Here is a 100,846-nt window from a genome sequence, read left to right as displayed (position 1 = left end):
AACGCCGCACCGAACTACCGGGCTGGCTTCACTTCTACAACCACCACCGCACCCACTCAGCGATCGGCAACCAACCACCCATCAGCCGACTGAACAACGTCCCTGGACATCACACCTAGACCGTCGGTGCGGGCCGGTAGCGAGACGACCGGGGACGATCCAGGAGGCACCCGTCGCCCCCGGGCCGCCCGCCCCTTCGTGACAGGAGCCCGATGGTCAGCCGAGCCCGCGTCGTAGGCGCTCGTGCGTGTGGTCGGCCGCAGGGTGACACTGAAGGACCATGTTTCGATCCCTGCGGGAGGGCCCGTGCCTCGTCGTACCGCCGAACGCGGCCTCGTGCCGGGCGACGTGGTGCGTGCAGCGGCAGTCGGCAGCCTCGCCGTCGGCATCGTGGCTTTCGGAGGCGTCGCGGGCGCGTTGTTCTTCCTCGTCCTCGGCGGAGTCCTCGTCCCGAGGTTCCTGCGTCTGCCGGCTGCCCTCGACCTCTGTTTCGGTTCCAGCCTTCTGCTGGCGGCATGGGCGTCCCAGCTCGGGTGGTACGAGGCCGTGCCGTGGCTCGATCTCCTCGTCCACGCGGTGTGCACCGGCCTCGTCGCAGTCGTCGGTGTCATCATCATGATCCGCTGGCAGTTGTTGGAGGTGGGCCCGCACCCCGGGCGAGCGACGGCAGGACTGGTCGCGATCACCACCGCGGTCGGGGCGCTGAGTGCGATCGTGTGGGAGGTGGGCGAGTGGGTCGGCCACACCTACCTCGACGAAGGCATCGACGTCGGATACTCGGACACTGTCGCCGACCTCGCCTTCGGCCTGTCCGGCGCGATGCTCGCCGGTCTCGCCCTGGCAGCCCAGGACCAGGCATGGGGGCGCGGACGTGACACCTGACCTCGCGCCGACGGTGTCCGTGGTGATCCCGGTGCGCAACGACGCGCCCGCGCTCGACACCTGCCTGGCACTGCTCGCCCGCCAGACCGTGGCCCCGCTCGAGATCGTCGTGGTCGACAACGCCTCGACCGACGCATCTGCTGCAGTGGCGCACCGGTGGGGCGCCGTGGTCGTTGCCGAACCCAGCGTCGGGATCCCCGCCGCCGCAGCGACTGGTTACGACACCGCGAAGGGCACCGTCATCGCGCGGCTCGACGCCGACTCCCGGCCCGGCCCGCGGTGGGTGGAGACGGTGGTGGAACGAATGGCCGCGGAACCGGGTCTCGACGCTCTCACGGGGACCGGCAGTTTCTATGACGCGCCGCGGGGCGTGCGGGTCGCCGCAGCCGTGGCTTACCTGGGGGCGTACTACGTGCTCGGGCACCTCGCGCTCGGGCACACGGCCCTGTGGGGCTCGTGCATGGCGATGCGCTCCGAAACCTGGCGAGCCGTACGCCGAGAGGTCGTGCGAGACGACGCCGAGGTGCACGACGACCTCGACCTGGCGTTCCGCCTCGGTCCGCGGCACCGTATACGGCTCTACCGCTCGTGGCGGGTGGGCGTGTCCGCGCGCAGCCTGCACGGTCGGCGCCAACGACGTCGGCGGCTCGATCGCGCGTGGCGCACGCTGCGGCTCAACTGGCAGGACTCGCCTCCGTGGGAGCGATGGCTGCGCCGAATGTCGGTGGCCCAGCAAGGCTGAGTCGGGTTCGACCACGGGGAAGTACGGGACCTGGTCGTCGATCGGCTCAGCACTGCGGTAGACCTGGAGGTGCGAGGGCGACCGACTCGATCTCTCGTTGCGGTGCTGCACGTCGGAGCACCGCGTCTAGCATGCAGTGTGGCCCCGTCATACCTTGCAGTTGCTCACCGTGCACTCGCCGCATCGATGCTCGGTGCCCTGGTTGCCTGCTCTCCGATATATGGCGCCAACTTCGGTTACCCCGACGAGGTTCCCGTCCCCGAGTCGGCCGCGATCCTCGCGACGGACACGGGCCAGGACGATGACGATCCGGTCCGTTCTCGTCAACAGGTGATTGACGTCCAGGACGGATCGCTGCCGGCCGTTCTCGACTTCTACCGTCAGGCGTTCGCCACGTCTGAGGGTTGGACGTCGGTGAAAACCGGCAGCGAGCAGGAACTGTGCCTGGTCAATCAGTCGGACGACGGTTACACCGAACTGCTCGAGGTGTTTCCCTACGGCGGCGATCGTGTGGAGGCCCGCCAGGGCCGTTACTTGGTGATGATCAGCCGGCTTGAGCCGGATTTCGGAAAGGAACCGTGCGGAAAGGCGACGTCCTGGGTCTCGACCGACCTCCTGCCGCTTCAACCGAACTCTGTCGTGAGGTAGCCCTGCACCGCCGGGACGTTCAGTCCAGCCTCCTCGGCCGCCGCACGCACGGCCGCCTCGTCAGTGTGCCGGGACGGAGACGCACACGAGGACGGTGTCGTCCATCGCTTCCAGCTCGCCCGGTGAGTGTTCGGGAACCTGGACGAAGCCGCCGGCGTCCACCACGATCTCCCTGCCGCGGCTGCGAATCCGGAGCGAGCCGCGCATGACGACCCACACCTCCTCATACGGTGCCGGCAGGTCTGCGCGTTCGCCGCGGCCGAAATGCGCCGAGTAGGCGCTCAGCGGGCCTCCGTCGCTCTTCTCTACGGCTGGGGTGATGAAGATCTGACGCTCACCGAACTGAACGGTTCGGTCGTTCTTCACGGTGTCGAACGCGCTGGGAACGGGTTTCGCTTCCATGCCAGGTCTCCTTCCAGGAGGTGCGGAGTTTTCGTCGTCAGCCGTGACACCGATCCATTTCCCTCAAGCGTTCGGCGGCGGCGTCGGCGGCGGCGTGCGGTTCCTCTTCGATGCGGGCGGTCCGGAGCCCCCGGAAGACCGATACGAGAACCTTCTTTTACGCTACGGTACGTTTCGTATTCATTCTAAGATATCGTGGCTGCCATGACTACCGGCAGGGGCCGCCCCCGGGACGCGCAGATCGACGCGGCAGTGCTCCAGGTGACCGCCGAGGTCCTGGACCAGCAGGGATACCGCGGCGTGGTCATCGAGGACGTGGCCCGACGGGCCGGCGTCAGCAAGACCGCGGTCTACCGGCGCTGGCCCAACCGATACCGGTTGACCATTGCCGTCCTGGAGGACCGTCTCGGCAGGATCGGAGCGCCGAGCACCGGCTGCACCCTGTGTGACCTGCACGAATGTCTAGTACTGACCACCGATGCGTTCTGCCGCCTCGGGGCGGGCACGCTCGCTCAGCTCATCGCCGAGGGCGGCGACGACCCCTCCGCGCACCAGCACCTGACGGAGGCTGTGCTCGACCCTCCGCGACAGGCGGTCCACCGAACCTTGTTCGAGGCACGCGAGCGTGGCGACCTCAGAAGTGAGGTCGATCTGCCGCTCGTTGTCGACGCCCTCAGCTCTCTCGTCTTCTACCGGCTGCTGCTCGGCGCCGATCCGATGAGTCCGGAGGAGATCGAGGCGGTCGTCATCGCCCTCCTGCGCGGGATCGCCACGGATGCCGACGCCCTGCTGCGCGAGGCCGCCGGGCACGAGGAACACCAACCACAGTCCTGAACAACGGTCGGGTGCCCCGTGGACCCCGGACGGAGGAGGAGCGCTCCCTACCAATGGAGAAACCCCGCCTGACCGGAGCATCTGCTCTGATCAAGCGGGGTTTCCATCTGTGGAGCTAGGGGGATTCGAACCCCCGACCTCTTCATTGCGAACGAAGCGCGCTACCAACTGCGCCATAGCCCCTCGGACTGCAGAAGAGTAGCACTTCACCTCAGGTGATCCGCAACTTCTTCGGGTGTCGCGCGGGTCACGGACCTGTGACCCGCGCGACGTCCACCATCACGGTCACCCAGCCGCCCGGCGTCGCGCCAGGATCTCCTCCAGCGGCTTGCCCAGCGTCTCCGACTTCATACGCGGCGGTTCACCCCGCATGAGCTCGTCCTCGGCGACCGGGTCGGACCCGGCCGGCGCGGAGCCGGACACGGGCACCGACGGCGGCAGACCCGCACCGGCACCTGTCGGCCGGCCAGGAGCGGTCGCCGTCGGGCCGGACGGCGCCGTCGAGCCCGTGGACGCAGTCGACGACGACGGCAGCGCCGCCGGCTGCCGCTGTGGCGCCGCAGGTTTGGTCACGTAGGTCGGCAGCGGGACCGGAACCGGCTCCCAGGCGCGCCCGCTCGGCACCCCGTCCCGCTTCGCCGGCGCCGGCTCCGTGGCTTCCGCCGCACGCTCAGCCTTCACCTTCGGGTCTGCGGCCTCCTCGACCGGAACCTCGATGACCTTCGGCTTCGCCGGGCCGTCGAGGATCTCGTCGAGCACGTCCTTGCGGGCGACCCGTGGGATCGCCTGCGTCTCCGTGCTCGAGCCGTGGGTAGCCAGACCGGTGACCTGCACCCGGTTGCGCGGCGCGTACGGGCCGCCGTTCGCGAGGACGCGCGCCTGCGTGGCACGCTGCCGCGCGGCCCGCACCGTCGCCTGCCACCGCGCGTCCGCCCGCCGTGCCGCACGGGCTGCTCGGCGGCCCAGGAAGAGCACGAACAGCAGCATGGCCGACGACGCGACGGCCATGCCCCAGTGCAGCCGGTCGAGGCCGACGAGCGCCCAGGCGGTGACGCTGCACACCAGCAGGATCGCCGAGACGATCAGGCGACGCCGCGCCCGTGCGGCCCGGCGCGCCCGCCGCTCCACCCGGCGGATGCGCTCCGCCGTCAGCGGTCGGCCGCGGACCATGATCTGGAGCGGGTGCCCCTTCGGGGTCGGGCGGGCGACGCGCGGCACGCCCTGCGCGGTCCCCCGCGGCTTGCCGTCAGTAACCATCGCCCCTCCTTTCCGTCCGGAGCCACTCATCGCGACGATGCGCAGCCCTACCGAGAACCGGTCGGTCACCCGCGAGTCGGCGAGCTCTGACCGGTGGCGCACCAGGCTTGGCAGCCAGTAGCCCCACCACAGGACGAACAGCGCTGCTGCCGTCAGTCCTGCAGTCGATTCCACGACACGACGTTAGGCGAGCATTGCCACGCCCAGCCGCACCGCGCGCGGCGTGTCCTGCCGTCAGGGCGCGTCCCGCAGGCGCTGCCAGCGCGCCAGCAGGCCCCCGGGGACCTCCTCGCGAGTGATCGCGAAGGTGCGGTGGTCCCGCCACTGGCCCTGGATGTGCAGGAAGCGCTCGCGCACACCCTCGTCCCGCAGACCCAGCTTCTCGACCACCCGCAGGCTCGGCTTGTTCTCGGGCCGGATGTTGATCTCGATGCGGTGCAGGCCCAGGAAGAAGGCGTAGTCGGTGGCCATGGCGACACCCGTGGGGATCACACCCCGCCCGGCGACGCTCTGGCTGACCCAGTACCCGATGCTCGCCGAGCACATCGATCCCCAGGTGATGGAGGAGACCGTCAGCTGGCCCACGAGCGCGCCATCGAGCTCCACGCCGAACGGCAGTGACGTCCCGGCCCGCGCCTGCGCGGACAGCGAGCGCACGTACTCACCGAACGTCGAGGCGATGTACCGGTTCGCGCCGGGCGCCGTCGCCTCCCAGCGCTCCAGCCAGGCCGCGTTCTCGGCCCGGAGCCGGGCCCAGTCGCTCGCATCCCGTCGCCGGAGCGGCCGCAGCACGACTGTGCCCGCCGGCGTGTCCTCACGCAGCGTCACTGGCCATGGCTTGGCCACCGTCCACCCCTTACCAAATTTTCCCGTCGCGCCTTCTGGCGCGTCCGCCTTGCTCGACGGCATCATCGTTCGCCCCTTGCCACGTCCCATGACGAATCCCCGCGTTGGAGAGGGTCTACCACGCTCGGTGGTCTGGGACCCGTCGAGCAGCCGCTCGGTCATGTTCTCGCCTTCTTCGTACGCTGTTCGTAACAATCTTGTCTCGGAGTCTTGGCACAATAGCGGTCATGAGCGGCATCTCTGTCCCGACGCCACAGCCTTACCCCGTCCTACCCGGTATGGAGACAGGTGACGCCAAGGAGGAGCTCCGCCGCGCGATCCGCGCACAGCGCGGCCACAGGTCGGCCCGGCAACGGGCGCAGGCGGCGGAGTCGCTAGCGGACATCATCGAGTCAATTCCTGAGGTTCGCGACGCGGGATGTGTCGCCGCCTATGCGGCACGCAGTGCCGAACCCGGCATGCTCCCGCTCCTGGACCGCCTCACGGGCCGGGGCGTCCGTGTGCTGCTCCCCGTCCTCGGGGCAGGGCTCGCCCGCGACTGGGCCGACTACACCGGCCCGGACGACCTCCTCGAACGCGCTCCGGGCCGCCCGCCCGAGCCCGGCGGCCCCACGCTGGGCACCGACGCCATCAAGCTGGCGGACGTCGTCCTGGCGCCGGCCATCGCCGTCGACACCCGTGGGGTGCGGCTCGGGCAGGGTGGCGGCTGGTACGACCGCGCGCTCGCGCACCTGCGGCCGGGCGCGAAGGTCGTCGCCGTCGTCTTCCCCGAAGAGGTGTACGACGCCGCCGACCACCCGCTCCCCCGCGAGGAGCACGACGTCCTGGTCCACGCCGTGGCGACGACCACCGACTGGCGCCTGCTCGGCGGGTTGTAGTCACCCCTGCTGCCCCGGGAAGGCCGGGGCAGCAGGGGCCTACCACCTCACGGCGTGAGGATCAGCTCGTCCTCCTGCGCGGCGGCCACCGCCTCAGGGGTGGACGGCCACGGGAAGGTCTCCCCGTTCGCCCACGCCTCGAGCTGGTCGTCGTAGTGGGCGGACGCCGGGTGCGCGGACGTGCCCGTCACGACGACCCAGGTGGAGGCGTCGAGGTCCGCGAGGTCGACGACCATCCGCATCGACGGACCGCTCGTCACGTCGAAGCTGCCGCTGGCCGCGTCCCAGGCGGTGGCGTTCACGATCGAGGTACCACCACCGACCTTGACCGGTGCCGGGTTCATGTACGCCGCCAAGGGCGCCGGGACACCGGACCCACCGAGCACCAGGTGCTCCAGCCTGAGCTGGTGGAGCGTGCCCCACTCCCAGTCGCTGGTGTCCTTGCCGAGCTCGACCGTGAGGTCCTGGCGCGCGCTGACCAGCGCCTCCGTGAGCACCTGGTTACGGCTCTCCACGACTGCCACCGTGGAGTTGTCGTCCCAGAACGCGTCGTTCGGGTTGTCGAGCATGCCCTGGATCACGGCCAGCCAGCGGCTGCCGCCGTCGGGCCACATGGACTGCGGCAGCTCGTCGTTGAACGTCATCTCCAGGAGGTTGCGCCACACGGCCGCGAAGTAGGCGGCGGCCGCGGAGTCCGGATCCATGGAGTAGTCGTCCCACTCCGCGAGGAGCCTCTGGCCGTCCGAGTCGTAGCCCGCTGGGAGCTCGACCTCGAGCAGCACCGGCACCAGCGTCTCGGCGAACACGCTCCACTGGTCCATCTGGAACTCCGCCATGTCGGCGGCCGTGAGCTTGCGGCCCTCCGCGATCCGATCGCTGATCAGCGTGCGGATGCGTTCGGACCGGTACCCGTAGTCCCAGTCGCGGGTGAGGAACGGCCCGGACCCGCCGGGCAGCACCGCCTGGTTCGCCGCGACGACGAAGCCCTCCTTGGGGTCCACGACGCCGGGCATCTGCTCCGGCGCCACATAGCCGGTCCAGTCGTAGCGGGCGTCCCAGCCCGGGCGCGGCCAGGTGCCGTCGGACTCCACCGCGCCGGGGACGCTGGCGCGCACCGGGATCTTGCCCGGCGCCTGGTAGCCGATGTGTCCGTCCGTGGTGGCGAAGACGATGTTCTGCGACGGGACCTCGAACTTGACGGCGGCTGCCTTCATGTCCGCGGGCGTCCTCGCGCGGTTCATCTCGAACACGGCGTCGGCGGTGCGGCCGGGCTCGAGCGCGGTCCACTGCAGCGAGATCTCGTACTGGCCCAGCTCCGTGCCGGCCTCGGTGGGCGAGTTGCGCACCGCCTCCATCGTCTCCTCGTCCATGACGGACGAGACGATCGGGCCGTGCACGGTTCGCCTGACCTCCAGGTCGACCGGGCTGCCGCCGTCGACCCGGATGACCTCGGTCTCCTTCTCCATCGGGACCCACTTGTCCGCCCCGCGCAGGTACGTGTCGTTGCGGACCCGCTCGATGAAGAAGTCGGTGACGTCGGCGCCCATGTTCGTCAGGCCCCAGGCGATGTCCGCGTTGTGCCCGATGATCACACCGGGGAACCCCGAGAAGGAGAACCCGGACACGTCGAACGGGCACTCAGGACCCACCTCGTTGCAGTGCAGGCCCACCTGTGCCCAGATGCCGGGGGCGGCGAGGTCGAGGTGCGGGTCGTTCGCGAGCAACGGCTTGCCCGACTCCGTGTACTTGCCCGACACCGCCCACGAGTTCGACCCGGTGCCCTCACCCCGTGCGATCTGCACCGGTACGGCGTCCAGCGCCTGCTGCGCCGAGTCCAGGGCCCTGTCGAGGTCCGGGCTCCCGTACACGTCCTCGGTGCCCGACGACGTCTGGGTCGCCTGGGTCTGCTGCGTCGCCTGAGGGACGCCCGCCTCGGCGGGGTCGAGGATCGTCGCATTGCCCGTGCCCGAGTACGCGGGAAAGAGCTCGGCGACGCGCGACGCGTCGTCGAGCCTGCTGTAGGCGAGGGCGCGGTCGAGCTCGTCCTGGTAGTTGCCCCGCAGGTCCCATGCCATGGCCTTGAGCCAGGCGAGCGAGTCGATCGGGTCCCACGGCTCCGGCTCGTTCACCTCGACGCTGACGTCGAGCACCGTGTACTCCACCGCCGTCTCGGCGGGGCTGCGGTTCGCGAGGTAGGCGTTGACGCCGTCCGCGTAGGCCTGGAGGTACTGCCGCGTCGTGTCGTCGAGGATGTTGAACTCCTCCTCCGCGACGTGCCGCCAGCCGAACGTGCGGATGACCATGTCGGCCTGGATCGCGTCCGCGTTGTTGCCCACGAGCTCGGCCAGACGGCCCGCGGTCACGTGCCGGCGGTAGTCCATCTCGAAGAAGCGGTCCTGCGCGTGCACGAAGCCCTGCGCGCGGAAGAGGTCCTCGGCCGAGTCCGCGTAGATCTGTGGGACGCCCTGGGCGTCGCGGCTGACGCGCACGTCCGAGCTGAGTCCCTCGACCTGCACCTCTCCGGAGTGCTCCGGGAGCGGCCGGCGCGCGGTCAGCCAGGCGAAGGTCGTCAGAGCGACCAGGACGAGCACCAGGACGACTGCTGTGCCGACCATGAGCCGGCGGACACGGGAGGTACGAGTTCGACGTGGCTTGGTGGGTCGCGCACCGTCGGAGGTGGCTGTTTCGGCGGGCTCTACGGGCTCGGCGGAAGTGGTCGCGGACACGCAGTGGAGACTACCGTCCGCCCCTGTGCTTGAGTGAACGCACTCGAGTGAACACACTCAGGAGATCCTGGGACTATCCCCCGCCGCTCGACCGTTACTATTGGCACTCGGAAACCCCGAGTGCCAGAGCCGGTTCCAGCAGGCGCGCGACGCCCCGCCCGGCCTGACGTCCAAGAGGAGTGCACGTGCCCACCTACGCGTACCGGTGTGCCGACTGCGGCCACGCGTTCGACATCCACCAGGAGTTCAGCGACGAGTCGCTGACCATCTGCCCCGAGTGCCAGGGCAAGCTGCGAAAGGTGTTCAGCTCTGTGGGCGTCACCTTCAAGGGCTCCGGTTTCTACCGCACGGACTCGCGCAGCACGTCCACGACCAGCACCGTGAAGCCGGGCAAGTCGGAGTCCTCCTCGGACTCGTCGTCCTCCTCGAGCTCGTCCGGCGGCTCGTCCTCGGACAGCTCCGGATCGTCCTCGTCGGGCTCTTCGAGCTCCTCAGGTTCCTCTGGTTCGTCGTCGAGCGGGTCGAGCGCCGCGAAGGCCGCCTCGGCCTGACCCGACCGGCCGCTGGTAGCTCAGATCGGTCGGTCGCTGCCGAGAGGCTGTCGCTTCGGTCGGTTGATCTGAGATCGGTCCGTCGATCGACCGATCTCAGATCAACCGACCGAAGTTGTGCATCAGCTGACGCAGCGGACCGAACTCGCGGAGCCCGCCGGGCCGCCCGCGTTCTCGCGCTCGTCCTCGTCCTCGTCAGAATCGTTTGACCGGTCATGCGGACCCCTTCACCGGGCCGCCAGCGATACGAGCCCGACCACAGGTGCCGATTCTCGTCCGTCGTGCACAGGCTGCCCGATGGCGGCGCCGCACCCCCTCCCCTGCTGCATAACGTCGCCGCATGGGACTTCTCGACACGATCGCCGAACCGGCCGCGCGCCACGACCCGCCGTCCAGTCCTGGGGCGCGCACGCCATGGGACCGGGCGGACGGGACCGCTCCGCCCTCCGACCGTCCCGTGGGAGTCGGCGGCCTGCTGACCCGTGCTCGGCCCGGCCGGGCCGGTTCAGGTCAGCCACGTCCTGGTCAGCCACGTCCTGGTCAGGCACGTCCAGGTCAGCCACGTCCTGGTCGGTCCCGTACTGGTCAACCACGTGCGGCTCGGCCCCGTTCGGCGGTGGTCCGGCGCGTGCGGCGCATCGTGTGGCGCTGGCGCTTCGCCCTGGCGGCCGCCGTGCTCGGTCTCGCGGTCGCGCTGACGGTCCACCTCCTGCGCCCGCCGCCCCCACCGACGGTGGACGTCGCGGTCACCGCCCGTCCCGTCGCGGCCGGCACGGAGCTGACCCGGGACGACGTCATCGTGCGTGCCGTCGCCGCAACGCTCGCGCCGCCCGACGCGATGCGCACCGTGCACGGGCTGCTGGGCCGTTCGACGGTCGTCGGGCTGCCTGCTGGAGCGCCGCTGCACGCGACCCTCGTCTCCGACGACGGCGTCTCCTCCGCCGCCCCGCGGGGCACCGTCGTGGTTCCGGTCCGCCTGTCCGACGACGCCGTCGCGGCCCTCCTGCGCCCCGGCGACCGGGTGGACCTGCTGGCCGGGACGACGTCGGGCAGCGAACCGACCGGAGCGCCCCAGTACCTCGCCCGCGGTGCGCTGGTGCTGCCGGTCCCAGCCCAGCGCGCCCCGGAGGCAGCAGGCGGCCTGCTCGGACCCGCGTCGGACGGCGACCGGCCCGTCACGCTCGTCGCCGTGACCCCGGAGGACGCGCCGGAGCTGTCGGCGGTCTCGGGCTGGGGCTCGGTGACGGCGGTGCTCGTGCCGTAGGGCGGCGGCCGCCGTGCATCCAGCACCCGGGCATAGCGGGGCAAATAGTGCCGCAATTCTGCAGAATGTCCGTTCAAGGTGCGGAAGCCGCGATCGAACCGCAGAATCCTTGACCGGGCCGGTCCCGGCGGCCCGTGACCAGACATGAACAACAGCAGGGGACACACATGCTTCAGGGTTTCAAGGAATTCATCATGCGCGGCAACGTGCTGGACCTCGCGGTCGCCGTCGTGATCGGCGCGGCCTTCTCCGGGGTCATCCAGGGTCTCGTCAACGGCTTCATCATGCCGCTCGTCGGCTGGCTGGTCGGCGCACCCAACTTCAGCGGCATCGCCTTCAGCATCCCCAACTGGCGCGGCTCGTCCACCGAGTTCCCGATCGGCGTGTTCATCCAGAGCCTCATCATGTTCGTGCTGATCGCGGCGGCGATCTACTTCTTCGTGATGCTCCCGATCAACAAGCTGAAGTCCCTGCGCAAGTCCTCGGAGGAGGTCGTCGAGGAGGCCGCCGCCGAGGAGGTCGTGCTGCTCACCGAGATCCGCGACCTGCTGCGCGTCCAGTCCGGCGCCCAGTCGCCGTCCCAGCCCAACTGACGCGCACACCAGCATCCGCGCGCGCTGCGGTGGCGTAGCACCCGTAGCGCCCGTCACGGGTGATCGGTAAAAGGTCAGGTGGTCGGCAGCTCGGACTGCCGACCACCTGACCTTTTACCGATCAGCCGACGTAGCGCCGACCACGCGCGGTCAGCCCCAGTGCGGCGGGACGTCCCTGCGGAGTTGATCGTCGTTCGAGCCGTGCCCGGAGTCGGCCGACCCGGCGCCGTCAGACCCCTCGCCCCAGCCGGCCGGGCGCTCGTCGGCACTCACACCGAGCACTGCCTCGCGCTCGGTCCCCCGGCGCACGGCACGCCGGGGACCCCGCCGTCGCGGGGTGTCAGCGCTCGATGCAGGGTCGGCCGGCTGCGCTGGGCCGGTCGGCGTGGTCACAGGCTCGCTCACACCTCCATTGTGACCCCGTGCGACCTACGTCCGGTCACGTCGTGGCGAACGCCACGAGCCCGTTCAGGTCCGCCTGCCAACCGTCGCTCACCGAGCCGACACCACGGGCGACCGATTCGCCACCGTCACCGTGCGCCTCGAACGCGCTGTGCACCACGCGCAGCACCGTCTGGCCCGCCGCCACCTCGGTGAACGTGATCTCGACGCGGCTCGCCCGCTCGACGTCGGAATCGAACTGCCAGTCGCCGCCGATCATCCAGGCGAGGAGGAGCCGTTCGGGGGCGTCCCATTCGAGCACCCTGCCCCAGTCGCACTCGGTGCCGTCGGGCTGCCGCTCGTACCAGCGACCGCCCGTGGTCGGCTCGAACACGATCGCTGCGGGCCGCTCGTCCCCCAGCCAGTGCCCCTCCGTCACCCATGACGCCTGCTCCACGGTGTACAGCTCGAACGCCCGCGCCAAGCCGGCCGGTACGGTCACCTCCGCCACGACGGGCGCGTAGGTCCGGGACTCGCTCATGATCGGTTCCTCTCCGGTTCGTCGCCGCGCGTCGGCTGACGGGGCGGCGCTCCACTTCGCCGTCGGACGGCGTCCTCGCTGACGTACTCGGCAAATGCGGCCAGGTGGTTGTTCCAGAAGCGATCGAGGTAGGCGCGCACGTCGGCGGGACCGCTCGGATCGAGGCCGTAGAGCCGCCGCGTGCCCTCCGCGTGATCGCGGACGAGCCCGGCGTTCTTCAACACCTTGAGGTGCTGCGACACCGCAGGCCGGCTGATCGGCAGCCGCTCCGCGAGCATGCCCACGGACATCGCTCCGTCGGCCAGCAGAGCGACGATGTCCCGGCGCCGCGCGTCACCGAGCGCATCGAGCTGCAACTCGCCGCGCCGGGCGCCCGGTTCGGCCCCGGGTTCGGCGCCTGCGCCTCCGCCGGGCGCGGCAGCGGGCGTGCCGCCGGGAGCGCCGTCGGCGGCGACCGCGGGAGCGACGTCGGGAGCGCGAGCGGGAGCGGCGACACTGCCAGAAGCGTCGACTCGGTGCACTCGGTAAGTTCCCACGAACGGTAAGTTACAACTTACCAAGAGTCCCGCGCAACCCCGAGCAGGTTCGGTCGGTTGCACCGGCGAAGCAAACGACTTCGGTCCGTCGCACCCGCGAAGCAAACGACTTCGGTCGGTTGCCATGAGATCGGTCAATTAACCGACCGATCTCATGGCAACCGACCGATCTCGAACCAACCGACCGATGTCATCGAGGCACCGTCGCCCTGCCCTGTCACCGAGGCTCGCCACCGAGGCCCGCCACCGAGGCAACGCCGTCGAAGCAACGTCAGGCCCGCCACCAAGCCACTCCTCGCCCGGGCACCGCACCGATCACCCGAACACCCGATCACCCGAGCACCCGAGCGCCCCGGCACCCCGGCACCCCGGCCCGACCGGTCAGTCGTCCAGCACCTGTGGAACCACCAGCTCCGCCGCCGGCGGCACGCCGCCGGAGACGCCCACCCGCGCGTCGCGGACGGCCATCACCACGCGCCGCACCCGCTCCGCCTCGGCGTCCGGGTCAAGGAACGCGGCGGCCGACCACACCTGCGCGACCACCCAGCCGAGTCGTTCGAGCTGCTCGGCGAGCTGCCGGTCGCGCACCCGGATGGAGGGCTCGGCCACGTAGGCGGCGTCGTCGGTCAGCACCGCGACGAGCAGCTCGCCGGGAAGGTCCGGATGCCCCACCGCGAGCGGGATCCGGTCGCCGCCGGGCAGGCCGTAGTCGGTCTCGACCACGAGACCCGAGCGCCAGAGCCGCTCCCCCAGGTCCACGACCAGGCGGTCGACGGACCGGGCCACGTCCACCCCGTTGCCGATCTCCACCTGGTCGGCGAGCCCCGAGCGCTCCTCGGCGAACGACAGCACCTTGGCCAGCATCTGCGGCCCCGGGCCGCGCAGCCGCTCCGGGTCGAGGTCGGAGGCCGGGAAGCACGACACCACGTGCAACCTCTTGCGCGCCGCGCCCAACGAGCCGAGCAGCATCGCGTCGCCGCCGCCCTCGCCCAGCACGCCGAACCGGTGCAGCACGCGGCCGTGCGGCGTCCGCCCGAAGCCGAGCGTCAGCACGATCGTGTCGCGCGCCAGGCCGGCCACGCCCGTGACGTCGGCGACCACCACCGGCTCGGGCCGCGACCCAGCGAAGAACGGCGCCAGCGCGGGGTTGGCCCGCACCTCGGCGAGCAGCCGCTCACGGATGCGGTCGGCGTGCGCGGCAGTGACTGTGACGATCCCGAAGGTCTCCTCGGGCCGGGTCATCGCGTGCTCGATGGCGAGGTCGACCACCCGCTCCACCTCGGCCTGCGTCGACTCGACGGTGCCGGAGACCGGGTCGGGCATCCCGGTCCCGTCCACCAGCGAGAAGTGCACGAGCGCCTCGGTCCGCGGCACGGGCGCGGGCCGCATGATGCCCTCGTAACCGTGCGCGGCCAGCAGTCCCGTCAGCTGCGGGTCCCGCCGCGCGGGCTCGGGCTGCAGCGTGACCCGTGGCAGCAGGCGTGCCAGGTCCCGCACCGCGGTGCCCGACGCCGACCGCGGGTCGCCGACCACGACGATCTGGCGCCCGCGCGCCAGCGCCGGCACGACCACCTCGACCGGCACGTGCTGGACGGCGTCGAGGATCACCAGGTCGGCGCTGCGCTCGGCGGGCAGCAGGTGCGGCACCATCGTCGGCGTCGACACCCAGGTGGGCCGCAGGCGTCGCACGGTCGAGCCGTGCGCCGACACGAGGTCGCGCATCGAGCTCAGGCCGCCGTCGACGAGCTCCGCATAGAGAGCCTCGGCGTCCTCCCGCTCGTCGCGCATCGCCGCGCCGAGGTGGGCACGCACCGCGGCCCGGACCGGCGCCGACAGGGAGGCGACGTGCCGGCGGTCGAGCTCGCGGAACCGTCCGGCGAGGGCGTCCAGCCCCGCGCCGTCCTGCCCCGCGAGATCGGGCTCGGTGGCCAGGATCTGCTCGAACACCGACGACCACCACGACAGCTCCAGCTCCGGCCCCACGAGGTCGGTCTCGACGCGGCGTTCGCCGAGGTCGTCCACCAGCTCGCCAAGACCCGACGTGCGCAGACGACGCAGCACGGCGGTCCGCTCGGGCAGCGGGGTCAGCGCGTCCTCCGTCTCCGCCAGGGACGCGAGCCGCTGGACCAGGGCGAACAGGTCGAGGTCGAGCAGCCCGCCGCCCGCGTGCGACGAGCGCAGGACGGGCTCGAGCGCCTCAAGGTCGATCCGGACCGCCTCGTACGTCTCCTCGACGGCCGCCAGGCCCTCGGGAAGCGTCGGCCAGCCGCCACGCGGACACTGCGCCTGCCACACCTCGCGCTGCCGCTGCACCTCGACGAGGGCCGCGTGCATGTCCGGTACCCGGACGCCGGGGCGCACCATCTCGCGGGCCCGCCGCTTCAGGCGGCGACGCGCCAGCCAGCCCATCTCGATGCCCTGCTCGGCGCGGGCCCGACGGGAGGCCGTGGCCTGCACCATGTCCGCGGCCGTCCGCTCGAAGACCATCGGCTGGAACACGTCGAGCGTGCCTCGCATGCCGCCCAGCATGGCGAGCTGCTCGCCCCACTGGCGTGCGGTGGTCGCCTTGACCAGACCGGTCACCCGCGCCACGTACTCGATCTGCTTGCGCAGCTCCGGCAGCGTCTGCTCACCCAGGCGCGTGACGCGGGCGAGGGCGGCCCGGGCGTCGTCGTCGGTCAGGATGTGCGCGCCGAACCACGGGCTCGACGAGGACTTCAGCGTGAAGGCGCCCAGGTCGGCCACCCGCTCGAGGTCGGCGGCGAGCTCCGCACGACGCTCGGCGCCCAGCGCGAGCACCGTCTCCGGGTCGAGCCGCACGCGGGTCGCCGGGGCCGGCCGCTCGGACGTGAGCCGGGCCAGCGCCTGCAGGGCGTCGTAGGCGGAGACCCGCCACGGGTCCCGCACCCGGTGCAGCGCCCCGATGTAGCCCGCGAGCTGCGCGCGCGAGCCGATCAGCGCGTCCCGCACGCGGGCCACCTCGTCGACGTCGATCCGCTCCTGGGCGGGCGCCATCGCTTCCAGCAGGCGGCGCGATGTCGAGGTGCGCCAGGTCGGGACCGGCGCGATGTCGAGCAGCAGTCCGCTCAGGCCGAGCGACTCCAGCCGCGCGGCCAGCGCGTCGGCGGCCCGGCGGTGCCCCGGGACGTACAGCACGGACCGGCCGCTCGCGTTCGCCTCGGCGACGACGGCGGCCAGCGTCCCCGCGACGTCCGACCCGACCGGCGCGTCGACGAACAGGTGGCTGCCCGTGGCCAGCGCGTCCACGACGTGCCTCTGGTGCGGGTCCAGGTCGCCGACGCCGCGCTCGTGCGCCGGGTCGGCGTCGCCCACGCGGGGTTCGGGAAGCTCCACCTTCCCGAGGCTCGCGACCGAGCTGTCCACGCCGCCGAGCGCCGAGACCACCTCGTGCCGCCCGAGCGACGGGGCGAGCTCGTCGAGGTCGTCGACCAGCACCTGCCCCGGGTGCACGAAGGTGCCCACCAGGACACGCCGGTCGAGCTGGAAGTCGCCGAGCACCGCGGAACCGAGGCTCGCGACGCGGTCCAGCACGTCCGACGGGTTGAAGCCGGCGAGCGTGAACGTCGCCCTGGCCAGCGCGGCCGGGTCGATGAGGGCGCCGTGGGCACGCAGCGTGCGCGCGACCACGGGGTTGATCTCGACGGTGGAGTCGAGGGTGATGTCGTAGTCGCCCTCGCCGTCGCTGCGCGGCGTGAGCATGACCGGTCGGAGCAGCACAGGCGCGCGCACCACGCGCGGCTCGTCGTCGTCCGACGGCGCGGCGCGACCGGAGGGCATGGCCAGCGTCACGATCGGGACGGACCCGGTGAGGGCGGGGGCGTCGGCAGGGCTGTCGGCAGAGTCCGGCTCGGGCGCGGGAGCCACGCTCGCCGGGCCGAGCACCCGGGTGATGGCCTCCATGTCGTTCGGGTTGCCGCCGGTGGCCGGCCGCTCCGTCCACGTGGCCACACCGATCGCCAGATAGGTGGGCGACACCCCGTACCGCTGCGCGTGCTCGGCGGAGCGGGCGGCGACCGCCCGCGCCCGGCGCCGGGCGCTCGGCAGCGCACCGGGCTCGCGCACCAGGTTGGACAGGCGCGTGGGACGGCCCGCGAAGAGCTGGGCGACACCCGAGGGGTGTGCGGTCGACAGGTCGATGACCGCCTCGCCCAGCAGCCCGACGTCAGCCAGAGAGGATCCCCCGGCGAGCCGGACCAGCCCGGCGCGCCAGCGCGCGACCGACTCGGTCATGGGGTCCCGGGCACCGTCCGGCATGGGCTCCGGGGCCTCCGACGCGGCCAGCTCGGTGGCCGGGTCCACTGTCTCGTCCTGCAGCGCGGCCGAGAACTCCTCGGACAGGTCGGCCGAGATCTCGGAGGCGGCTGCGGTCTGGCGGCGTGCAGCGTTCACACCAGCACGCTAACCGCGTGGCGTCCGCAAGGGCCGCACGCCACGCCGCGCGACACGCCGGGCCCCCGAACTCCCGGGCGTGTCCGACCTGGTTCGCCCGGGCGACCCGAGGTCCGGACGCGCCAGAAGGGGCGGACGGCCCGCATCAGGAATGCGTCGGTCATGCGTCGGGAATGCGCCGGAGAATGCAAGAGCCCCTTCGGCAGGGGGTCCGAAGGGGCTTCGCAGACGGGCCGGAGCCCGACGGGGTATGACAGTGCGCACCGCGCAGGGGGCGGGCGATGCGCACCGTCTTGTGAGAGTCTGCACCTGTTCCCGGCGGACGTCAACACCGAGTCGGACGATCGTCCAACTGTTGGGACGTGGGTCACTAAAACGTTGTCGAGATCCCGGCATCGCCTGCGCCGCACGCCCCGATCCGCAGGGTTCCGCCAGTGACGCGCCCAGCGGGCACTCTCCCGCCGATACGGGTCGAGGTGCCCGCAGGGCCCGAGGAACACCTTTTCCGGTGTCGCCGATATCACCCCCTCGGCCGGCCCTTCGCGGCTCCTGGAAAAAAGTCTGGACGCCGTCCCTAGACTCGAACGTTTGTGAGCGCACTCCTCGAGGCAGTCTTTCCCCGCCGGCTGGGCCGGTCGTTCCGCTGGCTCGTGACGTCCTCCTGGACGAGCAACATCGGCGACGGCATAGCGCTGGCCGCCGGCCCCCTGCTGGTCGCCTCGCAGACCGACAGCGCCTTCCTCGTCGCGCTCGCCGCGATGCTCCAGCGGCTCCCGTGGCTCGTGTTCGGCCTCTGGGCCGGCGCGCTGGCGGACCGCCTGGACCGCCGCCGCATGGTGATGGTCGCCAACGGGCTGCGCGCCGCGGTGATCGTCGCGCTCTGCGTTTTCATCGTCACGGGCACCGCCGGCATCGTCGTCGTCCTGGTCGTCATGCTCGTCCTGGGCGTGGCCGAGGTGTTCGTCGACTCCGCGAGCCAGACACTCCTGCCGATGGTGACCCCCAAGGAGGACCTGGCGATCGGACAGGCTCGGCTCATGGCCGGATTCGTGACGGCGAACCAGCTCGCTGGGCCGCCCCTCGGCGCCTTCCTGTTCGCCGCCGGCGCGGCGTGGCCGTTCGTGGCCCAGGCCGTCACGGCCGCATTGGCGATCCTGCTGGTGTCGCGGATCGTGGTCACGCCGGTGCCCCCGCGCGCGACCCGCACGCACATCCGCCAGGACATCTCCGAGGGCCTGCGCTGGGTATGGCGCAACCCCGCCGTGCGGACGCTGATGCTGACGATCCTCACGTTCAACGTGACCTACGCCGCGCCCATGGGTGTGTTCGTGCTCTACGCGACCGAGCACCTCGGCATGAGCACCCTCCAGTTCGGCCTGCTGACCACCGCCTCAGCGGTGGGCGGCCTGTTCAGCACGCTCATCTTCGACAAGCTGCAGAGGCGTGTCCCGTTCGCGACCCTGATGCGCGTGGTCCTCACCTGCGAGGTGCTGTGGCACCTGGCCCTGGCCGTCAACACGACCCACTGGGGCGCCCTCGTCGCGATGTTCGCCTTCGGCGCCTATGCCTTCATCTGGGGCGCGATCTCCAACGCCGTACGCCAGCGCGCCACCCCGATCGAGCTCCAGGGCCGAGTGAGCTCGCTCAACATGGTGAGCATCTTCGGCGGGATCCTGCTCGGCAACGCGATAGGCGGACTCATCGCCGAACAGTGGGGGCTGGCCGCCCCCTTCTGGTTCGGGTTCGTCGGCGCCGGGATCACCCTGGTCCTGATCTGGCGGTCCCTGGGCAGCATCGCGCACGCCGGCTCGACGGAGTAGGAACGAGTGCTGCGGGCTCGGCGGCCGGGGTCAGCGGGCCCTGACGACCGGGATCGAGCCCGTCGCCGTGTACTCGCGCAGGCGCTTGCGCACCGTCGACTCGCTGACGCCGACCTCCTCCGCGACCTCCCGTACGGTGCGGCCCTTGGTGCGCAGGTCGATCATCCGTTCGGCGTCGTGCGTCCCGAGCCGCGTGTCACGACGCGGCCTGCGCCGCGGGGGCAGCGCCTCCCGGACGTTCTCCGTGGCGCGGGCCGCCGCCTCGGCCGGCTCCGCGACGGGCGCCCCGGGGCCACCCAGCTCCGCCGGCTCGACGTCCGGCGCGGGAGCCCGCTCGCTCACGCCCTGCCGCGGTGTGCCGAGCGCGGCGCTGACCCGGGCGGGCCGACGCGTCGCCTCGCCGTCGAACACGTCCTCGCCGAACCGGTCCTCGTCGAACCCCTCCCGGTCGAAGACGCCTTCGTCGAACGCACCCTGGTCCCGACCGGCTGCGGCGGAGCGACCGCCGGCGAACTCAGCGGCGACGGCGTCAGCGGCCCGGCTCTCGTATTCGGGCGCGCCTACCGGGGCACCGTCCTGCGCGCCGCCCCGCGTGTCGGACGCCCGGCCGTCGACGCGCTCGTCGCTCACGAGGATGCCGGTCAGCCGCTGCCGGTCGGCGAGGTGCAGGCGAGCGACGTCGGCGGTACCGTCCCCGACCGCGGCGAGCGCCTCGCACCAGGCGGCGACCTGCGCCCGCATCTCCGTGGGCGGGACGGTGCGCAGTGCCACGGAGCGCGCCCTGCGGCGGCCGGCCTCGGCCCGCGCGAGCCGACGGCGGGCGGACCGTGACCCGTCGTGCAGGCTCTGCGCCCGGAACAGGTCCTCCGTGGTCAGGAAGAGCGCGTGCATGCGCGCGGACTGCCGCATCGCCGACCAGGACGTGCCGGTCGCCAGGTGCCGGTCGCCGATCAGTGCGAGGTGCCACATGAGAGCGGCGAGCAGTGGCACGATGAACCTGAACAGGACAGCGCCGGCGGGGTGGCCGATGTACGCCTCGTGCCACGCGGCGAACACACCGGACGCGGACGACAGGGCCCAGGTCAGCGCGAGCAGGGTGCCGCCGGGCCGGTTGTCCCGAGCGGCCTCGCGGGCCAGGAGGGCGACGGTGACGAGAGACAGCTCGAAGACGCCCGCGGTCGCGTACGCGGTGCCCTGGTTCATGGCGAGGACGTCGATGCCGAACTGGACCATCGCCAGGTACGCGGACCCGGTCGAGATGAGGGCGACGGAGATCGCGCCGGTGAGGACCAGTCTGCGGGAACGGCGCGTCGGGACGGTCGTGACGGGGAACGTCCGGTCGGCGGGGGCCACGGGATCTCTCCTTGGTCGAGGGCTGTCGGGCGGCTGCGTCTGCAACAGTTCGGGTACGCAGAGGTTCGGGCGACCACGAAGATATCGGACAAGTGTTACAACCCGGTACCGTTCGATCCTGGACGGCACCTCATGAAGGGGATGACATGACGGAGACGCACAGCGGCTCGACGGCGGCACCGGACCGGCACCGCGGGCCTGCCGCGCGCATCTGGCCGTGGGTGGCGGGCGTCGTCGCCGTCGGACTGCTCGGGACCGCGCTCTGGGTCGGCCTGCGGCCCGACGACGAGCCAGCACCGGTGGCGGCAGCGACTCCGTCCGCCAGCCCGTCGCCGTCGGCAAGCCCGACGCCGAGCCCGACGCCGACCCCCGCCGTCTACTCCCTGCCGTCCCTGCCCCGGCCGGACATCGGCGAGATCCTGCCGCGCGGGCTGCCGCAGGCCAAGGCCGCATCCCTGAAGGGCCTGCCCGGTTCGGTGGCGCTGCCGAAGGACGACCGGATCCCGGCCTGGGCCCGTCCCGACGTGACCGAGCCGCCGGTGCTCGCCCTCGAGTCGATCTACTACGACACCGAGGCCCGCTGGCTCGTGCTGGACCGCCGGCCGGGCTGGGTCAAGGTGCTCGTCCCGTACGGACGCGGTGCCCTGCCGTCGCGCGACCCCGAGAAGGTCAACGGGACCGCGGGCTGGCTCCGCGACAGCGACGTCGTACTGAAGCGGGAGATGCGGTCGGTGGTGGTCGACCTGTCCGACCGCACCGTGACCGTCAACCACGCCGACGGCACCAGCGACGAGCTGGCCGCCGCCGTCGGTGCCGACGCCACGCCGACGCCGCTGGGGCTCACCCAGGTCTTCACCGTCACGGAGGCGGTGAACACCGGCCTGTCGGTGTTCCTCTCGATGCAGAGCGAGGCCCTGGACGGGTTCTACGGCACCGACTACGCGGCCACGGCTCTCCATGTGGGTGACGGACAGGGTCAGGCGGTGAGCAACGGCTGCGTCCGGCTCACGAGCGCGGACTTCGAGCGACTCGCCGACCTGGACCCCGGCGTCCCGGTGCTGGTCAGGGCCTAGCCGGAGCCGCGCCCGCACCTTGCAGGCCTCGGGCAGCTACTAGGTCTACGGGGTGTGTTGCTCCGCGTCGACATCGTCTACGCAGAGCAACACACCCCGTTTTCCTACACTCACCCCGCGACCGGCCGCCTCACCCCGTGCTCACGTGGCTGCCGGGCACTTCTCCTCCGCGGCCTTGCGGAAGCACCCCACGAAGTGCCCGGGTGCGTACTCGACGAGGCCGACGCCGTCGGGCACACCGTCCGCCGCGTCCGCCTCCTCGCCCAGGGACCGGCCTTGCGCCGTGATCGCCTCGTGGTAGAGACAGCGACCCGCCAGGCGCTGGGTGCGCTCCGCCTCCTCGGCCTCCACCTCGTCCCATGTCCGGTCCAGGTGTGGCACCGAGGCCAGGAGGTCCCGGGTGTAGGGGTGCAGCGGGTCGTCGAAGACGGCGCTCGTCTCGCCCCGCTCCACCACGCGTCCCTTGTAGAGGATGACCACCCGGTCGGAGACGTAGTTGCCGAGCGAGAGGTCGTGCGTGACGAACAGGATGCCCAGGCCGCGCCCCTTGAGCTCACCCAGCAGGTTGAGCACGTCGATGCGGGTCGAGGCGTCGAGCATGGAGATGATCTCGTCGGCGACCAGCAGCTCGATGTCGAGCAGCAGGGCGCGGGCGATGAGCAGACGCTGGAGCTGCCCGCCGGACAGCTGGTGCGGGAACTTGCCGAGGATGTCGTCCGGCTCGAGCGTCACCGCGGCGAGCGCGTCGTCCAGCCGCGAGCGCCACTCGCTGCCGGTGACCCGGGGGAAGTACGACCTGCGGAGGGTCTCGAACGTCCGGTCCACCTTGTAGATGGGGTTGAAGGACGAGAACGGGTCCTGGAACACGCCCTGGACCTTGCGGTAGTACTCGCGGCGGGCGCGGAACCCGAGCTTGGTGACGTCCCGCCCGTCGAACGTCATCGTGCCGCCGGAGGAGTCGAGCAGGTGGAGCACCATCTTGCCGATGGTCGACTTGCCGCTGCCGGACTCCCCGATGAGCGACACCACCTCGCCGCGTTGCACGTCGAGGCTGACCTGGCGTACGGCGTGCAGGTCGGAGGTGCCGAAGGTGCCGGTCCGGTAGACCTTGTCGAGGTTGTCGAGGGTCAGCATCAGCTCACCGCCCAGCAGGCGACGTGGTGCCCCTCGGACACCTCGCGGAAGGGTGGCGCCTCGGCGCACTTGTCGTGCGCCAGGGGGCAGCGGTCGCGGAACCGGCATCCGGCGGGCGGTTCGAGGAGCGACGGCGGCCGTCCCTCGATGCCTTCGAGCTGCTGCTCCTCGTAGCGGTCGCCGACCTTGGGCAGCGCCCCGATGAGCATCTTGGTGTAGGGGTGCAGGGGGTCGCTGATGATCGTCTTGGCGGGAGCCTTCTCGGCGAGGTGCCCGGCGTACATGACGAGGATGGTGTCGGCCACCTGGAACAGCACGGAGATGTCGTGCGTGATGACGATCATCGACTTCACGAAGCCGTGGTCGCGGAACTCGACGAGCGCCCGCGCCACCGCCTTCTGCGAGGAGACGTCGAGCGCTGACGTCACCTCGTCCCCGATCAGCAGCGACGGGTTCAGCAGCGTGGACAGCACGAGGACGACACGCTGCTTCATACCGCCGGAGAGCTCGATCGGGTAGCGCCCCAGCACGTCGGTCTCGAGCCCGACGAGCTTGAGACGCCGTTCGAGCTCGGGCAGCACCTCCGTGTACCGCACGTTGTGCGCGGAGAGCAGGTCGCGGATCATCCGGCCGATCTTGCGGGTCGGGTTCATCGCGGACATCGCGTACTGCGGGATGAGGGACACCTCGCGGTAGCGGTGCCGGCGCATGGCGGCGTCGTCGGCCAACGGCAGCTCGTCGTCGTCGAGGACCACCGTGCCGCCCACGTGCTTCATGCGCGTGTCGAGGCGGATCAGAGCCTTGCCGAGCGTCGTCTTGCCGCAGCCGGACTCACCGGCGATACCCATGATCTCGCCGTCCGCCACCTCGAAGGTGACACCGTCGAGGGCTTTCACGTCACCGCGGCGGGTGCGATACCAGACCTTGAGGTCGTTCACAGCCAGGGCCATGTCACATCTCCCGCAGCTTGGGGTTGAAGACCTCGTCGAGGCCGACGTTCATGATGTAGAGCGAGCCCACGATGAGCGTGATCCCGAGCCCTGGCGGGATGAACCACCACCACAACCCCAGATGGAGCGCGCTCCACTGCACGGCCTGGTTCATCATCAGGCCGAGCGACATCGCGTTGGTGGGTCCGAGCCCGATGAAGTCGAGCGACGCCGCCGTCAGGATCGACCCGCCGAAGAGCAGCACGAACGTCATGAAGAGGTAGGAGTACATGTTGGGCGCCACCTCGCGCCGCAGGATGGTGCCCACCCCCACGCCGGACAGCCGGGCCAGGTCGATGAAGTCGCGCGAGCGTAGCGACAGGGTCTGCGAGCGGACGGCGCGGGCCACCCAGGGCCAGGTGAAGATGCCGATGTACAGCGCCTGCATCGGGACGCTCCGCACGCCGAGGTAGGCGTTGATGATGATGAGCACCACGAAGCCGGGGATCACGAGCACCACGTTGGTGAGCATGTTGAGCAGCTCGTCGATCAGACCACCGCGGTACCCGGCGACGAAGCCGATGGTCATCCCGATCACTGCGGCGACCCCGCCACCCAGGAGGCCCACGAGGAACGTGGACCGCAGGCCCGCGACGAACTGCGCGAAGACGTCCTGGCCGAACGTCGTCGTGCCGAACGGGAAGTCCGCCGACGGCGGCGCCATGGGCGGGCCGGCGTAGTCCATCGGCGCATGCCGCAGGAACAGCGGGCCGAGCAGCCCGAGCAGCAGGAACCCGAGCACCACCACCAGGCCGATCAGCACCTTGGGGTTGCGCAGGGCGAAGTACAGGGTCTCGCGCACGTCGCCCTGTGCCTTGCGGCCGCCCGACACCGCCGGGCCGGTCACGGCGGGCTGTTCGCCCGCCTCGGTCCCGGGCGCCGCCGTGGGTTGTGTCGCCGTCATGCCGTTCTCCTTCCGCCTGAGTCTGCGGCTCCGCTGCGGGCGGGTGCCTCGCACCTCGGCCCCCGCCCTCCGCTGCTCCTCCGGCTCATGCGGTCGCCCCCGTCAGTCCGGTCCGCGTGCGGGGGTCGACCAGCACGTAGACGATGTCGATCACGAAGTTGGCCAGGAGCACGCCGATCACCACGAACAGCAGGGTGCCCTGCAGCAGGAAGAAGTCCTGGTTCTGGATGGCGGACAGCACGAGCTTGCCCAGACCCGGGTAGGCGAACACGATCTCGGTCACCAGGGCACCGCCCAGGATGGTGCCGAGCTGCAGCGCGAGGCCGGTGATCTGCGGCAGCATCGCGTTGCGGAACGCGTACTTCCGGATGAGCCGCTTCGGGGCGCCGAGCGCGGCGAGGTAGTTCGAGTAGTCCGACTCGAGCTCGTAGATGATCAGGTTCCGCATCCCGATCGCCCAGCCGCCGAGCGCCACCAGGAACAGTGACAGGAACGGCAGCACCCAGTGCTGCAGCAGGTCCAGGGCGAACGACCACGACCACTGCGGCACCAGGCCGAAGTCGTAGCCGCCGGCCACGGGGAACCAGCCGAGCGCCACGCCGAAGCCCCACGCGAGCAGGATCGCCAACCACATGTACGGCATGGCCGTGATCAGGTACCCGATGGGCAGGGCCACGTTGTCGAGCCAGCGGCTGCGCGCCGCCATCGCGCCCACGCTGTTGCCGACCACCCAGCTGAGCAGGATGGCCGGGATCATGATGCCCAGCGTGTACGGGACGGCGTCGAGCACGACCTCGCTCACCGGCGCGGGGAACAGCCACACGCTGGTGCCCAGGTCACCGCGGAACAGCGCGGCCCAGTAGTTCAGGTACTGCTGCCAGACCGGCAGATCCAGGCCGAACGTGCGCTCGTAGTAGTCGGTCATCGACGCGATCGTCTCGGGGTGCTGGACGGCGGCGCGCGCCACCATCCGCTGAACCGGATCCCCCGGCATGAGCCGGGGGATCAGCCAGTTCAGCGTGACCGCCACGACGAAGGTCAGGCTGTAGACCAGGGTCTTGCGTGCGAGATATCCGCGCATACGTCAGGAGGCCGGTTCAAGGGCGAGCAGCGCGTTCAGGCCGCCCATCTGCACGTAGTTGTTCCACATCACCGGGAAGTACGCGTCCTCACGTCCCTCCTTGGGCCAGTTGGTCCACTGCGACTCGTTGTACTGGGCCCACGCGCCGTTGTACCAGAGCGGGATCATCGGCAGCTCGGTCATGAACGTCTCCTGGACCTCCGACAGCGTGCTGTCGAACTCCGGGGTGCCGCTCTCGGTGCGCGAGAGGTCCTCCACCAGGTTCCAGGCCTCGTCGTTCTCGTAGCGGCCGAAGTTGCCCGCCAGCATCTGCTCCTGGATGGGCTGGTAGAACGCGTAGTTGTAGTACGTCCACGGCGTGTTGCTGATACCCGCGTTGCCGTTGATGAGCAGGTCGAAGTCGCCGGTGGCCCGTGCGTCATCGACGGCGCCCGCGTCGGGGAAGTCGGCGGTGACCTTGATGCCGGCGGCGGAGGCGTCCTCCGCGATCACGCGCGCGGCCTCCATCCAGTCGGTCCAGCCCGCCGGGACGATCAGCTTGAGGTCGATCGCCTCGCCGTCCGGCGTCTCGACGAACCCGTCGCCGTCGGTGTCCTCGTACCCGGCGTCGGCCAGGATCGACTTGGCCTCCTCCGCGTCGAAGGTGAAGCCGTGCTCCGCGGCGACGTCCTCGTCGTAGTACTCCTCGAACGCCGGCACCAGGCCGGACGGGTGAGCCTTCGACACCAGGCCGCCGTACGCGTTCGTGACGATCTTGTCGACGTCGATCGAGCGGGCCAGCGCCTGCCGGAAGTCGACGTCGTCCATCGGTGCCCGCGTCTGGTTCGGGATCAGGTTCGCCGAGGCGGCCGCCAGCATGTACGGCTCGCCGTCGTAGTAGGTGCTGACCTGGCCGGAGTCGGCGAGCGTGTTGACGCCGGGCAGGAAGTTGTTGCTCAGGTCGAGGCTGCCGGACAGCATCAGGCCGAGCGCCACCTCGTTGGAGGTGTTCACGACGTCGACGATGTACTTCATGGGCATCTCGACGCCGAGCTCGCTCTTGGCCCACCAGTCGTCGTTGCGCTCCCAGACCATGCGGTCCTGCCCGACGGCGGAGAACTTGAACGCGCCGGAACCGATCGGGTCCTCGTTCGGGTTGGACAGCAGATCCTCGTCCGACCAGTCGCTCATGATGTGCTCGGGGAGCACCATCGTGCTGTAGAGCCAGTTGTCCCACTCCTGGTAGCGGGGGTCGGAGAACGTGAACTCGACGGTCGTGTCGTCGGTGGCCTCGACCTTGTCCAGCCAGGTCCAGATGTTGCTGTACGGCACGGACTCGACCTTGCCGAGCTCCGCGGTGAAGACGACGTCGTCGGCGTCGAGCGTCTCGCCGTCCTGCCAGGTGAGCCCCTCGCGGAGCGTCAGCTCGTAGGTGTCGTCGCCGGTCCATTCCCCGCCCTCGGCGAGCCACGGCGTCAGCTCGAGGGTGATCGGGTCGAACTGGAACAGCGACTCGTAGAGCAGGCCGCGCGCACCCGTCGCGTGCCCCGCGCCGGGGATCGGGTTCCACGACGACGGCGGGCCCCACTGGGTACCGCTCGTGAACAGTGTCTCCTCGCGGGGGTACTCACCCACGAGCTCGGTCGCCGACTCCATTCCCTCGGCTGTCGCATACGGGTTGGGCGCTTCTGTGGGTGCGCTCCCACCACCGCCGGAACAACCGGCCAGCAGCAGTCCGGTCACCGCGGCTGTCGCCAGGGCCAACGTGCCCCGAGACCTGGTCTGTCGAAGGAACATCATTGATCCTCTCGTCCACCCGCACGGCCGTCGTGCGGACCCGGTGCGCCATCGCACCGGGGTTGCTGAGCATCGTTCTGCCCGCATGTGGATTGCGTCAAGGTTTGTCACCCATGTTGCCGAAATGTGACAACGCTGTCGAAGGCCGGACTTCGCGCACGGGGCCGGGCTGACGCTAGGCTGTGTGCGCCGGTCCGGGCTCTGCCCGCCTCCGGACGCGCACCTCCCGCCGGGAGAGGCGCGAGCGCCTGTAGCTCAGTGGATAGAGCACCGCTCTCCTAAAGCGGGTGTCGGCAGTTCGAGTCTGCCCAGGCGCACCTCATACGGGCCGGCCCCCGGGCCCCCGACGCGGCGCACCAGAACGACCCCTGCACACCGCATCCCGCCATCGGCGTGTCGCGTGCAGTGTGTAGGGGTCGTTCTCCAGCGGGTCGACCGTCGGACCGGCCGGGTGATGTTCAGAGGACCGCGCGGAGGAACTCCTGGGTCCGCTCGTGGGTCGGCGACGTGAAGATCGTCTCCGGGTCGGCCTCCTCGATGATCTTCCCCTTGTCGAACATCAGCACCCGGTTGGAGACCTCCCGGGCGAACTGCATCTCGTGCGTGACGATCAGCATCGTGATGTCCGTGGTCTCGGCGATGTTGCGGAGCACACCCAGCACGTCGGCGACGAGCTCGGGGTCCAGCGCCGAGGTCACCTCGTCGAGCAGCAGGATCTCGGGCTCCATGGCCAGCGCCCGCGCGATCGCCACGCGCTGCTGCTGCCCGCCGGACAGCTTGGTGGGACGCTCGTCGCGCTTCTCCGCCAGGCCGACCTTGTCCAGGAGCGCCTCGGCGATGGTCGTCGCCTCCGCCTTGGACTTGCCGAGCACATGGATCGGCGCCTCGATGATGTTCTCCAGCACCGTCATGTTGGGGAACAGGTTGAACTGCTGGAAGACCATCCCGACACGGCGCCGCACGAGGCTGCGCCGCTTGTCCGGGATGGCTACCCGCTTGCCGCCGCGCATCTCGTGCGTGTACGGGTCGCCGTCGATGAGGATGAGGCCCTCGTTCGCCTCCTCCAGCGTCATGAGGAGGCGCAGGATGGTCGTCTTGCCGGAGCCCGACGGACCGATCAGGGTGACCCGGTCGCCCTGGGCGACGGTGAAGTCCAGGCCGTCGAGAACGACGTTGTCGCCGAAGCGCTTGACGACCCCCTGGAACTCGATGGCAGGGGTGGTGTCATTCTCAGGCAAGGCGGTTCTCCAATCGGCGGACGAGCAGCGAGGTCGGGTAGCTCACCAGCAGGAAGAGCAGGCCGGCCATCGTGATCGCCTCCATGTAGCGGAAGGTATCGGCGCCGTACTGCTGCGCGGCCGTGTACATCTCGACCACGGCGATGGCGAACAGGAACGGCGTCTCCTTGAACATGGAGACCGCGTAGTTCCCCAGTCCCGGCAGCGTGTTGCGGATCGCCTGCGGCAGCACGACGGCGCCCCAGGTGCGCGAGCGCGGCAGGTCGAGGGCGACGGCCGCCTCCCACTGCCCCTTCGGTACCGCGTCGATGCCGGCGCGGTACACCTCGGACATGTACGTCGCGTAGTGGACGCCGAGCACCACGCAGCCGATCGTCAGCGACGGGAACTGCGTGAACAGCAGGTTCGCGAAGACGAGCTGGACCAGCAGCGGCGTCGACCGGATGAACTCCACGAGGAAGCCGACCGGGATCGTGACGACCCGGAGGCCCGACCGGCGGACCATGGCGACGACCAGCCCCAGTACCGAGGCGATGACCATGCCGACGACCGTCGCGAGGACGGTGATCTGCAGACCTTCGAGCAGATCGGGGAGCACCGCCGCGGCGTGCTCCCAGCTCCATGCTGAGGTCTCATCCATCACGGTCACCTCCCTTCGACGCCGTCGTGGCCGCCGGAGCCGGTCCCCCGGCGCCGACGTCGGCGGTGGTCTGCACGGGCGCCAGGCGCAGGACCTCGCGCAGCGTGGGCCCCGTGCCGAGCCGGTTCTTCGCCCGCACCTCGAGTGCGTTCATGGCCAGCGTGAGCAGGTAGGCGACGACGAAGTAGCAGAGCAGGCCGACCGTGTACGAGAAGATCGTGTCCGACGTCCGCTCCCGCAGCTCGTTCGTGAAGAAGTTGAGGTCGTGCAGCGAGATGTATGCCGCCAGGGCGGAGCCCTTGACCAGCTGGATCAGCAGGTTGGTGAACATGGGGATCATCAGCGGCCACGCCTGGGGCATGATCACCCGGCGCAGGCGGTGCACCGGGCTGAGGTCGAGCGCGATGGCCGCCTCCCACTGCCCCTTGGCGACCGAGTTGATGGAGCCGCGCACGACCTCGGAGGCGTAGGCCCCGTAGTTGAGCCCGAGCGCGAGGATGCCGCACGCCAGCGGGTCCAGCTCGACGTAGAACGGCGGTAGCGGCAGCACGTAGTAGAGCCAGAAGATCTGCACCACGAGAGAGGTGCCGCGGAAGAACTCCACGACGACCCGGGACGGCACCCGCGCCCACCTGGTGTGGGCGCGGGAGCCGAAGCCCAGGGTGAACGCCACGAGCAGCGCGAGCACCGCACCGCCGAGCGTCAGCTGGAGCGTGACGAGAATTCCTTCGCCGAGCTGCGGCAGCAGATCGACGAACTGTTGAAGGTTGTCCGACACGTGCTCGGTCAGCCGTCCAGGCCGAGCTCCGGAGCCAGCTCCTTGGCCACCGACTCGAGGTCACCCCCGCAGAGCTTCTCCGTGGTCAGGCCCTCGACGGGATACTCGGCCTCGGTGAAGCCGAACGGCTCCACGATCTCCAGCCAGCGCTCCTTGTCGGCGACGATCTTGCCGAGCTCCTCGTTGTAGGCGTCGCGCAGCTCCTCCTCACCCTTCGGGAAGACCTCCGCGCCCGCACCGATCTGCGGCACACCGTCGATCTCCGCGACGAACGCGTCGGTGACCTCGACCGGGGCATCCGTCTTGTCCGCGAGCGTCCGCAGCGAGATGCCCGTCAGGGCCAGCGCGTCGGCACGGCCGGAGACGACGGCGTCCAGGCCGTCCTGCGCGTCGCCGACCTCCATCTTCTCGATGTCGAGCTTGTCGGCGTAGCCGGACTCGATGGCGCCGCTGAGCACGGCGAGCTTGACGCCCGCCTCCTGCGCGGACTGCATGTCCGTCAGCTTGTCCGGGTTGCCTTCCGGCACCATGAAGGCTGTCGTGTACATGATCTCCGGCTCGGAGAACAGGGCCTGCTCGCAGCGCTCGGGCAGGATGGACATGCCCGCGCTGACCGTGTCGTACCGGCCGGCGGTCAGGCCCGGGATGAGCGAGTTCCACTCGGTCTGGACACCTTCGACGTTCTCGACGCCGAGCGCACCGAAGATCTCCCGGTCCAGGGCGATGGTGGCGCCGGTGAGCTCACCGGCGTCCTCGTAGCTGTAGGGCTGCTCGCCGTTGAACGCGACGGTGACGGTGCCCTCCTCCTGGAGCTGCTCGAGCGTGCTGGCACCGTCATCACCGCCGGCACCGGGGGCTGTCGACGAGCACGCGGTCAGCGCGACCAGGGTGAGTGCTGACCCTGCGGCGAATACGGCTCGTCGGAGCGGGCGGACGCTTGAAGTAGACATGGTTCCCTTCACGCCACCCGGCGGATCTGGCAAAGCCTGGGTGGGCTGGAGTTCACGGACGAATGGCACCGTAGCGCGCCGCCGACGTTCAGACAATCTAGCGTTCGACATTAGGATTGTCTACAATCTGCAGGTTCACCCGGCCGGCGCCGCCCCGGACCTCGCCGTCGCCACCACGCTGTCCGCGCACCGGGGATGATGTCGTCATCGACGTGCGCTCACGGAAGGAGCACCGATGTCCCACCCGTCGCGGGCCACCCTGACGACCGCCCCGTCGTTCTCACGTGTGACGCGTCCCTCGACCGTCGACCTGATCCAGACGGAGCTGCGCAACGCGGTCTACGCGGGGGTGCTCGCCGTCGGCTCGCCGATCCGGGAGGTCGAGGTCGCGACCCAGCTCGGGGTGAGCCGTGGACCGCTGCGCGAGGCCGCGCAGCGGCTGGTCCAGGAAGGGCTGCTGGTCGCGACGCCGGGACGCGGCATGCGCGTGGCCACCATCAGCCGGGAACGGCTCCCTGCCCTCTACGAGGCGCGCAAGTCGGTGGAGGTCACGGCCGCCCGCCAGCTCGTGCGCTCCGGCGACGCGGCGGCGATCGCCGGCGTCCGCCGCGCGCACGACGAGCTCGTCGCCGCGAACGGGACAGGGGACGCGCGGCGGATCGGCGGCGCGGACCTCAACCTGCACTGGGCGCTCGTCGCCGCGGCCGGCAACCCGTGGCTCACACGCTGGATGACCACGCTCATCGTCGAGGTACGGATGGCCACGTTCACCGTGTCCGACGAGTACGTGGTGCGCAAGGACACGGCGGACGCGCACGCCGTGATCGTCGAGCGCCTCGAGGCACGGGACGAGCCCGGCCTGGTCAAGGCCATCACCGAGACGCTCGACGGCGCCGTCGCGCGGCTCCTGGGCCGCGAGGACGAGGCCGTCGAGACCTACGAGGAGCCAGCCGACGCGCCGGAGATCACTCTGGGCCCGATCGACGCACCGGACGAGGCGTCGATCGGCTGATCCTGGTCCGCACCCCTTCGGCCTCCGGCTGCAGGGTCTCCACCTTCGAGCCGGAGATCGGCAGCCGGATGGTCACGAACTTCTCCGTGGCCAGGCCGCGCCAGAGCGCGAACATCGCCAGGAACATCAGGATGAAGATCGGCAGGCCGACGACCGTGATCACCTGTTGCAGCGCGACGAGGCCGGTCTCACCGGCCAGCACGATCAGCGCGACGGCGACGGCGCCCTCGGACACACCCCAGAACACGCGTTGGCGGACGGGGCCGGCGTCCTCGGTCCCGGTGCAGAGCATGTCCACGACCAGCGAGGCGGAGTCGGACGACGTCGCGAAGAAGATCGCCACGATGACCACGACCAGCCCCGAGATGAACGTGGCCAGGCCGCCCGCCCCGAGCAGCTCCTCGAAGAAGGTGAACATCGCGGTGGCGGGGTTCTCCATCACCGCGTCGGTGATCGGGTGCGGATCACCGGGGGCCGAACCGATGCCGTCCAGCTCCATGGCCGACCAGCCGAAGATCGCGAACCAGACCAGCGTGAAGAGCGAGGGAGCGAGCAGCACGCCGCCGACGAACTCACGGATCGTCCGGCCGCGGGAGATCCGGGCCAGGAAGATCCCCATGAACGGCGCCCAGGTGACGGTCCACGCCCAGTAGAAGACTGTCCAGCCACCCTGCCAGCCCCAGCCCTCCTCGCTGGTGAACGGTGCCAGCGCGTCGTTCCAGAACGCGAGGGGCACGATGTTCTGCGCGTAGAGGCCGATGGTCTCGATGATCTCGCGGAACAGGAACACCGTGGACCCGGCGAACAGCACGAAGAGCATCAGGGCGACGGCCATGCCGATGTTGATGTTCGACAGGGTCTTCACGCCCTTGTCCAGGCCGGCGACTATCGAGGTCACCGCGATCGTGGTGAGGATGCAGATGATGATCACCTTCGGCAGCACCCCGTTCGGGATCGCCGTGAGGTCCGAGAGCCCGCTGTTGATCTGCTGCGTGCCCAGTCCGATCGACACGGCGACGCCGAAGAGCGTGCCGAGGATCGCGAAGACGTCGATCGTCTTCCCGATCGGTCCGTAGATGCGGTCCTTGAGGAACGGGTAGAACACCGAGCTGACCCGGAGCGGCAGCTTGTGCCGGTAGATGAAGTACCCGAATGCGAGGCCGGGCAGCGTGAAGATCGCCCACGTGTGCAGGCCGAGGTGGTAGATCGAGATGCTCATCGCGTCTTTCGCCGCCTCCGCCGAGAAAGGCACGGCACCGCGCGGCGCGGAAGCGAAATGGTTGATCGGTTCGGCGACGCCCCAATACATCAGGATGGTGCCGATACCACCGGCGAAAAGCATGGTGAACCAGGAGACGTTGGAGTACTTGGGCCGCTCGTGGTCACCACCGAGGCGCACGCCGCCGTACTTGCTGATGGCCAGGTAGATCAGGAAAAGCACCCAGACGCTCACACCAAGGATGAAGAACCATCCCAGCCGGGTCACCACCCAGGTCCGGCCCGCGGTGAACATCTCCCCGATCGGGGTCGGAAAGATGACCAGCAGCAACAGGAAGACGACCATCAGGCCGGCCGAGACGAAGAAGATCACCGGGTCTGTCTTGAGCCCGAGCCGCTTGGCGAGTGAATCCAGCACAGAGAACGCCTCCTCGCGGGGGAACTGGGCGGATTCCCGTCAGCCCGATATCCCCTCTCGTACCGGGCCAATGGGCAGGCATGCTGCCAACAATTCGCCCTCACGTCTAACCCAGAGGAATATCTTCCCGCGCCGGACGGCGATGTGCGCCCTGAGTCAGACCCAGGCGGCCGGGTCGGCGAGCACCGCCTGCAGCACCGCTCGGGCGCCGCCCGTCAGCGCCGCCTGCGGCCCCGCCTGCGCCGCACGGACGTCCAGGTCGACGAACGGCGCGGAGAGCACCCGGTCGGCGAGCACCTCCACGACGTCGGCCCGGAGCCATGGCAGCAGCTCGGTGTAGGCGCCGCCCAGCACGATGGTGGAGACGTCGAGCAGGTTGACGAAGTCCGCGAGTGCGGAGCCGAGCGCACGCCCGGCCGGCAGCGCGGCTCTCCCGCCGGCCGGCCCCGCGGTGCCGGACTCCGTGAGACAGGCGACGAGCGCGCTCAGCGCCGAGTCCGGCGGCAGCCCCGCCGCGCGCATCATCGCCTCCTTGCCCGCGTACTGCTCCAGGCAGCCGAACGCGCCGCACGAGCAGCGCGGTCCGGCGGGGTCGACCACCACGTGCCCGATCTCGCCGTTCCATCCCCGCTCCCCCAGGAACAGCTCGCGGTCGACGACGATGGCCGCGCCGATACCGACGTCGCCCGACACGAAGATGAAGGAGTCGGGCGCCGCGACGTCGGAGCCGCCGGCCAGCTCCGCCAGCGCGGCAAGCTTGGCCTCGTTCGCGATACGGACGTCGAGGTCGCCCAGTCCCAGCAGCGGGACCGGGTCGAGCGACGACCAGCCGAGGTTGGGCGCGACCTCCAGGAGCCCGGTGCGTGGGTCGACCAGGCCGGGCAGCGCCAGACGTGCGCCGGCGACCGTCATGCCGGCCGCCGCGACGCCGTCGGACACGTCGCGGGCGAGCGCGCCGAGCCGGCGCAGCACGACCGTCGGGTCGCTGTCGTGGAGCGCCCCGGGAACCACCTGCTCCGACACGACCTCACCGGTGAGGTCGAGCACACGCGCGCCGAGGTAGTCCACGTTCACCTCGAGCCCCAGACCGACGACGGAGCGCGGCGCCGGGACGAGCGGTACCGCGGGCCGGCCGGCGCGTCCGCCGGTCACAGCGGGCAGCTCCCGGACGAGTCCCGCGGCCACCAGCTGGTCCACCAGCGTCGACACCGTCGCCCGCGCGAGGCCGGTCGCGGAGGCCACGCCAGCGCGCGAGAGTGGTTCGGGCACCTCGTACACGGCGCGCGCGACGAGCTCCAGGTTGCGTTCGCGCAGGGTGTGCTGACGGGCCGCACCAGGGCCCGTCCGCGTGGTGGTCTCGCGTGCGGTCCCGGCGGTGGTCACGCCTTGACTGTAGCCGAGACCCGGGTAATAGTTCATTCGTACAACAAATGCGGCGCCGCATGTCGGGGCCGCCTCGATGAGGAGACCCCGTGAGCGACATCAAGTACTCCTTCGGCCTGTGGACCGTCGGCTGGCCTGCTGCCGACCCGTTCGGCACGGCGACCCGCCCCGAGCTCGACCCCGCCGAGTCCGTCCGCAAGCTCGCGGACCTCGGCGCGTGGGGCTTCACGTTCCACGACAACGACGTCTACCCCTTCGGCGCGGACGACGCCGAGCGTCAGAAGCAGATCGACTCCGTCAAGCAGGCCGCCGCCGACACCGGCATGGTCTGCGAGATGGTCACGACCAACACGTTCACGCACCCCGTCTTCAAGGACGGCGCGTTCACCTCCAACAACCGCGACGTGCGCCGCTTCGGCCTGCGCAAGGTGCTGCGCAACGTGGACCTGGCCGCCGACATGGGCGCCTCCACGTTCGTCATGTGGGGTGGCCGCGAGGGCACCGAGTACGACAACTCGAAGGACCTCAACGCGGCGCACGCGCGCTACGCCGAGGGCATCGACACCGTCGCCTCGTACATCAAGGAGAAGGGCTACGGGCTCAAGATCGCCCTGGAGCCCAAGCCCAACGAGCCCCGCGGCGACATCTTCCTGCCGACGATCGGTCACGCCATCGCGCTGATCGACTCGCTCGACAACGGCGACATCGTGGGCCTCAACCCGGAGACGGGCCACGAGCAGATGGCCGGCCTGAACTACACGCACGGCATCGCGCTGGCCCTGCACCTGGGCAAGCTGTTCCACATCGACCTGAACGGTCAGCACGGGCCGCGCTACGACCAGGACCTCGTGTTCGGTCACGGCGACCTGCTGTCGGCGTTCTTCACGGTGGACCTGCTGGAGAACGGCTTCCCGAACGGCGGCCCCCGCTACGAGGGCCCGCGCCACTTCGACTACAAGCCGTCGCGTACCGAGTACCTCGACGGCGTGTGGGAGTCGGCGAAGGCCAACATGGAGACGTACGACATGCTCGCGGCCAAGGCCGCGGCGTACCGTGCCGACTCCGAGGTGCAGGCCGCGTTCGAGCACGCGGGGATCTTCGAGCTGGGCCAGGCGACCCTCGCCGAGGGCGAGACGTTCGACTCCTTCCTCGCCGAGGCAGACCCCGACGTCGACGCCCTCGCGGAGCGCGACTACGGCCTGGTCAAGCTGCACCAGCTCGCGCTGAAGCACCTGATCGGCTGACCCCCTTACGTTGAGTGCTGGCTATTTGTGGTCCCGCCCCGGGAAAGCCCACAAATAGCCAGCACTCAACGTGTCTTGTGCGGCGCGCGGTAGCGTGGCCGCCGCGCCCCTTCCCACCTCACCCCGTTCCTGGAGCACCGATGCCCCTCGTCGCCGGCGTGGACACGTCCACGCAGTCCTGCAAGATCGTCGTCCGTGACGCCGAGACCGGTGAGCTGGTCCGGACCGGTTCCGCCAAGCACCCGGACGGCACGGAGGTGGATCCGCGGCACTGGTGGGACGCCTTCCAGGCGGCGTCCGCCGCGGCGGGCGGCCTGGCCGACGTCGCAGCGCTCTCCGTGGGCGGTCAGCAGCACGGCATGGTCGTCCTGGACGCCGACGGCGATGTCATCCGGCCCGCGCTCCTGTGGAACGACAACCGCTCGGCGCCGTCGGCCGAGACCCTGATCAGCGAGCTGGGCGACGGCGACCGCGAAGCGGGCGCCCAGGCCTGGGCCGACGCCGTCGGCTCCGTGCTCGTCGCGTCGCTGACCATCACGAAGCTGCGCTGGCTGCGCGACAACGAGCCGGAGAACGCCGCCAAGGTCGCCGCCGTCGCGTTGCCGCACGACTGGCTGTCCTGGCGCATCGCGGGCTACGGGCCCGCAGGAGACCCCACCGCCCCGCTCGGGCCGCAGCTGGACAAGCTGTTCACCGACCGGTCGGACGCCTCCGGTACCGGGTACTACGACGCGTCGGCCGGTCAGTACCGACTTGACCTGCTCGAACGCGCCCTGGGGCGGGCGGATGTCGTGCTGCCGCGCGTGGTCGGGGTCGCCGAGGCGGGCGCCGTCGCACACCCGACCGTCGCGGGCGGGGCGACCGCCACGTCAACCGGTTCGAACGGCTGCCTCATCGGCCCCGGCGCCGGCGACAACGCGGGGGCGTCGCTCGGGCTCGGCATGACGTCCGGCGACATCGCCATCTCGATCGGGACCTCGGGCGTGGTCTCGGCCGTCGCGACGAAGCGCACCGCCGACGGGTCGGGCGCGATCAACGGTTTCGCCGACGCGACCGGCAACGCGCTCATGCTCGCCGTCACGCTGAACGCGGCACGGGTCCTGGATGCCGCCCGCGAGGTGCTCGACGTCGACTTCGACGGCCTGGCCGAGCTCGCGCTGCAGGCACCGCCCGGGTCCGACGGCCTCGTGCTCGTGCCGTACCTGGAGGGTGAGCGCACGCCCAACCGGCCTTCCGCCACCGGCACCCTGCACGGCATCCGCCTCGCCACGTCGACCCGCGCGCACCTGGCCCGCGCCTACATCGAGGGCATGCTGTGCGGGCTCGCGGACGGTCTCGACGCACTGCGCGCACAGGGTGTCTCGGTGGACCGCGTGATGCTGATCGGCGGTGCGGCCCAGTCGCCGGCCGTGCAGCAGATCGCCCCGCAGGTCTTCGGTCTGCCGATCGGCATCCCCGAGCCCGGCGAGTACGTGGCCGACGGCGCCGCGCGCCAGGCCGCCTGGGCCCTGGCAGCCGCGGCCGACCCGGACGCCGCGGCTCCGGCATGGTCCACGACCATCGCCACGACGCTCGCTGCCGACCCGCGGCCGGTGATCCGCGAGCAGTACGCCGCGGTGCGCGACCTCGCATGAGCCGGAGGTGCGGCGCAGGGTGCGGGCCGAGGAACGAGTCACGCGCCCGGAGCGGAACCGCAGACTCATGCGACACGAGGAGAGCCTGATGCCGGGCCGCTTCGCCGACGACCTGGTCACCGCGCTCGCCCGCCGGGCGATCACGCACGACGTCGCCCTGCACACGGTCCAGGTGAGCGTCCGCGGCGAGACCCTCACGCATGCCGTCAGCGACCCGTTCGACCTGGATGCGCCGCAGCGGATGTACTCGGTGTCCAAGACGGTCACCGGCCTGGCGATCGGGATGCTCGCGGACGAGGGCCGGCTGAGCCTCGACGACCCCGTCACGCAACACTTCCCGGAGATGGGCCCGGTACATCCGTGGCTCGAGGCGACGACGATCCGGCACGTGCTCGCCATGCGCGGCCCGCACAGTTCGACCACGTACCAGCGCACGGACGACGGCTGGCTGGAGTCGTACTTCCGGGTGCCGCCGACGCACCCGCCGGGCACGGTCTTCACCTACGACACCAGCGGCTCCTACGTGCTGGCCGCCCTTGTGGAACGTTTGTCGGGCACGTCGCTCCCCGACTACCTGCGCCCGCGCCTGCTCGACCCGCTGGGCATCAGCCCTGGGCTCCGGTTCCTCACCGGACCGGAGGGCATCGCCCACGGCGGCTCGGGACTCATCTGCACCGCGCGCGACCTGCTGCGTCTGGCCCACCTCCTGCTCGCCGATGGCGTGCACGACGGCGCCCGGCTGCTGCCCGCCGACTACCTGCGCGACGCCACGAGCCCCCAGGCCGACACCGCCCTGCGGACCGAGGCCGCTGCCCTGCGCCGCGGCTACGGCTACCAGCTCTGGCTCCCCCGGCCCGGCAGCTGGCTGCTGTTCGGTCTCGGCGGCCAGCTCGTGTACGGCGACCCCGCCCACGGGCTCGCGGTCGTGGTCACCGCGGACACCCAGGCGTGCGGAAGCGGCGACCGTCTCATCGACGACCTGCTCGAGCTGCTCGTGGATCCGCTCGTCGAGCGGCTGACCGCTGGTATCGCGGGCGACGGTTCCGGTGCGGACGCCGTTCCCGGTGCGGACGCCGTTGCCGTCACGCTCCCCTGGCCCGCGCCGCGACACGACCCGGCGCACGCACGGCCCGTCAGCGAGAGCTACGCCAACGTCGTCGACGGCCCGGGGCCCGCAGGGCTCGTCCTGTCGCTGAACGACGACGGCGGCCGGTTGCGCAGCGTGGACGGCCCCACCCCGACCGAAGGCTGGGACCTCGAGCTGCGCTACGACCGTCCGGTCCGGACCCGGGTCGGCGGCCGGCCCGCCGTCGTGACGGCCGGGTGGACCGGTGAGGCCACGCTGGACGTACGCTGCGCACTGCTCGGCGACCACCTCACGACCTGGCGCGTCCGCCTCGCCTGGACCCCGGACGGCTCCCTGGCCGTCCAGTCACAGGTGTTCGGCGAGACCGCCGACCACTCGTGGAACTTCCACGCGGCCTACGTCCCCGACGTCGGCCTGGTCACCGATCGGCGGCTCGACACTGCCGACGCCGCCGAGCTGACCGCCTCGGAGAAGCAGTAGGTCTGCGGTTGGCCCTCGGACACTATTGAGCGCTGACCTCGGGTGCTACCGGGAGCGGGTGTAGCGCAGGTGCCGGAACCGGAGCCCCGACGACGACGTCGTCCACTCGGTCGACGAGGTGACCGTCCACTCGGGGCCGATCTCGGGGGCGAACACGTCGCCCTCGACCTCCGTGTTGATCTCGGACACCTCCAGCACGTCGGCGACCGGGAGCGCCTCGCTGTAGACCTGGGAGCCGCCGATGACCCAGATCTCCTCACCGCCGGGCGCGTTCGCCGCGATCTCGAGCGCCTCGCCGATGGTCGCCGCCGGGACCGCGTCGGCGTCCGGCACGCCGTACGGGCCGCGCGACGAGACGACGATGTTGGTGCGGCCCGGCAGCGGGCGCTTCGGCAGCGACTCCCAGGTGAGCCGGCCCATCACGACCGGGTGTCCCGCCGTGGTGCGCTTGAAGTGGGCGAAGTCCTCCGGCACGCGCCACGGGATGTCGCCGCCTGCGCCGATCACCGGCCGCCCGCCGCCGTCGCGGGCCTGCCCCCAGATGAGTCCGATCATCAGACTGCGATCGGTGCCTTGATGGTGGGGTGCGAGACGTACCCGAGCACCTCGATGTCCTGGAACTCGTAGTCGAAGATCGATTCCCGCGGTGCGAGCCGCAAGGAGGGATACGGGTACGGGTCGCGTTCGAGCTGGGTACGCACCTGCTCCACGTGGTTGTCGTAGATGTGGCAGTCGCCGCCGGTCCACACGAACTCGCCGGCCTCGAGGCCGGTCTGCGCCGCGACCATCTGCGTGAGCAGGGCGTAGGAGGCGATGTTGAACGGCACCCCGAGGAACAGGTCCGCCGACCGCTGGTACAGCTGGCAGCTGAGCTTGCCGTCGGCGACGTAGAACTGGAACAGGGCATGGCACGGCGGCAGCGCCATGTCGTCGACCTCGGCCGGGTTCCACGCCGTCACGACGTGCCGCCGCGAGTCCGGGTTGGTACGGATCTGCTCGACCACCTTCGCGATCTGGTCGACGTGCCCGCCGTCGGGTGTGGGCCAGGAGCGCCACTGGACGCCGTACACCGGACCCAGTTCACCCGACTCGTCGGCCCAGTCGTCCCAGATCTTGACGCCGCGCTCCTGCAGCCAGCGCACGTTGGAGTCACCGCGCAGGAACCACAACAGCTCGTACACCACCGACTTGAGGTGCACCTTCTTGGTGGTGATCAGCGGGAAGCCCTCGGCCAGGTCGTACCGGATCTGCCGCCCGAACACGCTGCGCGTCCCCGTGCCGGTCCGGTCGCCCTTGAGGGTCCCGTTCTCGAGCACGTCGCGCAGCAGGTCCTCGTACGGGGTGGCGATCTCGGTCATGCGCCAAGCCTACGTCGAGTGCCCCGGTGGACCCGGTGGCACGCGGGACGGCGTCCGGCCATCACTTCTGCTTCGCCCGGAACTGCTTGAGCTGGTCGCCACGGCGCCGGTACAGCACGCTCATGGTCACGATCACCGCGGCGACGACGCCGCCGATCACGGCGCCCCAGGCGGTCCCGCCGCGGAACGCCGGCCCGTCGACGTCGAGAATCCGCTCACCGGCGTGCGCCGCGGACGACGTGCCCAGCGCGATCCCGAGCGTCAGCAGGTTCGGGATCGCGAACAGCGTGGCCAGCACGACGAAGCCGAGCCGGAGCTGCCACGTCCGCCTCGGCAGCGCCGCCTGCACCAGGAACAGCACCGGGACCACCGTGAACACCGCCCCGGTCACGATGCCCCACCAGGCACCGGCGGCGAACGACCCGTCCACCGCGTTGCCGATGACCTGCGCCCACCAGCGCGGCAGGAAGGCCGAAAGGAACAGGTAGAGCAGCCAGACCACGACGATCACGGCGACGACGCCGACCATCCGCTTCAGGACATCACGCCAGCTCGGCTTCCACCGCGCCCCGGCCGGCACGGGCTCACCTGGCGTCGGGCTACCTGGCGTCGGGCTACCTGGCGTCGGGCTACCTGGTGTCGGGCTACCTGGCGTCGGGCGGGCCTCCTCGGGCTCGCCGCTCGGGTTCTGCACCATGAGCAGATCGTCGCAGCGCCGGCGCCACCCTGCGCGGCGAACGGGAACGGAGCGGGCCTCGTTCGCGTTGTGCACTAGTCCGACCGAACGGGACGCGCTGGACCCAACTCCGTGACCGTGTCGGTGACCAGTGGAAGGATGATCCCCATGACGGAGCAGACCACCACCCCGAGCGCCACGAGCGCAGTGACCCCCTCGCCCACGGACCCGCTCTGGGTGGAGCGCAACGGCATCCGCACCTACACGGGCTTCTCGGCCCGTGGCGCGCGCGTCGACATCGGCCCGGCGACGGCGGGCGCCGTGTTCACGCCGGGCGAGCTGCTGAAGATCGCGCTCGCCGCGTGCGCGGGGATGAGCAGCGACAGGGCGTTCGCGCGCCGGCTCGGCGACGACTACAAGACCACCATCCGGGTCGAGGACCCGAAGGACATGGCCGAGGACCGGTACCCGGTGCTCACGGAGAAGTTCGAGATCGACCTCTCCATGCTCGACGACGAGGACCGCGAGAAGCTCCTCACCATCGCGCAGCGGTCGATCGACAAGACATGCACGGTGGGACGCACGCTCAAGGCGGGCGCACAGATCCCGGACGCGCAGTTCGAGCAGCCGACGGAGGGCTGACATGGCCGATGACAAGAAGCTGACGACGCGAGCTCCTGACGACCGGGCCGCACCGGGCGACGCAGTGCTCAAGCCGGACAACTCTCTCGAGGTAACGCCTGCCGACTGGGTCAACTACAAGCCGGAGAGCCCGCTCGACCACCTGGTCGGCAGGGCCGTCACCATCCCGTCGGCGACCATCCACAAGCATGTGGACAAGGTGCGGGCACGCAACCCCGACGCCAGCCCCGCGGAGGTCATCCGGCTCCTGGAGAAGGAGTACCTGCGCGTGATCCAGACGACGGGTACCGCCGTCGGCGCCGCTGCCGCGATCCCGGCCGTCGGCACGGCGGCGAGCGTGGCGCTGTCCACGAGCGACGTGGCGACGTTCTTCGCGTCGTCCGCCGCGTTCTCCCTCGCGGTGGCGGACGTGCACGGCATCGATGTCCAGGACGTGCCGCGCCGCCGGGCGCTGCTCCTGGCCACGGTGCTCGGTGACCAGGGTGCGCAGGACGTCGAGAACGCCATCGGCGGCTCGGGCGTCGCCTGGGGCAAGGTGCTGCTCACGAGCATGCCGCGCACCACGCTGCACCGCGTGAACAAGGCGCTCACCCACCGGTTCATCCAGAAGCAGGTGGCCAAGCAGGGCAGCCTGATGCTGGGCCGCATCCTGCCGTTCGGCGTCGGCGCGGTCGTCGGCTGGGTCGGTGCGCGCGCGCTCGGGCACACGGTGATCGGGCAGTCCCGTATCGCGTTCGGCGCTCCCCCGGAGCAGTTCCCGCGCGTCATCGAGCACAAGTAGTCGCCGCCGGGCAGCCCCATATATGCAGTTGCTCGGCGGGATTCCGGGTCCCGCTCTAGGCTGCGGGGCATGGCGGACACGACGCGCGGCGCACTCGCCCCGACGTACCACCCACTGCCGATCACGATCGCGCGGGCTCACGGTACGCATGTGTGGGACACGGACGGCAATGAGTTCCTCGACTTCCTGTCGGGGTACTCGGCCCTGAACTTCGGGCACCTGCACCAAGGCCTGGTCGCTGCTGCGATGACGCAGCTGCGCCAGGTCACGCTCACGTCCCGTGCGTTCGACCATGACCGGCTGGAGGAGTTCGCGCAGCGGCTCGTCGAAGTGGTGGGGCCGCTGACCACCGGTGGTGAGGACAGCCTCGTGGTGCCGATGAACACCGGCGCGGAAGCCGTGGAGACCGCTATCAAGGCGGTCCGCAAGTGGGGCTACGACGAGCGTGGCGTACCCGAGGACCAGGCGACGGTCATCGTCGCCACCGGCAACTTCCACGGCCGCACCACCACGCTCGCCGGCCTCTCGGACAACCCGACCACGCGGGACGGGTTCGGACCCTTCGCGCCGGGTTTCCGGCCTGTCCCGTTCGGCGACCTGGACGCGGTGGCCGACGCCGTGGACGACACCACCGTGGCCGTCCTCATGGAGCCGGTGCAGGGCGAGGCCGGGGTCGTTGTACCGCCGGAGGAGTTCTGGCCGGGCCTGCGCGAGCTCACCACCACGCAGGACATCGCCCTGGTCGCCGACGAGATCCAGTCGGGGCTCGGTCGCACCGGCACCACCCTCGCCTGCGAGCTCTGGGACGTACGGCCCGACCTGGTCTGTCTGGGCAAGGCGCTCGGCGGCGGGATCGTGCCGGTCTCCGCGGTGGTCGGCAAGCCGGAGATCCTCGGTGTCCTGACCGCCGGCACACACGGTTCGACGTTCGGCGGCAACCCGCTGGCGTGCGCGGTCGGCATCGCGGCGCTCGACCTGCTCTCGACGGGGCAGTACCAGGCCCGGGCCGCGGCGTCGGGCAGGGTGCTCGCGGAACGGCTCGACGCACTCGTCGAACGGGGTCTGCTCACCGAGGCCCGCACGATCGGGCTGTGGGCCGGCATCGACCTGGACCCCGCGCTCGGCACCGGGCGCGAGCTCTGCGAGGCGCTGCTGGAGCGCGGGGTGCTCGCCAAGGACGCGCGCGCCGAGACGATCCGGCTCTCGCCACCGCTGTCGATCGTCCAGCCCGAGCTGGAGATGGCGCTGGACATCCTCGAGGAGTCGCTGGTCGCGCTCCGTGGCGAGCACTCCGCCGCCGCTGCGAACGAGGCCGCGAGCGGGACGGCCGTCGGCACCACGGGTGAGATATCGGATGCGACGTCAGCCGGAACGCCGACCGAGGAGGAGGCGAATTCCCTCGGCAGCGCGACGGATGGAGCCGACGACGGCGCCGACGACGCGGCGGCGTACCCGGCACCCGGCGAAGCCACCGGCGATGACCTGGGCGAAGACCTCAGCGCCGCCGCCGACGCCGAGCCGGCCACGGCATCGGACCCCGAGCCCGGTGCCGAACCAGGCACCGAGGACGCCGGCGCCGAGCCGCCCGTGGCGGGCGAGAACGAGCGCTCCGAACTGTCACCGACCGCCGGCTGAGCGTAGGCTCCCGGGGGTGACCACTACGACGTCGTCCCACACCACCGCAACGCTCCCGGCCCTCCACGAGCTGCAGCAGGCCTATGCCGAGCTTCAGGCCAAGGGGCTGAAGCTCGACCTGACGCGCGGCAAGCCCTCGGCCGAGCAGCTCGATCTCGCGGAGCCCATGCTGGCCCTGCCCGGAGTCGGCGTCCACACCGACGACACGGGCACCGACGCGCGCAACTACGGCGGGCTGGACGGCGGGCCGGCGATCCGGCGCATCTTCGCCGAGCTGCTCGATCTGCCGGTCGAGCAGCTCCTCGCAGGTGGCAACGCGTCGCTCACGCTCATGCACGACGTCGTCGCGTTCGCCGAGCTGTTCGGCTTCCCCGAGTCGCCGAAGCCGTGGGCGCGCGAGGAGAAGGTGCGCTGGATCTGCCCCGTGCCGGGCTACGACCGCCACTTCACGATCTGCGAGTCCCTCGGCATCGAGATGGTCCCGGTCCCGATGACACCGGACGGCCCGGACGCCGGGGCCGTGGCCGAGCTCGTCGCATCGGACCCCACCATCAAGGGCATGTGGGTCGTCCCCACCTACTCGAACCCGGACGGCGCGGTGATCACCGACGACGTCGCCCGTGCGCTGGTCGCGATGCCCACCGCGGCACCGGACTTCCGCATCATGTGGGACAACGCGTATGCGGTGCACCACCTGACGGACGACGAGGTGACCAGCCCGAACGCCATCGCCCTCGCGGCCGAGGCCGGCAACCCCGACCGGGTGATCCTGTTCGCCTCGACGTCCAAGGTCACCTTCGCGGGCTCGGGCGTCGCGTTCCTCGGCAGCTCACCCGCCAACATCGCCTGGTACAAGAAGCACCTGTCGGTGGCGTCCATCGGCCCGGACAAGATCAACCACCTGCGGCACGCGATGTTCTTCGGTTCCGCCGACGGTGTGCGCGAGCACATGCGCAAGCACCGCGCCATCCTGGCGCCCAAGTTCGAGGCAGTGGTGCAGGTCCTGACCGAGCGCCTGGGCGGGTACGGCGTCGCGTCGTGGAACGAGCCCAAGGGCGGCTACTTCGTGTCGCTCGACGTGACGCCGGGCACCGCTTCGCGAGTGGTCCAGCTGGCCAAGGAGGCGGGCATCGCCCTCACGCCGGCCGGTGCCACGTTCCCCTACGGCAAGGACCCCGAGAACAAGAACGTCCGGCTCGCGCCCTCGATGCCCCCGCTGGACGAGGTGCGCACGGCGATGGACGGCGTCGCGACCTGCGTGCTGCTCGCGGCGGCCGAGGCCGCTGCGGGGTAGGCCCGCTCTCGCTGGTCGAGCTTGTCGGGACGGGTCTCGACAGGCTCGACCAGCGGCGGAACACGCTCGGCCGGCGGTGGGTACGCTCGACCGGCGGCGGGACCTCAGTCCGTGCAGTGCTTGTTGACCACGAGCACCGGGCACGCCGAGTGGTGGAGCACCGCCTGGCTCGTGGAGCCCAGCAGCAGCCCACGGAAACCGCCCCGGCCGCGCGACCCCAGGACCACCAGGTCCGACGCCGTCGAGAACTCCGTCAGCAGCTCCGCGCCGGTACCGTCCAGCACGATCCGCCGGATCCGCAGGCCGGGGTTCTCCGCCTCGTACCGGTCGACCAGGACGTCCATGCCGGCACCGATGTCGGCGAGCACCTGCTCGCGGTCGATGTTGGACGGCAACCATGCCAGCATCCCCGCGTTTCCCACGGGCACGCCGGTGACGGCGGTCAGCTCCGCGCCCCACGCGTTGGCCTGCAGGATCGCGTGCTGCAGCGCCCGCTCGGCCTGCGGGGATCCGTCCACGCCGACGACTATGCGGCGCACCTCGCGGATCTCCGCCGCCCCGGGCGCCACCGCGCTCGTCTCGGTGTCCGCACCGGAGCCCGGCGTGTTCCAGGCGACGCCCCGGTTCGCCTCGGCGCGCAGCGGGACCACGACGACCGGGCACCGCGCGTGCGCGGGCAGCGCGGATGACACGGTGCCCAGCAGCCGCTCCGTGAACCCACCCTTGCCGCGCGTCCCGACGACCGCCAGCCCGTAGTCGCCCGACAGTTCCACGAGCACGCCCGCGGCATCACCGGTGGCGACCTCTGTGGTGGCGCGGACGCCGGCGTCGGCCACCCGGGCCTCCGCCTCGGCGAGGACCGACTTGGCACCTTCTTGAATCGTGGTGTCGTCGAGGGCGGCGTACCCGCCGTCGAGCGACGCCGCGGTGAACGACGGCAGTGAGTAGCTGCACACGATGTGCAGCGCCCAGCCCACGCGATGCGCATAGGCGGTAGCCCAGTCCAGCGCGTGCAGACTCGCGGCCGATCCGTCCACTCCGACCAGTACGACCTCGGATCGCGTCATCGCCAGCCCTTTCTTCGGCAGTGCATCATTGCACTCCAACGCTACCGGCGGCGCGCCTGTTATGGGTAACCAGTGGCAAAACGACTGCAGAAAGACGGCAAAGCAGAGCGCCTGCCCGGTGCCCGGGCAGGCGCTCTGCTGTGTGATCCTGCGTGGGCCTGATCAGCCCATACGGATGAAGGTGGGGTTCGACTGCCAGATGGTGCGGAAGTCGACGACGGTGCCCGGCTTGGACGCGTCGATCATGGTGTTGCCACCGGCGTAGATCGAGACGTGCCCGGGGGTCCACATCAGGTCGCCCGGCTGCGCCTCGGAGGCCGGCACCTGGGTGCCGTAACCCGGCTGCGACGACGACGAGTGCGGCAGGTCGATACCGAGCTGGCCGTAGACGTACGCGGTGAACCCGGAGCAGTCGAAACCGCTCGGCGAGGATCCGCCGGAGACGTACGGCACGCCGACGTAGCGGCTCGCGATCGAGATCACGGAGTTGCCGATCGCCGACGCGGGGACGTCGACGGAGGTGGCGGTGGAGGTAGAGGTGGCGGAGACGGTGCTGGCAGCGGCCTCGGCGGCCTCAGCAGCCTCGGCGGCGGCGGCATCGGCTGCTTCCGCGGCCTCGGCGGCGGCGAGCTCTGCCTGGTAGTCCTCGTTCTCGGCGGCGGAGACCACGGAGACCGCGGACTTCTCCACGTTGAGCTCTGCGTCGGGGGCGACCGAGACGACCGGCGCGTTGGACAGCGCCTCGCGGGCCTGCGTCGTCAGCGCGTTCAGGTCGACCGAGTTCATCTTCGCGTGCCCGGTCTCGACCGGGGCGGCCTGTGCGGCCATCGCGCCGCCGAAGGTCGAGACAAGAAGCGCGCCACCGGCAGCGGCGACCGCGGTGCGGCGTCCGACCGCGGCGTTCTGGGCAAATTCGGTGAGCGGAGTCACTGGTCGTCGCGCAGCCCGATGGCGAGCGCGGGTCGTACGTGCAGTCACGTAGTACCTCTCCTTGTACGCCTTCGAGGTCAGCTGTCGGGTTCGGGTGGGAGAAATCACCCGGCCGTCCATCCCGAAGGATGACCCGGCTTCACCCCGAGGACGCGCCCTGGCGCCCATTGGTGGGTCCCCCGCCTCTGTCATGCGGTCGTCTGGGACCTCGGCCGGTGACAGAGTTCGGCGTCCGTCCGAGGACCCCCACGAATAGCTCCGTGGGAGCGGTCTGAACGTACCGGACCTCTCCGCCGATGTCACGTTCCGGCAACGAATGCCATGACGTGTCGCATCTGCGGCTTCACCTTTCCGGCAAACCGGACATCGTACTGGGCATAGAAGCGGACGTATCAGGGCATCGCGGGACCGCCGCGACCCGCGTACTCAGGCCGTCGCGACGAAGAGGTGACGCGCCAGGTCCTCACCGAGCTCGAGCGCGGTGCCCGAGCCGTCGACGGTCACCGTGTAGGTCCCGTCGCTGTGCTCGGCGGTGATCCGGGAGCCGGGCACCAGGCCGGCGTCGGACAGGCGGGCGAGCAGCTCGATGTCCGTCTGCAGCGGCTCCGCGATGCGGGTGAGCGACGCCGCGAGCGGCTCGCCCTTGACGCCCTTCTTCGCCGCCGCCTCGAACGCCGCGGGCAGCGAGATCACGCCGGTCAGGAACGGCACGTCCGTGTAGGCCTCGCCGAGCTCCGACAGGCCGGGGATCGGGTTGCCGTAGGGGTCGTGGTGCGGGTGGTCGAGCAGGCCCACCAGTCGCTTCTCGACGAGGTCGCTCATCACGTGCTCCCAGCGACAGGCCTCGACGTGCACGTGCTCCCAGTCGAGCTTGATGACGTCGGTCAGCAGCCGCTCCGCGAGCCGGTGCTTGCGCATGACGCGCATCGCCTTGTCGTGGCCCAGCTCGGTGAGCTCGAGGTGTCGGTCGCCCGTCACGATCACCAGCCCGTCGCGCTCCATGCGAGCGACGGTCTGCGACACCGTCGGGCCGGAATGCCCCAGACGTTCCGCGATGCGCGCGCGCAGGGGCGTGATGCCCTCCTCGTGGAGCTCGTAGATCGTCTTGAGGTACATCTCGGTGGTGTCGATCAGATCCGTCACGTCAGCTCCCGTCATGCGCGCAGCCGCCCAGTCGCCCTGGACACGTGCGGCCCGGGCGTCGGCCCAGGTTCTAGTCTAGTTCTGTGCCACTGACAATCCCGCCACACCTGCTGCCCACCGACGGTCGTTTCGGCTCCGGCCCCTCCAAGGTGCGCCCGGCACAGGTCGATCATCTCGTGGCGAACGCGCACGTGCTCGGTACGTCACACCGGCGGGCACCGGTGAAAGACCTGGTGCACCGCATCCGTGAGGGTGTCACGGAGCTGCTCGGTGCGCCCGACGGGTACGAGGTGGCACTGGGCAACGGCGGCTCCACCGCGTTCTGGGACGTCGCCACGCTGTGCCTCGTGGAACGCAAGGCGCAGCACGCGGCGTTCGGCGAGTTCGGCGGCAAGTTCGCCACCGCGACGTCGCGCGCCCCGTTCCTCGAGCCCTCCCAGGTGATCTCGGCGGAGCCCGGCGCCGTCGCCTATCTCGAGGCCGCCGCCGACGTGGACACCTACGCCACCCCGCACAACGAGACCTCCACGGGTGCGATGGCCCCGGTGCTGCGCCCGGCGGGAGACGAAGGCGCCGTCGTGCTCACGGACGCGACGTCCGGGGCCGGTGCCCTTCCCGTCGACCTCAGCCAGACCGACGCCTACTACTTCGCCCCGCAGAAGGCCTTCGCTGCCGACGGCGGCCTGTGGCTCGCCGTCCTCTCCCCCGCCGCCGTGGAGCGTGCGGCGCGGGTCGAGGGCTCGGGTCGCTGGGTGCCGGAGTTCCTGTCGCTCACGACGGCGATCGGGAACTCGCGCCAGGACCAGACGCTCAACACCCCCGCCGTCGCGACGCTCCTGCTCCTCGCCGACCAGGTGGAGTGGCTGATCGCCCAGGGCGGGCTCGAGTGGTCGGCGAAGCGCTGCGCGACGTCCGCCGAGATCCTCTACTCCTGGGCCGCGTCCCGGGACTGGGCGACACCGTTCGTCGCACGGCCCGAGGAGCGGTCCACGGTGGTCGGCACCATCGACCTGGCCGAGGAGATCGACGCCGGCCGCGTGATCGCGGAACTGAGCGCCAACGGCGTCCAGGACGTCTTCGCGTACCGGAAGCTCGGGCGCAACCAGATCCGCGTCGGTATGTTTCCCTCGGTGGACCCCGACGACGTCGCGGCGCTCACCGCCTGTGTCGACTACGTGGTCGAAACGGCCTGACCAGCACGATCACGTCCGCAATATCCCTTGGACGGCGAGTTCAGCCTATTGTCCGAGCCGGGGGGACTCTGTAACGTTTCGGCAACCTAGGGAACCATTCGAGGGGCTGTTCTTACACCATGCCAGTGATCGACCACTTCACATTCGGGATCGTGACGCCGTTGCTGGCGTACGCGATCTCGTGCACCGGCGCAGCGACGGGCCTCGCATGCACGTCTCGGGCCCGAGCAGCCTCGGGCGGCACGCGCGCGGCGTGGCTCGTCTTCGGCGCCATTGCCCTCGGCGGTACCGGCATCTGGGTGATGCACTTCGTCGCCATGCTGGGTTTCTCCGCTTCCGGCGTGAACATCAGGTACGACGTTCCCCAGACCCTCCTCAGCGCGGCGATCGCCATCGTCGTGGTGGGTGCGGGCCTCTTCATCACTGAGCTGGGCAAGCGGAAGCTGCCCGCGATGCTCGTCGGCGGTGCCCTCGCGGGCGCCGGCGTCGCGGCCATGCACTACATGGGCATGGAAGCGATGAAGATGTCGGCGGAGGTCGTCTACAACCCTGTCTACGTCATCGCCTCGGTGGTCATCGCCATCGTCGCGGCCACCGCCGCACTGTGGTGCACCGTGCACATCCGCGGAACTCTCGCCACGATCGTGGCCACGCTGGTGATGGGGCTTGCCGTGACCGGCATGCACTACACGGGCATGGCCGGGGTCTCCGTGACCAACCCGGTCAACAACGTCCCCGCCGGCGCCTCGACGATGCAGCTGCTCGTGCCGCTCGTCATGGCGGTCAGCGTGGTGACCTTCCTGCTCATCCTCGGCATCGGCCTCTGGCCCACCGAGGACGAGCTGCGCACCCAGGCCGAGTTCGAGAACCGGCTCAAGGCGCACAGCGAGCAGGGCCAGCGCTTCGAGAACGTCCAGCAGGACCTGCAGCCGGGTCCCGCGCAGTTCGCGCAGTCACACCGCGCGCTCTGACGCCCGGCAGCAGCAGCCACGGAGCGCCCGGCCCCCCTCGTGGGGTCGGGCGCTTCGGCGTTTCCGGGACGGCCGGCCGCGCGCCTCCGACGTCGCTCCCTGAGCGGTGCCCTCTTCCGCCTGGTGTGACCGCACCCACGTACCGTTAGCAAGGCTAATGACCTAGAATGGTGCGGTGTCGAGCTCCCGCAGATCCAGCCGAAGCCCGGCCACCGTCGGCGGCGACCTCCGTGTCGCCCTGACCCGGGTCTCCCGCCGTCTGCGTGCCGAGCGCGGCGAGGCCGACCTCCCCGAGGGCCAGTTCGGGATCTTGACGGTGCTGCACAAGCACGGCGAGATGTCCCCCGGTTCCCTCGCCGAGCACGAGCGCGTCCGGCCGCCATCGATGACCCGAGCCGTGAACACCCTCACGGAGCTCGGCCTCGTCGAGAAGGTGGAGCACGCGACGGACCGCCGCCAGGTGGTCGTCCGGCTCACCGCGGCCGGCGCGCGCGAGGTCGCCGAGACCCGGCGTCGCCGCGACGCCTGGCTCACCAAACAGCTGTCCACCCTGACCGGAGAGGAGAGAGAGATCCTTGCAGGAGCCAGCGAGCTCCTCATCAGGATCGCCGCTCGATGAGCGCAACTTTCGCCAGCCTGAAGTACCGCAACTACCGCCTCTGGTTCGCCAGCGCTCTCGTCGCCAACATCGGCACCTGGATGCAGCGCGTGGCGCAGGACTGGGTCGTGCTGACCCTCCTGACCAACAACTCCGGCGTCGCCGTCGGTATCGTCACCGCACTTCAGTTCATCCCCCACATCTTCCTGTCCGCATGGGCAGGCCTTCTCGCTGACCGCGTCGACCGCCGCAAGCTCCTGATGATCACGCAGGGCGGCATGGGCGTGCTGGGCCTCGGGCTCGGTGTGCTGGTGCTGTCCGGCGCGGCCGAGCTGTGGCACGTCTACGTGTTCGCGACCCTGCTGGGCATCGTGAGCGCGATCGACGGCCCCGTGCGCCAGACCTTCGTCGCCCAGCTGGTCCCGACCACACGGCTGGCGAACGCCGTCGGGCTCAACTCGACGAACTTCAACGCCGCGCGGCTCATCGGGCCGGGTGTCGCGGGTCTGCTGATCGCCGCCGTCGGCACCGGATGGGTGTTCATCATCAACGGCATCGCGTTCGGTGCCGTCATCATCTCGCTCTCCCGAATGCGCGACCTGCATGCCCTGCCCATCGCCTCGCGCGCCAAGGGGCAGATCCGCGAGGGCCTCGCCTATATCCGTGGCCGCAGCGACATCGTCGTGATCATGGTCGTGATGGGCGTGGTCTCGACGTTCGGCCTGAACTTCCAGCTGACGTCGGCCATGATGGCGCGCGTCGAGTTCGGCCGGGGCGCGAGCGAGTACGGCATCCTCGGGTCGGTCCTGGCGATCGGCTCGCTCGCCGGAGCGCTCATGGCCGCCCGGCGGGAACGACCGCGTGTCCGCCTCGTGCTGGGCGCGGCGTTCGCGTTCGCGATCGCCATGGGGATCCAGGCGGTCATGCCGACCTACCTCGGCTACCTGCTGATGTGCATCCCCGTCGGCTTCGCGTCCCTGACCATGCTGACCTCGGCCAACGCCGCGATCCAGCTGTCGGTGCCCTCGGAGCTGCGCGGTCGGGTCATGTCGATCTACGTGCTGGTGGTGCTCGGCACCACGCCGCTCGGGTCCCCGGTGGTGGGCTGGGTCGGCGAGGCGTTCGGGCCGCGGTACGCCGTGCTGATCGGTGCTGTCGCGACCCTGCTGGTGGCCCTGGCCGCGACCGTGTGGGCGTACCGGACGTGGCACGTGCGTGTGCGCGCCCGGCTCTCTCGCTCGCACCGCATCCCCCGCCCGTACCTCCAGGTGACCTACCCGGACCTGGAGCCGGAACCCAAGAGCCAGACCCTGGCGGCCTAGCGCCCGAAGCCCCCGGGCCGCGCACCGCGCCGCGCACCGCGCCGCGTACCCAGCGATTGGGCCCGAACTCGTACTGGGTTCGGGCCCAATCGCTGGGCAGAAGCGCACTTCCCGATTGCACACGAGCGGCTTGAGCGCGACCACAGGGGAGGTCGACCGGGAGTTGTGCACAGGTGGTCGGCGGCGCGCTGAAACACCGAGTCCCGCGCTGGTGAAGTGGTCCCATGCCGAAGACCTTCACGATCCCCCCGGCGGCGAGGCCGCTCCTCCGACGACAGGCCGGGCTCCTGTCCACGCACCAGTGCGAGGAGCTCGGTATCGGGCGAGAGGTTCGGCGGCGGATGGTCCGGCACCGTCGGTGGACCAGTCCTGCGCGCAGCGTCTATGACACCGATCCCGTGCCGCTCCCCAGCCGGGTCAGGGACGACTGGTTCGACCACTCTGCGAGGTGGCGCACCTGGTTCGCTCTGCTGGTGCACGGACCGGACACCATAGCGACCGGCGGCTGCGCACTCGTGCTGCACGGTGTGTCCGGGCTACCCCGCGACTTCCCGCTCGAGGTGGCGCGTCAGGACGGCTCGCCCCGGCATCGCCGGCACGGCGTCGCCGTCGTCGACTACCGGCCCTTTCCCACGCTGTCGATCAATGACCGTCTGGTCGCCCGTATTGACCATGCCGCGGCGCAAGCGATCGTCAAGCTTCCGCGCCAGAACGCTCTCGCCGTGCTCGACGACCTCGCGAGACGGCACGGCTTCGGCCCGATCGAGCTCTCCGCACTCCATGACCTGGCCCGACGACGACACGGCGCCGCCCGGCTCCATGAGCTGTTCGACCTCGTCGTCACGCGTTCGGAGTCACCCGCAGAGTCGTTCGCCCGGTTGTCGTGCCATGACAACGGGGTGCCCCCGGACGACATCCAGGCCCTCATCGTCATGGACGCCAAGGCCGTGGCACGCGTCGACTTCATCTGGCGGCTGCCCGACGGGCGGTGGCTCGTCGTCGAGATCGACGGCGTCGGTCCGCACAGCTCACCGCAGGCACTTGTCCGTGATGCTCCCCGACAGAACAGGCTTCTGTCGTCCGGGCAGGTGATCATGCTGCGCTTCGCGCCCGCCGACAACGACAAGCCGGGCGGTGTCGGCGCGGAGATCGCCAAGGTGCTGGCGGCGCACCAGTGGCAGCCGGGACAGTACACCGGCCAGGGCGCCCGCATCACGCTCACCCGGTCGACGTCTCCCCAGTGATGTCGACGTCTACCCGTCTACCCAGCGATTGGGCCCGAACTCACGCCGAGTTCGGGCCCAATCGCTGGGTACGCCGCGCCGCACCGGGTGGGGGCGGGCTAGATGCCTACCGCCGAGCGGATCGGGCCCAGCAGGAAGTAGACGACGAACAGCGCCGCCGCCACCCACAGCAGCGGGTGCACCCTGCCGGCCTTGCCCACGGCGACCTTGAGCAGCACGTACGAGATCACGCCGGCCCCGATGCCCACGGTGATCGAGTACGCGAACGGCATGAGCACCATCGTGAGGAACGCCGGGATGCCGACCTCGAGGTCCTCCCAGTTGATGCCCGTGACCTGGACGACCATGAGGAACCCGACCACCACGAGCGCGGGGGTCGCGGCCTCGTGCGGGACCACCTCGACGAGCGGCGACAGGAAGGTGGCCAGGAGGAACGCGATACCGGTCGTGACGGCGGCGAGGCCCGTCCGGGCGCCGTCGCCCACACCGGACGCCGACTCGACGTACGCGGTGTTCGAGGAGACCGATCCGGCACCGCCAGACACGGCGGCCAGCGAGTCGACCACGAGGATGCGGGTGGTGCGCGGCGGGTTGCCCTTCTCGTCGAGCAGCCCGGCCTCGCCGCCGATCGCGACCATCGTGCCCATCGTGTCGAAGAAGTCGGCGATCAGCAGCGTGAAGACCAGCAGGATCACCGCCACGACGCCGATCTTCTCGATCGAGCCGAACAGCGAGAACTGGCCGATCAGCGAGAAGTCGGGCAGCGCGACCAGGGAGTCCGGCAGGGCCGGGACGTTGAGCGCCCAGCCGCCGGGGTTCTCGTCGGTACGGTCGCCGATGTTGCCGACCGCCTCGATGATCAGCGCCAGCACCGTCGACGCGATGATCGCGATGAGGATGCCGCCCCGCACCTTGCGCACCATCAGCACGGCGGCGAGCAGCAGCCCGAACGCGAAGACCAGCAGCGGCCACGCACCGACCGACCCACCCATGCCGAGCTCGGTCGGCGTCGTCAGGGCTGCGGGGATGCGCACGAAGCCGGCGTCGAACACGCCGATGAACGCGATGAACAGGCCGATGCCCACGCTGATCGCGATCTTGAGCTCGCGCGGCACGGCCCGGAACACGGCTTCCCGGAAGCCGGTGACCACCAGGATCAGGATGACCAGGCCCTCCAGCACGACGATGCCCATCGCGTCGGCCCAGGTCATGCCGGGCAGCGCGGCGACCGAGAAGGCCACGACGGCGTTCAGGCCCAGCCCTGCCGCGAGCGCCATCGGGAAGTTCGCGACGACGCCCATGAGGATCGACATGATGCCGGCCACGAGCGCGGTCGCCGCGGCGATCGCCGCGAGGTCGCCTTCGCTGGAGCCGCCCCCGAGGTACTGGCCGGTCCCGTCGGCCACGTTGCCCAGGATGAGCGGGTTCAGCACGACGATGTAGCTCATCGTGAAGAAGGTGACGAGCCCGCCGCGTACCTCCGTCCACACCGTGGAGCCGCGTTCGCTGATCTTGAAGAACCGGTCGACGGCGCCTCGCGCCTGGGCCTGGTCGTGAGCCATGGTCCGATGTTGCCCTTCGTTACCCGACGGTGCTTGACGATGTGCCGCGGACGGCGCTCTGGAGCATCTGCTCCACGGACCGCACGCGGGTCAGCACGTAGTCGACGCTGAGATGGTGATAGTCCCGGTAGACGGGGTGGTCGATGTCGCCGACATGGCAGGTGTTCGCGTCGCACGTCTCCGACCAGACCCCGTCCCAGGTGGGAACACCGTACTTCGTCCAGACGCGTGCGCTGATCCCGGGCAGGTCCCCGTTGGAGCTGTCGGCTTCCGCGCGCGGCATGCTGCAGTCGCCGAGACCGGGCAGGGGCCGGGTGAGGCACTCGAGCGGGTCGACGTCGATCCGGGGGTTGTCCTTGACCGCCACCACATCGGGTGTGACGGCCGTGAGGTGCGCGAACAGCTTGTCGTTCGCGCTCTCCCAGGTGCTGCTCACCTCGTCGCCGGTCACCCGGGTGCCGTCGGCGTGCAGCATGCGGTCGGCATAGATCTGCGCCTGGCTGACGACGACGGCGTCGGGCCGCAGCTCGTCGACGATCCGCAGGGACTCGCTCTGGAAGTCGGCGCACGACCCGCGTTCGGAGGGCTGCTCGACGTCGACCTGGGCGGCGGGGCAGCCGTGCCGCCAGCGGACGGCGAGGCGCAGCCCCGCGTCGGTCGCCGCGGCGTCGAACGCTGGGATCCAGTGCATGGCGTGCGAGTCGCCGAGGAGCAGCACGGTGGTGGTGGCGGAGACGTCGCCGAGGAGGCACACGTCGACGCCCGATGCCGTCTCGGCGGTCTCGGCGCACCCGTACGGCTTGGGCTCGGCGCCGGCCTCGACGGCTGTCGCGTACGGCTCCTGGTCCAGCACGGCCCCGGTCGCGGCCCGGGTGCCGACGGTCAGGGTGCCGACGGCCAGCCCGATGGCGAGGGTGACCACGGCGGTGCGGCGCCACGACCGCAGGGCCCCGCTGAACCGGATCGGGTTCTCGACCCAGCGGTAGGTGGCGACGGCGGCGCCGAGGGCCGCGAGCGTGGCGAGCACCTTGATCCAGATCGCGTCGTCCTGCACCGCTGCCGTGGTGAGCACCACGAACGGCCAGTGCCAGAGGTACCAGGAGTAGGAGACGTCACCGATCCGCTGCAGGACGGGCAGGTCGAGCACCCGGTCGACCCAGGTGCCCGCCGCGGGGACGCTGCCGGCGGCGAGCACCAGCAGCGCTCCGCCCACGGGCAGCAGGGCGACGGTGCCGGGGAACGGGTCGGTCTCACGCACGAACGCGAAGGAGAGCGCCAGCAGCACGAACCCCGCGGTGCCCAGCAGCGCACGGAGCAGGCGGGGCCGCAGGCGGGACACCTCGGCGAGCCGGTTCCAGGGCAGGGTCGCGACGAGGGCGGCGCCCGCGAACTCCCAGGCGCGGGTCGGCAGCACGTAGAAGGCCCAGTCGGGGGCGGTCGCCGTCAGCCGGACCGAGGTCGCGAGCGACACGACGAACGTCGCGGCGAACAGGACCTGCAGCATGCGCCGAGCCGGCACGCGGGTGCGCCGCCCCACCACGACCGCCAGCAGGATGAGCAGCGGCCAGAAGATGTAGAACTGCTCCTCGATGCCGAGCGACCAGGTGTGCAGGTAGGGGCTCGGGGTGACGGAGTCGGAGAAGTAGTCCTGGCCCTGGTAGGGGAACAGCAGGTTGGAGACGAACAGCATGGCCGACGCGCCGTGCCAGGCGAGGCGCCCCCAGACCAGCGGTGACAGGACCAGGACGCTCGCGAGCAGCGTGACCGTCACGACGAGCGCGAGCGCCGGCACGAGGCGCCGCATGCGGCGGGTCCAGAACTCGACGAGGTCGACGCTCCCGGAACGGTCCACCTCCCGCAGCAGCAGCGAGCTGATGAGGTAGCCGGAGATCACGTAGAAGACGTCGACACCGGTGAACCCGCCGGGGATCGCGATCCCGGCGTGAAAGACGACGACGGCGAGCACGGCCACCGCGCGGAGCCCGTTGATGTCGGTGCGGAACGCGTGGCCGGCACCCGGGGCACCTGGAGCCGTGACGGTCCCGGGTCCGCGCGGCTCCGGAGACGGTCCGGTGGTTCGGTCGACGGCGGTCGTCGTCGCCTGCGCCATTTTTCTCCTGCGGTCGTTCCGGACGGGTGCGCGGCTCACACGATAACGGGCGTATCAGGTCACGTTGACCGGGTATGGAGGAGGGTGTGGGGAGAGTCGACTCCGCTGCTGTCGGTCGAGCCTGCGGTTCCGCTCCAGGCGCGCGCCTCGTTCCCCGGCCCCCACCCTGCGCTGCGCCTCCGCCTCAACCGAGGAACACGTGGGAGCACGTCAGCACAGGTGCCGCGGCGGTGCCGCCGTCGCGCACGCACCCGATCGCGCCGCGCAGCAGGTCGGCGTTCACGAGGTTGTCCCGGTGCGAGGGCGAGTCGAGCCAGGCCTGCACGACGTCCTGGGGCGGGCGGGCGGTGCGGCTGAGGTTCTCCGCGGCGAGCGTGCCGCCCGGGCAGCTCCGCTTCACGGGTGGCAGCGGGGCGTGCGTCAGCTGCTGCGCGCCGACCAGTGCCCCCGCCCGATCGACGGCGACGGTCACGAGGCAGTCGTCGTGCTCCAGCTCCGGCACGTCCCGCTGGGCACGGGCGGCGTTCACGCCGTCCTCCAGGGCCGCCGCGTACTGCTCCGGGTCGGTGAGGTCCACGCTGTCGGACGGCGTCCAGGTCGCCTCGGGCGCCGGCGTCGCCTCGCGCGTCGCCTCGGGTCCGCGCGGACCGGCGTCCCGTCCGGCCGAGCAGGCGGTGAGCAGCACAGCAGCGATCAGGACCGGGATCGCGAGACGGGTCGGGGCGCGGAGCACGACGTCGATTCGACACCGCGCACCCGGGGCCCACAACCGGAGGCGCCACGCCGCGTGCAGGTACGGGTGCGGGGGCGGGCGCGGGTGCGGGTGCGGTCACCGCCTCACGACGCGCGGGGGCTCAGCCCAGGAACACGTGGGCGCAGATCATGACGGGCGCGGCGGGGTCCCCGCCGTCCGGCACGCAGGCGACGGCGCCCCGGGTCAGGCCGCCGTTCAGGATGTTGGCGCGGTGCCCCTCGGAGTCCATCCAGCCCTGTGCCGCCTCTGCCGGCGACCAGCCGCCCTTGGCCAGGTTCTCCGCGACCGCCGAGGTGGGGCAGGTCTGGAAGATCGGGTCGAGCGGTGCGTGCGCCAGCTCCCGCCCGATCAGGGCCTGGGCGCGTTCGAGCGCCACGTCGTAGGCGCAGGTGTCGTGGGCCAGGGCGGGCAGACCGTTGGCCGCCCGATGGTCGTTGACCGCGTCCTCGAGGGCCGCGGCGTACTGCACGGAGTCGGCAAGGTCCGGCTCGCCGCCGCCGTCGGCCCCTCCCCCGCCGGACCCGCCACCGGGCTGCCCGCCGGACCCGCCATCGGCCTCGCCGGGGTCTCCCGCGTCTCCCGACGCACCGGGTCCCGCGCCGTCGCCCGCCCCGGGCACCGGCCTGCGCTCCGCGTTGCGCGACGCCGAGCCGCTCGGCGCCGGCTGCACGTCCACCGCCGCGGCCTCCTGGTCGTGCTTTCCCTGGATGGCGCCCACCGAGGTGGGTCGTGGGGCGGGCGCCAGCTCGACGGGCACCGCCTCGGCCACGAGCCCCGGGGCTATCCCGGGCGCGGGCATCGGCTCGGCGCCAGGAGCGAGCAGGCCCGCGCACGCCGTCAGGCAGGCGGCCACGCCGACCGCGAGGAGGGCGCGGGCGACCGCCCCGCGCAGGGCAGGCCCTGGCCGGGCCGCGGACGACGTCGTACTGCGCGCTGGGGACACAAGTCGGGACATTACCGGCGATCGGGATGATAGGGAACGCCCACTGTCGGCCGCCCTCTTCGCGTCCCGCGCGCGTCACAGAACGCCGCACCGACGAGAGTGAGCGGCGATGATCGGCAAGAAGGGAAAATCACCGGGCGATTCAGGTCGCACGCGGTACATTCATCGCATATTTTTGCGGGGCGCTCGCGCACATTTCCCAGCCCACAAGCCGAGGTTCCCCGATGTCCGGAACAAGCACCACCAGCACGCCCTGGAACGACTACCGGATCACCTTTGTCGGCGGCCTGCACCGCAGCGGGACCGCCCTGGTGGCCGGCATCATCGACGCCAGCCCGGAGACGTCCGCGCTGGCCAGGGCCGGTGCGATGCCGGGTAATGGTCGCCACATCCAGGACATATATCGCGGCGATCAGGGAAATGCGACGGAATGGTCGTTTCATCCGCAGGCACACCTGACCGAAGAGCACGCGCGAAAGGTGCCGGAGGCGGGCACCCGGCTCTGGGAGAGCTGGTCACCGCACTGGGATCTGGACCGCCCGGTACTGGTCAACACGTCGTCGTCCCACCTGACGACGATGCGTTATCTGCAGGAGGTCTTCCCGAAGTCCCGCTTCGTCGTGGTGACCCGGCACCCGATCGTGCAGGCACTGGCCGTGCGCAAGGAGGCTGCCCGTACCCGTGGGCGGTTCACGTACGGCTTCCCGCGGCTCGTCGAGCACTGGGTGCACGCGCACGACGTCCTTGCGGAGGATGCGCTGCACATCGAGAACCTGCTGGTCCTGCGGTACGAGCACCTCGTGCGCACGCCCGCCCGGCAGCTCGACCGGGTCGCACGGTTCCTGGGCATCGAGCTGGACGTCGACGCCGCGGACGCCGTCGACGCCGGACGCAGCAACCGCTACGCCGAGCTGTGGGCGACCGGTGGCCGTCGGCAGCTCGCCGGCCGCGTCCGGGGCCACCTCGCGCACCTCGGGTCACGCCGGGGCACACGTCGTGCCGACCTGCTCCGGGACGTCACCGACGCCGCGCTCCTCCCCCGCTACCGCAGCGTGGTCGGTGAACATCTCGGCGACCGGATCCGCGCGCACGGTTACGACGTGGACGTCCTCGACGACGCGGCTCCATGGGCGCCGGTGGTGCACACCACCCCGGCACCGCAGACGGCCGACGCACGATGAGCGGGCCGGCTCACGTCGTCCACGTCACCGGCTCCGGGCGCAGCGATGCGAGCATGCTGGCCGGTGTGCTGCGAGAGTTCCGGCTGCACGTCCCGGAGCCCGGTCCGGACGGGACCAGCTCCCCAGGACCGTCCGGGCCCCGATGGATGGTGGACCTGCACGACTCCCTGCTGCGCTCGGCCGGGGTGCGGGCGACCGACGCGCGCCCCATCGCCTGGCACCTCGTCGACCGGGCGGCCGCAGAGGGGGGCGCGCTCCGCCAGGTCCAGCCCTGGCTGGCCGCGCAGATCACGGAGCACGGCGACCTCCTCGTCCAGGAACCGCGGCTGCCCTGGTTCCTCGAGCTCTGGCAGCGGGCCGCCACCGCTTCCGGCGCGTCGGCGTCGAGCATCACGGTGCTGCGCGCCCCGCTCGAGGTCGTGGGCGCCGACATCACTGACGACAAGGCCCGCGGGCCCGTGGATCGCGTGGCCGGATGGATCAACCTGATGCTCGGGACGGAGCTCGCGACCCGGGCGACGCCACGGGCCTTCGTACGCCACCGCGACCTGATCCACGACTGGGACGAGCCGGTGTTCGAGGCCGCCGCCGTCCTGGGCCTGGCGATGGTCGACCCGCACGACGCGGACGCCGTGGCACGGGTGGACGCGCTGATCGACCCGACGCCGCACCACGCCGCTCTCACCTGGGACGACGTGGCCGTCCCCGCGCCGCTCCGTGCGCTGGCCGACGACACGTGGGCCGCACTCGATGCCCTTCCCGGGCACGACGACGCCGGGACCCGCGCCGAGTTCGACCGGCTCCGGGCGCTCTACCCGTACGTCCACCGACGGATCGAGGCTTCGCTCGCCCGCCGGATCGCACAGCTCACGCCCGTGGAGGTGGTCCCGTCCGCCGTCCGGCAGAGCGTCGCGGGCATGTTCCGGCGTCCGCGAGGTGCGGCGGGCTGACTCCGCTCAGCGCGGATTTCACATGGCGCTCAGCTGACCCCTACCACCCGGTCGCCGCGTGGCTGACGCCGTGATTTCCTGGTGCTCGACTCCCGAACCATCGATCGGGAACAGCGACCAATGCCGCACTCGGAGCCGTCCGCCATGGAGATATTCGCCTGGAACCCTCGGCACAACAATCTCCCCCGTCCTTTTCGGGACCGGCTCATCGGCCCCCGGACGAACAACTTCGGCGACCTCCTGGGACCGCTCCTCGTCGAAGCGTTCTGTGACCGCGAGCGCCTCGGGCGGCCGGCTCCCGCCCGACCCGGGCGCCTGATCACCGTCGGCTCCGTGATGCACGTGGCGCGCGACGGCGACGTCATCTGGGGCGCAGGCGTCAACCCGAGCGTCCGGACCGCCCGGCACCGCTTCACGACTCTGGATGTTCGTGCGGTCCGCGGACCACGGACCCGCGCGTTCCTCACCGACCGCGGCCAGGAGGTGCCCGCGGTCTACGGAGATCCGGCACTGCTGCTTCCCGACCTGCTCCCCGTTCTTGCCCGGTGGTCCGCGACCAAGGCCCACACCCTCACGGTGGTCCCCAACCTGTACGACTGGAAGCGTCTCAAGGGACATCCGCGAGCGGTCGATCCCCGCTCCGGCGTGTGGCACGTCCTCCGGTCCATCGCCCAGAGCGAGCGAGTGATCGCGTCATCACTGCACGGGATCATCGTGGCCGAGGCCCTCGGCATTCCCGCCACGCTCCTCAGTGGTCACGAGAGGCCCTTCAAGTACCTGGACTACTACGAGGGCACCGGCCGCCTCATGCCGACACCGGCAGCGACCTTGACCGAGGCGCTCCGCCACCCGGCGGAGGCGCCAGACCTCTCGGCCTGGGACCGCAGTGCTCTGTACCAGGCGTTCCCGGCAGACCTCTGGGCCGGATCGACCGCCAACCGCACTCACGTCCCGATCGAGGCCAGATGACAGAGGCACTGGACCCCCCGAAGTCCCTGCACCAGATCCGGCTGGCGACACTCGACGTCCTCGCCGACGTCATCGGCACGGGCCGGGACGTCGCGCTGCTCCAGGCGCCGAATCAGCGCAACGTCGGCGACACCCTCATCTGGCTCGGCGAACGCGAGTACCTCAGAGCCCTTGGTCTCCGGTTGCGCCACGTGAGCGATCTCGGGGGGTACCGTGCCGACGCGGTCCGTGCGAGTCTGTCCGGCCGAGGCGTGGTGCTCATCCACGGTGGCGGAAACTTCGGCGACCTCTGGTACGGACACCAACTGCACAGGGAGCAGGTCGCGCGTGATCTCCCGGATCTACCGATCGTCCAGCTCCCCCAGTCCGTGTATTTCGACTCGTCCGCGAGGGCCGACCAGGCCAACACCGAACTCGGCGCACATCCCGACCTCACCCTGCTCGTCCGGGACCAAGGCTCCTGGGCTCGCGCCGAGCAGCAGCTACCGGACGTGCGGACACGGTACTGCTGGGACATGGCTCTGGGCTGGCGGCCTCCGCGTCGCGAACCCCGGTCTGTACGTCGCCCGCTCGTGCTGGCTCGCACGGACCACGAGGCCGCCTCTGGTCTCACCACGCTCGACCTCGGCGCTCGGCTCGGGACGCCGGTGGACTACGCCGACTGGAGAAATCTCGGGCCGGATGCCGTCGCCTGGCAGTTGCTCCGCGCCTTCCCCCGGCTTGCGCACCGAGTACCGGTCCTGCGCCGACCCGGGTTCCAGCCGTTGGTACGCGCCTGCATCAGCGCGATCAACGCGATCAACGCCCGCGGCGGTGTGCGCCTCCTCAGAGATCGGCCGATGGCTGTCGTGGACCGCCTGCACGCCCACATACTGGCCGCCCTGCTCGAGGTACCGCACGTTGCCCTTGACAACAACTATGGCAAGATCGGCGCCGTCTACGCCGAGTACACCCACGTCTTCTCCACCGCTCGGTTCGCGTCGGACCTGGACGACGCCGTGAGCCAAGCCCGGTCCCTGGCCGCCGAGGTGACCCCTTGATCGCCTTCGTCACGTCCCTGCGCCATCCCTTGAACTCGGACGACTACCCGCGGGTCGAGGCGTTGTTGCAGGACACCCTGCGGTCGCTCACGGCACAGGACCACCCAGACTTCGCCGTCTTCGTGGTCGGGAACAAGGTGCCAGGATTCCCCATGCCGGACAAGGCTCACTTCGTCACTGTCGATTTCCCGCCCCCGATCCTGACACGGGGGCCCAGAACCCCACGCGATGTGTTCGTCTGGGACAAGGGCACCAAGATCGGCGTCGGGCTGCTGGCGGCACGGGCGGTAGCGCCAGACCACGTCATGATCGTCGACGCCGACGACTTCGTGCACCGAGGCCTCGCGGGCTTCGTGGCACAGCATCCCGCGGCCCCCGGGTGGGTGATCACGAACGGATACGTCTACTCCCGTGCGCGCCAGACCTTCCAGCGCCAGCGGAGGTTCAACCGCGTGTGCGGCACGAGCCACGTGGTCCGCTACGACGCCTACGCAGTTCCGGACCGGCTCGACGCCCAGGCATCCCAGGCACAGGTCGCGGACGGCTACGGCGAGCGCCTGCACCACGTCCTGGGTGCCCACCACGACGCGGTGACCTGGTTCTCGGACAACGGCATGCCGCTCGCACGGCTCCCCTTTCGGGGCGCCGTGTATCAGGTGGACACGGGCGAGAACCACTCCGGGTACTCGCTGCGCGGCGCCTCCGTGCCGGTAACGCACCGTTTCGAAAGGACGTTCGGGGTACCGCTTCGCGACGCGAACGGCGAGCGCGTGTGGCAGGCGCTTGGCCCTCGCGCCGTCACCGAGCGCGTCACAGACGTCTCGCGGAAGGTCGTCCGAAGGGTCCGCACGGCTACGCCGCCTCGCGTACCCGGCCTCTGAGCATTCCCACCGCGCGCACAAGCAGGCGCGCGTCCACCCGGAGTGCTCGCCAGAGCGCCACCTCGACGCACAGCGTGAGCACCATCGCGACAAGAGCGACGCTCGTCGCCAACCACGGGTACGGTGCGTCGACCAGGTGCACCACCCCGCCCGCCACAGAGCCGGCGATCGTGTGCGCCACGATCAACCGGATCGCTCCGGTCGCCACACCTCGCACGGGCACGTTCGCCGCACGGCCGGCCCACCACAGGCTGACCGGCCAGAGGGCCGCCGTCGCCACCGTGTACCCCACTGCTACGCCCATCACCCCCCAGTAGCTCCCGGCGAGAACGGCGACGATCACGAACGGTCTGGTCGACAACGCCAGCCGAAACTGAGCCTTCGTCGCGCCGGCCGACATGAAGATCCAGCCCGGTATCGCCGTCAGGACCTGGAACACCCCGGCGACAGCCAGCACCGAGACCAGGGGGGCCAGGTCTAGCCAGCGCTCGCCCAGGACGATCTCGACGAGCGGTCGCGGTATGAAGACAAGGAGCATCAGCAGGGGGACTATGGCGTGCCCGAGGACCGACTGCCCCTGGACCACGTAGTGCGCAAAGGGGCCGAGGTCGTGACGCACCCGGGAGAGCACCGGCAGCGCCACGCGTGCGGCGGGCCAGATCAGCTGACCCACGGGGAGCATCATCATCTGGAAAGCACGGCTGTAGAGCCCGGTCGCGGCCGCACCGAACCGGGCCCCCACGACCACCGTGTCGACGTTCATCCCCACGTAGTTCACGGCCTGTGCACCGAGGAGGTGCGACCCGTACGAGACCTGCTCCCGGACCGACGCACGCCGGTCCGGGAGGCCGGGCCGCCACCCGGCCACACTGATCGTCAGGACTGTGGAGACCAGGACGACGGTGATCTGCTGCGCGACGAGGGCCCAGTACGAGCCGGTCACCACCGCCACCGCGACCGCGACGGACATCCCCGTGAACGACGCCACGACCTCGACGACCGCGACCACGGTGAACCGGAGGCTGCGCAGCAGGCTCGCCCGGAACTGCGCGAGGACGCCCCCTAGCACGAAGACGACAGCGATCCAGCGAGTCACCGGCTCCAGCTCCGGTTCGCCGTATGCGGCTGCGATCAGTGGCGCGGCGAACAGCACGACGGCACCTGCCACCAGGCCCAGCGCAGAGTTGATCCAGAAGAGGTTGTCACGCTGGCCCGAGGTCAGCGTCCGCGCTTGGACAGCTGCTTTCGAGAGTCCGAAGTCCTGCAAGAGCTCCGCAGCCCCGGCGAGTGCGAGCACCATCGCCAGGTACCCGTAGTCCTTGGGGTCGAGAAGACGCGCGAGCACTGTGAGCGACACCAGCTGGACACACACACGAGCAACCTGGGAAGCCATCGTGACGGCACCGCCCCTTGCGGCCTGCCGACCCAGGGCGGTGTCGGACTCCTGCGTCCCGGTACGGGCCAACGTGGTGCCCTCCCTGTGCTCGCAAGGACGTGACGGTCCGATCGACGTGCTTCGACCTTATCCGGGCGCGCCCGCCTCGGCAGGTCGGACAATACGAAGGTGGGTATTTGCCGAGGCTCGATCTCGTCTCGCTGGTTCCAGTTCTCGCGAATATCCTCGCAAGGACAGTTGCTCGCCCCTGACACAACAGTCTTCGGACCGCGCGCAAACACATTCTTGTGGTCTCCAGTACCGGCCAGGCGGGAAGTTGGACGATGACGCCTTCGACACGTGCTCCCAGTGGCAGGTCAGACCATTTCTTGAATACGGCCCGCGGACGAAACCAGTTCGAGCCCCGCCACACCGGGGCCGCCCTGACCACACTTGTGTTCGGCCTCTGTGTAGTGGCGGCAGTCAGCCGTGGCGTCCTGGAGACGACGGTCGGCAAGGACTTCGGCTACGCGCTGCAAGCCGCGCTACTGGCGCTTCTCGTGGTCACGCTCGGGGCCTCGGGCCCGGTCTCGACCGAGGCCTCGACCCGAAACGGCGTGCTGCTCTACGGCTATGCGCTGGCAAGCATCCTCTCGGCCGCGTACGTCAGCGTCTTCAAGGACTTCGAGGCCGCGTGGCTCTATGTCGCCGTGATGCTCCTCCTCGCGGTGCCGATGTGGTTCTTCAGCTCCCACTACTTCGAAACAGCTCCAAGGATCCACATCCCGTTCTGGATCGGCGCCGCAGGCCTGGCCTCGGTCGTCGCCGCGACCGCCCAGCAAGCAGGTTTGTTGCTGGACGTCCTGCCCGGAAGTGACATGGCGAGCCTCGGAGGCCTCGTGCGGCCGTCCGGCCTCAGCGGAAGCTTCCTGCACTACCCCCTGTTCATCTCCTTGGCCTTCTTCGTCTTCGCGCAGCTGTGGTCCAGCCGCCGACGGGTGGTGCACGGCCTGCTGGCCGTCGTCTTCGCTGTGGCGGTCGTAGCCAGCTTCTCCCGTTCGGGGGCGATGATCCTCATCCTCGGGACGGCCGCGTTCGCCATCACGTCGAGGGGTACGTCCCAGCGGATCCGCTTCCTGTTCGCCGGCATCGCCGCCGCGCTGGCACTACCTCTTCTCATGCGCGACACGGTCTATGCGGAACGCATCATCAGCTCGGTCAGCCTCGAAGGCGGCGGAAACGCCGAGCGGGTCGAGTCCTGGAGCATGGCACTCCAGCTGTGGGCAGACTCCCCCATGTTCATCGGGGGTTACACCGGCATGTACACGAACATCACACAGAACTTCGGTGAGGTGTCGTCAGGAGTCGTGGAGTCCGGAGCGCTGCAGCAGCTCGTCAGCATCGGGCTGATCGGCACCGTGCTCGGCTACGCGCTCATGTTCGCAACCTTCGCGGCGGTGCACGACCGACACGCCTGGCTCCGCGCGGGAACGCTGGGAGCGATTCTCGAGACATTCGTCTATCAGTCGGTAGAGGTCATCCCGTTCATGGTGCCGTTCCTTTTGATGCCCCTCATTTCAATGCATATCGCTGGAGACGACCAGACGTTTTGGAAGGGAACGGTCGAGCAGTTACCAGGACGTTCGGCGAGAACCTCACAAAAGGCAATCGGTTAGACCTCGCAGGCTTGCCCCGCACGCGGATTCTGGCCACGCTCGCTAGATTGTTTCTCACAGAACGACGCCGGTTGAGTGAACCTTGCACGTGCAGATCCGGACGTGAGGAGCCTCGTGGGAATCATCGACTACTTCAGGGTGGCCAAGAAGCGCTGGAGGTTCGTGGTGGTCCCCGTGCTGGCGTGCCTGCTGGCGGCTTTCGTGTACACGTACGCGCAGCCTTCTCGTTACACCGCACAGTCGCAGGTGTTCGTCTCCTTCAGCGCCGCACAGACCACGACCGAACTGAACGCGGGGGCCACCTACGTACAGCGTCAGGTCGCCTCGTACACGAGCCTCGTAGGCGCCGAGGGGGTCCTGGAGCCAGTCGTCGAGGATCTAGGCCTGGACATGGATGCCGATCAGCTCCGGGAAGAGGTGACGGCCGAGTCGCCGGCGAACACGGTACTCATCCACATATCAGCCACGAACGAGGAGCCCGTGCTGGCCGCGAAGATCGCGGACGCCGTGGCGGAGAGCCTCGCCAGGGAGGTTTCCGAGCTCGAGACCCCGGAAGGAGCGGCGACCTCACCGGTCCGACTGGAGGTCGTCCGGAGCGCGGCGGTACCCACAGCGCCCAGCGCGCCGAGCCTCCGTCTCAATGTTGCCGTCGCGCTCATCACGGGCTTGATGCTCGGCGCAGGTCTCGCCGCGCTGCGACAGGCACTCGACACGCGCGTGCGCTCGGAAGAGGACATCGCCGCCCTGACCGACACCGCCATCCTCGGTCACATCAGCATCGACGAGACCGCACGCGACCATCCCCTCGTCGTCCAGAGCAGTCCGGGTCACGCGCGATCCGAGGCTTTCCGTCGGCTCCGTACGAATCTCCAGTTCCTCGACCTCGACGGTGGCCCGCAGGCGTTCGTGGTCGTCTCGTCGGTACCCAACGAGGGCAAGTCGACCACTGCGATCAATCTTGCGATCACGCTCGCCGACGCGGACGCGCGAGTCCTGATCATCGACGCAGACCTCCGTCGGCCGTCCATCGCTAACTATCTCGGTATAGAGGGCTCGGCCGGGCTGACGACCGTACTGATCCACCGCGCCGAGCTCCGCGATGTCATCCAGCCGTGGGGGTCCGCAGGGCTCTTCGTCGTGCCCTCGGGCGCGGTCCCCCCCAACCCGGCCGAGCTCGTGGGGTCCCGGACCATGGCCAAGCTCATCGAAGAAGCCCGTGAGCAGTTCGACTACGTCATCATCGACACGCCTCCGCTGCTACCGGTCACCGATGCGGCACTGATCGCCAAGATGACCAACGGCGCACTGATGGTCACCGGTGCCGGCCTCGTTCGCCGTGACCAGCTCCTCCAGTCGCTCAGCAACCTCAGCTCGGTCAGCGCCCGCGTCCTGGGCGTCGTACTGAACAAGGCGAGCGAGGACGCAGGCGGGGACGACTACGGGTACTACACGTACGAGCCGCGGGACGAGCCCGCCGAGGTGCCATCCGCGTCGTGGATCTCCGCCTCTCCGAGCCTCAGGGCTCAGCCGGAGGACGGATCAGCGGCCCCTCCTCCGCGCTCACCGTGGCTCCCGTTGAGGAAGAATCCTGCACCGAGCGACACCACGCCGTGAGCCGTCGCGCGTGAGCCGTCGCGAACGAGCTCAGCCGATCGTCGTGCGGCGTCCTTCCCGAATCCGCCACACCACACCGACCGGGTAGCCAGCCATTTTTGCGACGTCGCCGACCACCACGACCAGGGGTACGCCGGCCAGCACGCGGATCGCTTCTCGCGTTGGGCCGGCCCGGCGAATCCAGGCACGCCGAAAGAACTTGGCAGAGTAGGCCGCGAAGCCAAGGGCGAGCACCAGGCGGGGCGCGGCACCTGGCAGCACGACCAAGCCGACCGTCCCGACCGCATAGGCGGCGTAGCGCACGGCATGGCGCCGGGGCCACAAGCCTGCCTTCCCGTCGCCACGTGCGTAGCGGTAGTACTGCCTCGCGTACGCGCGCCAAGTACCTCGAGCCGACCACTTCGCGATCGCCGCGGGCTGGAACGTGAATCGCCCGCCCGCTCGTCTCAACGCCAGGTCGAAGACAAGGTCCTCGCAGTAGTCGAGCCACTCCGGGTATCCGCCTGCCCGCTGCCAGGCACTGCGGGAGACGAGAAGAGAACGGCTCGACGGCAGGAATCTCTCCGGATCTATCTCGTCCAGGAGGGGCATCAAGACCGTCGCGAACACACGCTCGTTCCAGGAGGACCAGGTGGGCTCGAAGAAACCCGACACGACATCGTTCCCGTCGGGTGCACGGGCGTGTACGAGCTCCTTGAGCCAGAGCGGGTCCAGGACCGTGCCGGCGTCGGTCACCGCGATCAGATCGTGCTGCGCCAGCCGGATCGCCTCGTTGCGACCTGCCGAGATGTTCGCGCCCGGCATCTCGACGACCTTGACCCTCGTGGCGGCCCGCGCCTCCCACTCAGCGAGCAGCACCAGGGTCCCGTCCGTCGAACCACCATCCACGACGACCACCTCGTCCGGCGGGAGCGTCTGCTCGTCGACGGACCGAAGGAATCGTGGGAGGCTCCGTTCCTCGTTCAGTACGGTCATGATCAACGACACCGGGAGCAGGCTTCGCGTCGTCATACCACCGCGCCGCCAGCACCCACAGCGTCGACATCCCGGAGCCGGCCCGCAGACCTGCCGACGGGCACCAGGCAGTCCGGGTGCTTTCGGTAGAACCGCCGGGCCGACGCCATCTCGAGCCGCCACGCCGCGGCGGAAAACCCGCGTCCTGTCTCCCGGCCCCAGCCGTGCTGCCAACGCACGTCGCCATCGACCCTGACCCCCATGCCTAGACGCCCGGCCCGCAGCCCCAGGTCCGCGTCCTCGTAGTAGACGAAGAACCCCGAGTCCCAGCCGCCGAGCGCGAGGAAGTCGGCACGGGTGATCGCCAGGGCGGCCCCCATGACCCACACCACCTCGATCAGCTCGCCGGGCCCCGCGAAACGCAGGTACCTCTTGTCGCGCAGTCGCATCAGGTGCCGCACCTTCCGGTGCGGGTACGGGATACCCCGTCCGTTCTCCTGGAGCGAGCCGTCGGCGTTCACCAGCTGGGGCGCCACGATCCCCCCGTGCCTCCGCGTCTGGTCGGCGAGCGTCGCGATCCCGTCGGGCGTGACGGTCACGTCGGGGTTGCAGAAGATCAGCACGTGGGAGTCGGTGACCGAGGCACCCACGTTGTTGGCGGCGGAGAAGCCGCAGTTGGCATCGAGCACGACCACCTGTGCCCCCAACCGACGCGCGACCTCGCGCGAGTCGTCCGACGAGTTGTTGTCGACGACGGTCCAGGGGTACGGCACGAACTGCTTGCCCGCCCAGAACCGTTCCAGGGCACGCGCGCTGTTGTGGGTGACGGTGATCAGGCTGACCTCGTCGGATGACGTCACGGACTCTCTTCTCGGTGCGTGGTGGGGTCGGGTGGTCGGATCAAGCCGGGTCGGACCGGAGGGTCGGGTCAGTAGGACCCGCTGTGCGAGATCACCGCGCGCGCCGTACGCAGCAGGATCCCGATGTCGCCCAGCAGGCTCCAGTTCTCGACGTAGTAGAGGTCCAGACGCGTGCCCTGGTCGAGCGACAGGTCGTTGCGGCCGCTCACCTGCCAGAGCCCCGTCAGCCCGGGCTTCACGAACAGCCGGCGGCGCAGCGCGTCGTCGTACTGCGCCACCTCGAGCTCGATCTGCGGGCGTGGGCCAACGAGGCTCATGTCGCCCTTGAGTACGTTGAGCAGCTGCGGGAACTCGTCGAGCGAGTACTTGCGCAGGAACCGACCGAGCCGGGTGACCCGCGGGTCAGCCTTCGGCTTGTAGAAGACGCCGACGTCGCCGTCGAGCACAGCGGCAAGCTCCGCCTCTGCGTCCTGGCGCATGGTCCGCAGCTTGTAGAGCGTGAACGGCATGCCGTTCAGGCCGATCCGCTGCTGCGTGAAGATCGCCGGGCCAGGGCTGGTCAGCCGGACGACGCCCGCCAGCACGGCCATCGGCACGGCGACGACCAGCAGGATCAGGGTGGCACCCACCACGTCGAGGATTCGCTTGAGCAGGTGCTGCAGGCCCGAGTACCCCGGCGGCGAGACCTGTACGACCGGCACGCCGTCGACCGGAGTGACCATGAGCCGGGGGCTCGCGACGTCGGCGAGCGCCGGCACCACCACGAGCTGGGCGCCCGTGGGCTCCAGGTCCCAGGCGAGCTGCTTGAGCGCCTGCGGCGTGGCACCGTCGGACGCCGTGACAGCTACGGCGTCGACGTCGAGGGCGCGCGCCACGTCCGCCGCCTCCTCGATATTGCCGAGCACCGGCACGCCGTCAACCGGCGACGGGATCGACGTGCCGCCGGGCAGACACATCCCGACCACACGGAAACCCGCCTGGTGGTTACGTCCCACCCGGCTGCAGAGGTCGATGACGGCGTCTCGCGCGCCGACCACCAGGGTGCAGCGCTGGAACTCGCCGCGTGCCCGCTCGTGGTGCAGCTTGTTCGCGAGCAGCCACCGGCCGCCGGCCACGAGCGCGATCCCGAGCGGAAGGGCGACCGCCACGTACGACCGCGCCAGGTCGAACTTGACGAGGTAGCAGACGATCGCGGTGATCCCGAAGAGCGTGACGGTGGCGCGCACCACCCGCAGGTACTCCTCGCGGCCGGAACCGAGGACCCGCGGGCTGCGCGAGCCGACCATGCCGAGCGCGAGCATCCACGCCTCCGCGAGCACCACGGAGATGAGCACGTACTGCCCCCCGCGCGGCTCGAAGAGGTCCACCTCGACGCTGCGGTCGAACCGGAGCACGTAGCCGAGGGTGACGGCCGCTGTGACGGCGACGACGTCGAGCAGCTGCGAGCGCCGGACGATGACGTCCTGCCACGGTGCTGCCGGCCCGCGGTGCGGGGACGGAGCCGTCATGCCGGCGGGACGGGGGACGTCCGCATCGGCCAGCCGCCGCCCGAGCTCCGCGGCGCGACGGCCGGCACGGTCGACATCAGCCTGAAGGCGGTTGTCGATGGTCAAGATCCACTCCTGGGGGTTGTGTACCCGACCTGTTCGTCGTTCTGTTCCAGTCGATCTGTGTCGGTCGTTCTGCGCCAAAGGGCCACGCCACCGAGCCTCGCCTCACGGTGAGGTGAGGCTCGGTGCGTGGGTCCTTCGGAGATCCGTCCGAGGCTGGTCGGACGGATCAGCTGCGGCGAGCCCGGATGCGGCTCACGACGAGCGCGCCCACACCGAGCAGCAGCAGTCCTCCGGCGGCCGCGAGGTACGGGAGGCTCGTGGCGCCGGTCACGGCCAGGCCCCCTCCTCCGCCGTCCGCGCCGTCCCCGCCGGCAGCACCGGGCGCGACGGCGGTGATCGTGTATACGTCGGACAGCGGCTCGCCGTCCTCGTCGAAGACCTGCTCGGTGTAGTCCCCGACCGCGTGGACGGTGGCGGTGCCGGACACCTCACCGTTCTCGTCGAGCGTGAACGTCACGGATCTCGTTCCCGCCACCTCCACGGCCTCGTCGGCCGCGGCGGCGTCCCCCGCCGACGCGATATCGACCGTGACGGTCACGTTCGGGAGGCTGGGGCACGTGATGGTGAAGCCGAACGGCTCGCCCACCGTGACGACCGCCGACTCGAGCGCGACCGTGCACGGGAACTCGCCTGGACCGTACTCGTCGGCGGTTGCGACAGCTGCCGGGACCAGCACGGCGGCTGCGGTGATGGCCATGGCGCTGATGATGCGTCGAAGCATTGCTCAGTCCCTCGATGTTGTGGCGTTTGACTGCTGCGCGTTGCGATAAGTGCCTCGGCACCGGACTGCGCGACCCGGCATGTCCACCACGGGACGCGCGTTATCTCGGTCAGTCTGACCAGACAGGGCCCGGTCATTTCCCGGTAGATATCTTCACCGGCCTCGGGCCGGGCGTTACCCGAAGAATGACGTCCCCGTTCTGATGCTTCCCGGTGATGATTACATAGGTCACAGATGATGTCGCGCCCGGGCGTAGGGTGAAATCTCGGAATGACAGCCATATCTCATTATGTTTTTGGGGCGATAAGCCGACATTCTCGGAGTTCTCGGACGCCGAAACGACTCGGCCGCCGGCGGGCGCGTACACGAGGGAACGCAGGCGCACCTGGCCTGGCTGCTCCTCGCCCGGACCGACCACGTACTCGGGCAGATCTGCGACCTCACCTGCGTCGACGCGCGACCTGTACGTAACCGTCACGGCGAGCTCGCGCGAGCCATCGGGGCGAACCACTTGCTCCGCGACCTCCACGGCGGTGTCTACGTAGTAGCCGATCTTCGCCATCTGAATTCCCTGGGTGAAGACACCGACGACCGGGTGGTCGCCGTTCACCCCCCGGAGCGCGCCGTCGAGCACCGTGCCCTCCAGCAGATCGGCCTCCGCGGGCCTGCTGGACCACACGGACAGCCTGCCCGCGCGGGCCGCGGCGGCGAGCGCGTCCACCATCCGGGCGGGTTCGGGCACGCCTGCCGAAAGCGCGTCGAACGCCTGCTCCGCGACGTCGGCGAACGTCTGGTCCTGCTCCTGCGGTGTCTGCACCTTGTAGACGCCGTTGAGCAGGTACGACACCAAGGCGTCGCCGCTCCGCACACCACCGGGGCCGGTGTCGACCTCGCCCAGCATCGTGGCCAGCACCACGGGGTCGGTGGCGAGCACGCCGTCCACGGTTCGCCCCGTCTCGCGCCGCCACATCTCGCGCGCAATCTCGGCCGACCGGGGGAAGTCGGGCGTCGACGTGACGTTCTGCATCCACCGGCCGAGGTCGTCTCCGCCGAGAACCCGCCGCTCGTCGCCTGTCAGCTCGACCACGGGATCGCCGAACGGGCCCACGTGGGCGCCGGGGCGCTGGTCGGTGAGGGTGATCCTGCCCTGGTCCGCGTGCAACACCAGCACGGTTCCCGTAATGCCCCCGAGCGCCCGGGGCTCGGCGTTGTTCTGCACCAGCACCAGGTAGTCGCGGGGCCCATCGGCTCCCAGCATCGGTGGGACGAGCTGCGCGGCCCGCGCCGCCGTCGCCGTTGACATCCGCAGGTCGAGGAGCTGTTCCTCCAGGTCAGCGGTGGCGTCGGTGACCTGCGGCAGCATGGGCGAGCCGCCGATGCCCCGCACGCCCTGCAGCGCGTAGCCGACGGCCTGGTCGGCCCGCTGGGCCTCCGGCGCGATCCGCTCCAGGGGCGCGAGATCCACCTTGCCGTCCCGCGGCGCGAACGTCGCCGGGTCGGCAGCCCCGGCCAGCTCGGCGAGGCCGCTCAGCGGCCCCTGGGCCAGCCCGTCGACCACGGTCGCCAGGGTCGCGACAGCCTCCGCCGTGGGCCCGGCGACGGGCAGCCGGCTCACGAACGACCAGTGGGGGCCCTCCGTCGCGCCACGAGCGACGGACGCGTGTTCCCGCAGGTCAGCCATGGTTGCACCCAGGCGGTCGGTACGGCCCGCGGCAGCGTCCGCCTGGAGGGTCGCGACGTCGCGCGCCGCGCGCTCCATGGCGCCGCGGGCCCGCAGGGCGTCCAGCGCCACCCAGGCCACCAGGAGAGCGAGCACCAGCAGGAGTCCTGCCGCAGCCCACACGGCCAGGCGCAGGGTCCGACGCCGACGCCGCGTCCAGAACGCCGGCCTGGGCAGCGGTGGCCTCTTCCACGGGAGAGGTGGCGGATTCGTGCCCGCGGGACCGGCATGCCCAGCGACCGGCGCCGGCGAGTCGTGAGACCCGCGCCTCCTGAGCGGCAGGATCGCGGCGTCCGACGGAGGATCAGAATCGGTATGCATGTTCTGGGGCGGGTTCTCCGTAGGCGGATAAGCGGATGAAACCGCCCATTTCTCGCCCCATCCAGGATGTGTCACCGGGCCTCCTGACGGGTCCGTCGGCGAAAGTACGCGTTAGATTATCTTCGCGACGCCGAACGGGCGCGATGAATTGAAACTCCGTGCATTTTCATCCTGTGCATATGCACGGTGCCGGTCTACATAACGTGCGCATGCATTAAATGCATCTACACAGAACAATGTTGCACCGGTTCCCAGCGATAGGAAGGCATATTCCGTGGCGTTTCGCGTGCTCGCCGTCTGCACGGGCAACATCTGCCGCTCGCCCGCCGTCGAGATGCTCCTGCGGGGCGTGCTCGACACGTCCGTCACCGTGGGCAGCGCCGGGACGAACGCCCTGGTCGGACACCCCGTCGCCGAGCCCATGGCCGATCTCCTGACCGCAAGCGGGTTCCCGTCGGCCGGGTTCGCGGCACGGCAGCTCAGCCCGGTCCTCGTCGACGAGGCGGACCTGATCCTCGCCCTGACCACGGAACATCGCTCCCGGGTTGTCGAGGCCGTTCCGGCCGCCGTACGCCACACCGTCACGATCGCCGAGCTCGGCCGGCTGTCGAGCACCCTGGCACCGGGCACCGTCATCGGACGGGACGATGCCGCCCGGCTCGGGGCACTGCTGCCCGCCGCCCTCCAGGAACGACCACGGCACGTCGGCCGCTCGCACCACGACGGCATCGTCGACCCGTACCGCCGCTCCTCAGCCACCTACCGGCGCAGCTTCGACCAGATCGTCGACGCCCTGACTCCGGTCGTCGCCGCCCTGCGCGCCTGACACTGCCCACCGGTGCCTGAACTCACCCCGGCCGCGCCGCGCGCTCAGCGGGCTTGACGCACCCTTGTCCGTACACTGGCAAGGTGCCAACGATCCGCTCCCTGCTGGCCCACCCCGAGGAGCGTCGGCCCAGCCCACCGGCTCCGCGCGCCGATCTCTTCAGGGTCTTCGGCGCGGGCATGGTGCTGTTCGCCGTCGGGCTGATCGTGACGCTCGTCCTCCATCTCACCGGGCGGGGCACCCTGGAGGGTGTGGCGATCTGCGGCACCGGCATCGTGCTGGGCGGGCTCGGCCTGCTCTGGGCACGTCGCCACCGCTAGTCCCAGGCGCGCTCGGCGCTCAGTTCCTCCGCGCGTGCCGGGTCCCGCAGGGCCGCCTCCAGGAGCAGCGGGTCCGCCCCCGTGATCTCGGCCAGCGCCCGGGCGAGCCCTTCGGGCGAGGTGGCGTGTGCGACGCCGTCCGCGGGCACCGAGCCCTCCGACACCCACCACCCGACCCGCGTGCCGTCCACCGTCAGCGCGTCGTGACGCCGCCAGGTCGCCGGCGCGTCCGGCACGAGGGCCCGGACCCGTGGGTCGAGCTCGACCGGCTCCCCCGGTTCGTCGGGGACGAGGCCGGAGTCGCTCTCGTACGGCAGGTCCAGCAGCTCGGCCAGCTTCTCGGCGACGTCGGCCGGGGCGGGCACCACCGGACCGAGCTGGGCCCACCGCGGCGAACCCGCGACGGCGAGGTCGTCGGTGCTCTCCACGGTGATTCCGGCCGGTCCGAGCGCCGGGAGCCTGGGCGGTGCGATCGGTCGCGGGTCGTCGGCACGCGCCAGTGCGGTGAGCCCCGCCCAGACAGCGCGCGCGACGTCTGCCGACAGGTGCGGACGCTCCTCGCCCCGCACCTCGGGCAGCTGCCCCAGGACCGCCGACCAGTCACGTCGTGGCAGGTCGGCCAGGTCGTGCAGCCCGCCGAGAGCGGTCAGCAGGCTCTCGTCCAGACCGCGGGTCTCGGGCGGGGCGGGCGCCAGCAGCGGCGTGTCGCCGAGCGCGAACGGCGCCCCGAGCCGGCGGCGCAGGAACCATGCCGTGTACGACGCCGCCTCCCGGCCCGGGGCGTCCGGGGAACGCACCGGGGTCAGCAGCGCGCGACGCAGCTCCGGGTCGGCGGCGACCCGGCCGAGCCCGGCGGCGAGCGCGTCCCCGGTCGTGAGCGCGTCGAGGTCGGGCACGGCCGGCACGTCACCGATCCAGACGCCCGGACCGAGCTCGTCCGCGAGGTGCTCGAGGTACTCGTCCCAGTCGGAGAGCCACCCGGCCGCGTCGTCGGGCCCGTACTCGACGTCGTCGCCGTCGGCCGTCACGACGTCGGCGACCTGGTAGACGCCCAGGTCGGCACGGGCTCCGGCGGCGGCCAGCGGCCCGGCCCCCCAGCGCTCGACGACGTCGTCCCGTACCGCTGCGAGGTCCAGGTACCGGGCCGCCCAGGAACCGGGCAGAGCCGCCTCGCGCAGCGGCACAACGTCGCCGTCCGCGACGACCGGCAGCTCCCCCAGCCAGAACGGGAGGGGGCCGGGCTCCGCGGCGGCCAGCCGGACCAGCTCCAGCACCGCCGTGACCACGTCGGCGGGGTCCGGGTCGTCGAGCAGACCCGGATCCGCCGATGCCGGCCCCGCGGACGAGCTCGTGGGCCGAGCCGACAGGGCGTCGCCGAGCCGTTCGGCGGCGGGATCGTCGAGGAGGTCGTCCGCGGCGGCGAGCGCCGCCGACCGGACCGCCAGGTCCGCGAGCAGCCCGTGCGGTGTGGTCGGTACGGCGCCCGCGCGCTCCAGCAGGGGATGTGCGACGTCGGGGTGCACCACGCGGACGCCGAGCGCGCGGGCGACCGCGGCGAGGTGCGGAGCGTCGAGGAGCACGGTGCCGCGGGCGCCCCGCGTCACCCGGCCGTCGGCGAGCGGGAGCGGCGCCCCGGCGACCGCCTCGAGCACCGCGGCCTCCCCGGCGTGCGGCGCGAGGGCGTCGAGGACTGCACGGATCACGCCGGGTTCGGGCGGCACCGCCTCGACCAGGTCGGCGAGGTCGAGGGGCTCCGCCCCGAGGGAGCGAACGAGCGCCTGGTAGCGCACGGGAACGGGGACCAGGGTCGCGGGCGCGCCGGCGGCGAGCGCCCGGGCGAGGTCCGGATCCTCGCCGAGCGGCCCGGCGAGAAACGCCGCACCGCGTGGCGCGACACGCTGCGGGGAGCTTGGCGGATCGTCGGGCCCGGCCTCCTGGCCGGGTGCGCTCAGCGGGAGGAGCGGGGTCTCGCGCAGGGCGGTGTCGGCCGCCGTGCGGATCGCGGCGTCGAGGTCGCCGGCGGGCAGCCCCGTCGGCACCAGCCCGAGCACCTCGCGGTCCGCGCCGAGCTCACCCAGGAACGTGGCGTAGGCGTGCCCCGCCTCGGCGGCCACCCGGTCCGACGTCGGTCCGGGGAGCACGCCCCGCCGTCCCGGGTCGACGGGGAACGAGGCGATGAGCAGCGCCGGGAACGTGAGCCGGACGTCGGTGGCGGTCGGCGCGTGGAGCACCGAGCCGTCCGCGGCGCGGACACCGGCGGCGGGCAGTGCCCAGAGCACCGACCAGTCCGGGCGGCGGGCTTCGGACGGCAGCGCGTCGTCGGGGTCCAGCGCCCCGGACGCGCGGTGCACACGCCACCGCGAGCCGACGTCGCGCAGCACGCGGTGGGTCGGTGACGAGGTCGCGTCCTGCGCTCCAGGACCCGGCTGACCTGCGAAGTCATCCTGGATCGCCACCTCGTCGAGCGCCGGGAGGGCGAGCAGGAGGGCGTCGTCCAGCGCGGTGAGCTGGGCACTGACGACCGCCACGGCGTCGGCATCACGCAGGAGCAGCTCGACCACCGTGTCGGGCTCGTCCGGCGCGGTAGCCGGCGCGGGGAACGGGAGCCGCAGGACCGGCAGCGCGGCGCCGCGTGCGGCGGCCTCGCGTACGAGGTCGGCGCCGTGCCGGACACCCTCGCCGAGCTCCGCACGCATCGCGGCGAGCGAGAACCGCACCCCACCGTCGCGCGAGCGGACCAGCACCTCGTCCGACACGGACCGGACTGCCGCGAACCCGACCCCGAACCGACCCACGACGCCCGGGGCCCCGGCGGGCACCTCGCTGCCCGATCCCCCGACCTTCGCGGACGCCCGGAGGGAGGCCAGCGACGCGACACCCGCGGCGTCGAGCGGCGCGCCCGAGTTGGTGGCCGTCAGCCGCCAGCCCGCGCCGTCGGCCCGCCGCGGCTCCACCCGCTCCAGGCGCAGGGCCAGCCGGCCGGGTACCCCGGCGCGCACGGCGGCGTCGGCGGCGTTCTGCGCGAGCTCGACGACCACCCGGTCGCGGTAGTAGCCGCGCGCGTGGTCCTCCTCGGAGTTCGCGTCCTCACGAAAACGCGTCGGCGACGCGCACCACGCCTCCGTCACCGCGCGCCGCAGCGCACCGGTGCCGAAGGGGTCGGGCGTCACGCGGGAGATGCGTCCTCGCTGCCCGCGGGCTCGGCGGGCGCGGCCAGCGGTGTCGCCTCCACCTCGTGCTCGTCGATCAGCGGGGCGGGCGCAGGCCAGTCGGTCGGGTGCTCCTCGACGTCCGTCTCCGAGTGCGCGCCACAACCGTGGTCGAGGGAGACGACCTTGCCGTCGTCAGGTGACCACTCGTTGGCGCAGACCCCGAAGAGCTGCCCCATCGAACCGGACAGCGGGATGAGGAAGGCGCAGGTCATGCACTCGGCGGACGCCGCGACGGCACCCGCCGTGGTGGGCCCGCGCGAGCCGCGGTACCAGCGCTCGGCAGCCTCGGCCCTGCCCTGCGGGGACAGCACACGGGCGCGGGCGAGGGCGAGCTCGTCGATCGCCACCTCGTCCACCTCGGGGTCACCCGTCGGGGTGTACCCGGGCTCCAGCCGCGGGTCGTCGGCGCGGAACGGCAGCACGTCCCCGGCGCCGACGTCGCCCGGGCGCAGGCGCTCGGACCACGGCAGCCAGGCGGGGGCGAGGATCGCCTCGTCGCCGGGCAGCAGCTCGACCTCGCTGATCGTGGCGGTCCGGCCGCGCGGCACGCGCGCCACCGTGACCGTCCAGTGCCAGCCGCGGTAGCCCCGCATCGTGGCCGCGAAGCGGTGGGAGACAACTCGTTCGTCCTCGAAGAGGGTGCCGAGGTGTTCCCCGACGTCCTCCGGTCGCTCAGCGACCTCCTGTGCGGCGGCGCGCGCGAGCTCGGCGGCACCGTTCAGCACGGCGTCTCGGCTCGAGCGTGCGGCGATCCGCCGGATGGGTGTTCGTGCGGCGGGCGCGATGGTCGTGACCATGTTCCTCGGGACCTCGTGGGGGTTCAGGCGTCGAAGTCGTCTGCGACCTTGCGCAGCATCTTGGCGAGCGTCTCCGGATTCTTCGGATAACGCCCCTTGCGCAGGTCGTTCGCCACGCCGTCCAGCAGCTGCGTGAGATCGCCGACGATCACAGCCATGTCGTCGGCGGGCTTCCGCTTCGCCTTGGCGACCGACGGCGCGGCGTCCAGCACCTTGACTGCGAGCGCCTGGGGGCCGCGGCGGCCGTCGGCCACCCCGAAGTCCACCCGTGTGCCCGGCTTGGGGACGACGCCCTCGGGCAGCGCGGAGGCGTGCAGAAATACCTCGCCTCCGTCCTCGTTGGCGATGAAACCGAAGCCTTTGTCGGTGTCGAACCACTTGACCTTGCCGGTGGGCACTGCGACCTTCTTCTGTGCTTGTCGGTACTGCTCGTGGAAACTGCAGGACGGTCCTGGCTGCTGCGAGCTGAGCGCGCCACCTGGACCGGAAGCACCAGGTTACCGGGCGGAAGCCTGCCGCGTCGCATGCATTGCGCACTCTTCGCCCGGACGACCGGTTCAAGACCGGTTCAGGACCGGTTCAGAGCCCGGTCCGGGCGGTTCGCCCGCAGCGTCTCACGCCCGGATACCCAGGTCCGCGGCGAGCCGGAGCGCCACCTCGTCCAGCCACGCCTCGGGATCGGCTATCGAGCCCACCTGGTGCCCGAACAGCTCGAACGAGATCACGCCGAACAGCTCGGTCCATGCCATGACGGCGCGGCGGACCGTCTCGGGCAGCTCGGGATCCGACGGCTCGGTGCCCGTCATGAGCCCGTGCCTCGCCACGAAGTCCAGCGCCGGCGCGATGGTGTCCGGAGGGGACACGACGCCCGGGGTGGAGCCCGCGGACGGGATCACCCGCGGGCGCGCGCCGGCCGCGTAGGCGTCTCCCACGATGCGGATGAGTACCCGCACGACCCGGGTGGCCGGGTCGACGGTGTCGCGCGGGGCGGCGTAGCCGGGCACCGGCGTGCCGTAGAGCAGCCCGAACTCCCCCGGGTGCCCGACGCACCAGGTCCGGACGGCGCGGAAGGTGGCGAGCCAGCGGCCGGTGACGTCCGACCGGTCGGCGACGCCGGCGTCCGCGGCCTCCGCAGCGGTGCCGAGCTCGTCGTACGACTCGATGAGCAGGGCGGTGAGCAGGGCGTCCCGGCTCGGGAAGTACCGGTAGACGGCCGAGGAGACCATCTCGACGTCGCGGGCCACGGCACGGAGCGACAGCGCGGCGGCGCCGTCCGTGCTCAGCCGTGCACGGGCGGAGTCGAGGATCTCGCGGGTGATGGCCTCGCGGGCGAGGGCTCGGGCGGTTCGGGCCGGGCTCATGCGGTCCAGGGTGGCACGAACAGATCACCGCACACAAACGCGAGCACCGCTCTTGCCAAGGCGCACTCGCTCGTGCCACGCTGACGGTACGCAACGAGAGCACCGCTCTCAGAATGGAGCAATGATCATGTCGGATCGTCACCTCATCGTCGGCGCCGGCCCCATCGGCCGCCACGTCGCCGCCCTCCTGGCCGAGCGCGGTTCACGCGTCACCGTCGTGAGTCGTTCCGGCCGCGGCACCGGGATCGACGGCGTCGAGCACCTCGCCCTCGACGCCTCGGACGCCGACGCGCTGGCCCGCGCCGCCGAGGGCACGGACCACCTCTACAACTGCGCCAACCCGGCCGACTACACCCAGTGGGAGCGCGTCTGGCCGCCGCTCGCCGCGTCGCTCCTGTCGGCCGCCGAACGGTCCGGCGCCGTCTACGCGATCACCGGCACGCTCTACCCCTACGGACCGGTCGACGTCCCCATCTCGGAGGACCTGCCCGACGCCGCGACCGACCACAAGGGGCGCCTCCGCGCCCGGATGTGGGCGGACGCCAAGGCGGCGCACGACGCCGGACGGATCCGTGCCGTCGAGATCCGCGGCTCCGACTACATGGGGCGCGGTGTCGGGGGCAACGGCCACATCTCGCGCCTGGTCCCCGACGCACTGCGGGGCAGGCGCGCCCTGATGATGGGCCGGACGGACCAGCCCCACACCTTCACCGACGTCGCGGACGCGGCCCGCACCCTGGTCGCCGCCGCCGAGGACCCGGGTGCCCACGGCCGGGTGTGGCACGTGCCGAGCAACCCGGCGGTCACCCAGACACAGGCGCTCACCGACGTCCTGGCGAGCGCCGGCAAGCCGCCGGTGAGGATCTCCTCCCTGCGCGGCGCCGCCCTGAGTGCGGCCGCCCTGGCCTCCCCGTTCCTGCGGGAGATGCGCGAGATCATCTACCAGTGGGAACGTCCGTACGTCCTGGACGACTCGGCGGCCCGCACCCGCTTCGGCATCGAACCGACGCCGTGGGAGGAGGTCTGCCGCCGCACCGCGCGGGTCTGACGGACACCCGGGGCGTGGACCGGCCGGACTCCGGTCCAGGAAACGCGCGTAGCATCATCAGGATGGCCTCCTCGCTCCCCGCAGCGCCGGCGGCGGCCACGCGGCACTTCGCCGACGACCTCCGGCAGCGCTCGGACACCGCGCTCGCCGCGCTTCTGCGCGCCCGTCCTGATCTTGCAGCCCCCTCTCCCTCGACGCTCCGCTCGCTCGCGGCCCGCGCCTCCAGTCGTACCTCGCTCGAGCGAGCCCTCGCGCGCGCCGACGCGCTCACCCTGCAGGTCCTGGAGGCCGTGCTCGCCCTGGAGCCGGTCCGCCCGCCGTCCGGGCCGATCAGCACCGAGATGGTCACCTGGGCGCTGGGCGGTTCGGCGGAGGACGGCCCCCTGGTCGACGCCGCCGTCCGCCGCGCCGTCGACCAGGCACTGCTCTGGGACGCCGGGGGCGCGTACGGCACCACGCTCGACCTGCGCACGGCGCCCGGTCTCGACGAGCTGCTGGGTCCGAACCCGGCGGGCCTGGGGCCGCACCTCGATCCCGTCCCGGACGGCCTGACCGAGGCGGTCGGGGACGCGCTCGGGTCCGCCCGGAGCGGCACCGGGACGACAGCGGCGCTCGACACGCTTCTCGCCGAGGCCCCGCCCGGTGCCCGCGCGATCCTCGACGCGCTCGCCTGGGGTCCGCCGGTCGGTGTCGTGCCTGCCGCGGGCACCCGGCCGCGCGACGCGGTGAACTGGCTGGTCACCGAGCACCTCCTGGTCCGGTCGGACGCGCGGCACGTCGTGCTGCCGCGCCTGGTCGGGCTGGCGCTCCGCGACGGGCACACCCATCGCGCCGCGCACACGCGTCCACCCGAGCCGCAGGGCCGCGCCGTCCGGACCGCGACCGCCGACGCCGAGGCGGCGAGCGCCGCTCTCGAGCTCGTCCGACGGGTCCGGCTGCTGCGCCAGTCCTGGGACGAGAACCCGCCGTCGGTCCTGCGGGCCGGGGGCCTGGGCGTACGGGATCTGCGCAGGGTCGCGACCCTGCTGGAGACGGACGAGCGCGCGACCGCGTTCGTGGTCGAGGTCGCCGCCCTCGCGGGCCTGGTGCGCGACGACGGTGACGCGCCTCCGGCGTACGTGCCGACCGTCACCGACTGGGACGACCTGGACGACGCCGCCCGCTGGGCGCGGCTGGTCGAGGCCTGGCTGGCCTCTCGCCGCGCGCCGTGGCTGGTGGGCTCGCGCGACGACAAGGGGGCGCTCCGGGCGCCGCTGTCCCCCGACCTCCAGCGGCCGTGGGTACCCCGGCTGCGCAACGGCGTGCTGCGGGTGCTGGCGGACGAACCGACCGGCGACACGGTCCTCGCCCCCACGCCCGAGGCGGTGGTCGAGGTGCTGACCTGGCACACGCCGCGCTCCGTGCCGCCGGCGACCGCCGTCGAGGGCCTGCTCGCCGAGGCGGAATGGCTGGGTGTGACCGGGGCCGGCGCGCTCTCGACACCGGGCCGCGCCCTGCTGGCCACCCCGGCCGGCGATGTCGCCGGGGCGCTGCGCGCCGTCCTGCCGCACGAGGTGGACGAGATCCTGCTCCAGGGCGACCTGACGGGGATAGTCCCCGGGCGTCCGTCGCGCGAGCTCGCGCGGCTCCTGGAGCGGTCGACGGACATCGAGTCGCGGGGTGCCGCGACGACCGTGCGGTTCAGCCCGGCGTCCGTCACGCGGGCGCTCGATCAGGGCGAGACCGCTGACGGCATGCTCGACGAGCTCGCCCACCGGTCGCCCGTGCCGGTACCGCAGCCCCTGGAGTACCTGGTCCGGGACACCGCCCGGCGGCACGGTGCGGTGCGGGTGGGCACGGCGTCGTCGTACCTGCGCGCCGCCGACGCCACGGTGCTGGCGGGCCTGGAGTACGACCCGACGCTCGTCGGCCTCGGCCTGGTGCGGCTCGCTCCGACGGTGCTCGCGGCGTCCGTCCCCGCGGCCACCCTGCACGAGGCCCTGCGCAAGCGCGGCCTGGTCTCCGCCCTCGAGGGGCCGGACGGGCGCGTGCTCGTGGCCCGCCGCGGTGTGACGGGCCGGGCGATGCCCGCTCCCCGTTCGGCGGCCGCCATCCGGATGGGCACCGGATCCGACGTCGTCGACCGTGCTCCCGACCCGGAGGCCCTGGTCGCCGAGCTGCGCGCCGTCGAGGACGCGGCGCGCGCCGGTGCGCGGGCAAGGGCCGACGCGGCGGAGGTGGCGCGGACGGTCTCGACGTCCGGTGGCAGCCTCCCGCTGCGCGGCTACCGGGTGGTCGGTCCCGTGACCAGGACGGAGACGCCGGGCGACCGGCCGCGGCAGGGTGCCCTGGAGCCGCTGCCGGCGGCCGACGCCCCTGCCCTGGACCGTCCGGTGACCCGGGCCGCGGTCCCCGACCCCGACGCGCTCGACGACGACCCGGGAACACAGCACCCCGCTGACGGGTTGGCATTGCTGCGTGATGCGCTCCGCGACGGCTCCACGGTGATCGTCGAGGTGGCCGGCCACACCGGCCGGCTGGAGCGCCGCGAGCTGAAACCCCTGAACCTCGACGGCGGAAGGCTCCGTGCTCTCGACCCGGACAGAGAGGCCGAGCTGACGATCGCCGTCCACCGCATCGCGTCGGTCCTGCCGACGACATCCACGCCGTAGGCCGCAGTCCCGCCGTCGGCCGCAGTAGAGCAATACCAGACTGAACTGAGGGAGACCCCATGCCCGACGGCCCGTTGATCGTGCAGAGCGACAAGACGCTCCTGCTGGAGGTCGACCACCCGAGCGCCGAGAGGGCGCGGCGCTCGATCGCGCCGTTCGCCGAGCTGGAGCGCGCACCCGAGCACGTGCACACCTACCGCCTGACGGCGCTGGGTCTGTGGAACGCTCGTGCGGCCGGCCACGACGCGGAACAGGTCGTGAGCACGCTCCTCGAGTTCAGCCGCTACCCGGTGCCGCACGCGCTGCTGGTCGACGTAGCCGAGACGATGGCCCGCTACGGGCGCCTCCAGCTGGTGCAGGACCCGGCGCACGGCCTCGTGCTGCGCACCACCGACCGGGCGGTCCTCGCGGAGGTGCTGAAGTCGCGGCGCACCGCGGGCCTGGTCGGCGAGCGGCTGGACGATTCCACGGTCCTGGTGCACCCCTCCGAGCGCGGCCACCTCAAGCAGGTGCTGCTCAAGCTCGGCTGGCCGGCCGAGGACCTCGCGGGCTACGTCGACGGCGAGAAGCACCCGATCGAGCTGAGCCCCGTCACCAAGCCGCGGACCGAGCACGAGAAGGCCGCGGCCTGGGAGATGCGCCCCTACCAGGCGCAGGCCGTCGACGGGTTCTGGCACGGCGGGTCGGGTGTCGTGGTGCTGCCCTGCGGCGCGGGCAAGACGATCGTCGGTGCCGGTGCCATGGCGAAGTCGGGCACGACGACGCTCATCCTCGTGACCAACACCGTCAGCGCGCGCCAGTGGCGCGACGAGCTGGTGCGGCGCACGAGCCTGACCGAGGACGAGATCGGCGAGTACTCCGGCGCCCGCAAGGAGATCAAGCCGGTCACGATCGCCACGTACCAGGTGCTCACCACCAAGCGGAAGGGCGTCTACACGCACCTCGAGCTGCTGGACGCCCGGGACTGGGGCCTGGTGCTCTACGACGAGGTTCACCTGCTGCCCGCCCCGGTCTTCCGGATGACGGCGGACCTCCAGGCCCGGCGCCGCCTCGGCCTGACGGCCACCCTGGTGCGCGAGGACGGCCGCGAGGACGAGGTGTTCAGCCTGATCGGGCCCAAGCGGTTCGACGCGCCGTGGAAGGACATCGAGGCGCAGGGCTACATCGCGCCCGCCGACTGCGTGGAGGTGCGGCTCACACTCCCGGAGAGCGAGCGCATGACGTACGCGACGGCCGAGATGGAGGACAAGTACCGGCTCGCCGCGTCGGCGTCGGGCAAGAAGGAGGTGGTGGAGCAGATCGTGGCGCGCCACCCGGACGACCAGGTGCTCGTGATCGGGCAGTACATCGACCAGCTCGAGGAGCTGGCCGAGCACCTCGGCGCGCCGATCATCACCGGGGCGACCACCAACAAGGAGCGGCAGCGGCTCTTCGGGGCGTTCCGCGAGGGCGAGATCTCCCGCCTCGTGGTGAGCAAGGTCGCCAACTACTCGGTGGACCTGCCGGAGGCGTCGGTGGCGATACAGGTGTCGGGCTCCTTCGGCTCCCGCCAGGAGGAGGCCCAGCGCCTCGGGCGCATCATGCGCCCCAAGGCCGACGGCCGTACCGCGCACTTCTACGCGGTCGTCGCGCGCGACACCGTGGACCAGGACTTCGCCGCCCACCGGCAGCGGTTCCTGGCCGAGCAGGGGTACGCCTACCGCATCGTGGACGCCGAGGACCTGGACGAGTCACCAGCCGGTTCGCCGGCCCCCTGACCGGCTGTGAAAATGCGCTTCACGCTGGGCGTTTACCTGAGGATTCGTTGCATATGCGCAACGAGGCCCTCTCGGTTTGCGCGGTCTTGAACCCGGGGTGACGATCAGGGACGTGATCGAGTCCCCAGCAAGACACGAGCATCCGCAGCAAACCGGCACCCGGGCATCCGGGGGTTGGGCCGTCGTGGCCTTCGCAGGCCTCGTCGGAATCGTTCTGGCGGCCACCTCGCAGGCCGCCAACGCGACGGTCAGCGCGCCCGGCGAGCCGGTGCCGTCGGTGTCGCCGCGCCTGTCCGCGGCGACCCAGGCGGAGCTGATGTCGGACGTGCTTCCCGCGTCGCCACCGATCACGCTCACCACCCAGGTGACGGACGGCGCGGGCGCGCTCGGCGACGCCGAGCGCCAGGACGTGGACGCCGCACTCGACCGGCTCGCCGACGAGTCGGACCTGCGCATGCTCGTCGTGTACATCGAGAGCTTCGACGGCACCGACCCCGTGGACTGGGCCAACGCGAGCGCGAACCAGTCCGGTCTCGGGCCGGACGACCTGCTGCTGGCCATCGCCACCGCCGACCACGAGTTCGGTCTGTCCGCGGACACCAACGTGCCGCTCACCACCGCGCAGCTCAGCGACATCGACGACGCGGTGACGTCCGCCGTCGAGGACGAGCGGTGGGCCGCCGCCGCCACCGACGCGGCCGACACCGTCCACCAGGCCACCACGGCCACGACCAGCCCCCTCCTGGTCGCCGGCGCGGCCGTGGCCGGCGTGCTGGTCCTCGCCGTCCTCGGTTACGTCCTGTGGCGCTTCGCCGCACCGCGGCTCCGGCCCCGCCTGGCCGCGCTCAGCGACCGCTCGCCGGCGTCCGGCGGGCCGGAGCCCGACGCGCTCGACGACCTGCCCGTCGCCGTGCTCGACGAGCGTGCCGCCGCCGCCCTGGTGGGGATCGACGACGCGCTCAAGACCTGCGAGCAGGAGCTCGGCTTCGCCCGCGCGGAGCTGGGCGCCGACGCGACCAGGGACTTCGAGCTGATCCTGGAGCGCGCCGCAGCCGACGTCCGGCGGGCGTTCGCGATCCGGCAGGAGCTGGACGTGGCGACCGCGCGGGCGGAGGACCTGCTCGCACAGGACGCGGGGCCCGACGGAACCTCTGCGGCCGACGTCCCCGCGGCCGGGGCACACGGCACGGCGCTCCCGGAGGCCGAGCGGCGCGCCCGCCTGAACCACGTCATCGCGCTGTGCGAGAGCGCCGCCGACACGCTCGACGCGCGCACGCGCGCGTTCGACGACCTGCGCCGCCTGCAGCAGCGCACGCCCGAGCTCCTGGCCGACGTCGACACCCGGGAGCCGGAGGTCACCGACCGGGTGGCCGCCACGCGCACCACGCTGGAGACGCTCGCGGAGCGGTACCCGGCGGACACGCTGGCGATGGTGTCGGGCAACCCGGAGCAGGCAGAGCTGCTGCTGGTCAACGCCAAGGCGGCGGTCTCCGCCGGACGTTCCGCCCTGGAGGCCGGACAGAAGGCCGTCGCCGTCGCACACGCCAGGGGCGCGCAGAACGCGCTCGGCCAGGCGGTCATGCTGCTCGACGCCGTGGACGCCACCGCCGCGCACCTGGAGGAGGCGGCAGGACGGCTGGACAAGTCGATCGCGTCGCTGACCCAGGACGTGGTCGCCGCCCGTGCCGTCGAGGGCGACTTCCGCGTCACTCTCGCGCGCACCGCCGCCCAGGCCTCGCTCAAGCACGTCGAGGTCACGCGGGAGGGCGGTGACCCGCTCGCCGGGCTGCAGCGCATCGCCGCCGCGGAGGCCTCGCTCGACGCCGCCCTGGCCGCGACCCGCGACGCCACCGAGGTGGCGGCGCGAGCATCCGCGCTGCTGCGCGACACCCTCGGCCGGGTCGACGAGCAGCTCCGGCAGACCGCCGACTTCGTGGCGACGCGCCGCGGCGCCGTCGGCTCGACGGCGCGGACCCGGCTCGCGGAGGCGGTCCGGCTGGCCGACGTCGCCCGCTCGCTCCAGCCGACCGACCCCGCCGCGGCCCTCGGCGAGGCCCAGCGCGCGAGCAAGCTCGTGCAGGAGGCCGCGCGGCTCGCCCGCGCGGACGCGGACGCCGTCGTGACCGCGGCCGCTGCCGAGTCCGAGCCCGACACCGACGGCGCCCGCAGGCCCGACGAGAACGGCCCCATCACCGGCGGCATGATGCTGGGCGGCATCCTGCTCGACCCGAACGTGGTGCGCTCCCGCAGGCGCGCCGCCACCGCACGGATCGGCGGCGGATTCGGCGGGGGCGGGTTCGGAGGTGGACGCCCCGACACGCTCCGCAAGCTCGGCACGGTCCGGGCATGGTGGCCGTCACCGGCGAAATAAACCGGTCATACGTCACATTCGGGTGGGCGGCCAGGCCCAGGAGATCGGGAGTATTTTGACCTGCCGGTCTCCTGGTCCTCGGGGGGCCGGATGGTCCCCACGAGAGGTAGCCACATGAAGAAGCTCGTCCTGCCTGCCGTCCTCCTCCTCGCCCCGCTGCTCGCGTCCTGCGCGACCAGCGGCTCCCCCGACGACGCGGCGTCCACCGCTCCGCCGCCCGCCGCAGCGGGCGAGGTGCACTGGTCGTACGACGGCGAGGAGGGCCCCGACGAGTGGGGCCACCTCGCCAAGGACTTCGCCGAGTGCGAGGTCGGCGACGCGCAGTCGCCGATCGACCTGCCCGACCACGCCGACCAGAAGCTGACGGAGCACCCGAGGATCTCGTCGTCTCCCACCGTCGGCGAGTCGGTCGACACCGGGCACACCATCCAGCTCGTGCCTGACGGCGACGCGTCCGAGATCGAGTGGAAGGACAACGAGTTCGACCTGGCCCAGGTGCACTTCCACCTGCCGTCGGAGCACACCGTCGAGGGCGAGGCGCTGGACGCCGAGTTCCACTTCGTCCACAGCACCGAGGACGGCCAGGTGCTCGTGCTCGGCGTGCTGGCCCGTGAGGGCGACACCGAGAACAAGGACTGGCAGCCGTTCATCGACGGCGCGGCCGAGCCGGGCACGGACGACCTGCCGATCGACGTCGCCGCGATGCTGCCTTTCGACCCGACGTTCGAGGAGTACGCGGGCAGCCTCACGACGCCGCCGTGCACCGAGGGCGTCGACTGGGTCATCTACCACGAGCCCATCGAGCTGTCGGCGGAGCAGATCGCGGTGCTCAAGGCGGCGTACGACGACAACGCCCGCCCGGTCCAGCCGCAGGGCGCCCGCGAGGCCTACGAGGGCACCATCACGATCAGCCGCAACTAACCACCCCGTTGAGTGCTGGATATTTGTGCCTCCAGCGCGCCTGGAACCGCAGATATCCAGCACTCAACGAGTCGGGCCGGGGCGGCCGACGGCGGGGCGCTACAGGTAGCGCAGCGGGTCGAACTCCTCGATCGGGATGATCCGAACGCGCGGCAGCATGGTGGTGAACGCGTCGGCGTCGGCCTCGAGGTCGTACATGACCAGGCCGCGCTGCTCCAGGTCCGTGAACCGGGCGTTGACGAACTCCCGGAAGCCCAGCAGGCCGACGCGGCGGTCGTCGTCGTCGAGCAGCGCCTCGATCTGCGGCAGGAAGTCGCCGTCGTGGCTCGCGAGCAGCACGTCGCCGGGGCGGTCCATGAGCGCGTCGAGGGTGCGCTGGATACCGACGTCGACGACCTTCTCGGAGCCCTGCGCCGCCAGGGGGATGGGCTTGTAGCCCATGGCGAGCAGCGCCTGCACGAAGGGCATCGGCATCTGGCCGGACGTGGCGTTGAGGAAGAACAGCGGCACCACGTCCTGCGACCACACCTTCTCCGCGAAGGCGGAGATGCGGTCCCAGCGGGGACGCTCCTCGGGTGCGGGACGGCGGTTCAGCACGTTCATGCCGAGCGTGGCGTCGATGTTCTCACCGTCGACGATGAGATACGTGCGCCGGGGCGTCTGCCCTGGAACCTGCGGGAACGGTGCTGACATGCACCCCAGCCTAGCCGCGTGGCAGGTGCCGGGCCGGACAGATCACCCCGGCGGAAACCTGGGCGATTTCCCGGGCGAATCTCAGGCACTCCTCAGGAACCGGTCGCACACTTGAAACATGGCTACTCCTGAGGCGCGTCTCGTCGTGGTCGACGACGAACCGAACATTCGTGAGCTCCTGTCCACCTCCCTGCGCTTCGCGGGTTTCGAGGTGCATGCGGCCGCGGACGGCAACGGCGCCCTCCAGCTCGTCCGCGACATCGAGCCCGACCTCGTGGTGCTCGACGTGATGCTTCCCGACATGGACGGGTTCACCGTGACGCGCCGCATGCGGGCGACCGGCCGGCACACCCCCGTCGTCTTCCTGACCGCGAAGGACGACACGCAGGACAAGGTGCAGGGCCTCACCGTGGGCGGCGACGACTACGTGACCAAGCCCTTCAGCCTCGAAGAGGTGGTGGCCCGGATCCGTGCGGTGCTGCGCCGCACGGGCGTGCCCGCCCCCGAGGAGGAGGCGGTGCTGCACGTCGGCGACCTGGAGATGGACGAGGACTCGCACGAGGTGCGCCGCGCGGGCGTCGAGGTGGACCTGTCCCCCACCGAGTTCAAGCTGCTGCGCTACCTCATGCTCAACGCCGGGCGCGTCCTGTCCAAGGCGCAGATCCTGGACCACGTGTGGCAGTACGACTGGGGCGGCGACGCGAACATCGTCGAGTCCTACATCTCCTATCTGCGGCGCAAGATCGACGCCGTGGAGGTCGACGGCGAGCCCTTGCCACCCCTGATCCACACGAAGCGCGGAGTGGGGTACCTGCTCCGCGCCCCGCAGCCTGCCCGTGCTTGAGCGGACCAAGGAGCGCCTGTCCGGCATCCCGCTGCGCGCCCGGCTGGTCGCGATCATCTCGCTGCTGCTCGCCGCAGGGCTGGGCATCGCGGCGGTCGCGACGACGACGGTGGTGTCGCGCTTCCTCGTCGAGCAGGTCGACAACGAGCTGCGCACCGCGTCGGTCGACGTGAACCCGATCCTCCTGTCCCTCCAGTCGGACATCCCGCAGGCACTGCCCAGCGACTACTTCGTCCGGATCACCTACGACGACGGCGAGGTCAGGGAGCTCGGTGTCCAGGCGGCCTCACGTTACGGCCGACCCGACCTGCCTACCATGACCTTGAAGGAGGCCGGCGACACCCACCGCGAGCCGTTCACCGTGGGCGCCGCGACCAACACCTCGGGGAGCCAGAGCTGGCGGGTGGTCGCTCTGCCCGTGACGATCCGGGCGACCGGTGAGCCGGCCGTCGTCCAGGTGTCGCTGCCCCTCGTCGGTATGGACAAGACTGTCTCGATCCTGACCCAGACCCTGATCATGTCCGGCCTGGGCATCGTGCTGCTCGGCGGGCTCACCGCGTGGGTCCTGGTCGAGCGCTCCCTGCGATCGCTCCGGACCGTCGAGCACACGGCCGCACAGATCGCCGCCGGCGATCTCACGCTACGCGTCCCGGAGGCCCCGCCCGGGACGGAGATGGGCTCGCTCGCGACGTCGCTCAACGCCATGCTGACGCAGATCGAGCGGGCCTTCGCCGCACAGGAGGCCTCCGAGGTGCGGATGCGGCAGTTCGTCTCGGACGCCTCCCACGAGCTGCGCACACCGGTCGCGACCATCCGCGGGTACGGCGAGCTGTACCGGATGGGCGCCCTGGACACCACCGACAAGGTGGACGACACCATGCTCCGCATCGAGGACGCCGCGCGGCGCATGGGCACGCTGGTCAACGACCTGCTGGTGCTGGCCCGGCTGGACGAGGGGCGCCCGGTCGCCCGGGAGGACGTCGACCTCGTCGCCCTCGCCCGCGACTCGGTCCAGGACCTGCACGCGCTGGACCCGACCCGCGAGGTGGTGCTGGTGCCGCTCCTCGCCGAAGCCGCCCCGGACGACCCCGCGGGACAGGTTCCCGACACGTTGGTCGTCGAGGGCGACAGCGACCGGCTGCGACAGGTCGTCACCAACCTCATCGGAAACGTCGCACGGCACACACCGGCGGGTACACCCGCGGAGATCGCGCTCGGCATCCGGCAGGCCGACGGCGTCGCGGTGCTCGAGGTGCGCGACCACGGACCCGGCCTCACCGAGGAACAGGGCAAGCGGATCTTCGAGCGGTTCTATCGCGCGGACTCGTCCCGCACCCGCGAGTCGGGCGGCTCGGGGCTCGGGATGGCCATCGTCGCGGCGATCGCCGGCGCCCACGGCGGGCACGTCGAGGTTTCCGACACCCCCGGCGGCGGCCTCACCGTCCAGGTCTCTCTGCCCCTCTGACCTGCGTCGTCCCCTACCGGGCCGCGCCCCGATGATCACGATCCAAGACGGTGGTAGCCGCGGCTGACGGTTTCGGTAATAGGCTGGCGGTGCAGTGACCGACCTCAACCGTTAGGCAGAATTCACATGGGCGTGCTCGCGTCTGACGCGCCGCAGTGGTTGCTCACGTCGTTCGTCCGCAGTGCTGTGGGCGCGGGCGCCACGGCGGACACCGAGGCGATCGAGGAAGTCGGCCAGACCCTGCTGGGCCGCTGGGCCGACGAGCACCGGCACTTCCACAACCTGCGACACCTGGCCGCCGTCCTGCACCGGGTGGACCAGCTGGCCGAGGAGACGCACGAGCCCGACCTGGTGCGCCTCGCCGCCTGGTACCACGGTGCGGTGTTCAGCTCCGAGAAGAAGGTGGCCGAGGCCTCGCAGGGCGGCGAGCAGACCACCGCGTCCGCGCTCCTCGCCCGCGAGGAGCTGACAGGGCTCGGCGTGCCCACGCGTGCCGCCGAGCGCGTGGCCGCACTGGTGAACGCCATAGTCCGGCATGCGCCGGACCCGGCGGACTTCGACGCCGCCGTGCTCAACGACGCCGACCTTGCGATGCTCGCCGCCGAACCCCAGCGTTACAAGGAGTACAAGGCCGCGGTGCGCCAGGAGTACGCGCACATCCCCATCGACGTGTACCTCAAGGCCCGGATCCGGGTCATCGAGCGGCTGCTCGCCCGCAGGTCGCTGTTCCTGAGCCCGATGGGCGCCGCCTGGGAGGAGCCCGCGCGGCAGAACCTCGACATGGAGCTGCACCGGCTGCGCAAGGAGCAGGCGAAGCTCGGCTCTGCCTGAGACAGGCGCTCCGTACGGCACCGGAGCGGTTCGAGCACGACCACACCCCGGCCTCTGCCGTGCCCGTGCACAGCACCCCGCTGGTGCCCTCCGCCGCCGGACCGCGTCCACCTACCGTCGGTGAGGTGGCGCCGGACGGTCCGGCGCGCGGGAGGTGATGGCCATGCGGTTCGAGGTCGACAGCGACCAGGTGGAGCAGGCGGGCGCCGCGGTGGCGGGTTCGGTGGCGACGGTGCGCACGGAGGTGGGGGCGCTCATGCGTAACCTCGACGCGCTGCAGGCGAGCTGGCACGGGCCCGCGGCTGCCGCGTTCGGTGGCACCGTCGCGCAGTGGCGCGGCGCGCAGGCCCAGGTGGAGGGCGCCCTGGACGCGATCCAGGCCGCCCTGGCCGCCGCGGCCCGCACGTACGCGGAGGCGGAGGCCGCGGCCACGCGCATGTTCTCCTAGCAATGCCTGGAAATGGCCGACGCCGGCCGGTCACCCTCCGTGGAGAAGGTGACCGGCCGGCGTCGGACAGGTACTCCGGTCGACCCGAGAGGGTCGACCCGAGAGGGTCAGGCCGGACTCAGAAGTCCATGCCGCCCATGCCACCCGTGGGGTCGCCGCCCTGGGCGCCCGCGGGCTCCGGCTTGTCGGCGACAACTGCCTCGGTGGTGAGGAACAGCGCGGCGATGGAGGCCGCGTTCTGCAGAGCAGAACGGGTCACCTTGACCGGGTCGTTCACACCCGCGGCGAGCAGGTCCTCGTACACGCCGGTCGCGGCGTTGAGGCCCTGACCGGCCGGGAGGTTGCGCACCTTCTCCGCCACGACGCCGCCCTCGAGGCCGGCGTTGATGGCGATCTGCTTGAGCGGCGCGTCGATGGCGGCACGCACGATCGTGGCGCCGATCGCCTCGTCACCCTCGAGCTCGAGCTTGGCGAACGCGACGGCACCGGCCTGGATGAGGGCCACGCCACCACCGGCGACGATGCCCTCCTCGACGGCAGCCTTCGCGTTGCGAACGGCGTCCTCGATGCGGTGCTTGCGCTCCTTGAGCTCCACCTCGGTGGCCGCGCCGGCCTTGATGACGGCCACGCCGCCGGCCAGCTTGGCGAGGCGCTCCTGGAGCTTCTCGCGGTCGTAGTCGGAGTCCGACTTGTCGATCTCGCTGCGGATCTGGTTCACGCGACCGGCGATGAGGTCGGCGTCGCCGGCACCCTCGACGATCGTGGTCTCGTCCTTGGTGACGACAACCTTGCGCGCCTGGCCGAGCTCCTCGAGCGTGGCGTTCTCCAGCTTGAGGCCGACCGTCTCGGTGATGACCTGGCCACCGGTGAGGATCGCGATGTCCTGCAGCATGGCCTTGCGGCGGTCGCCGAAGCCCGGTGCCTTGACGGCGACGGACTTGAAGGTGCCACGGATCTTGTTCAGCACCAGGGTCGCCAGGGCCTCGCCCTCGACGTCCTCGGCGATGATGAGGAGCGACTTGCCCGACTTCATGACCTGGTCGAGCAGCGGCAGCATGTCCTTGACGTTCGAGATCTTCGACTCGACGATCAGGACGTACGGGTCCTCGAGCACGGCCTCCTGGCGCTCGGGGTCCGTCTCGAAGTAGCGCGCGAGGAAGCCCTTGTCGAAGCGCATACCCTCGGTGAGCTCGAGCTCGAGGCCGAAGGTGTTCGACTCCTCGACGGTGATGACGCCTTCCTTGCCCACCTTGTCGAGGGCCTCGGCGATGAGCTCGCCGATCGCCGGGTCACCGGCCGAGATGGCGGCCGTGGCAGCGATCTCTTCCTTGGTCTCGATCTCCTTGGCAGCGTTCAGCAGCTGCTCGGTGACCGCCTCGACAGCCTTCTCGATGCCGCGCTTGATGGCGATCGGGTTGGCCCCGGCGGCAACGACGCGCAGGCCCTCCTTCACGAGCGCCTGGGCGAGCACGGTGGCGGTGGTGGTGCCGTCACCGGCGACGTCGTCAGTCTTCTTGGCGACCTCCTTGACGAGCTCCGCACCGATCTTCTCGAACGGGTCGTCGAGCTCGATCTCCTTGGCGATGGAGACACCGTCGTTCGTGATCGTGGGGGCACCCCACTTCTTGTCCAGAACGACGTTGCGGCCCTTCGGGCCGAGCGTGACCTTCACCGTGTCGGCGAGCTGGTTGAGCCCGCGCTCCATGCTCCGACGAGCTTCCTCGTCGAAAGCGATGATCTTGGCCATGGGGATGAATCCTCCGCTGGTGGCTTGTCCAGGCCGGCCGGTGCCCGCGACGGACGGCCTGCCGTCCCGACGATCATGTCTCGCCGTGACCGGAGGCCTCACCATTCGACCCTTGCTGTCACTCTCGAACGGAGAGTGCTAAGACATTATTGGCACTCGGACCATGAGAGTGCAAGGCGCGTCCGGGTCGGGTGGGTCACGGGCGGAGGTCCGGGAGCGAGCGGACGTCGAACTCCCGCAGCAGCGCCCGACGAGCGGCGTGCCAGCCCCCCATCCCGTGCACACCCGGCCCGGGCGGGGTCGAGGCGGAGCACAGGTACAGCCCCTCGGCGACCTGGTAGGGGTCGGGCGCGAGCGTGGGCCGCGCGACCATCTGCCACATCGTGGCCGCCCCCGCGGAGATGTCGCCGCCCAGGTAGTTCTGGTTGTGGCGCTCCATCTGCGCGGCAGGTAGGCACCGCGAGCCAACGACGACGTCGCGGAAGCCCGGAGCGAACCGCTCGATCTGCCGGGTGACCGACTCCGTCACGTCCTGCGTCGAGCCGGCCGGCACGTGCGCATAGGTCCACAGGGGCCGCGTGCCACCGCGCGACCGGCTCGGGTCGGCGATGCTCGGGTCGCTGACCAGGACCACCGGATGGTCGGCGTGCAGCCCGTGCGCGACGCTGTCCTCCGCCGCCACCAGCTCCGCCCGGGACCCGCCGACGTGCACGGTGGCAGCACGTCCGACGTCGGGCACCCGCCACGGGACCGGCCCGTCCAGCACGAAGTCGACCTTGGCCGCCGCGTTCCCGTGCCGGAACCGCCGCAGGGCCGCGTGCCGCCCCGACCGGATCCGGTCCCCCGCGACCCGGAGCAGGGTGCTCGGCGTGGTGTCGAACAGCACCGCGCGGGCGGGTGGCAGGTCGGCCCAGGTGTCGACCCGGCGCCCCACCTCAACGGTCCCGCCGTGCGCCTCCAGGTCGCTGACCATGGCATCCGTGATGGCCTGGGATCCCCCGACGGGGACCGCCCAGCCGCCGTCGGCGTGCGCGAGGGCCGCAAGGAGCAGGGCGGTGCCGGCACCGGAGAGCGCGGGGAGCGGTGTGATGTTGTGCGCCGCAACCCCGGTGAGCAGCGCTTTCGCCTCCTCCGTAAGGAACCGGCGGTCCCAGCGCGGCCCGCCCTGCTCGAGGAGCGCGGCAGCGAACCGCAGGCCGGGCCGGACCATCGAGGCGAGCCCCGACGCGGTCACCGTGTGCCCGCCGGCGCCCCGGACGCCCTCCAGCATGCCGCGCACGGTCCGCTTGTCCCCCATGGCCAGCGCCGTGACCTGCCGCCAGTCGGCGGCGAGCGGACCCAGCAGGTCGCGCCAGGCGCCGCCGTCGGGACCGAGCCGGTCCGCGGTCCGCGTCAGGTCACGGAAGGCGAGCCCGGCGCGATCGCCGTCCAAGGGCTGCGCGTAGGCGACCTCGGGCGCGACGAGCTCGACACCGCGCGCAGAAAGATCGAAGTCCCGGAAGAACGGCGACGCCCAGGCCATGGGGTGCACGGCGGAACAGAGGTCGAACAGCATGTCGCCGCCGAGCTCGGGAATCGCGAGGGTGCGGGCGCCACCGCCGACCGTCGGCTGGGCCTCGAGGACGCGGACGCCGAGCCCTGCGCGGGCGAGCGTGACCGCGGCCGCCAGGCCGTTGGGTCCTGAGCCCACCACCACCGCGTCGAGCAGGGTCACTCCCCCATCGAATCATGGTCAGGGGCTGATGGCCGACGGCGGGCGCGTCTGCTTCACGGCGTGAGGTGTCGGCCTACGGCCGAGGGGCGGCCCATGTCCGAGAACCGGCCGAGGGGGCGGCCGGCTGCCAGGACGAGCAGCCGCGGTACGGGGCGGCCGCTCGGTGGCGTCGGGCATCATCGACCGACGGTGTAGCGGGTGCTGGTCGTCGTCGACCATCCAGATCGGACGCCGGGGTCTGGGTCCCGGCAGTCCTGGGGGGCGGCGGGCGACGGGCGGGCACTTCCCGCCCGTCGTCCCATCGATGTCAGGCTGGACGAACCTGCTCCGCCTGCGGACCCTTCTGCCCCTGCCCCACCTCGTATTCGACCGGCTGACCCTCATCGAGAGTCCGGTAGCCGTCGGTCTGGATCGCACTGTAGTGAACGAAAAGGTCCTGGCCGCCGGCGTCGGGGGTAATAAAGCCATACCCCTTCTCGGCGTTGAACCACTTGACGGTGCCCTGGGCCATGCGTAGTTCTCCTTGTACCTCTGCACGGGACACTCGGTCGACCCGTGGTGGTTCGAGCGTAGTGGTCCGGCTCACACCAGGGAAGCCTCAATGCCCGGTATGTGGCATTAAGCGCATGGCGAACGCGCAGGTCAGAGGCTTGAGGCACCGGGCGGACAAGCGGATATCCACCTAGTGGTACAGGCTGGACGGAATATCACGCACACTCCGTCCATGCCCGAGAGTCGACCAGAGGTTGACCTAAAGCCGACGACTACGCTGCCGTCCGCTCCCGGACGCCGCCCGGCTGCCGTACGACACCCGAGCAGCGGCCGGGCTCGATCAGCCGGCGGGCGGAGTCGCGATGAAGACCTGGACCGCCTCGGTCGGATGCGCGCCGACCTCGGCCGACTCCTGCATGTTCGCGGCAGGAATACCGAGCGCCTCCGCGACGGCCGATGCGGTGTCAGCTCGACCCGGGCCGTACAGGACGATGTTCTCGGCGAACGCGTCGACCGCCGGAGCGTTGGCGTCCCCGGCGTTGCCCGGGTTGATCGTGCCGGTGAATCCGGCACTGGCCAGGTTCGTCGCGATCGTGTTGGCGACGCCAGCTTGCCCCGAGTCGTTGTAGACGCCGATCGCGGCCGCCATGTCAGCCGCGGCCGGATCACCCGGATAGTCCGCCGCCGGAGCGCTCGGGCTGGCAGACGGCTCAGCGGACGGCTGGCCCGACGGATCAGCTGAGGGCGAGGCGGACGGCGCACCGGACCCCGACGCGGAGACCGACGGCGACGCACCACCCTGCGCCTCTGCAGGGTCGTCACCTCCGGAGAGCAGCGTGATGCCGCCCCATGCCACGGCGGCGCACACTACGGCGACCAGCAGGAAGGGCCAGGCCGAGCTCCAACCGCTACGCGGCGCACGGTGCACACCCACGGGTGCGCCCCCGGGGACAGCGACGTCGAACTCGTCGGGCGGGTAGGGGTAGCCACTCTTCGTCACGGCAGAGAGAGTAGCGGGTCGTTGTGACGGATCGGTGCCCGGTCAGTGGTTCTCATCCGCCAGCCGTCGTGCAGAGCGTGCCCGCTGGCGGGTCGATCGGACCCTACGCAGGCGCTTGACCAGCATCGGGTCGTGCTCGAGGGCGGCAGGAGTGTCGATCAGCGCGTTCAGCACCTGGTAATAACGCGTGGCTGTCAGATCGAAGAGTTCCCGTGCCGCCTCCTCTTTGGCGCCCGCGTACTTCCACCAACGGCGTTCGAACGCGAGAATCTCCCGATCGCGGTCAGAAAGACCGCTCTCGGTCCGCTCAACGGCGGGGCTCTCGGTGTCCGAGACCAGCACCTTGCCGACCGGTTCGCCGTATGCCCGGATTGCCTGGTTGTTATTCACCCTTGCCCTTTCACACAGTCAACACGCTGGCCCTGCCTCGCGGACGCCATAGACCGGCGCCCCGGCGTTACGGGAGGCGCCAGTCGACCGGCTGCGCACCCTGCTGCTCGAGCAGCGCGTTGGCGCGCGAGAACGGCTTCGAGCCGAAGAAACCGTT

The 100,846-nt window shown here is 71.0% G+C and carries 88 protein-coding genes, 2 tRNA genes, 1 pseudogene and 1 riboswitch (1 of these 92 running past the window's edge); of the genes and pseudogenes, 43 read left to right on the top strand and 48 right to left on the bottom strand.

Features of this window, described 5'->3' with window-relative positions:
• The 4 genes and pseudogenes from LUU90_RS20795 to LUU90_RS20780 all read left to right on the top strand — a co-directional run.
• A pseudogene (locus LUU90_RS20795) lies at positions 1 to 119 on the top strand (IS481 family transposase); the annotation flags it as partial.
• A gap of 187 nt (positions 120 to 306) precedes the next feature.
• A complete protein-coding gene (locus tag LUU90_RS20790; RefSeq protein WP_275005811.1) occupies positions 307 to 882 on the top strand; it encodes a hypothetical protein in 576 nt (191 codons plus the stop codon).
• Positions 872 to 1,624: a glycosyltransferase family 2 protein gene (locus tag LUU90_RS20785; RefSeq protein ID WP_275005810.1), complete on the top strand. Its 753-nt coding sequence runs from the start codon at positions 872 to 874 to the stop codon at positions 1,622 to 1,624. The genes LUU90_RS20790 and LUU90_RS20785 overlap by 11 nt, the downstream gene beginning before the upstream one ends.
• 186 nt (positions 1,625 to 1,810) lie before the next feature.
• Positions 1,811 to 2,272 (top strand): hypothetical protein, encoded by a 462-nt coding sequence (locus LUU90_RS20780; protein ID WP_275005809.1) that lies wholly within the window; start codon positions 1,811 to 1,813, stop codon positions 2,270 to 2,272.
• Between the two features lie 60 nt (positions 2,273 to 2,332).
• Here LUU90_RS20780 and LUU90_RS20775 read toward each other — a convergent pair whose 3' ends face one another.
• Positions 2,333 to 2,674: a cupin gene (locus LUU90_RS20775; protein WP_275005807.1), complete on the bottom strand. Its 342-nt coding sequence runs from the start codon at positions 2,672 to 2,674 to the stop codon at positions 2,333 to 2,335.
• 204 nt (positions 2,675 to 2,878) lie between these two features.
• On the opposite strand from LUU90_RS20775, the gene LUU90_RS20770 reads away from it, so the two are divergent.
• Positions 2,879 to 3,508, top strand: coding sequence for a TetR/AcrR family transcriptional regulator (locus tag LUU90_RS20770; protein WP_275005806.1), 630 nt, complete (start codon positions 2,879 to 2,881; stop codon positions 3,506 to 3,508).
• Positions 3,509 to 3,618: 110 nt separating this feature from the next.
• Here LUU90_RS20770 and LUU90_RS20765 read toward each other — a convergent pair.
• The 3 genes from LUU90_RS20765 to LUU90_RS20755 form a co-directional block, all read right to left on the bottom strand.
• Positions 3,619 to 3,691 (bottom strand) — tRNA-Ala (locus LUU90_RS20765).
• Between the two features lie 102 nt (positions 3,692 to 3,793).
• Positions 3,794 to 4,939, bottom strand: coding sequence for a hypothetical protein (locus LUU90_RS20760; protein WP_275005805.1), 1,146 nt, complete (start codon positions 4,937 to 4,939; stop codon positions 3,794 to 3,796).
• A 60-nt stretch (positions 4,940 to 4,999) separates the two neighbouring features.
• Positions 5,000 to 5,611, bottom strand: a complete 612-nt coding sequence (locus LUU90_RS20755) for a GNAT family N-acetyltransferase (protein WP_425596275.1) — start codon at positions 5,609 to 5,611, stop codon at positions 5,000 to 5,002.
• A gap of 227 nt (positions 5,612 to 5,838) precedes the next feature.
• Here LUU90_RS20755 and LUU90_RS20750 point away from each other — a divergent pair, with 227 nt between their 5' ends.
• Positions 5,839 to 6,489: a 5-formyltetrahydrofolate cyclo-ligase gene (locus LUU90_RS20750; protein ID WP_275005804.1), complete on the top strand. Its 651-nt coding sequence runs from the start codon at positions 5,839 to 5,841 to the stop codon at positions 6,487 to 6,489.
• A gap of 47 nt (positions 6,490 to 6,536) precedes the next feature.
• Here the strand turns inward: LUU90_RS20750 and LUU90_RS20745 are convergent, their stop codons facing one another.
• Complete coding sequence (locus tag LUU90_RS20745) at positions 6,537 to 9,104, bottom strand: penicillin acylase family protein (protein WP_275005829.1); 2,568 nt, start codon at positions 9,102 to 9,104, stop codon at positions 6,537 to 6,539.
• A 296-nt stretch (positions 9,105 to 9,400) separates the two neighbouring features.
• Between LUU90_RS20745 and LUU90_RS20740 the strand changes: the two genes are divergently transcribed.
• From LUU90_RS20740 to mscL, 3 genes are all read left to right on the top strand, one after another.
• The gene (locus LUU90_RS20740; protein ID WP_275005803.1) at positions 9,401 to 9,766 is read left to right on the top strand and encodes an FmdB family zinc ribbon protein; all 366 of its coding nucleotides are present in this window, start codon (positions 9,401 to 9,403) and stop codon (positions 9,764 to 9,766) included.
• Between the two features lie 628 nt (positions 9,767 to 10,394).
• Positions 10,395 to 11,030: an RcpC/CpaB family pilus assembly protein gene (locus LUU90_RS20735; RefSeq protein WP_275005802.1), complete on the top strand. Its 636-nt coding sequence runs from the start codon at positions 10,395 to 10,397 to the stop codon at positions 11,028 to 11,030.
• A gap of 167 nt (positions 11,031 to 11,197) precedes the next feature.
• Complete coding sequence (gene mscL, locus LUU90_RS20730; protein WP_275005800.1) at positions 11,198 to 11,623, top strand: large conductance mechanosensitive channel protein MscL; 426 nt, start codon at positions 11,198 to 11,200, stop codon at positions 11,621 to 11,623.
• Positions 11,624 to 11,773: 150 nt separating this feature from the next.
• On the opposite strand, the gene LUU90_RS20725 is transcribed toward mscL, so the two are convergent.
• From LUU90_RS20725 to LUU90_RS20710, 4 genes are all read right to left on the bottom strand, one after another.
• Positions 11,774 to 12,028 (bottom strand): hypothetical protein, encoded by a 255-nt coding sequence (locus LUU90_RS20725; protein ID WP_275005798.1) that lies wholly within the window; start codon positions 12,026 to 12,028, stop codon positions 11,774 to 11,776.
• Between the two features lie 34 nt (positions 12,029 to 12,062).
• Positions 12,063 to 12,545 carry an SRPBCC domain-containing protein gene (locus tag LUU90_RS20720; protein ID WP_275005796.1) on the bottom strand — a complete coding sequence of 161 codons (483 nt, stop codon included), beginning with the start codon at positions 12,543 to 12,545 and terminating at the stop codon, positions 12,063 to 12,065.
• The gene (locus tag LUU90_RS20715; RefSeq protein WP_275005795.1) at positions 12,542 to 13,081 is read right to left on the bottom strand and encodes an ArsR/SmtB family transcription factor; all 540 of its coding nucleotides are present in this window, start codon (positions 13,079 to 13,081) and stop codon (positions 12,542 to 12,544) included. Before LUU90_RS20715 ends, LUU90_RS20720 begins: the two co-directional genes overlap by 4 nt.
• Positions 13,082 to 13,462: 381 nt before the next feature.
• Positions 13,463 to 17,491 (bottom strand): hypothetical protein, encoded by a 4,029-nt coding sequence (locus LUU90_RS20710; RefSeq protein WP_275005793.1) that lies wholly within the window; start codon positions 17,489 to 17,491, stop codon positions 13,463 to 13,465.
• A 590-nt stretch (positions 17,492 to 18,081) separates the two neighbouring features.
• Between LUU90_RS20710 and LUU90_RS20705 the strand changes: the two genes are divergently transcribed.
• Positions 18,082 to 19,311, top strand: a complete 1,230-nt coding sequence (locus tag LUU90_RS20705) for an MFS transporter (protein ID WP_275005791.1) — start codon at positions 18,082 to 18,084, stop codon at positions 19,309 to 19,311.
• 30 nt (positions 19,312 to 19,341) lie between these two features.
• On the opposite strand, the gene LUU90_RS20700 is transcribed toward LUU90_RS20705, so the two are convergent.
• On the bottom strand, positions 19,342 to 20,664 hold the full coding sequence (locus LUU90_RS20700) for a helix-turn-helix domain-containing protein (RefSeq protein WP_275005790.1): 1,323 nt from the start codon (positions 20,662 to 20,664) through the stop codon (positions 19,342 to 19,344).
• A gap of 146 nt (positions 20,665 to 20,810) precedes the next feature.
• Between LUU90_RS20700 and LUU90_RS20695 the strand changes: the two genes are divergently transcribed.
• On the top strand, positions 20,811 to 21,737 hold the full coding sequence (locus tag LUU90_RS20695; protein ID WP_275005789.1) for a L,D-transpeptidase: 927 nt from the start codon (positions 20,811 to 20,813) through the stop codon (positions 21,735 to 21,737).
• Positions 21,738 to 21,878: 141 nt separating this feature from the next.
• Here the strand turns inward: LUU90_RS20695 and LUU90_RS20690 are convergent, their stop codons facing one another.
• The 5 genes from LUU90_RS20690 to LUU90_RS20670 all read right to left on the bottom strand — a co-directional run bounded on the left by LUU90_RS20690 (position 21,879) and on the right by LUU90_RS20670 (position 27,621).
• Complete coding sequence (locus tag LUU90_RS20690) at positions 21,879 to 22,871, bottom strand: ABC transporter ATP-binding protein (RefSeq protein WP_275005787.1); 993 nt, start codon at positions 22,869 to 22,871, stop codon at positions 21,879 to 21,881.
• The gene (locus LUU90_RS20685) at positions 22,871 to 23,821 is read right to left on the bottom strand and encodes an ABC transporter ATP-binding protein (RefSeq protein WP_275005785.1); all 951 of its coding nucleotides are present in this window, start codon (positions 23,819 to 23,821) and stop codon (positions 22,871 to 22,873) included. Before LUU90_RS20685 ends, LUU90_RS20690 begins: the two co-directional genes overlap by 1 nt.
• Position 23,822: 1 nt before the next feature.
• On the bottom strand, positions 23,823 to 24,764 hold the full coding sequence (locus LUU90_RS20680) for an ABC transporter permease (protein ID WP_275005783.1): 942 nt from the start codon (positions 24,762 to 24,764) through the stop codon (positions 23,823 to 23,825).
• An 85-nt stretch (positions 24,765 to 24,849) separates the two neighbouring features.
• Positions 24,850 to 25,845 (bottom strand): ABC transporter permease, encoded by a 996-nt coding sequence (locus LUU90_RS20675; protein WP_275005781.1) that lies wholly within the window; start codon positions 25,843 to 25,845, stop codon positions 24,850 to 24,852.
• A gap of 3 nt (positions 25,846 to 25,848) precedes the next feature.
• Positions 25,849 to 27,621, bottom strand: coding sequence for an ABC transporter substrate-binding protein (locus LUU90_RS20670; RefSeq protein ID WP_275005780.1), 1,773 nt, complete (start codon positions 27,619 to 27,621; stop codon positions 25,849 to 25,851).
• 244 nt (positions 27,622 to 27,865) lie between these two features.
• On the opposite strand from LUU90_RS20670, the gene LUU90_RS20665 reads away from it, so the two are divergent.
• Positions 27,866 to 27,938, top strand: a tRNA-Arg gene (locus LUU90_RS20665).
• A 141-nt stretch (positions 27,939 to 28,079) separates the two neighbouring features.
• Here LUU90_RS20665 and ehuA read toward each other — a convergent pair.
• The 4 genes from ehuA to ehuB are packed head-to-tail and all read right to left on the bottom strand — an operon-like array spanning position 28,080 to position 31,227.
• Complete coding sequence (gene ehuA, locus LUU90_RS20660; RefSeq protein ID WP_275005778.1) at positions 28,080 to 28,859, bottom strand: ectoine/hydroxyectoine ABC transporter ATP-binding protein EhuA; 780 nt, start codon at positions 28,857 to 28,859, stop codon at positions 28,080 to 28,082.
• A complete protein-coding gene (ehuD, locus tag LUU90_RS20655) occupies positions 28,852 to 29,499 on the bottom strand; it encodes an ectoine/hydroxyectoine ABC transporter permease subunit EhuD (RefSeq protein ID WP_275005777.1) in 648 nt (215 codons plus the stop codon). Before ehuD ends, ehuA begins: the two co-directional genes overlap by 8 nt.
• On the bottom strand, positions 29,492 to 30,277 hold the full coding sequence (gene ehuC / locus LUU90_RS20650; protein WP_275005775.1) for an ectoine/hydroxyectoine ABC transporter permease subunit EhuC: 786 nt from the start codon (positions 30,275 to 30,277) through the stop codon (positions 29,492 to 29,494). Before ehuC ends, ehuD begins: the two co-directional genes overlap by 8 nt.
• An 8-nt stretch (positions 30,278 to 30,285) precedes the next feature.
• Positions 30,286 to 31,227 (bottom strand): ectoine/hydroxyectoine ABC transporter substrate-binding protein EhuB, encoded by a 942-nt coding sequence (gene ehuB / locus LUU90_RS20645; protein ID WP_275005774.1) that lies wholly within the window; start codon positions 31,225 to 31,227, stop codon positions 30,286 to 30,288.
• A gap of 235 nt (positions 31,228 to 31,462) precedes the next feature.
• Between ehuB and LUU90_RS20640 the strand changes: the two genes are divergently transcribed.
• Positions 31,463 to 32,239: a GntR family transcriptional regulator gene (locus LUU90_RS20640; RefSeq protein WP_275005772.1), complete on the top strand. Its 777-nt coding sequence runs from the start codon at positions 31,463 to 31,465 to the stop codon at positions 32,237 to 32,239.
• Here the strand turns inward: LUU90_RS20640 and LUU90_RS20635 are convergent.
• Positions 32,193 to 33,875 (bottom strand): BCCT family transporter, encoded by a 1,683-nt coding sequence (locus LUU90_RS20635; protein WP_275005771.1) that lies wholly within the window; start codon positions 33,873 to 33,875, stop codon positions 32,193 to 32,195. The genes LUU90_RS20640 and LUU90_RS20635 overlap by 47 nt on opposite strands.
• 156 nt (positions 33,876 to 34,031) lie before the next feature.
• Complete coding sequence (locus tag LUU90_RS20630; RefSeq protein ID WP_275005770.1) at positions 34,032 to 35,258, bottom strand: ROK family transcriptional regulator; 1,227 nt, start codon at positions 35,256 to 35,258, stop codon at positions 34,032 to 34,034.
• An 89-nt stretch (positions 35,259 to 35,347) separates the two neighbouring features.
• On the opposite strand from LUU90_RS20630, the gene xylA reads away from it, so the two are divergent.
• The 3 genes from xylA to LUU90_RS20615 all read left to right on the top strand — a co-directional run bounded on the left by xylA (position 35,348) and on the right by LUU90_RS20615 (position 39,703).
• Positions 35,348 to 36,502 (top strand): xylose isomerase, encoded by a 1,155-nt coding sequence (gene xylA / locus LUU90_RS20625; protein WP_275005768.1) that lies wholly within the window; start codon positions 35,348 to 35,350, stop codon positions 36,500 to 36,502.
• Between the two features lie 140 nt (positions 36,503 to 36,642).
• Positions 36,643 to 38,136 carry a xylulokinase gene (gene xylB, locus LUU90_RS20620; protein ID WP_275005767.1) on the top strand — a complete coding sequence of 498 codons (1,494 nt, stop codon included), beginning with the start codon at positions 36,643 to 36,645 and terminating at the stop codon, positions 38,134 to 38,136.
• A gap of 88 nt (positions 38,137 to 38,224) precedes the next feature.
• Positions 38,225 to 39,703 (top strand): serine hydrolase domain-containing protein, encoded by a 1,479-nt coding sequence (locus LUU90_RS20615; RefSeq protein WP_275005765.1) that lies wholly within the window; start codon positions 38,225 to 38,227, stop codon positions 39,701 to 39,703.
• 45 nt (positions 39,704 to 39,748) lie between these two features.
• On the opposite strand, the gene LUU90_RS20610 is transcribed toward LUU90_RS20615, so the two are convergent.
• From LUU90_RS20610 to LUU90_RS20600, 3 genes are all read right to left on the bottom strand, one after another.
• Entirely contained in the window at positions 39,749 to 40,258 is a 510-nt protein-coding gene (locus LUU90_RS20610) for a dihydrofolate reductase (RefSeq protein ID WP_275005763.1), read from the bottom strand.
• Positions 40,258 to 41,061: a thymidylate synthase gene (locus LUU90_RS20605; RefSeq protein WP_275005762.1), complete on the bottom strand. Its 804-nt coding sequence runs from the start codon at positions 41,059 to 41,061 to the stop codon at positions 40,258 to 40,260. Before LUU90_RS20605 ends, LUU90_RS20610 begins: the two co-directional genes overlap by 1 nt.
• Positions 41,062 to 41,122: 61 nt before the next feature.
• A complete protein-coding gene (locus tag LUU90_RS20600; RefSeq protein WP_275005761.1) occupies positions 41,123 to 41,758 on the bottom strand; it encodes a hypothetical protein in 636 nt (211 codons plus the stop codon).
• A 147-nt stretch (positions 41,759 to 41,905) separates the two neighbouring features.
• Between LUU90_RS20600 and LUU90_RS20595 the strand changes: the two genes are divergently transcribed.
• The 4 genes from LUU90_RS20595 to LUU90_RS20580 all read left to right on the top strand — a co-directional run bounded on the left by LUU90_RS20595 (position 41,906) and on the right by LUU90_RS20580 (position 46,089).
• Positions 41,906 to 42,379 carry an OsmC family protein gene (locus LUU90_RS20595; RefSeq protein WP_275005760.1) on the top strand — a complete coding sequence of 158 codons (474 nt, stop codon included), beginning with the start codon at positions 41,906 to 41,908 and terminating at the stop codon, positions 42,377 to 42,379.
• Between the two features lies 1 nt (position 42,380).
• Positions 42,381 to 43,160 carry a hypothetical protein gene (locus LUU90_RS20590; RefSeq protein WP_275005758.1) on the top strand — a complete coding sequence of 260 codons (780 nt, stop codon included), beginning with the start codon at positions 42,381 to 42,383 and terminating at the stop codon, positions 43,158 to 43,160.
• A gap of 69 nt (positions 43,161 to 43,229) precedes the next feature.
• Entirely contained in the window at positions 43,230 to 44,795 is a 1,566-nt protein-coding gene (gene rocD / locus LUU90_RS20585; protein ID WP_342470857.1) for an ornithine--oxo-acid transaminase, read from the top strand.
• 16 nt (positions 44,796 to 44,811) lie between these two features.
• Positions 44,812 to 46,089 (top strand): aminotransferase class I/II-fold pyridoxal phosphate-dependent enzyme, encoded by a 1,278-nt coding sequence (locus LUU90_RS20580; protein ID WP_275005757.1) that lies wholly within the window; start codon positions 44,812 to 44,814, stop codon positions 46,087 to 46,089.
• Positions 46,090 to 46,193: 104 nt separating this feature from the next.
• On the opposite strand, the gene LUU90_RS20575 is transcribed toward LUU90_RS20580, so the two are convergent.
• From LUU90_RS20575 to LUU90_RS20565, 3 genes are all read right to left on the bottom strand, one after another.
• Positions 46,194 to 47,156 (bottom strand): universal stress protein, encoded by a 963-nt coding sequence (locus LUU90_RS20575; RefSeq protein WP_275005756.1) that lies wholly within the window; start codon positions 47,154 to 47,156, stop codon positions 46,194 to 46,196.
• Positions 47,157 to 47,318: 162 nt separating this feature from the next.
• On the bottom strand, positions 47,319 to 48,086 hold the full coding sequence (locus LUU90_RS20570) for a C40 family peptidase (RefSeq protein ID WP_275005755.1): 768 nt from the start codon (positions 48,084 to 48,086) through the stop codon (positions 47,319 to 47,321).
• Positions 48,087 to 48,136: 50 nt separating this feature from the next.
• A riboswitch (cyclic di-AMP (ydaO/yuaA leader) is annotated at positions 48,137 to 48,310 on the bottom strand.
• 202 nt (positions 48,311 to 48,512) lie between these two features.
• The gene (locus tag LUU90_RS20565) at positions 48,513 to 49,229 is read right to left on the bottom strand and encodes a metal-dependent transcriptional regulator (RefSeq protein ID WP_275005754.1); all 717 of its coding nucleotides are present in this window, start codon (positions 49,227 to 49,229) and stop codon (positions 48,513 to 48,515) included.
• 83 nt (positions 49,230 to 49,312) lie between these two features.
• On the opposite strand from LUU90_RS20565, the gene serC reads away from it, so the two are divergent.
• The 5 genes from serC (at position 49,313) to LUU90_RS20540 (ending at position 54,557) form a co-directional block, all read left to right on the top strand.
• On the top strand, positions 49,313 to 50,422 hold the full coding sequence (gene serC, locus LUU90_RS20560; protein ID WP_275005753.1) for a phosphoserine transaminase: 1,110 nt from the start codon (positions 49,313 to 49,315) through the stop codon (positions 50,420 to 50,422).
• 119 nt (positions 50,423 to 50,541) lie between these two features.
• The gene (locus LUU90_RS20555) at positions 50,542 to 51,393 is read left to right on the top strand and encodes an MHYT domain-containing protein (RefSeq protein WP_275005752.1); all 852 of its coding nucleotides are present in this window, start codon (positions 50,542 to 50,544) and stop codon (positions 51,391 to 51,393) included.
• A 175-nt stretch (positions 51,394 to 51,568) separates the two neighbouring features.
• Positions 51,569 to 52,012, top strand: coding sequence for a MarR family winged helix-turn-helix transcriptional regulator (locus LUU90_RS20550; protein WP_275005751.1), 444 nt, complete (start codon positions 51,569 to 51,571; stop codon positions 52,010 to 52,012).
• Complete coding sequence (locus LUU90_RS20545; RefSeq protein ID WP_275005750.1) at positions 52,009 to 53,313, top strand: MFS transporter; 1,305 nt, start codon at positions 52,009 to 52,011, stop codon at positions 53,311 to 53,313. Before LUU90_RS20550 ends, LUU90_RS20545 begins: the two co-directional genes overlap by 4 nt.
• 224 nt (positions 53,314 to 53,537) lie before the next feature.
• Complete coding sequence (locus tag LUU90_RS20540) at positions 53,538 to 54,557, top strand: hypothetical protein (RefSeq protein ID WP_275005749.1); 1,020 nt, start codon at positions 53,538 to 53,540, stop codon at positions 54,555 to 54,557.
• Positions 54,558 to 54,655: 98 nt separating this feature from the next.
• Here the strand turns inward: LUU90_RS20540 and LUU90_RS20535 are convergent, their stop codons facing one another.
• The 4 genes from LUU90_RS20535 to LUU90_RS20520 all read right to left on the bottom strand — a co-directional run bounded on the left by LUU90_RS20535 (position 54,656) and on the right by LUU90_RS20520 (position 59,938).
• Positions 54,656 to 56,119: an NCS2 family permease gene (locus LUU90_RS20535; protein ID WP_275005748.1), complete on the bottom strand. Its 1,464-nt coding sequence runs from the start codon at positions 56,117 to 56,119 to the stop codon at positions 54,656 to 54,658.
• A 19-nt stretch (positions 56,120 to 56,138) separates the two neighbouring features.
• Positions 56,139 to 58,229, bottom strand: a complete 2,091-nt coding sequence (locus tag LUU90_RS20530; RefSeq protein ID WP_275005747.1) for an acyltransferase family protein — start codon at positions 58,227 to 58,229, stop codon at positions 56,139 to 56,141.
• A gap of 184 nt (positions 58,230 to 58,413) precedes the next feature.
• Positions 58,414 to 58,962, bottom strand: a complete 549-nt coding sequence (locus LUU90_RS20525; RefSeq protein WP_275005746.1) for a CAP domain-containing protein — start codon at positions 58,960 to 58,962, stop codon at positions 58,414 to 58,416.
• A gap of 121 nt (positions 58,963 to 59,083) precedes the next feature.
• Complete coding sequence (locus tag LUU90_RS20520; protein ID WP_275005745.1) at positions 59,084 to 59,938, bottom strand: CAP domain-containing protein; 855 nt, start codon at positions 59,936 to 59,938, stop codon at positions 59,084 to 59,086.
• A 212-nt stretch (positions 59,939 to 60,150) separates the two neighbouring features.
• Here LUU90_RS20520 and LUU90_RS20515 point away from each other — a divergent pair, with 212 nt between their 5' ends.
• From LUU90_RS20515 to LUU90_RS20495, 5 genes are all read left to right on the top strand, one after another.
• Positions 60,151 to 61,107 (top strand): sulfotransferase family protein, encoded by a 957-nt coding sequence (locus tag LUU90_RS20515; RefSeq protein ID WP_275005744.1) that lies wholly within the window; start codon positions 60,151 to 60,153, stop codon positions 61,105 to 61,107.
• Positions 61,104 to 62,057 carry a hypothetical protein gene (locus LUU90_RS20510; RefSeq protein ID WP_275005743.1) on the top strand — a complete coding sequence of 318 codons (954 nt, stop codon included), beginning with the start codon at positions 61,104 to 61,106 and terminating at the stop codon, positions 62,055 to 62,057. The genes LUU90_RS20515 and LUU90_RS20510 overlap by 4 nt, the downstream gene beginning before the upstream one ends.
• A gap of 144 nt (positions 62,058 to 62,201) precedes the next feature.
• Positions 62,202 to 63,026 carry a polysaccharide pyruvyl transferase family protein gene (locus LUU90_RS20505; RefSeq protein ID WP_275005742.1) on the top strand — a complete coding sequence of 275 codons (825 nt, stop codon included), beginning with the start codon at positions 62,202 to 62,204 and terminating at the stop codon, positions 63,024 to 63,026.
• The gene (locus tag LUU90_RS20500; protein ID WP_275005741.1) at positions 63,023 to 64,066 is read left to right on the top strand and encodes a polysaccharide pyruvyl transferase family protein; all 1,044 of its coding nucleotides are present in this window, start codon (positions 63,023 to 63,025) and stop codon (positions 64,064 to 64,066) included. The genes LUU90_RS20505 and LUU90_RS20500 overlap by 4 nt, the downstream gene beginning before the upstream one ends.
• Positions 64,063 to 64,947 (top strand): glycosyltransferase family A protein, encoded by an 885-nt coding sequence (locus LUU90_RS20495; RefSeq protein WP_275005739.1) that lies wholly within the window; start codon positions 64,063 to 64,065, stop codon positions 64,945 to 64,947. The genes LUU90_RS20500 and LUU90_RS20495 overlap by 4 nt, the downstream gene beginning before the upstream one ends.
• Here the strand turns inward: LUU90_RS20495 and LUU90_RS20490 are convergent.
• Positions 64,919 to 66,412, bottom strand: coding sequence for a lipopolysaccharide biosynthesis protein (locus LUU90_RS20490; RefSeq protein WP_275005737.1), 1,494 nt, complete (start codon positions 66,410 to 66,412; stop codon positions 64,919 to 64,921). The genes LUU90_RS20495 and LUU90_RS20490 overlap by 29 nt on opposite strands.
• A gap of 254 nt (positions 66,413 to 66,666) precedes the next feature.
• Here LUU90_RS20490 and LUU90_RS20485 point away from each other — a divergent pair, with 254 nt between their 5' ends.
• Together LUU90_RS20485 and LUU90_RS20480 are read left to right on the top strand one after the other, a co-directional pair.
• The gene (locus tag LUU90_RS20485) at positions 66,667 to 67,998 is read left to right on the top strand and encodes an O-antigen ligase family protein (protein ID WP_275005736.1); all 1,332 of its coding nucleotides are present in this window, start codon (positions 66,667 to 66,669) and stop codon (positions 67,996 to 67,998) included.
• A 114-nt stretch (positions 67,999 to 68,112) separates the two neighbouring features.
• A complete protein-coding gene (locus LUU90_RS20480; protein ID WP_275005735.1) occupies positions 68,113 to 69,612 on the top strand; it encodes a polysaccharide biosynthesis tyrosine autokinase in 1,500 nt (499 codons plus the stop codon).
• 30 nt (positions 69,613 to 69,642) lie between these two features.
• On the opposite strand, the gene LUU90_RS20475 is transcribed toward LUU90_RS20480, so the two are convergent.
• The 5 genes from LUU90_RS20475 to LUU90_RS20455 form a co-directional block, all read right to left on the bottom strand.
• Positions 69,643 to 70,623 (bottom strand): glycosyltransferase, encoded by a 981-nt coding sequence (locus tag LUU90_RS20475; protein ID WP_275005733.1) that lies wholly within the window; start codon positions 70,621 to 70,623, stop codon positions 69,643 to 69,645.
• Entirely contained in the window at positions 70,620 to 71,426 is an 807-nt protein-coding gene (locus tag LUU90_RS20470; RefSeq protein WP_275005732.1) for a glycosyltransferase, read from the bottom strand. The genes LUU90_RS20475 and LUU90_RS20470 overlap by 4 nt, the downstream gene beginning before the upstream one ends.
• 68 nt (positions 71,427 to 71,494) lie before the next feature.
• Positions 71,495 to 73,039, bottom strand: coding sequence for a sugar transferase (locus LUU90_RS20465; protein ID WP_275005731.1), 1,545 nt, complete (start codon positions 73,037 to 73,039; stop codon positions 71,495 to 71,497).
• A gap of 166 nt (positions 73,040 to 73,205) precedes the next feature.
• Complete coding sequence (locus tag LUU90_RS20460; protein WP_275005730.1) at positions 73,206 to 73,736, bottom strand: hypothetical protein; 531 nt, start codon at positions 73,734 to 73,736, stop codon at positions 73,206 to 73,208.
• Positions 73,737 to 73,893: 157 nt separating this feature from the next.
• The gene (locus LUU90_RS20455; RefSeq protein WP_275005728.1) at positions 73,894 to 75,576 is read right to left on the bottom strand and encodes a DUF4012 domain-containing protein; all 1,683 of its coding nucleotides are present in this window, start codon (positions 75,574 to 75,576) and stop codon (positions 73,894 to 73,896) included.
• A 499-nt stretch (positions 75,577 to 76,075) separates the two neighbouring features.
• On the opposite strand from LUU90_RS20455, the gene LUU90_RS20450 reads away from it, so the two are divergent.
• Complete coding sequence (locus LUU90_RS20450) at positions 76,076 to 76,627, top strand: low molecular weight phosphatase family protein (RefSeq protein WP_275005726.1); 552 nt, start codon at positions 76,076 to 76,078, stop codon at positions 76,625 to 76,627.
• Between the two features lie 83 nt (positions 76,628 to 76,710).
• Positions 76,711 to 76,947 (top strand): DUF2530 domain-containing protein, encoded by a 237-nt coding sequence (locus tag LUU90_RS20445; protein WP_275005724.1) that lies wholly within the window; start codon positions 76,711 to 76,713, stop codon positions 76,945 to 76,947.
• On the opposite strand, the gene LUU90_RS20440 is transcribed toward LUU90_RS20445, so the two are convergent.
• The 4 genes from LUU90_RS20440 to LUU90_RS20425 form a co-directional block, all read right to left on the bottom strand.
• On the bottom strand, positions 76,944 to 80,117 hold the full coding sequence (locus LUU90_RS20440) for a sacsin N-terminal ATP-binding-like domain-containing protein (RefSeq protein ID WP_275005722.1): 3,174 nt from the start codon (positions 80,115 to 80,117) through the stop codon (positions 76,944 to 76,946). The two genes, LUU90_RS20445 and LUU90_RS20440, sit on opposite strands and share 4 nt — an antisense overlap.
• Positions 80,114 to 80,956 (bottom strand): DUF3027 domain-containing protein, encoded by an 843-nt coding sequence (locus LUU90_RS20435; RefSeq protein ID WP_275005721.1) that lies wholly within the window; start codon positions 80,954 to 80,956, stop codon positions 80,114 to 80,116. The genes LUU90_RS20440 and LUU90_RS20435 overlap by 4 nt, the downstream gene beginning before the upstream one ends.
• Positions 80,957 to 80,979: 23 nt before the next feature.
• Positions 80,980 to 81,354: a cold-shock protein gene (locus LUU90_RS20430; protein WP_274995031.1), complete on the bottom strand. Its 375-nt coding sequence runs from the start codon at positions 81,352 to 81,354 to the stop codon at positions 80,980 to 80,982.
• 216 nt (positions 81,355 to 81,570) lie between these two features.
• Entirely contained in the window at positions 81,571 to 82,317 is a 747-nt protein-coding gene (locus LUU90_RS20425; RefSeq protein WP_275005719.1) for a TetR/AcrR family transcriptional regulator, read from the bottom strand.
• A 127-nt stretch (positions 82,318 to 82,444) separates the two neighbouring features.
• Between LUU90_RS20425 and LUU90_RS20420 the strand changes: the two genes are divergently transcribed.
• The 5 genes from LUU90_RS20420 to LUU90_RS20400 all read left to right on the top strand — a co-directional run bounded on the left by LUU90_RS20420 (position 82,445) and on the right by LUU90_RS20400 (position 91,065).
• Positions 82,445 to 83,365, top strand: coding sequence for an NAD-dependent epimerase/dehydratase family protein (locus tag LUU90_RS20420; protein WP_275005716.1), 921 nt, complete (start codon positions 82,445 to 82,447; stop codon positions 83,363 to 83,365).
• Positions 83,366 to 83,427: 62 nt separating this feature from the next.
• Complete coding sequence (locus tag LUU90_RS20415; RefSeq protein ID WP_275005715.1) at positions 83,428 to 86,016, top strand: helicase-associated domain-containing protein; 2,589 nt, start codon at positions 83,428 to 83,430, stop codon at positions 86,014 to 86,016.
• Between the two features lie 59 nt (positions 86,017 to 86,075).
• The gene (locus LUU90_RS20410) at positions 86,076 to 87,773 is read left to right on the top strand and encodes a DNA repair helicase XPB (RefSeq protein ID WP_275005714.1); all 1,698 of its coding nucleotides are present in this window, start codon (positions 86,076 to 86,078) and stop codon (positions 87,771 to 87,773) included.
• A gap of 184 nt (positions 87,774 to 87,957) precedes the next feature.
• Positions 87,958 to 90,144, top strand: coding sequence for a TPM domain-containing protein (locus LUU90_RS20405; protein ID WP_275005713.1), 2,187 nt, complete (start codon positions 87,958 to 87,960; stop codon positions 90,142 to 90,144).
• Positions 90,145 to 90,258: 114 nt separating this feature from the next.
• A complete protein-coding gene (locus LUU90_RS20400) occupies positions 90,259 to 91,065 on the top strand; it encodes a carbonic anhydrase (protein WP_275005712.1) in 807 nt (268 codons plus the stop codon).
• Between the two features lie 99 nt (positions 91,066 to 91,164).
• On the opposite strand, the gene LUU90_RS20395 is transcribed toward LUU90_RS20400, so the two are convergent.
• Entirely contained in the window at positions 91,165 to 91,758 is a 594-nt protein-coding gene (locus LUU90_RS20395) for an NYN domain-containing protein (protein WP_275005710.1), read from the bottom strand.
• Between the two features lie 118 nt (positions 91,759 to 91,876).
• On the opposite strand from LUU90_RS20395, the gene LUU90_RS20390 reads away from it, so the two are divergent.
• The 4 genes from LUU90_RS20390 (at position 91,877) to LUU90_RS20375 (ending at position 95,346) form a co-directional block, all read left to right on the top strand.
• The gene (locus tag LUU90_RS20390) at positions 91,877 to 92,602 is read left to right on the top strand and encodes a response regulator transcription factor (RefSeq protein WP_275005709.1); all 726 of its coding nucleotides are present in this window, start codon (positions 91,877 to 91,879) and stop codon (positions 92,600 to 92,602) included.
• A complete protein-coding gene (locus tag LUU90_RS20385; protein WP_275005708.1) occupies positions 92,595 to 94,067 on the top strand; it encodes a sensor histidine kinase in 1,473 nt (490 codons plus the stop codon). Before LUU90_RS20390 ends, LUU90_RS20385 begins: the two co-directional genes overlap by 8 nt.
• A 126-nt stretch (positions 94,068 to 94,193) precedes the next feature.
• Complete coding sequence (locus LUU90_RS20380; protein ID WP_275005706.1) at positions 94,194 to 94,898, top strand: HD domain-containing protein; 705 nt, start codon at positions 94,194 to 94,196, stop codon at positions 94,896 to 94,898.
• A gap of 163 nt (positions 94,899 to 95,061) precedes the next feature.
• Positions 95,062 to 95,346, top strand: a complete 285-nt coding sequence (locus LUU90_RS20375; protein WP_274995017.1) for a WXG100 family type VII secretion target — start codon at positions 95,062 to 95,064, stop codon at positions 95,344 to 95,346.
• A 118-nt stretch (positions 95,347 to 95,464) separates the two neighbouring features.
• Here the strand turns inward: LUU90_RS20375 and groL are convergent, their stop codons facing one another.
• The 6 genes from groL to LUU90_RS20345 form a co-directional block, all read right to left on the bottom strand.
• The gene (gene groL / locus LUU90_RS20370; protein WP_275005705.1) at positions 95,465 to 97,093 is read right to left on the bottom strand and encodes a chaperonin GroEL; all 1,629 of its coding nucleotides are present in this window, start codon (positions 97,091 to 97,093) and stop codon (positions 95,465 to 95,467) included.
• Positions 97,094 to 97,289: 196 nt separating this feature from the next.
• A complete protein-coding gene (locus LUU90_RS20365) occupies positions 97,290 to 98,807 on the bottom strand; it encodes a phytoene desaturase family protein (RefSeq protein WP_275005703.1) in 1,518 nt (505 codons plus the stop codon).
• A 307-nt stretch (positions 98,808 to 99,114) separates the two neighbouring features.
• The gene (locus LUU90_RS20360) at positions 99,115 to 99,318 is read right to left on the bottom strand and encodes a cold-shock protein (RefSeq protein WP_274995013.1); all 204 of its coding nucleotides are present in this window, start codon (positions 99,316 to 99,318) and stop codon (positions 99,115 to 99,117) included.
• A gap of 321 nt (positions 99,319 to 99,639) precedes the next feature.
• The gene (locus LUU90_RS20355; protein WP_275005701.1) at positions 99,640 to 100,299 is read right to left on the bottom strand and encodes a LytR C-terminal domain-containing protein; all 660 of its coding nucleotides are present in this window, start codon (positions 100,297 to 100,299) and stop codon (positions 99,640 to 99,642) included.
• A 42-nt stretch (positions 100,300 to 100,341) separates the two neighbouring features.
• On the bottom strand, positions 100,342 to 100,641 hold the full coding sequence (locus tag LUU90_RS20350) for a DUF3263 domain-containing protein (protein ID WP_275005827.1): 300 nt from the start codon (positions 100,639 to 100,641) through the stop codon (positions 100,342 to 100,344).
• 115 nt (positions 100,642 to 100,756) lie between these two features.
• Positions 100,757 to 100,846: the final stretch of a uracil-DNA glycosylase gene (locus LUU90_RS20345; RefSeq protein WP_275005826.1), read on the bottom strand. 573 nt of this gene lie beyond the right edge of the window; the window shows 90 of its 663 coding nt (coding positions 574–663); its start codon lies off the right edge, out of view; it ends in the stop codon at positions 100,757 to 100,759.

This window comes from Promicromonospora iranensis, assembly GCF_028994775.1.
Taxonomy (GTDB): Bacteria; Actinomycetota; Actinomycetes; order Actinomycetales; family Cellulomonadaceae; genus Promicromonospora; species Promicromonospora iranensis_A.
The sequence above is the reverse complement of the archived record's forward strand: the minus strand, read 5'-3'. Positions and strand labels throughout refer to the sequence as shown.

Bases quoted from the DNA above. Each gene is read 5' to 3' on its own strand.
- LUU90_RS20640 (WP_275005772.1), top strand. From the start codon at position 31,463: ATGTCCCACCCGTCGCGGGCCACCCTGACGACCGCCCCGTCGTTCTCA.
- LUU90_RS20695 (WP_275005789.1), top strand. From the start codon at position 20,811: ATGACGGAGACGCACAGCGGCTCGACGGCGGCACCGGACCGGCACCGC.
- LUU90_RS20770 (WP_275005806.1), top strand. From the start codon at position 2,879: ATGACTACCGGCAGGGGCCGCCCCCGGGACGCGCAGATCGACGCGGCA.
- LUU90_RS20750 (WP_275005804.1), top strand. From the start codon at position 5,839: ATGAGCGGCATCTCTGTCCCGACGCCACAGCCTTACCCCGTCCTACCC.
- LUU90_RS20500 (WP_275005741.1), top strand. From the start codon at position 63,023: ATGACAGAGGCACTGGACCCCCCGAAGTCCCTGCACCAGATCCGGCTG.
- LUU90_RS20535 (WP_275005748.1), bottom strand. From the start codon at position 56,119: ATGGCTCACGACCAGGCCCAGGCGCGAGGCGCCGTCGACCGGTTCTTC.
- LUU90_RS20540 (WP_275005749.1), top strand. From the start codon at position 53,538: ATGCCGAAGACCTTCACGATCCCCCCGGCGGCGAGGCCGCTCCTCCGA.
- LUU90_RS20410 (WP_275005714.1), top strand. From the start codon at position 86,076: ATGCCCGACGGCCCGTTGATCGTGCAGAGCGACAAGACGCTCCTGCTG.
- LUU90_RS20435 (WP_275005721.1), bottom strand. From the start codon at position 80,956: ATGGTCACGACCATCGCGCCCGCCGCACGAACACCCATCCGGCGGATC.
- LUU90_RS20615 (WP_275005765.1), top strand. From the start codon at position 38,225: ATGCCGGGCCGCTTCGCCGACGACCTGGTCACCGCGCTCGCCCGCCGG.
- LUU90_RS20425 (WP_275005719.1), bottom strand. From the start codon at position 82,317: ATGAGCCCGGCCCGAACCGCCCGAGCCCTCGCCCGCGAGGCCATCACC.
- LUU90_RS20390 (WP_275005709.1), top strand. From the start codon at position 91,877: ATGGCTACTCCTGAGGCGCGTCTCGTCGTGGTCGACGACGAACCGAAC.
- LUU90_RS20610 (WP_275005763.1), bottom strand. From the start codon at position 40,258: ATGATCGGACTCATCTGGGGGCAGGCCCGCGACGGCGGCGGGCGGCCG.
- LUU90_RS20375 (WP_274995017.1), top strand. From the start codon at position 95,062: ATGCGGTTCGAGGTCGACAGCGACCAGGTGGAGCAGGCGGGCGCCGCG.
- LUU90_RS20485 (WP_275005736.1), top strand. From the start codon at position 66,667: ATGACGCCTTCGACACGTGCTCCCAGTGGCAGGTCAGACCATTTCTTG.
- LUU90_RS20745 (WP_275005829.1), bottom strand. From the start codon at position 9,104: ATGGTCGGCACAGCAGTCGTCCTGGTGCTCGTCCTGGTCGCTCTGACG.
- LUU90_RS20775 (WP_275005807.1), bottom strand. From the start codon at position 2,674: ATGGAAGCGAAACCCGTTCCCAGCGCGTTCGACACCGTGAAGAACGAC.
- LUU90_RS20415 (WP_275005715.1), top strand. From the start codon at position 83,428: ATGGCCTCCTCGCTCCCCGCAGCGCCGGCGGCGGCCACGCGGCACTTC.
- LUU90_RS20515 (WP_275005744.1), top strand. From the start codon at position 60,151: ATGTCCGGAACAAGCACCACCAGCACGCCCTGGAACGACTACCGGATC.
- LUU90_RS20595 (WP_275005760.1), top strand. From the start codon at position 41,906: ATGACGGAGCAGACCACCACCCCGAGCGCCACGAGCGCAGTGACCCCC.
- LUU90_RS20360 (WP_274995013.1), bottom strand. From the start codon at position 99,318: ATGGCCCAGGGCACCGTCAAGTGGTTCAACGCCGAGAAGGGGTATGGC.
- rocD (WP_342470857.1), top strand. From the start codon at position 43,230: ATGGCGGACACGACGCGCGGCGCACTCGCCCCGACGTACCACCCACTG.
- LUU90_RS20685 (WP_275005785.1), bottom strand. From the start codon at position 23,821: ATGGCCCTGGCTGTGAACGACCTCAAGGTCTGGTATCGCACCCGCCGC.
- LUU90_RS20380 (WP_275005706.1), top strand. From the start codon at position 94,194: ATGGGCGTGCTCGCGTCTGACGCGCCGCAGTGGTTGCTCACGTCGTTC.
- LUU90_RS20395 (WP_275005710.1), bottom strand. From the start codon at position 91,758: ATGTCAGCACCGTTCCCGCAGGTTCCAGGGCAGACGCCCCGGCGCACG.
- LUU90_RS20600 (WP_275005761.1), bottom strand. From the start codon at position 41,758: ATGGTGCAGAACCCGAGCGGCGAGCCCGAGGAGGCCCGCCCGACGCCA.
- LUU90_RS20545 (WP_275005750.1), top strand. From the start codon at position 52,009: ATGAGCGCAACTTTCGCCAGCCTGAAGTACCGCAACTACCGCCTCTGG.
- mscL (WP_275005800.1), top strand. From the start codon at position 11,198: ATGCTTCAGGGTTTCAAGGAATTCATCATGCGCGGCAACGTGCTGGAC.
- groL (WP_275005705.1), bottom strand. From the start codon at position 97,093: ATGGCCAAGATCATCGCTTTCGACGAGGAAGCTCGTCGGAGCATGGAG.
- LUU90_RS20520 (WP_275005745.1), bottom strand. From the start codon at position 59,938: ATGTCCCGACTTGTGTCCCCAGCGCGCAGTACGACGTCGTCCGCGGCC.
- LUU90_RS20680 (WP_275005783.1), bottom strand. From the start codon at position 24,764: ATGACGGCGACACAACCCACGGCGGCGCCCGGGACCGAGGCGGGCGAA.
- ehuB (WP_275005774.1), bottom strand. From the start codon at position 31,227: ATGTCTACTTCAAGCGTCCGCCCGCTCCGACGAGCCGTATTCGCCGCA.
- LUU90_RS20505 (WP_275005742.1), top strand. From the start codon at position 62,202: ATGGAGATATTCGCCTGGAACCCTCGGCACAACAATCTCCCCCGTCCT.
- LUU90_RS20780 (WP_275005809.1), top strand. From the start codon at position 1,811: ATGCTCGGTGCCCTGGTTGCCTGCTCTCCGATATATGGCGCCAACTTC.
- LUU90_RS20675 (WP_275005781.1), bottom strand. From the start codon at position 25,845: ATGCGCGGATATCTCGCACGCAAGACCCTGGTCTACAGCCTGACCTTC.
- LUU90_RS20575 (WP_275005756.1), bottom strand. From the start codon at position 47,156: ATGACGCGATCCGAGGTCGTACTGGTCGGAGTGGACGGATCGGCCGCG.
- LUU90_RS20690 (WP_275005787.1), bottom strand. From the start codon at position 22,871: ATGCTGACCCTCGACAACCTCGACAAGGTCTACCGGACCGGCACCTTC.
- LUU90_RS20555 (WP_275005752.1), top strand. From the start codon at position 50,542: ATGCCAGTGATCGACCACTTCACATTCGGGATCGTGACGCCGTTGCTG.
- ehuD (WP_275005777.1), bottom strand. From the start codon at position 29,499: ATGGATGAGACCTCAGCATGGAGCTGGGAGCACGCCGCGGCGGTGCTC.
- LUU90_RS20590 (WP_275005758.1), top strand. From the start codon at position 42,381: ATGGCCGATGACAAGAAGCTGACGACGCGAGCTCCTGACGACCGGGCC.
- LUU90_RS20510 (WP_275005743.1), top strand. From the start codon at position 61,104: ATGAGCGGGCCGGCTCACGTCGTCCACGTCACCGGCTCCGGGCGCAGC.
- LUU90_RS20530 (WP_275005747.1), bottom strand. From the start codon at position 58,229: ATGGCGCAGGCGACGACGACCGCCGTCGACCGAACCACCGGACCGTCT.
- LUU90_RS20720 (WP_275005796.1), bottom strand. From the start codon at position 12,545: ATGAGCGAGTCCCGGACCTACGCGCCCGTCGTGGCGGAGGTGACCGTA.
- LUU90_RS20460 (WP_275005730.1), bottom strand. From the start codon at position 73,736: ATGGCCATCACCGCAGCCGCCGTGCTGGTCCCGGCAGCTGTCGCAACC.
- xylB (WP_275005767.1), top strand. From the start codon at position 36,643: ATGCCCCTCGTCGCCGGCGTGGACACGTCCACGCAGTCCTGCAAGATC.
- LUU90_RS20475 (WP_275005733.1), bottom strand. From the start codon at position 70,623: ATGACGACGCGAAGCCTGCTCCCGGTGTCGTTGATCATGACCGTACTG.
- LUU90_RS20420 (WP_275005716.1), top strand. From the start codon at position 82,445: ATGTCGGATCGTCACCTCATCGTCGGCGCCGGCCCCATCGGCCGCCAC.
- LUU90_RS20605 (WP_275005762.1), bottom strand. From the start codon at position 41,061: ATGACCGAGATCGCCACCCCGTACGAGGACCTGCTGCGCGACGTGCTC.
- LUU90_RS20400 (WP_275005712.1), top strand. From the start codon at position 90,259: ATGAAGAAGCTCGTCCTGCCTGCCGTCCTCCTCCTCGCCCCGCTGCTC.
- LUU90_RS20670 (WP_275005780.1), bottom strand. From the start codon at position 27,621: ATGTTCCTTCGACAGACCAGGTCTCGGGGCACGTTGGCCCTGGCGACA.